The following is a 115343-nucleotide window of genomic DNA, read 5'->3' as shown; positions in this document are numbered from 1 at the left end:
ACCACGACCAGTGTCGTGCGCACTGTCGGCCTGACCTCGCAGAAGCATTCCCTGATGGAGCTGTATGACATCGCGCAGTGGACCATCAGGCCGCAACTGCTCAGCGTGCCCGGCGTGGCGGACGTCATCGTCTTCGGCGGACAAACGCGTCAGCTCCAGATCCAGGTCGACGCCGCGAAGCTGATGCGCTACGGCCTCTCGATGCAGGACGTCATGGCCGCGGCGCGCGTATCCACAGGGGTGCGTGGCGCAGGTTTCATCGAGAACGACAACCAGCGTATCGCCGTCAACGCGGACGGCCAGATCACGACACCGGACAAGCTCGCGGCCATCGTGCTGCACTGGAGCAACGGCGCAGCCGTTCGCCTGGGCGATGTTGCGTCGGTGACCTGGGGTGCAGCGCCCGCCGTGGGCGCGGCCTCGATCATGGGCCAGCCGGGTGTGATGCTGGTGCTGGAGAGCCAGTACGGTACCAACACGCTTGCGGTCACAAAGGACATCGAGAAAACAATGTCGACCCTGCGGCCGGTGCTCGATAAACAGGGGGTCGCCGTGAATGCCGACGTATTCCGGCCGGCGAACTTTATCGATGCCTCGGTCGGTCACCTGCGCACGGCGCTGCTCGTCGGTGCCGTGCTGGTCATTGCCGTGCTGTTCCTGTTTCTCCTCAACGTGCGCACAGCCGTGATTTCCGCAGTAGCCATTCCGCTTTCGCTGCTCGTTGCAATCATTGTGCTGACGTCATTCGGTGTGAGCCTGAACACGATGACGCTCGGCGGCCTTGCCATTGCACTGGGCGAGGTAGTCGACGACGCGATCATCGATGTCGAGAACATTTACCGCAGGCTGCGGGAAAACCGCCGCCTGCCCAAGCCCTTGCCCGCGTTTCGCGTGGTGCTGCGTGCGTCGTTCGAGGTCCGTAGCGCGGTGGTGTTCGCCACCTTCATCGTGATGCTGATCTTTCTGCCTGTGCTCACGCTTTCAGGCGTCGCAGGCAAGCTCTTTGCGCCACTTGGCGTCGCCTACATCCTTGCCGTGCTCGCTTCACTGTGCGTGGCGCTGACGCTCACCCCCGCGATGGCGCTCGCACTCCTCGTGCGCGGGCCGTTGCCGGAACACGAGCCAAAGCTGATCGCACGTCTGAAGGTCCGCTATACCGCACTGCTGATGAAAGTCGAGCAGCGTGTGAAGACCGTGATGATGGCGGTCTCGCTCATGTGCGTGGCGGCACTCGCTTCGGTCCCGTTCATGAGCGGCAACTTCATTCCAGAGTTGCGCGAGGGACACTACATCGTGCATATGGGCCTTGCGCCCGGCACGTCGCTCGGCGAATCCATGCGCATCGGCACGCAGGTTTCGCACGCTCTGATGCAGGTGCCCGGCGTGCGCCTTGTCGCGCAGCACGCGGGCCGCGCCAACGAGGTTGTCGACCCCGCCGGGGTGCAGCTCTCCGAGTTCGAGGTCGATCTGAAGCCGATGAGCGCATCTGGACAGAGCTGGGCGCTCTACCGTATCAATCAGGCACTCGCCCGATTCCCGGGGTTGACCACTTCCGTCAACACGTTCCTCGTCGAACGCATTGACGAGACGATTTCGGGCGTTACTGCGCCCGTCGTCGTGAACGTGTTTGGCGACAACCTCGACGTGATCGACCGCAAGGCGCAGGAGATCGCGCGCGTGCTCGGGTCGATCCGGGGCGCGGCAAGCGTGCGGGTGGAATCGCCTCCGGGCATTCCGGAACTGGACGTGAAGCTCAAGCTCGATCAGCTAAACCGTTGGGGTTTCAGGCCGGTGGAGGTGCTCGACGCGATCCAGGCTGCGTACCAGGGCACGACCATTTCGCAGGTCTATCAGGGTAGCCGCACGTACGACGTGGTCGCGGTCCTTGCCCCTCGGGAGCGCGCCATGCTTGACGGCGTCGGTGCGCTGATGCTGCGTAATCCTGATGGTCTCTCTGTGCCGCTGCGCGATCTCGCAACCATTCGTCAGGTCTCCGGCCGCTATCAGATCACCCACGATGGCGGCCGGCGGATGCAAACCGTGTCCGTCAATCTCGGTAGCCGGCCTGTGAGCAACTTCGTCAAGGAGGCACAGGCGCGAGTAAGCCGCGAAATCAGCATGCCTCAAGGGACCTACGCGGTATTTGCCGGCGAAAGCGAAGCGCGCGCGCAGTCGCAACGTGACCTGCTGGTGTACGGGGCGATGTCGCTGGTGGGCATTGCGCTGCTGCTGTTCCTGGCTATCAAAAGCCGCCGGGGCGTGATGCTGGTCATGGTCAATCTGCCTTTCGCGCTCGTGGGTGGCGTGCTAGGCGTGGTGCTGACAGGCGCGAACCTGTCGCTCGGTAGCATGGTGGGCTTTGTCACGCTCTTCGGCATTTCCCTGCGCAATTCGATCATGCTGATCAGCCACTACGAGCACCTGGTGCACGTCGATGGGCTGCAGTGGAACCCGGATACTGCCGTGCGCGGTGCCTCGGAGCGGCTCGTGCCGATCCTGATGACGGCACTCGTGACCGCGCTGGCGCTGCTGCCGCTTGCGGTGACGAGCGGCGCAGCCGGCAATGAGATCGAAGGGCCGATGGCGATCGTGATCCTGGGTGGCCTGATTACCTCTACGGCGCTGAACCTCATCGTGCTACCGACGCTGGCCCTGCGCTACGGGCGGTTCGAACGGGATGAGCTGGCCGGGCCCGGCCCCGAAGCGGCGTGATCGCGGAACAGATATGTCGATACATGCCCTGCTGATGTCGTTGAGCGAACGTCCGTATCTCGTGCTCACCGTGGTGTTTGCCACCGCATGCGCGGAGTCGTTTGCGGCAATCGGTACATTCGTGCCCGCAGGAGCGGTCATGTTCGTCGCCGGCGCACTGATCGGCGCCGGGGCGGTGAACGGCTGGCTCACCATCGGCGTGGCCGCGCTGGGCGCGGTCGTCGGTGACGGCCTGAGCTACGAACTCGGACGGCGTTATCACGTCCAGGTCGGCGCCTGGTGGCGAGCGCATGGCCATGAGGCTGCCTGGTTGCGCGGTGAGCAGTTTGTCGAGCGGCACGGTGGCAAGAGCATCGTATTCGCCCGGTTCTTCGCACCAGTGCGGGCGATCGTGCCGCTCGTGGTAGGCGCCGCGCGCATGGACCGGCTCAGGTTCTATCCGACCAACGTCGCTTCGGCGCTGGCCTGGGCACCCGCGCATATCGCACCCGGTATCCTGTTCGGCGCATCCGCGTCCCTGGCCGAAGCCGTGAGCGCGCGCCTTGCGGTGATCATGATTCTTCTTGCTGGCGTGCTCTGGCTCGTTGTTCGCACGGTCAGGCTGATGGTCGAGCGGGTCTTCCCAGAGACGAAACACGTTGCAGCGCGGGCAATGCTTCATTGGGCTCGCCGCTATCCGCGGTTCGGCGCGCAATTGCGGCGGATCATCGACCCCGACGCTCCCGAATTTGCTACCCTGGCGGCACTAGCGCTGCTTTTCATTGGCAGTGTCTGGCTTTTCGGCGCTGTGCTACAGGACGTGATTGCCAACGATCCGCTGATGCGGGCGGACACGTCGCTCTACACGTTTCTGCGATCGCTGCATATCACGCCGATCGATTCGCTGATGACGGGCGTTGCCGTATTGAATGGCCGCCCAATGGTCTTTGCAATTGCCGCGATTGTGCTTGTATGGCTTGTTCTGCAAAGAAGCTGGAAGTCGGCGGCCTGGTGGATTGCCGTGGTTGGAGTCGGCGTCGTGCTGTCTCCGTTCGTCGGGTTTCATGCGAACGGCGCGTGGCCGCTCACCTGGCAGCCCGGCAATCCGCACACTCCGCTGCCAGACGGGCTGGCAGCGTTCAGCCTGTTGACCTACGCGTACCTCGGGTGGGTGCTTACCCGCCGGCAACCTTCGCCCTGGCGCGTCGGAGTCCTCACGGCAGTCGCGCTCTGGATCGTGGTGGGCGGACTGGCCGATCTATACCTCGGCCGGACGTGGCCCTCCGGACTGCTTGGCGGCTGGGCACTCGGCCTCGCGTGGTTCGCCGTGTTTGCCGGCGCATACACCTGGTGGCATGTTTCCGACGATGTGCGCCCCGGGCCCCTGGCGCTGCTGGTCGTCGGAACGTTCGCAGTTGCCGGAGCGTGGCAGTTCTCCGGACACGCGCAGCACGCCAGGGAGATTTCCCAGGTTTGGCGACCCACCACTTATTTGTCCACTGCCCAATGGCTCGACACCGGCTGGCAACAGTTGCCGGCACGGCGGACAGAAATCGGTGGCGACGAGGAAGAGCCGCTGCCCCTGCAATGGGCGGCAAACGACGAAGCCATCATGGGCGCACTGAAGCGGGCCGGCTGGGAGCCCGCACCTGCCTGGTCCGTGCGCTCGGCGCTTGGCTGGCTGCTGCCACAGACCCACGCCGACCAGTTGCCGGTGCTGCCGAAGTACTCGCAGGGCGAACCCTCTCAACTTCTCCTGGTGCGCGCGGAGCCTGACGTATCGGGGAGCCGTCTGGTGCTCCGGATGTGGCGTTCGCATGTCGCCGTGCGTAACGCGAGCGGCGACATGCCGCTATGGTACGGCGCACTGTACAGGGAAAAGCTCTATCGCCTGGCACACCTGGTGACGGTCGTCGAAACGCAATACGTCGCGGTCCCTTCGGCGATCACCACGCTGCTGGGACTTCAGCAACAGACAGTGATCCGTTCAGCCAACATGCACGCGGTGATCCGTAACGCGGTACTCGTATCACCCGTCTCCGTACGACAATAGGGGCTTTCCGTGCAACACATACAGGGTCATCCCATGCTCGTCGACGAGCATGCCATCGCTTTCGTGCGGGGCTGCGGCGAGGGTCGAGGTCGCTGCCAGAAGTCCCGCCCGCATTGAGAGCGCTTTCGTGTCCAACCTCCGGCGCTGAAATCAGCCAAACCTGTCTGTCATCGCGTCCCGGGACACCAAAATTCACCGGGGCGCCATTACGCGCAGCACCGGACGTCCGTCGACATTCTTCAACGGGAAATAGACGCGATGCGTCGATGGATCGACTCCCACCACATGCGCGTTGGGCCCGATGCTGCCCTCGCCGGTCTTCGACACGGTTGAGGAGCCAACGGCGAACATCGATACGATGCCTGCTTCGCCAGCAACATAAAGCGTGCCCGACCCGGGATCGAATGCGAGCACGTCGGGACCTTCACCGACGTCAAACGACCGGACGACCTGTCTCGTGTCCAGGTTCAACTCGAGAAGCCTGGCATTGTTTTCGCAGGCGATAAACGCGCGATGCAGTTGCGCAACGATATAAAGGCCGTGATTGCCTTTCGCGCCGGGCAGTTCGATGCGCGCGACGATCGCATCGTTCGTTGGGTCGATCTCGACGAGTTGCCGTCGCGACTGCGCGTTGACGAAGACGTGGCGGGACGCGGCGTCGTACTGGGTGTTGCCGATGGTGCCGCCCAGCGGGATGGTGTTGATGCGGCGATTGGATTGGGTGTCGATCACTGTTTCGGTCCCGCCCGTCTCGTCCGATACATAGAGTTTCCGGGTGTCCGGCGCATAGGCCATTCCATCCGGATAGACGCCACCTGGCATTCGCGCGGTGACTTTCAGGGTGGCCTCGTCGATCGCAACAACCTCGTTCGTACCCGTCGCGGACGCATACACGCGTGACTGTTCCGGTATCGCCAGCACGCCGTGTACGTCGGCGATATTGCCGATGCGAGCGACGACGCGTGATGTCTCCGTGTCGAAGACGATGACTTCACTGTCGCCCAGGTGCGCGATGAACAGCAGATGCCGGTTCGGGTCAAAACTTTCATAGTCGAGCCTGGACGCGCGGCCTGGTAGCGGAATGTCGGCGACGTGCGTCATCGGCAACTCCGCGGCTACGGATTTGCCGGCCGCATTTGAGTCCCGATGGACGATCAGTGCTGCAATTGCGACGATCGCGAGCATGACGAACGCCATCGCGACGTGTCCATGATTCATGCCGAAGCGATTGTTCATGACGAACCTCCGTCGGGTTTAACGTGACGGAATGCGGCGAGCAGCGAAAGGTCGTACGCGATCTTCAGCACGCCGCACGCGACAAGAGGGGCGCCGAGCCACCCGAGGCCCAGCAGGGCCCCTGAGAGAGTGGGCGCGACCGCGGCTGCCAGGCTTCGTGGGACCGCTGTAAAGCTCGCCGCGGCGGGACGCTCCCCCGGCGTGACGACTGACATCACGTAGGCGCTGCGCGTGGGCACGTCCATCTGTGAAAGCGCACTGCGCGCGAGGAGCAGCGCAAAGGTCAGCGTGAGGGACGGCGAAAACGCGGCTGCAATCAGGAACACACTCGAGGGGATATGCGTAAAGACCATCGTGTTGAGCAGACCGATGCGGCGTGACAAGGGTGCGGCAGCAAGTTGCGAACCTGCGCTGAGCAGCCCTGCCCAGAAAAAGAACTGGCCGGCTGCACCCAGCGACAGTCCGAACCGCTGGATCAACCACAGGGTCAGCAGCGAGTTGACGAGAAGTCCCCCGGCAAAGGCGTCGACGCTGAACAGCAGCGCAAGTCGCGTGACGATGCCGCGCGAGGGCCCAAGCGGTACACGCGGCGTCTCGATGTTCGACGCGCGCGCCGGCAGGCGCCCGTAGAGCAGCCAGACAACTCCCCCTGCCATCGCGTAGACGATAAACATGACGCGCATTGCCGTGAGTGGCGAAGCAGCCGAGTGGGCAGCGATCCAGTCAGGCAGCCCGGCGGCGAGTGCGCCGAGTGCGGCGGACAGCGCGCCAACGAGGCTGTAGCGCGCAAACAGCCCGGTTCGTGCATCACCCGTTGCGGATTCGGCGAGCCTCGCATGTTCAAGCGGAAGAAACAGGCTGACATCACCCGAGCTCGGATTCAGCGTGCCGACAAATGCGACGACCAGTAGCGGCCACAGCGTTGACAGGCCTGCAAACGCAAAGCCGGTGGACATCATCAGTGCCGCCGCAAAGCGCAACAGGCCGCGCAGCGCAAAGCGATTTCCCACGAGACCGACCAGGAGCGTCGCGACGGCCGAACCGAACAATGTCGTCGTGCTGATCAGTCCGACCGCCAGTTGTCCGAAGCCGAGCGCAAGAAGATAGCCGGGTAGCAGCACCGCGATAAAGCCGTCGCACATGCCACGCAGCCCCCGCGCAACCAGCAGGATGAAGGCGCCTTGCTGGACTCCGTCGGGAAGCACCGCAGACAACCGTAACCTGCCCGCTCCCTCAGTCATGCATCTAGGTGCGCGCATCGTTCTTGCACCACGCATACAGCGCGTCATAAAGGAGCATGCCGTAACGCAGCTGTTCGTGATCGTCTGCAAAGATGCGCGATAGCCCGGCGGAAATCGCGTAAAGGCCCGCCGCTTCCGGCGCGAGGTCAAGGCGCCCCGTATCGGCACCACGAACGATACGTGCGAGTTTGTGCAACGCCGGATCGGTCAACTGGTATGTGTCGAGGAACGCGTCGAAGCTGTAGAACTCACCATGGTGGCCCAGTTCCACGTCGGGGACATCATAAGGCGTGGCTTCCGTCTCAGCGGCGACCTGCATGACATCGTCTCGCGGCACGTAGAGAAACTCGGCATCGGGATCGATGAAACGCTGGACGAGCCAGGGGCAGGCAATGCGGTCGACTTTCGGGCGTTCGCGTGTAACCCATCTCATGATCGACTCCTTTGCGTTGATTAGCGGGAGCCGCGCCGACGTGATTGAGCGTGGCGCGTTCAGTGGCCCAGGGACGCGAACCGTGTCGCGACACTGGCCCGGTTGATGTTCTCCATGAAGGCGTCAACTTATGCGGCGGCCTTCGCACCGAACTCGATGTGACAGGTAGACTTCCTGCGGGATGACCGGATTCGTCCGCCGTGTGTGCAGTCCCCGCCTGTGCCAGCAGAACGCCGGCGCCGACGGCAGCCGTGCTGTGGAGGAATGTGCGACGTGATGCCATGAATGTTGTCCTCGCGGGTGTGAGCACGCGCGTACGTCAAATGGCGTGCGTGTGGATGAGCGGGTACACAGCAAGACCAATGAGCGCAGCGGAGATGACGACGACCGGCTCCTGCAGCTTCCTGAAGCGCCACAACAGCAGGACAGTCGCGAGTGCGAGCAGAACAGTCGGCCAGTCGACGATCGAGCGCCGCGCGATCACGATCACCGAGCCGGTAATGGCGCCGACGGCCGCGGCAGTGATGCCGTCGACGAACGCCTTGACGACGGGCAGCTTGCCGTACTTCTTGAAGTACGGCGCCGGCAGCACCGTGAAGAGATAGCAGGGCAGGAAGGTGCCGAGCGCCGCCATGCAGGCGCCCGCGAGCCCCGCCACCAGATAGCCGATGAAGCCGACGGTGATCACGACAGGGCCCGGCGTAATCATCGCGACGGCCACGGCATCGACGAACTGCTTGTCGTTGAGCCAGTGATGCTCGGTGACCACGCCGCCGTAAAGGAACGGGACGATTGCGAGTCCCGAGCCGAATACGAAAGCGCCTGCTTTCGTAAAGAACAAGCCAATCTGGCCGAGCAGCGGCCAGTCGAGACCACTGAGCACGCCGCTCGCGGCCGGCAGTTGTGCCGCTGCTGTAGCATTCAGGCCGCCCTTGCTCAACCATCTCGGCGGAGCAACGACGAACCAGTTGATGAGGCCGCACGCGATGAACAGCCACGCGATCTCCGATTCGGTGATGACCGTCACCGCCGCGAGTGTCAGGTAAAACGCCCACAGGAGCCTGTTTTTGCCGATCGTCTTCGTGGTGAGCTTGTATGCGCTCATCGCGATGATCCCGACGACTGCGGCACCCACTCCATAGAAGGCCGCCTGCATCCATGAAAGCCCGCCAAAATGGGCATAGGCCCAGCCAAGGCCGACCACCATCAGGAACGACGGCAGCACAAAAGCAATACCGGCAAGCGTTGCACCGACGATGTGATAGTGCACGTGGCCCATATAGATGCCGAGCTGTGCCGCCAGCGGCCCCGGCATCATCTGCGCGAGCGCCAGTCCCTCGCGGTAATCCGACTCGCTGATCCATTTGCGCTGCTCGACAAGATCGCGGTGCATATAGCCGACGAGCGCTACAGGTCCGCCGAACCCGAACGTGCCAAGGCGCAGCATATAGAGGACCAACTGGCCGAGCGTGTAGCCCGGCGATGGCACCGTCGTGGCGCTCATGATCGCGCTCCGGCGTCGCGGCTTTTCGCGGCCGACATAAAGTGCGTATAGAGCGAATCCAGCACGCGTCCCATTTCGTCGAGCAACTGATCGTCATCTGCCGCCCGCTCCCTCGCCCCTGCCATCACGGCTTCGAAGCCGATGGCTTCGGGGACGGGGGCGCCGCCCACGTCGAGCGCGTGGACCATCTCGCCAAGCCGAAGTAAGGCGGGATCCTTGTCGAGACCGAAGCTGGCGACCAGCACCTCGAACGTCACGCGTTCACCGATGTGGGTGAACGCGGCGCCGTCGAAGTCGAAACCGAGTGCGTTGGCCGGGCAAGCGCTGGCCGATGTAAGCCAGATGAAGCGCGCATCGCGATCGATGAAGCGCCGGATCAGCCACGCGCTCGCGACGCGATCGACCCACATGTGTTGCCGCGTGGCCCAGTCGCGCCCCTGATAGTCGCTGATCGACAGGCTGCGGATGGGCCGCTCGGCGGAATGGGGTTCACCCGGTGACAGCACGGTGTCAACCAGACCGATGAAGTCCTGCCATGCAGCCTCGGCGCGTGTTGCGGCATCGCCCGGAAAGTAGTCGATCGCGGCGATGGCTTCGTAGTCTTTGCGCAGTCGCCGAAGCAGCTTTGTCAGGTCAGCCGCGGACTGGCCTGAAACCGTTTTGCGCGCATCCTTCAGCGCGCGGATGAACTCCGCATGGTCGTCACTGCGGTCGAAAAGCGCGCGGAATTCTCCTTCCTGCGCTGCATCGAGGCTCGGCGCACGCAGCAGATGCGCGGTGCCACCGCTATCTGCGATCGCGCCCGCCAGTTCGCGCAACATCTGCTCGCGCTCCTCCGTGTGAGGCAGCAGATAGATGCCATCGCGCAGCACCGCACACCCCTTGGCTTTCAGCGCACGCCAGAACCGCATGCGGGCGGTGGCGTTTTCGGTTGGAAGCGTGAGGACCAGCAGGCACCAGATCGTTGACGTGTTCATGTAGCGTAAACTACACGATTGTTATTGAATCTACAATGTCATTCCTTGCCGCATAACCGGAAAATCCCTGATCAAACTCCACCGACGAAAAGCAGGCAGCTTCCAAGAACCTGTCCAAGTTGTATGGACAAGCCTGCAATTGGATGCGCGATTGATCTCATCCATGCCACTTCCACCCGCCCCTGGTTTTCCTTTTCAATTGTTTTACGCCTCAAAATAAGGGGCTTTCAAATAGCGCATCGAGCGTGTCTTGGTGATAACACCGATTGTTGGTTCCCGCAATGTCTCGATAATTGTATATACAAGATGCGGAACCGGCCTCGGACGTCTGACTCAGGCATCTAACGCTTTCGATACGGGCGCACGCGTCCGCGATGCCGCATCAAACATCGATTTCGGCGACTTTCATGAAGAAACGTGCCTCGCTCAAGGGCGAAGACCGAACGGCTATCGTCCGCATGACCGAGGACGGAACACAAGAGGAATGAGTTGAGGTATTTCGACTTCGACGTGTACGGCGGTTAAGTGTTGCCGCATTCACTCGTATCAACACAGGAGCACGGGCTGCGCTGACGCGCGGCGCGCGCTCCCTGTCACCAAGGACATCCTTCCATGCTCTTTCAAGGCTTCGGCCCGCTTCTACTCGCGGGCACGCTGGAAACTCTCAAGCTCGCGGTGCTTTCGCTCGCTGCTGCCTTTCTGCTGGGCCTCGCCGGCGCCGCGGCGAAGCTCTCGCGCAATCGCATGCTCTCGCGCATCGGCGCGATGTACACGACGCTGATCCGCGCGGTACCCGACCTTGTGCTGATGCTGCTGCTGTTCTACAGCATTCAGATCTGGCTCAACGACCTGACCGACATGCTTGCGATGGACCAAATCGACATTGATCCCTTTGTGGCGGGCGTCATCACGCTCGGCTTCATCTACGGCGCGTACTTCACCGAAACCTTTCGCGGTGCCTTTCTCGCCGTTCCCCGCGGGCAACTCGAGGCTGGCTTCGCATACGGCATGAGCTCTACGCGTGTGTTCACGCGCATTCTGTTCCCACAGATGATGCGCTTTGCGCTGCCAGGCATCGCAAACAACTGGCAGGTGCTCGTGAAGGCGACCGCGCTCGTTTCGATCATCGGCCTCGCCGACGTCGTGAAGGCCGCTCAGGACGCGGGCAAAGCGACACAGGGATTCTTCTTTTTCACACTCGCAACCGGTGCAATCTATCTCGTGATCACCACCGTTTCCAATCTGGCATTGCACCGCCTCGAAAAGCGCTATTCGATCGGTGTGCGGAGGGCTGCGCTGTGATCGAACTCCTTCACCAATACTGGCCGAACTATCTTTACAGCGACGGCTTCAACTACAGCGGCCTCGTCATCACCCTTTGGCTGCTGGTCGTTTCGATCGCACTCGGCTTTCTGCTCGCCGTGCCACTCGCCATCGCGCGCGCGTCGCGCAACCCTTTTCTTTCGCGACCGATCTGGCTCTACACCTACGTGTTTCGCGGCACACCGCTCTATGTCCAGTTGCTGCTTTGTTACACCGGCATCTATAGCCTGCACTTCGTCCATTCTCACGAACTGCTCGGAGAGTTCTTTCGCAGCGCGATGAACTGCACGCTGGTGGCTTTCACGCTGAACGAATGCGCCTACGCCACCGAGATCTTTGCCGGCGCGATCAAGGAGACCTCGTACAGCGAGATCGAAGCCGCCCGTGCTTATGGCATGTCGAATTACAAGCTCTATACGCGCATCATCCTGCCCTCCGCATTGCGACGCGCGTTGCCCGCATACAGCAATGAAGTGATCCTGATGCTGCACGCCACGACGCTAGCCTTCACCGCGACAGTGCCCGACATCCTGAAAGTGGCACGCGACGCGAACTCGGCCACCTATATGACGTTCCAGGCATACGGCATCGCGGCCGCTTTGTATGCGTCTATCGTGTTCGCCCTGATCTGGGTATTTCGCCGCATGGAAATGCGAATGCTGGCTTATCTGAAACCCCAAGGGCACTGAATCCGTTCAGCCCAGATGGAGAGCATTGAGAATGTACAAGCTGATTGTCGACGATCTGCACAAGAAGTTTGGCGAGAACGAGGTATTGAAGGGGGTATCGCTCAAGGCGAAAGCCGGCGACGTGATCAGCCTGATTGGTTCTAGTGGCTCGGGAAAAAGCACGTTCCTGCGTTGCATTAACTTCCTCGAATTGCCGTGCTCCGGACGCATCACTCTGAACCGCGAGGAAATCCGCACCACAACTGACCGCAGTGGCGGACTGCGCGTGAGCGATCCGAAGCAACTGCGGATGATGCGCGCGCGTCTGTCGATGGTGTTCCAGCATTTCAACCTGTGGGCTCACATGACCGTGCTCGAGAACATCATCGAAGCACCCGTGAGCGTGCTGGGATTGAGCCGCGGCGACGCGGAAGCGCGCGCCCGAAAGTACCTCGACAAAGTAGGGCTTTCGGCCGGCGTCGAGCAAAAGTATCCGTCGCATCTGTCCGGTGGCCAGCAGCAGCGCGTGGCGATCGCCCGCGCGCTGGCGATGGAACCGGAAGTCATGCTGTTCGACGAACCGACCTCCGCGCTAGATCCCGAACTCGTCGGAGAAGTGCTGAGAGTGATGCAGGCGCTCGCAGAAGAAGGCCGGACGATGATCGTCGTGACGCATGAAATGGGGTTCGCGCGCAATGTTTCGAACCACGTTGTCTTCCTGCACAAGGGGAAGATCGAGGAGCAAGGCGACCCGCGTGAAGTGCTGACCGCGCCGCGCAGCGAGCGGCTGCAGCAGTTTCTGGCAGGACGGCTCAAGTAACCCATTCGATGCACTTCGTGCTCGATATTTCCCGGCATCTCCATCAATCCAACTTTCACAACCTATTGGGAACCCACGTCAATGAAGAAATTTGCTCTGTGCATCGCGGCCTTGGCGATCGCAACCTCCGCCTGCGCGAAGGACTGGTCCACCGTCCGGTTCGGTGTCGATGCGAGTTACCCTCCGTTTGAATCGAAGAGTGTGAACGGCCAGCTGGTCGGCTTCGACATCGACCTGGGCAACGAAATCTGCAAGCGGCTGAATGCGAAGTGCGTCTGGGTCGAGAGTGCGTTTGATGGCATGATCCCGGCGCTGAAGGCGAAGAAGTTCGACGGCGTGCTGTCGTCAATGTCGATGACGCCGCAGCGTGAAGCGCAGATCGCGTTCTCGGCGAAGCTGTTCCACACGCCGACTCGCCTGGTCGCGAAGAAAGGCTCGAACCTCCAGCCAACGGCAGATGCGCTGAAAGGAAAGGCAGTCGGTGTCGAACAGGGCTCGATCCAGGAAACCTATGTAAAGATCAATTGGGCGCCGAAGGGCGTGAAGGTCATACCCTACCAGGACCAGGACCAGGTCTATGCGGACCTGACCTCGGGCCGTCTGGACGCGGCGTTGCAAGACTCAGTGCAGGCCGACATGGGCTTTCTGAAGACCGCGCGCGGCGCCGGCTTCGCGTTCACAGGCAGCGAGCTGACCGATCCGGCGGGCACGCTCGGCAGCGGCGCCGCCATCGGCCTGCGCAAGGAAGACACCGACCTGAAGGCAAAGATCGACAAGGCGATCGCAGACATGATCAAGGACGGCACCTACAAGAAGATCGAGGCCAGGTACTTCGCGTTCGACGTGTACGGCAGCTGACACACAGCGCGCCGGGACGTTCTGCATCGATCGCCTGAATCGCAATACCTCATGCCGCGCGCCTGTACCATCCGGCGCGCGCTCAAACCTTCATGCAAACACAAACGCATCAGTTGATCTCTCCGGTGCTCGGCACGCAGCGGCACCTGACGAGCTTCCACTATGGCCCAGCGGGCGGGCAAAAGATCTACATTCAGTCGTCGCTGCACGCTGACGAGTTGCCTGGCATGCTCGTCGCCTGGACACTACGCAAGCGCCTCGCCGCGCTGGAGACGGCGGGCAAGCTGCGCGGCGAAATCGTCATAGTGCCCGTGCCGAATCCGATCGGCCTCAACCAGCGGCTGCTCGGCCACATGCTCGGCCGCTTCGAAACGGGCACTGCGTCGAACTTCAACCGGAGCTTCCATGACCTGGCCGCGCTCGTGATCCCCCGTATCGAATCTCGCCTGACGGGCGACGCGCAACTGAACCTGCTAGCCGTGCGCGACGCCATGCGAGAAGCGCTCGCCGAGCAGACCCCGACCACCGAGCTCGAATCCCAGCGTCTCGCGCTGCAGCGGCTGTCGTACGACGCCGACGTCGTGCTCGATCTGCATTGCGACTTCGAAGGCGCGATGCATCTCTTCACGAACCCCGACTTGTGGCCGGATGTCGAGCCGCTCGCGCGCTATCTCGATTCGAAGGCCTCGCTGTTCGCGCTCAATTCGATCGGCAATCCATTCGATGAGATCCACAGCTTCTGCTGGTCGGAGCTGCGCGCGCGCTATGGCGAGCGCTATCCAATACCTAACGGCTCGATCTCGGTGACAATCGAGCTGCGCGGTCAGGCGGACGTGACCTACGCGTTCGCCGAGCGCGACGCGAACGCGATCGTCGAATATCTGACCTACCGCGGCGTCATCGATGGGACGCCCGCGCCATTGCCGCCGCTCGAGTTCGACGCCACGCCGTTCTCAGGCACCGAGCCGCTCCTCGCGCCGATCTCCGGTGTGCTCGTGTTCCGCGCCCCGATCGGCGTCTGGGTCGAACCCGGCCAGGAGATCGCCGATGTCGTCGATCCGCTGGCCGATCGCGTCGTCACGATCACCAGCTCCATAGCCGGAGTGCTGTACGCGCGGCAGCGTGCGCGCTTCGCCACCGCGGGGCAGGAGGTGGCGTGTATCGCCGGGGCCAAGCCGATTCGTAGCGGCTCGCTCCTTCCGAACTGAACGCATCGCGGCGCTGGACCCCGTACCTTCATGAAGACGCTTGACCATTGAAAACGCTTTCGCTCTTCTACGATTTCATTGAAACGTGGGACGGCCGCGTAAAATGGCGCGATGAAGAATGCGAATCTCTCTATCACGGGCACCGGCTCCCTCCGGATGTGATCGGCTGCGGTGCGTCGTACTTCAGGGTTCTATCCGCCCGACGCCCGTCGAGACAGCAAAATTTGAACGGCCCGGCGGTTCCCGCCTTCCCTTCGGAAACCGTCGACGGCCGGACTCGAATCGTTGTCGCGCGATTCGTATTGCGCTGTCAAAGTCCGCTTCAGTAGCCAGGTGCTTATGGTCGACGCTGACCAGCCAACCATAACCCGAAGCGCACCATCTAAGTCGACCGTCCTCATACATCAGGCAGAACCATCTCCAAAGATCGGCGTCATCCCGATTCGCCAGGCTCGCTGCTTGCGATCGCAGTTGCTTTCCCATCACGTCGTTCATTCGTTACTCCAAAGACCACGTCCCAACGGATAGTGCAGTCGCTTGAGAACGTTTCCGATACCCGGTGGCAACATCGCGCGCGGTGTCTCGTTGTTTTTGCCCATCTCGTTCGGCCTGCGTCATGGCAGTTTGACGGGCCGCCTATCCTCACAACATGCTCTGCCCACCGTTCACGTCGTAGCTGGCCCCCGTCACGAAACCCGCATCCTCTGACGCGAGGAAGGCGATCACGGCGCCGATCTCGCGTGCCGTGCCGGCCCGACCCAAGGGCGTCTTGTCGACCAACGATTGCATCAATTGTGGCGGCATCGTCGACCATAGGTGCGAGGCGACGACACCCGGCGCGACCGAATTGCAGGTAATGCCATCACGCGCATAGTCGCAGGCGATCGAGCGCGTCAACCCGAGTAGCGCCGCCTTGCTGGTAACGTATGCGGGCCCGGCGTTGCCGACGTTGGACTTACCGGCACGTGATGTGACGTTGACGATACGCCCCCATCGTTGCCCTTGCATGTTGGGAATAAAGGCCTTTGCCAGCCGCAGCGCCGCCGTCACGTTCACCTCGAAAACCCGGTTCCACTCTTCCAATGTCACGTCCAGCGCTGATGCCGCCAGTCCGTTGTGCTTGGGAGATATGCCCGCGTTGTTGACCAGAATCGTCGGCGGCACTGGCAGGGCCTCGGCCGCCAGCGAAATCGTCTCGGACGCGTCAGGGGCTGCTACGTCGACACAGACGGTGACGATCTCTCCATTGGCGCTTTGCTTCAGCGCGGCCAGGCGATCGGCGTTGGTGTCCACCGCCACGACTCCGCGACCGTCCTCCAGCAATTTGAGCACCGTGGCGGTGCCAATCACGCCAGCGGCCCCCGTCACAACAGCACTGCGATACGTCACGAATCCTCCCATATATGTGCGTGCATGCCCTTATGCCGACACGCCACCGTCAATCGCGATCTCCGCGCCTGTGATGTAGGCGCTTTCCCCCGACAGGAGGAATAAGACGAGTTGTGCCACTTCGTCTACCGTGCCCTGGCGCTTCAACGGCACCTGCGCCGACCGTGCCGAATTCTGTTCGGGCGTGCGCACGTTCAGCATATCGGTATCGATCGGACCAGGATGCACCGAGTTCACACGAATGTTTTTGCTCGCCAGGTCGAGGGCCGCGGATTTCGTCATGCCTCGTATCGCCCATTTCGTGGCGCTATAGGCAAAGGTGGGAGCTGAACCGTGCAAGCCCGCAGTCGATGAGATATTCACAATCGCGCCGCCTCCCGCGCGCTCAAGCGCCGGAACCGCCGTCTTCATGCCCAGGAAGCAACCGGTCTGGTTGACCCGCAGGTGCCGCTCCCAAAGCGCCAGGTCAGTTTCCATCAGGGTTTTCGGTTGGAAAATACCGGCATTGTTGACGAGACCATGCAGACCACCTCTTTCCTCGGCGGCGTGCACCGCCCTATCCCAGTCGACCGGGCTCGTCACGTCGTGAAGAACAAAGGTGGCGGCATCGCCAAGTTCCCTGACAAGCATCCGGCCTTGTTCCTCAAGCACGTCGCCAATCACAACTTGCGCGCCCTCCTTCACGAGCTGCCGCGCCTCGGCGGCCCCCTGCCCGCGGGCTCCTCCGCTGATGAGGATGACTTTTCCGTCAAACCGCGCCATGTTCATAACCCGGGCAACCTTGCCACTCGAGTCAAACATCTCGTTATGCGATGACATCATCTCTCCACGAGCCCCAGTGCTTCGATCAATCTCATGCTATCAACCCGCTTTTTTTCAATGAACATCATCTTGCAGTCCCTCGTATTCTGGTAGATCACGGTCTGATCTGCATGTTTCCGGTGTCGAGAGCCACCGTTTCCGTGCCTTATTGAGCACTTCACAGCGGACTCCCTGTGTGTACAGATCTTTCTCGCCGGACGGCAGCACGTCAGAACAGATGTCGTATCCCTGCTGTCACCACGGTCTGACTGGAGCTGGTCGACGGCGTCGCGCCCGTAATGGCGGCGACTGCACGCACACCCCGCGAGTCAACACCGGATGCATTCTGGAATACTGCGACCGCATAGAAATCGGTCGCTTTTGAGAGGAAGTAGTCCGCACCGAGGTTGAACTGGCGGTAAATCACGCCGCCCTGTCCTGCGCCGTTGCCTTTCATGTAGTCGAAGGCGGCACCAACCAGAAGGGCGGGGCTCACCTGATACTTCGCGTTCAGTTCTCCGTTGTTGAACGTTGCGCTTCCCCGGTACGCGGCCGCGGTTGAGCTCAGACCTGCCACGGGTGTCGCCCCCAGCCCTGAAAACCGGACATTGCTGTAGACCGCACCGAGCGTCGCGCTGCCAATCGCATACGATGTGCCCGCAGCAATGACCTGTTGTGTGTTGGCCGACGCATACCCGGCAATCACCGGACTTGTTATGTTGCTGGCAGTCGTGCTGTCGTTCGCCTTGTTGCCCCAGAACGAATAGTTGGGGTTGCGTACGTTCAGGTAGCCTAGCGCCAGCTTGACTGGCCCCTGCGTGTAGCCTATCGCGAGCGAGTAAATCTGGTTACGCGAAAAGTCTCCTGCAACACCACCGAGACTGTACAGGCCACCGAAGGTCAGGCCGTTGTAGTTCGCGCTCGCGAACTTGATTGAGTTGTTAATGCGGTTGGTGCTGTTGAGGTTGTCCAGATCGGCCGGATGCGTGCCGTACCCCATGCCTGGCGCCGCCCAGCTACTGCCGGATGCAAGCGGTCCGACAAACTGTGATGAGCTGGCGTATTGCCGCCCAAGGGTCACCGCTCCCCAGCTGCCGGACAGCCCCACAAAGGCCTGACGGCCGAAAAACGTGCCGTTCTGCCCAAACTTGCCGTTGGCTATCGTAAAGCCACTTTCCAGCGTGAAGATCGTGCTCAGGCCACCGCCGAGATCTTCGCTGCCGCGTAGCCCCCAGCGGTTTGCGCCCATGTTGCCGCTCGTCAGCGCGTACTGGTTCGAACCGCCCGCATTCGACGTGTAGGTCACGCCTGCGTCCACTACTCCGTAAAGCGTCACGCTATTCTGCGCATGAGCATCCGGCGCCATCACATTGCCGAGCAGCACCACCGCGCACAGTGCGCCAGTTGTGCCTGCGACTCCGTTCAATTTTCCTCGATTCACAAAACGTCTCCGTATTTTCTTAACATCAACTTAATGGCGCTGACTGTTTTCCAACAACGTTACTAGTGCACAGGCCAGCGCCAGTCTGTGCACGCCCGTTGAGTGGACCAAAGCACAGAGCCTCGGACCGTATCGCCACCTCGTCCCTCTGTTCCGGGACGTGCCACACGCGAGCACCGCCGACGGCTACGCTGCACTTGTGCTTTGGGCCGCTACCTCCAAGGCCCTGAAGTTCACTGTGGCAATTCCAAGACGTTGCGCGCAAGGATGTTTCGTTGAATTTCGTTAGTACCGCCATATATGGTAGTGACCAACGCATTAAGCAAAGGCGCGGCAGGATTCGTACGCAATCCGGCGATCGTCTGATCGTCGAACGTACCGCCGTATTCGTCGGCAGCCTCGATCAGCTTCTCACCGATGCGAGCATACGTCTCAGTAGCCCAGATCTTCAGGATCGAGACACTCGAAGGCAGAGAATCCCCACGTTTCACAAACTCCGAGAACTTCGTGTAGAGACTCTTTAGATCGGCCAGGTCAAGTTCGAGTGCTGCATATTCGTCATTGAACGCCGCATCGGCGAACAGATTTCTGGCTTGCGCGACCGACCGCAATTGCGACAAGGCATACTGAACAGTCTTTGGGCTACCCACAAATAGTCGCTCAAATCCCAGCAAGGCCTTGGCGATTGCCCAACCCTCATCAGGCTGTCCCAGGAGGTTCGATCGCGGAACGCGCACGTTGTCGAAGAAGACTTCACAGAACTCCTCGTCATCAGCGATATTGCGAATCGGGCGGATGGTGACGCCCGGAGAGCGCAAGTCGACCAGCAGGAAACTGATGCCCTCCTGCTTGCGTGCGAGCTTGCTTGTTCGCACCAGGAGGAAGCTGTGCGTTGCATCGTGTGCCAGCGTCGTCCAGATCTTCTGCCCATTGACGATATAGTCGTCGCCGTCGAGCCGTGCCTCGGTGCGCAGCGAGGCCAGATCCGATCCGGCATTGGGTTCCGAATAGCCCTGACACCAGATATGCTCGCCGCTGATGATCTTCGGCAACCACTCCGTCTGTTGCCCCCGTGTGCCGAACCGGATCAGAAGTGGTCCAAGATTGATCAGCCCCTGGTCGGGCATGCGTGCAATGCCGTACTCTTCCTGCTCTTCGATATACGCAAGCAGCTTCTCTGCGGGCAGTCCCATACCGCCGTGCTGCCGAGGCCAGGATGGCGCCAGCCAGCCTTGGCGAGAGAGCGTCATGTACCACTCCCGCGTCTCATGCCAGCGTACGCGGCGCGACACATGGCGAAGAGATTCAGGGTAGTGTTCCCGGAAAAAGCTGCGGAGCATGGCCCGGAATTCACCGTCGCTCATGGCGCCCCAGTCCGCGTCGCGTGGATAATCGTTTCCTTTCCACTCGGGCGCATCGGATTCCGCAGAAACCTGTACCGCCTGACGCAGCAACTGGTGATGACGCCGCATGTGTGCCTTGGCGTTCCCCAGCCACGTCGAAAGATGAATTGCACGCTTGAAGTACAGGCCAACGTCGCATTCGTCCGTGTACCCCATCGCGCCGTGAAACTGAATCGCAAGACGGGCCAACTCCCGAGCCGTGCGGGCAGCACGTGCCTTGGCGCGACTCGCCAGCAGCGCCAAACGGGATGCGTCGGCCTGGGCTCCGACGAGGCACTCTTCCAGGCTGGCCGCCGTCAATTCGATCTGGATATACGCGTCAACCATGCGATGCTGTAACGCCTGATTGGCACCGATCGGCCGACCGAACTGCACGCGTGTTGTCAGGTACTCCCTGGTGATGTCGTATAGCTGCCGCGCAACGCCTAACAGCTCGGATGCCTGAAGCAGACATGCGCACTCCAGCGCTTGATCAAGAGCCTGTCTGGTCAAATCTCCGGTTGCCAGCACGTTCGAAAGCGGCAGCGATACCCCGCTCAGCGTAATCGTTCCCATCGAAGAGCCGTCTGGCCGTCTCTGCGTGCAAACTTCGATTCCCGGTGTGTCCGCCGGTACCCAGACGACCACCTTGCCTTGCTTGCTATCCGCCCACACGAGCCAGCCGTCAACACCCTGGGTCGGAGTCACCCACCGCTTGTTGCCATTGAGCACGACGGCATCTGAACTCGTCTCGGCGCGTAGCGTATGCACTGCCGGTGAACCAACGTCGCCGTCGTTCTCTTGCCAGGCGAGGCCCGCCAAACACTCTCCACTGAGTATTTTCTCGAGAAGATCCCGGCAGCGCGTTTGCACAGACAGGGTACGCAATGCGAGCACCGGCAGGAAACCGGCCGCGGTGAGTGGCTCCGTCCAAAGATGACGACCGACCTCTTCGGCCACGACTGCCGCGTGTTGCAGGCCCAACCCTAGCCCACCGAGCTCTTCGGGAGTCAATATCGCCAGCCAGCCAATATCGACCGCCTGACGCCACGCATCACGATCCAGTCCACCCTCCAACCTTCTGCGCGCCCGCATCCGCGCGGGACCGCCAATCGCGCTCAACAGAGAGCGTGCGCTGTCTCGGATCGCATCGAGGTCTTCTTGAGATGAAACTTGAGGAACGAAGAATGTTGCGGACATACATGCCTTAAGGATAATTGAATATTTGAAATGTATGACCGAACGGTTTTTAGAGGTAGCTACTTTCGGCACAGTTCAGCTATGCCCCAGACGTTATGGCTTCACCCTGGTCTGCAAGCTCGGCTCCGACAAATGGACGATTTAGAAGTGAACAAATCCATCATGATCCGCCCTTGCCGGAAAGGCGGTCATGCTGTGAAGAACGGCCCTGATTCTGGCTCAGCCTCAAGGAGTATCTGATAGTCGTCTATGAAGGACTTCTTACGATATTCCAGATATTAATTGCCGATGTATACGATCAGATGCGCGGCCAGATGACACGCAAATAGATGGACAATGCAGGTTTGCAGTGCGCTTGTTGGGAATGCCGCAACCAACGCTTCGAATGGGCTTGCGGAGCGATCGATCACGGCGATCAGGATTTCGCCCACGCTGCGAGGCTTCAGCAAGGCCGAGGAATCCGTGACGAAGGCGGCGCGCCCAGCGGGGCCGCTGCCTACACGCTTCATGTGTTAATCGGAAAGCTGCTCTCGGCTAAGGCGCGCAACATGAACTCGGAAGGCACCTATCCCGCACCAAGAGCAGCGAATAGACAAAAAATTCTTGCCGGCCATCGCGGGAGATGGCCGGTACCGGCACCGAAAAAAGTGAAACCATGTCTACAAATCGCACACCTCAGGCGCGATTCTGAACGGCACCCAAGCGACGGTGACGACGATCGTGCCACCTCGCCTTCATCCAGAAATAGATTTGCAAGGCGATCAAAAGTGCAGATATTGCGACAAACACCGCGCTGATCGGACTCTGGACGAACACCATGAGCTCACCATTCGAGATCAACAGTGCTCTCCGGAAATTTTCCTCGACCATCGGGCCCAACACGTAACCCAGCAGAATCGGCGATACCGGAAACTTGAGCGCCAGCAGCAGCGCGCCTGCCACACCGAACACGGCAACCTCGCCAACCTGGAACAGGCTGTTGTTGGTGGTATAGACTCCAATGCAGATAAAAAACAACGCGGCAGAGTAAAGGTATCGATACGGCACTTGCAGCAATTTAACCCATACGCCGATCAGTGGCACGTTCAAGATCATGAGCAGCACGTTACCCACCCAGAAACTCGCGATCAGCCCCCAGAACAAATCGGCATGCTCAGTAATGAGTTGTGGGCCAGGCTGGATACCCTGAATCAGGAGCGCACCGAGTATCAAAGCCATCACCGGGTCACCTGGAATACCGAGGCTCATTGTCGGAATAAAGTCGACCTGTGTCTTCGAGTGCGAAGCAGCCTCCGGTGCAGCGACGCCACCGAGAGCTCCCTGGCCGAATTGCTCCGGCTTCCTCGACAGTTTCTTTTCCGCGGCGTAGGCGAGAAATGTAGTGATCGTCGGTCCCGTACCAGGCATCGCGCCGAAGATGGTGCCGACAAGTGTTCCGCGCAGCATCGGAAAAAACGACTCCTTTAGCTCCGATTTGCTCGGGCGCATGTCACGCATTCTCACCGACGTGCCGGAACCCACCGCCTCCATCTTGTTTACGTTGCGCAGAAATTCAGCAACGCCAAACAGGCCGAGCGCCAGCGCCACGAGTTCTACGTGGTCCGCCAGATCGGTGATACCGAAGGTGAAGCGCATTACACCGCTATTGACATCAGTTCCGACCAGCCCGAGCACAAGGCCCAGGACCGTCATGGCGACCCCTTTTAGCGGCCTGCCTCTTGACATGGTGCCGCCGGCAATCAGTCCCACCATCATGATCGAAAACAGCTCGGCGGGGCCGAACTTGAATGCGACCTTAACGAGCAATGGCGACGCGAAGATCATCACCACAATGCCGAATGACGCAGCAAAGAATGATGAAATCATCGTAATGCCGAGCGCTGTTCCGCCTTTGCCTTTGCGCGTCAACGGGTATCCATCGAGACATGTCACGGCATGCGGCGGGTGGCAGGGAAGATTTAACAAAATGGCACCGATTGCGCCGCCGTACTGAGATCCATAGAAAATCCCGGCCAGCATCAGAATCGCCGGCACCGGCTGCATGACATAAGTCAGCGGCAGCAACATTGACATTGCGGACATGGCACCCATTCCCGGCAGGACACCGATAAGGTTGCCAATCAACACGCCGACAAACGACCACAACAGGTTGTTGAACTGGAGGGCGACGCCGAAGCCTTGCCACAAATCAGACAGGGATTGGAAGATCATTGTTCAGTTTCCCCACGAGAATAATGGCAATTGCACCTTTAAGGCCCACCAGAACACAATCACACTGAACAGGCAAATTCCAGTCGCCAGGCAAAGCGCGGACAGGATGGTATTCTCGCGGTCGCCTAATGCAGAAATAAACACGACAGCGAAACTGGCTGGCAACAAACCACTGTATTTCCCGAGCACGACAAATGCGACCACGCCAACCACGATGCAGATCCAGCCTCTCCATTCAGGCTGAAAATCGTCGTCCGCGGATTCGGAAGTGTCCTGTTCGCGTCGGGCGCCTGCGGCTATTGCCATGCCGATAATCGCCAAAATCGCCCCCAAAGCAACGGGGAAAAAACCCGGTCCCATTTGATTCAGACTACCGACTTCATATGTCCAGCCTTCCGCAACTACGACGAGGCCGAGCAGCAACAGCAGGCCGCCGCCATAGTAGTCCTGGTTATACGCAGTGAGACGGAAGATTGACCGTCTGTTTTTCATTTGTCTCCTCCGGTTAGCTAACACTCATCGGGCCGGGTCGCTGATGAATGACCACCATCCTTATCCAACGCCGGATTGCACGGACTTCATGTTTGTCAGATATCGCCACGGTCGTGTTCTCAAATCGCTGAGAGACGGCTGAATGCGAACTTCGGGTACTGGCAATCGGGCGCAGCTCGTGAATCATCTGGCGCTCTACGTCCGCTTAGTTATTCTGAATTCTTGCGACGTGGAGAACCTCAAGATCGAATCCGGCGCGCCGCTCCCAATGAGCGGCTACCAGGAGCGATCAAGGACACACTTCGAACAGTCCTGCCGCGCCTTGCCCGCCGCCGATGCACATGCTGACCACGACGTACTTGACGCCACGGCGACGACCTTCTATCAGTGCGTGGCCAACGAGACGCGCCCCACTGACGCCGTAGGGATGACCAACAGCAATGGCCCCACCGTTGACGTTGAGACGTTCATCAGGAATGCCCAGCTTGTCACGGCAGTAGAGCACCTGCACCGCAAAAGCCTCGTTGATCTCCCACAGTCCGATGTCATCGACCGTCAGACCAGTACGCTTCAGCAATCTTGGGATTGCGAATACGGGACCAATGCCCATTTCGTCGGGCTCGCAACCGGCAACCGCAAACCCCCGGAAGATACCCAGTGGCTGCAAGCCCAAGCGCTCGGCACGCTGGCTGTTCATTACGACGCAAGCTGACGAGCCGTCCGAAAACTGACTGGCATTGCCGGCCGTAATCATGCCGTCCGCCTGCGCAGGGCGTATCCGCTGCACGGCCTCGAGCGTCGTGCCGGGACGAATCCCTTCGTCGGCTGTGATCGTGACTTCGCGCGTCGAGATTACGCCGGCTCGGCTGTCAAAAATGCCCATCGTTGTCGTCATGGGCACGATCTCATCGTCGAAACGACCTTCCGACTGTGCAACGGCAGCACGCTGCTGGCTGCGCACACCGTATTCGTCCTGTCGTTGCCTGTCGATCCCATAACGCCTGGCAACCTGTTCGGCCGTCTGTAGCATGGACCAGTAAATTTCCGGCTTGTGCTGAAGTAGCCAAGGATCACGCTTCATGTGCAGATTGAGTTCGTTCTGGACACACGAAATGGATTCGACGCCGCCCGCTACGGCCACCTGGACCCCGTCAACGAGCACGGCTTGTGCGGCCATCGCGATGGCCTGCAAGCCCGATGAGCAAAACCGGTTAATCGTGACGCCGCAGGCCGTCACTGGAAGACCGGCACGCAGCGCGATCTGCCGCGCGATATTGCCGCCGGTGGTACCTTCGCCGTGGGTGCAGCCAATGAACAGGTCCTCGACCTCCGCCGGATCGATACCTGAGCGGGCCACCGCATGCTGGACGGCATGGCCGCCCAGCGTGGCGCCATAGGTCATGTTGAAAGCACCCTTCCAGCTCTTTGCCAGGCCTGTACGGGCAGTGGAAACGATCACAGCGTCCATCGCGGGACTCCTGGAAATGGTAGTTCTACGATCAATTGAAGCTCCGTCCCTCTTCGGCCATTCGCACGAGCAGAGGGGCCGGCGTCCAGAAGGCACCATTCACGCCCGGCTGTGACGCGATCCGGCGCAACGTACGTACCACCATTGGCAAGCCCACCTGGTCGGCGTACCACATGGGTCCTCCGCGATGGCGCGGAAAGCCATAACCATTCAGGTACACGACATCGATGTCGCTGGCACGAGCCGCGATGCCTTCCTCCAGAATTCGAGCGCCTTCATTGACGAGCGCGAAGATGCACGCTTCAACGACCTCGTCTGAGCTGATCGTGCGTGGCGTCCATCCGCGTTCGGAACGCCATTGACGGATGATGTCCTCGACTGCGGGATCGGGAATTGCATCCCGACGCCCGGATTCATAGCGGTACCAGCCCGCACCCGTCTTCTGGCCGAACCGTCCTGCCTCACACAGACGGTCGGCAACCACGCTGAAGTCCTGGTCCGGGTACGCGGCAGCGCGCCGCTTGCGCCCAGCCCATCCGATGTCGAGGCCGGCCAGGTCTCCCATGCGGAAGACGCCCATTGCCATTCCGAAGCGCTCCAATGCGCTGTCGACCAGCGTGGGCGTCGCGCCCTGACACAGCATTTCGTTGGCGGCACTCAGATAACGCGCGACCATACGATTGCCGATAAATCCATCGCACACACCCGCAACGACAGCCACCTTGCCGATCCGCTTGGCCAGTTGCATAGCCGCAGCCAGGACGGCGGGGCGAGTCTCCTTTCCGCGGACGACTTCCAGCAGCCGCATGACGTGCGCCGGACTGAAGAAGTGAAGACCGACGACGTCGCTGGGGCGGCGCGTGAAACGCGCAATCTCATCCAGATTCAGAGCCGACGTGTTAGACGCCAAAATGGCGCCCGGTTTCAGGACACTGTCCAGCGCCTCAAACACGGTTTGCTTGACACCGATGTCCTCAAATACGGCCTCGATCGCAAGATCGACGTCGGAAAATGCCTCGTATTCCAGCGTGGGCAGCAATGCTGCTTTGCGCGCCTGCAACGCATCGGCATCCAGGCGCCCCTTGGCCGCAGCCTTGTCCAGCTCGGCATGAATAAAACTCACACCCTTATCGAGAGCGCTTTGCTGCATCTCCAGCAAACGCACGCTCAAGCCGGCATCGAGAAAAGTCAGCGCAATACCGCGGCCCATCGTGCCAGCACCAACGACACCAACCGTGCGAATTGGCGGCAAGGAATCGACGGCCAACCCGGGCATCCTGGCAGCCTCGCGTTCGGCCTTGAACGCATGCTGCAGCGCGCGCGACTCAGGAGAAAGCATCAATGTGTCGAAAGCCCGGCGCTCGACGGCCATGCCCGTATCGAAGCTCTCACGACAAGCCGCTTGCAGCGCTTCGATGCATCGCTCCGGCGCAGAGGTCGCCTGCTTCTGTCCTTTCACAGCCTGACGGGCGAACGCAAGTAGCGCGTCAGCGTGCGACGCTTCAAAGGTGATCTGCCGCGTGCGCGGTAGCGGGCGTCCCTCACTCGCGACGCGCTGTGCATAAGCGATCGCCGTCTCGACTACGTCGCCGTCCGTGATCTCGTCAACCATTCGGGTGCCGTTAAACTCGACCGCCTTGAAAGCGGCCCCGGTGAGGATCATGTTCAATGCGCGATCCAGACCGACGAGACGAGGCAGTCGCTGCGTACCGCCCGCCCCCGGCATCAGCCCCAGTTTGATTTCCGGCAGCCCCAAACGGGCATCACGCTGGGATACGCGGAAATGGCAGCCCATCGCCAGCTCCAGCCCACCGCCGAGCGCCATGCCTGAGATCGCTGCAATCGTCGGCTTGGACGCATCTTCGAAAGCGCGAATCAATGAGGTCAGCGTCGGTTGCCGCCGCGACTGCGGTGTGCCGAACTCCTTGACATCGGCGCCGCATGAGAAAGCCTTGGCGGTCCCCGCCAGCACCACCGCGACGACGCTCGGGTCGGCTATGGCCTGGTCGAGCCTGCGCAATAGCTCCTGCCGCAGGGCCCAGGACAGGCCATTCAACGGCGGGTTGTCCATGCGAATGACGGCAAAGCCACGTTCGATCTGAAAATGAACGGGCGCTACGGTCGTTGCCGTTTCCTGGCCAATGGCCAGGGAAGACGTTTCTGAAGTCATATGAAGAGTCCCGGTTAGCGTCCGACAAACACAGGCGCACGCTTTTCCAGGAACGCACGCTGAGCTTCACGGGCATCTTCTGTGCGTGCAATCGCTGCAGTCATATCCTGTTCGTAGCGATAGCCGTCGCGCAGGCTCATATCCTCGATCGCATTCAGCGTCTGCTTGGACAGCCGCACGGCTAGTGGGCTCTTCGCGGCAACCGTATCGGCAATGCCTCTGGCCGTGGCAAGCAACTCTTCCGGGGGCACGCACGCGACCGCAACGCCCAGGTTGTACAGTTCCGGGCCGGCAACCCGGTAACCCGTGAAGACCATACGGCGCAGCAGCGAATGTGGGAAAAGCCGCATGGCGTGACTGGCTCCCCCCATCAGCCCGACGTCGATTTCGGGCAAGCCCAGGCTCGCCTTCTCAGACGCGACGACGATGTCGCACGACGCGACAATCGCCAATCCAGCTCCGAGTGCCGCGCCGTTTACGGCGGCAATAACGGGCTTGGTGCACTCGCGGATTGCGTGAAAGCACTCGCGCGTACGGCGCGAATGCGCGGGAAGATCGCCTGGCCCTTTGATGATCTCGGATCGCCCCTTCAGGTCGGCGCCCGCACAGAATACCTTGCCGGCAGCAGTCAGGATCACGGCGCGTACTTCGTCGGTCTCTGAAATGATGTCCAGCGTGGAGGTGAGTTCGTCGCTGAGTACGCGGCTCAGCGCATTGACCGGTGGGAAATTGAACTCCAGTACGGCTACACCGTCCTGAATGGTGACGTTGAGTTGAGTCAGATGGTCCGTATTCATGGTGTTGGCTCACATATTCTCTTTGGCTTACGTTACTGAGTCGGATAGCTGGGCGCGTGGCACGCCCGCCAACCGCCCACCATCGACCGCAAGCGTCTGTCCATTCATGTAGCCAGCAGCCGGTGAGGCGAGGAATACAGCCGCCCCGGCAATCTCGTCAGCTTCGCCGATACGCTTCATCGGCGTATTGCGCAACGTGGATTCGAGAATCTTTTCGTTTTCCCAAAGCGCGCGTGCGAAGTCGGTCCGGATGAGTCCGGGCGCAATACAGTTAGCCCGCACATTCTTTCCGCCCCATTCCACGGCGATGTTGCGAACAAGCTGCATATCCGCCGCCTTGGAAATCGAGTACGCACCCAATACGTCCGAGCCGATAAAACCGCCAATCGACGAGATGACGATAATGGAACCGCCACCGCGTTCAAGCATTGACGGTATAGCCATGTTCACCAGCTGGAAGTTGCTGCGGACGTTGCATCCCATGACGCGATCGAACGCCTCGTCGCTCATCTCGTTCGACGGCCCGAAATACGGGTTGACAGCGGCATTGCACACGAGCACATCGACTCCACCCAGCTTTTCGACCGTGTGCTCCACCAATGCCTGCAATTGCCCTTTTTCAGCGATATTGCACGCCTTCGCTTCGGCTTCGCCGCCACCGCACCGAATCTCGTCTACGACTTCCTGGCAGGCCTCGACCTTGCGACTGGACACCACCACCGTGGCTCCGTGCTGAGCGAGCCGCAGCGATATGGCGCGTCCGATACCACGGCTTCCACCCGTAACCAGCGCGACCTTGCCGCTCAGGTCGAACATGTTGTCAAGAGACGGCGTCATCATGATTTCCCTGCAATTCCGAGTGCTTCGATCAATCGCTTGCTGTCGGCCACTTCTTTCACGACGGACGATTTGTAGTCCGCCGTATTCAGATAGATCACCGTCTGATCCAGCTTGTCCATTGCCGCGAGGAATTCCGGATCTTTCGTAACCTGTTTCACCACGTTGTCCAGATAGGCGACGATTTTGGGATCCATTCCAGCCGGCCCCGCCAATCCATAGGGTGAGTCAGAGACGACGTTGTAACCCAGTTCAATCAGCGTGGGGACGTTAGGCCAACGGCCCAGCCTTTTCTCTCCGGCGGTAGCCAATGCGCGCATCTTGCCGCTATCGATGAAACTGCCCGCCGACTCGGAAGAAACGAGCGTGATGTGCCCTCCCATGAGAGCAGTCAACGATTCGGCACTGCCCTTGAACGGCACATGCGTGAGTTGCACACCGGCTTTAAGTCCCACTGCAGCGATGCCAAGATGATTGGAGGTGCCAACGCCAGTAGATCCGTACGACACCTTTCCAGGATTGTCCTTCGCAAATGCGATGACATCGCCTAGCGTCTTGAACGGGGAATCTGCCCGAACGGCAATCGCCACCTCGTATCCGCCGATGCGCGATATATAGCTGAAATCCTTCAACGGGTCCCAGGCTGTTTTGCGCATCGCCGGCTGGCGAAAAACGCCGCCGGGTATCTGTCCGATCGTATAGCCATCAGGCTTCGCACTATGCGCCATGTGCGCAGGCCCGATTGTGCCGCCTGCACCAGGCATGTTTATCACAATGACCGCTTGTTTCAGGTATTTGTTAGCAACCTGGGCGAAGGCGCGCATCGCAGCATCGCTGCCTCCGCCTGCCGACCAGGGCACGATCAGGTTAAGGGCGTTCGATGGATAGACGTCCTGTGACCAGGCGGGCAGCGCCCACGCTGCCGCAGCGCCGGCTGCGCCGGAACAAAGAACGCGAATGAACTTGCGCCGACCCGGCATGGGGTATTGACTATCGAATTTACTCATCTCGTCTCCTATCTTTTTTTGTCAATTCGAGCCACGCACTATCGCGGCGGACTTTGCTGAATGACTCCGGCAGCCTCGAGCTGACTGAGTGTTTCGGGGCTCATTCCTGGAAGCCGCGACAGTACTTCCCGGGTGTGCTGGCCAAGCAACGGTGGGCCACTTCGGTAGCTAACCGGTGTTTCGGACATTCGCAGTGGACTGGCAACGCCAGGGACGTTCACGCCTAAACCGTGAGGCAACGAGAGGATGGACTGCCTGAACTTTGCCTGCGGGTGCTCGATCGCCTGAAAGTAGTCGTTGATAGGTCCTACCGGCACGCCGGCGGCATTCAAGACTTCTTCCCAGTGACCCCGGTCGTGTGCCGTGAAGATCTCTGCCAGCACCTCATTCAGTACCGCCTGATTGGCAATGCGATCACCGTTGGTCGCGAAGCGCGGATCGACAGCGAGTTCCGGACGTCCGACGGCACGGCACATCGATTGCCATTGCGACTGATTCGCGCTGGCGACAATGAACAGGCCGTCGCGCGCTGGATATACGCCATAGGGTGAGATGCTGGGCGACGCACGTCCACTGCGCTGCTGCACCTTGCCTCCAACCAGCGAATACATCAGTGGGTTGGAGCCAATGGCCAGTACAGTGTCAAACAACGAAATATCAATGTACTGCCCCTGGCCGGTTTCCTTGCGGTGATACAGTGCGGCCAGTAGTGCCACCGAAGCGTACATGCCGGAAAACATGTCTACCAGGGGTATGCCAATGCGCTGAGGGCCTCCACCAGGCTGACCGTCCGGTTCGCCGGTAACACTCATCAAGCCGCCCAGGCCCTGGAACAAATAGTCATAGCCGGGACGATCCGAGTAGGGACCATCCTGGCCGAAACCGGTCAAGGACAGATAGATGATGTCCGGTCGAACCTTACGGATGGACTCGTAGTCGAGACCATACTTCTTCAAAACGCCAACCTTGAAGTTTTCGATGAAAATGTCCGAGTTGGCCACCAAATCGAGAATGACGCGCTGCCCTTCGGCTTTTGAGATGTCCACCGCGACGCTTTTCTTGTTGCGGTTAGACGCCAAAAAATAGGCCGCTTCATCACTCGCGCTGCCGTCGGACTCTTTGATCCACGGCGGCCCCCAATGCCGACACTCGTCGCCCTCACCCGGCCGTTCGATCTTGATGATCTCCGCGCCTAGGTCGCCAAAGATCTGCATCGCCCACGGCCCGGCGAGAACCCGGGTCAAGTCGACTACGCGCAGGGAACCAAGGGCTGCTCGAGATTTCGTTTTTTCATTGCGCATGCTGGCGTCGCCAGAAAATACGTTCGAGTTCATTTTTCGCGTCAGCACCCACGCGTGACCGGGACTTCGACTTCTGACGAAGCGGAGCCAAGGTAGTTCTTGAATTCCATCTTGGCAATGGCGTTGCGATGTACTTCATCCGGACCATCCGTAAAGCGGATAGTCCGCTGATGCGCCCACATATCTGCCAGAGGGAAATCCGAGGACACACCTCCGCCCCCGTGAGCCTGGATGGCCCAGTCGCAGACCTTGGTCGACACGTTGGGTGCAACGACCTTGATCATCGCGATTTCCTTACGTGCCACTTTGTTGCCGACCGTATCCATCAAATGAGCGGTGTGCAGCACCAGCAACCGGGCCTGATCGATCATGCAGCGGGACTCCGCCACGCGCTCATGCCATACAGACTGATCCGCCAGCCTGGCGCCAAACGCAGTTCGGCTAGCCAGTCGCGCGCACATATACTCCAGCGCACGCTCTGCGACACCGATCGAGCGCATGCAGTGGTGAATCCGGCCCGGCCCGAGACGACCTTGAGCAATCTCGAAGCCCCGGCCCTCACCCAGCAGAATGTTCTCGACTGGCACCTCAACGTTCTCGAACACGATCTCGCAGTGGCCGCTGGGTGCGTCGTCGTAACCGAAAACCGTCAGCGGGCGCAAAATCTCGATCCCCGGGGTATCGGCTGGCACGACCAACATCGACTGTTGCCGATGGCGCGGCGCCGTGAGGTCGGTTTTGCCCATGAAGATGAACACCTTGCAGCGCGGGTCGGCCGACCCAGATGTCCACCACTTGCGGCCGTTGATGACGTACTTGTCGCCCTTACGTTCGATGCGCGACTGGATATTGGTGGCATCGGACGAGGCGACTGCTGGCTCGGTCATTGCGAATGCCGAGCGGATTTCTCCGCGTAAAAGCGGATCCAGCCACGTGCGCTTGATCGTCTCGGACGCATAGCGCTCCAGCGTCTCCATATTGCCGGTGTCGGGCGCAGAGCAGTTGAAGACCTGCGAAGACCACCGTACCCGGCCGAATATTTCGCACAGCGGCGCGTAGTCCAGATTGGACAGTCCCTCTGGTACGCGCTCCGAGTGAGGCAGGAAAAGGTTCCACAGCCCGGCATCACGCGCTTTGGGCTTGAGCTCCTCGACCAGTTTGCTTGGCACCCACGGATTCCCTTTACGACGATTTTCGTTCATCTCATCTTCGTAACGTTCTTCGTTAGGGTAGATATGCTCATTCATGAACGCCTTCAGGCGTTCTTGCAAATCAAGGGATCGAGGTGAATATTGGATGAACATGCCATATCTCCTGGTCGCTGCGAACGCAGCTACTCTGCATCTTGTAATGGATAAAAAGGACGGTTGAAAACCGATCAGAGACGGAGCTCGTTAGCGACAGCCCAGCCCTCGGCGGCACGCACACGAGCCTTGGCGCCGATATCGTGCGCGTGCTCACTGGAGGCTATGCCCTCCGATGCTCGCTTCGCGACGCCTTGCAAAATGGCGGCGATTTTAAACAGACTGAACGCCATGTAGAAATTCCAGTGTTCGCCACAATCAATACCGGTCCGGCGTTCGTAGAGAGCGACGTATTCCGCCTCCGACGGAATGCCGAGTTGTGCCAGATCCAGCCCGGCGATACCACGAAACATCATCGGATCGCTATGGAATCCGACACAGTGATAAGCAAAATCGGCCGCCGGGTCACCCAAGGTGGACAGTTCCCAATCAAGCACACCAATAACCCGTGGCGCCTGATGATCGAAGACCAGGTTGTCCAGCCTATAGTCACCGTGGACGATGGCAGTACGGCTGAAAGACGGAACATTTCGAGGTAACCACTCGATCAAAGCATCCATTTCCGCAATAGGTTGAATCTCCGATGCGCGATACTGTGCACTCCATCGCTTGATCTGACGCTCCAGGAATCCATTTTCACGACCGAAACCTTGCAGGCCAATCGCACGATAGTCTGTTGTGTGCAGAGCAGCGATCACGCTGTTCATCTCGGCGTAAATAGCACTGCGTTCGGCAGGCGTCTTCGTCGGAAGCGATTGCTCCCATAGCACGCGGCCGTCCAGGTGTTCCATTAAGTAGAAGGCCCTTCCGATGACGGACTCGTCTTCACACAGTGTCAGCATTTTTGGCACTGGAAAGCCTGTTGTACCGAGCGCCGACTGGACAAGGTACTCTCGCTCGATCGCATGCGCTGTCGGCAAAAGTTGACTCACAGGACCCGGCTTGGTACGAAGTACCCAATTGTATTTAGACCCGCTTAATTTATATGTTGGGTTGGATTGCCCGCCATTGAACTGCGCGATAGAAACCGCGCCCTCATAATTGGGCACATGAGCCGCGATAAATCGATCCAGAGAGGCAAGGTCGAAGAGTCCCGCACCTACTTGGCGTGTTCCTTCAAATCGGTTGCTCGCGGAAAACGAAGTGGTGCAATCGATGTCAGAGGCTGCATCAGCTTTCATGGATGAATTGGAATTGGAGGCTGTTAGCTTTTCACGGAAGCGGTTATCGATGACCGTCGAGACGGACGGATCGACGAGAAGGTGAGCCAATCATCGACGCTGAACTGTGGGTGCTGATCGAACTGCTACTGCCCCCACCGAAACCGCGTCGCTTCAGGTAGCGAGGCCGCACGCCACTATCAGATCGCGCGGCAGTGACTGGCATCTTGTTCGTGCAGAAAGCCGGCATCCAGTGTCGCGATTTTCCGTCGACGTCACACAGTTGGTTCCGCGTATCGACTCCGTCGGGCCGATCGGTGGCAGGCGCGGCAGGCCGTTGATTCGTCCTCTGGCGGTGTACGCAGATCGCGGATACGGCCACGAAAAGTACCGGCGCACGCATCACGGATGCGGCATTCCCATCCGCATCGTCCGGCGTAGCCAGCCGCGTGGCAGTGGCTCGGGCCAGTTGCGATGGAGGATCAAACGGATTCATGCCTGCTTGCATCATTTTCGTCGTGCGCGTTTGCTTTGAACGTCATCCCGTCAGTCACGAAGCCTTCTTTACTGCGCGGCGGCTGATTGATCTCTGGGACACGCTCCAGCGTGACCAGCCAGTCTTTGCGAAGCAGTTTCTTTCGCTTTTTCATATATGAATATATCGATTGCATCCAAAGGCTGCTAGCTGACTACAGTACAAATCAGTTATGCTTTCCAGAATATGGCTAGCAAATCTTCTAAACCTGATTGGGACTTAAGTCTTCTGCGTTTGTTCCTGGACATTGCAGAGCAAGGTAGCTTGACGCGTGTCGCCGCCATGACTGGATCTCCTCAGCCCGCCGTGAGTCGCCGGCTAGCGAGATTGGAGCAGGAGTGTGGAGGAGCGTTGTTCCTGCGCACAGGGCGCGGTCTCACGCTATCTGAATTAGGTCATCGCATTCATACACACGTTAAGCAGGTGTTCGAGGATGTGGAAGCCCTCTCCCGCGAAGTGGCATCGCTTAAAGGCGTAGCCTCGGGAGAGGTATGCATCGCGGCACTGCCATCGTTGTTCTCGAGTGTGGTGATACCTTTATTCACTCATCTTCAGGAGGCCCATCCGGGTATCCGCTTGAAGGTTTTGGAGAGCTCTGCTGGACAGATTGACCGATGGCTGATTAACGGCAACATCGACATCGGATTGACCTATCGGTATGGTGAGAACAGGCAGCGAAATTCTGACGGGGATCGACTCGCACGCGTGGGCTCGTTCCTGGTGGGATTGCCGAACGACCCGCGTCTTAAATCTTCCACTATCCGGTTTGCTGATCTGGACGGTCTACCGCTGGTGCTGCCCAGCAGCCCTAGCGAAGTGCGTGACCTCTATGATCATTTGACACGACAAGCAGGCATCTTGCTGAACGTTGCCATGGAAGCCGATTCGGCACAGATCCAGAAGGCAGCCGCAATGCAGGGAAGTGCTTATACGATCCTGCCGCTACATTCCGTTGCTCAGGAGCTAAAGCAGGGACTTTTGCAAGCCACCCGCATCGTGGAGCCGCAGATCAATCGCGACATATCGCTCGTCGCGACATCGGCGCGCCCCGTATCACACGCCACACGCGAGGTGATCCGCTGCATCCGGACAACATTCGATTCTTCGTTGGCACTGGAGTTGACCCTGTGAGTCGGGACAACCGGACACCGTTGCGTTAGTGACGCAGCCGCTCGCCGAAACTCCCCCGCGCGAGCGGGACATGGCGGGCACCCGTACGCCCTCGCACAATCGCTTGAGAAACTTGCCGATACCCGGTGGCAACATTGCGCGAGGCATCTTCTTCGTCTTGCCCATCGCATTCGTCATTCATGGTCGAACGCCAATACCAGCTCAGCGCCTTAGCGCAACAGAGCCGTCCGGCGCCCCAAGCCTTGCGCTCGCGGCCCTGGCAAACGCGGCGAGCTTGCGCGCATGCACACCGTCCGGCGAAGGATCGAGAGCATTGTCCGTGCCGATCAGCGTGAGCACGCCAACGATCTCCGAGCGGGCGTCGAACACAGGCGCGGCCATCGCGTCGATGCCCGGCACCATCAAGCCCTGTACGAAGCAAATGCCGCTGCGCCGGATCGCTTCGAGCCGCGCACACAACGGCGAAGCGGGATCGTGCAACTGCGCATTCAAGTCAGCCGGCTCATTCGACGCTTCGGCGTCGCGCTCGCGCGGCGGCAGCCATGCGGCGAACATCAGGCCCGTCGCGGAACGCAGCAGCGGCATTTTTGCGCCCGTGCGCGTGAGCACGGTCACTTCGCCGAGGGATTCCAGCGTACGCACGACGGTCGCGCCCTGGCTTCCCCATACGGCAAGGAAACAGGTGTGCCCCGTGTCGTCGCGCAGTGCGGGCAGGAGTTCGGAAATGCCGCCGACGACGTCGATCTGCGCGATCGCCGCCATGCCGATCTTGATCGCTTCGGGCCCGAGCGTATAGCGGCCCGACTGCTTTTCCTGCGCCGCCAGGCCGCTCGCGATCATCGCCTGCAGATAGCGGTGCGCTTTTGCGGGCGGCATGCCCGCCGCCTCGCTGAGAGCGGTGAGGGAAGCCGCGGGCCCGAGCCGCGCGAGCGCCTTGAGTATTTCCGCACCGATCTCAGCCGACTGGACGGTCTGGCGACTTGAAGTGCGTGTCGAACTGGTGGCCATGTGAAAGCGACGTTTGTGGAAAAGCCAAAACTTACGCGATCTGCGCCTTGTGGCGCAAGTCGCCAGCAAGCCGCACCGTACACCCGCGATCAGAACCGGTGACGCAGCGCCGCGCGCAGCAGGAACACGTGATTGTTCGCAGAATCGCCGAGATTCGCGATGTCCGCAACGGCCGCCTCGCCCGTCGACGAGGTACCCGATGCGCGCTGCCACGTGCCGCCCAGATAAACATCGGTGCGCTTGGACAGCAGATAGTCGGCCATCACGCTCACCTGATTGTAGTGCTGGTTGCCGAGCGTGCTGCCGTCCGCTGCCGTCACCTCATGTCCCTTCAGGTAGTCGTAGGCGACGCTCAACGCGAGGGTCGGGGCGTACATGTACTTCACGGCGAAGTCGACGTTGTCGAAGCGCGCAGTTCTGGTGTGGAACGAGCTGCCGAGGTTCGCGTATTGCGTGTTCGAATACGACGTCGACAGCGTGACGGGGCCGATCGCATAGCGGCCGCCGACAATCGCGGTCTGGTAAGCCGTCGCGCTCGCATAACCGCGGTTCAGCGTCTGCGACAGCGCGCTTGCGCCGTTCGCGTTGTTGGTGAAGAAACCGGAACCGGCAGTAGCGGAAGTCGGATTCTTGAAGTATTCGAATGCCGCGCCAACCAGCACAGGACCATGCGCATAGGCGAAACCCAGTGAATAACCGCTGTTCGCCGTTACGTTGCCCGCCACGCCGCCAACGCTGTACTCACCGCCGAACGTCAGGCCCGAGTAATTCGGGCTCATGTAGCGAATCGCGTTGTTGACGCGAATGGTGTTGCCCGTATTGTCGAGGTCGCCCGGATGCAGGAAGAGCGCCGAGCCCCCTTGCACGCCCGCCGAGGTTAGCGGCTGGCCGAAGTAAAACATCATGTCATACTGGCGGCCGAAGGTCAGGCTACCGCGTTTCTGGTCATTCACGCCAACGAAGACCTGCCGGCCGAACATCGTGCCGCCCTGCGCCGCGGTGCCGTTGTTCAGGTTGATGCCGCCTTCGAGCGTGAAGATCGCATTGAGGCCCCCACCCAGGTCTTCGGAACCCGTCATGCCCCAGCGGCTGCCGCTGATGCCGCTCGTCGAATCGAGAAAGAACTTCTTGCCGCCCGTCTTGCCACCCGCGCTGCTCTGATACATGAGCCCTTCGTCGAGGATACCGTAGAGCGTCACCTGGCTTTCCGCGTGTGCGATCTGTGTGAAGACACCGGCCGTCGCGCAACCGAGCATGAGTCCCGTGATTTTTTTCATTTCTGCATTCCGATATTTTAGTTGTACTACTAGCTTTACGCCGCCGCGGCCCGTTTTTGGGCCACGACGACGAATCTCCAAATGGCAAACCCGGTATGGCTGAGGCCGCGCCGCCGCCGGCTCGCTTCGTGTGACGAGCGCATCCCTACGGGAAGAACCTGTGTCTTCCCGCTTCTGGTCCAGCGACGCCGGTATTGCGTCGAGCCGGCTACACGCCCGCTTCTTTCACGAGGCGGGATGCTGCGTAGCGATCATCGACGCACGCTCACTGAAGCGCGCATGCCATTCCGCGAGCGCTTCGTTCGTGCGCCATCCTTCATCGGGAAAGCGCAGATCGAGATAAGCGAGCGCACAGGCAACCGAGATCGTGCCGATATCGACACGCTCGCCGAACGTGGGCGCCCACGCTTCGAGTTGCGCGAGCGACGAGACGATCTTCTCGTGCTGGCCGTCGTACCACGGCTGATAGCGCAGACCGTCGGGGCGCACGACCTGCTCGTAACGCATCAGCAGGGCCGCTTCGAGCAGTCCGTCAGCGAGCGCCTGCTCGCGCAGGCTCTGCCAGCGCGCTGCACCGTTGACGGGGAACAGGCGCGGCGCGGCGCTCGTCGCATCGATGTATTCGCAGATCACGCGGCTGTCGTACAGCACTTCACCGTTGTCGGCGAAAAACGTCGGCACCCGGCCGAGCGGATTCACGGCGACGATGGTCTGATCGCGCGTGATGGGATGCGCCGAGCTCGGCAGACGTTCGACTTCGATGCCAAGTTCGGCGGCGCACACCAGCACCTTGCGCACGAACGGAGAAAAGGGCGAGTAATAGACTTGCATGACTTCTCTTTTTGAAAAGTGTGAGATTCAGCGCTGATGCAGCGCGTAATCGGTGCCGTGACGGTGTGTCAGATAACCGGCCGTGAGACCGCCATCGATATCGAGCACCGCGCCCGTCACATACGACGCCGCATCCGACAGCAGGTATGCGATGCCTTGCGCGATTTCTTCGACTTGCGCGAAGCGTCCGAGCGGCGTGCGATCCAGCATCACTCCCTCGCGGAACCCTTCGGGCACGCCGACTTTCAGCAACGGCGTATCGACGCCGTTCGGCGCGACGGCATTCACGCGCACACCGCGGTTGCCCCATTCGGTCGCGAGGCTTTTCACGAGACCGACGAGCCCCCACTTCGACGCCGCGTAATTCGCGCGTCCCGGCTGACCGCCGCGTGCCGTGACCGACGCGAGACACACGATGCTGCCCCGGCCGCGCGGCAGCATCACTGCCGCCGTCGACTTGCAGGTGAGGAACGTGCCGCGCAAGTTGATGTCGAGCACGAGATCCCACTGCTCGGCGCTCATCGTTTCGGCGGGCGCGCTGCGCGCGAGTCCGGCGCACGGCACGACGTCAGTGATCGGGCCGAGCTTCGCTTCGACTTCGCCGACGAATGCCTGTTGCGCTGCTTCGTCGCGCACGTCGAGCACGGCGCTCAGAAAGCGCACGTCGCGCCCCAGGCTGTCATGCAGCGCTGCGAGTCCCGCTTCGTTCTGGTCGGCCGCCGCAATCGCGACGCCTTGTGCGGCCAGAAGCCGGCACACGGCCGCGCCGATGCCGCTCGCGGCGCCCGTCACAAAGGCGACGCGCGGATACGCGGCTTGCCTGTCAGTAGCCTGTTGGGTCATGCGACTACCTCCCGCTGCTGCGTTTCGCTTGCGCTGATGGTCATGCCGGCGATGTAGCCAAACGTCAGCGCCGGTCCCAGCGTGATGCCCGCCGCCGGATACGTGCCGCCCATGATCGAGTTCATGTCGTTGCCGCAGGCGTAGAGGCCGGGGATCGGTGTACCGTCCGCGCCGACCACCCGCGCCTTCGCATCCACGTCGATGCCCGTCGCGCTGCCGATATCGCCTGGCGTGATCCGCACCGCGTAGAACGGTCCATCGGCGATGGGGCCGAGACACGAATTCGGCTTGTGCGACGCATCGCCGAGGTAGCGGTCATACGCTGAGCGGCCACGCCCGAAATCCGGGTCTTCGCCGCTCGCGGCCGCGCGGTTCATGCGGGCAACGGAATCGGCGAGCGCATTGCGCGGCACGCCGATCATGTCGGCCAGCGCTTCGATCGTCGGTGCCTGCTTCAGATAGCCCGAACGCAGGAACCGACCGAGCGAAGGCGTGCGCGGACGCACGAGACCCATCCCGTAGCGCTTGAGGAAGGTGCTGTCGCAGATCAGCCATGCGGGAATGCACGGCGTCTTCTCATGCTCGCGATGGATCGACGCGACGAACTCGTGATACGACGTCGCCTCGTTCGCAAAGCGCCGCCCCGCCGAATTCACGGCCATGATGCCGGGCTTCTGGCGATCCGTGACTAGGTGCGGAAACACCGTTTCCGCGCCGTTTTCGTCGCGCAGGATCGACACGGGCGTCCAGAACGCCGCGCCCGCATTGCCCGTCGCCAGATGACCGCCCCGGCTGATCGCGAGCCGCGCGCCGTCGCCGCTATTGCTGACCGGCGACATCGAGCGATGCACGTCGGCGTGCGGCACGAGCTTTTTGCGCAGCTTCAGATCCTGCGGAATGCCGCCCGTGGCGAGCACCACCGCGCGCCTCGCTCGCACGTCGATCACTTTGCCGCGTTGACGAACCCGCACGCCCGTCACGCGCTCGCCCTGGTGCAGCAGCGCTTCGACACCGGCTTCGCGCTCGAGGACAATCTTCTTGTCGACGGCGGATTTCAGCAGCCGCGCCGCGAGCGCGTTACCAAGCAGCAGACGCGTGCCGCGCGGCCACTTCAGGCGGTCGAGCGCGTAGCGGCCAATCAGCGCGAGCGAATGGCGCAGCGACGCGACATTGCGATGCATCGACAGCAGCGCGTCGATGTCCTTGCGGTTCACCATCATCCCGCCGAGCGCGAGGAAGCTGTGCAGCGGCGGCCGCAGCGCGCAGAACAGCGGCCCGAGCTTGCGGCCGTCGAACGGCGCGGGGTCGATCGTGCGGCCGCCTTGCGACGCACCTTCGCGCTCCGGCTGATAGTCGGGAGACACGGGCCGCGCGATGAAATGCACATCCGTGTTCGCTTCCATAAAACGCACCATCTCCGGACCGTGCGTGAGAAACGCATCGATCATGTCGGGACGCAGCGCCGGGCCGACCGTCGCCTGCAGATAGGCGATGGCCTGCTCGCGCGAGTCGTCGTGACCGACGCCCTTCATGTGCATGTTCTGCGGAATCCACACCGCGCCGCCCGACACAGCCGTCGAGCCACCGAAATACCCGGTCTTTTCCAGCACGAGCACCGACAGCCCCCGCGCCTTGCAGGTGAGCGCGGCGCTCAGGCCGCCCGCGCCCGAGCCGACCACGATCACATCGTATTCGCTTTCCATGAGTGTCCTTCTTGCAGCGCTGCGCAGCAGCACCATTACTGCATCCGATAGCCGCCGTTGACGTCGATCGTCGTGCCCGTCTGATAGTTCGCGCCTTCCGACACGAGGTACGCGACGGCATCCGCAACGTCTTCAGGCAGACCGATGCGGCCGAGCGGAATCGTCGCGGCGACTTCGCTGTCGCGGTCCTGCGGCAGCGACTGGCGCAGCATCGGCGCGTCGATCAGACCCGGCGCAACCGAGTTGACCGTGACGCCCTGCGGCGCGAGCTCGCGCGCCAGCGCCTTCGTGAAGCCGATCACGGCCGCCTTGCTGGCGATATACGCGGCATTCGAGCGATAGCCGCCGAGTTGCGCCGTCACCGACGAGATCGTGACGATGCGGCCGAACGAATGCCCTTCCGGCAGACGGCGCGCGAATTCGCGGCAGGTGAGGAAGCAGCCCGTCTGGTTGATCGTCATCGTGCGCGTCCAGTCGGCGAGCGAGATCTCCTTGATGAGCGGACGCTGTCCATCCGGCTTGAAGAACAGCACGCCCGCGCCTGCGATCAGGATGGTCGGACGGCCTGCGTCCTCGGTCACACGATCGAACGCGCGCTCAACGGACGTTTCGTCGGACACATCGATGGCGAGGCCGAAATGCCCGTCGCCCGGAAGCGTTGCCGCAACGCGCGCTGCCGCTTCGGCATTCAGATCGGCGACGGCCACGCGATGGCCGGCATCGGCCAGGTAACGGCAGATCGCGACACCGATGCCGCCCGCGCCACCCGTGACGAGCGCGGTCTGACGCGCGGATGCTGACGATTGATTCATGGTTGTTTCTCGTGAGTTCTCGTTGAATGGTGTCGACAGGATTCGCGCGTCAGGCCGCAACGGTGCGGGCGCGCGTCATGTCGCGATGACGCTGATAAGCGGGCAACAGCAGCAGAAGCGCAATCGCGCCGACCAGCACGAACCCACCCATGGTGGCGATCGCGAGCTTGAAGCTCCCCGTCGTCTGCGTGAGCCAGCCGATGATCGTCGGGCCGAAGAAGCCGCCGAGGTTCGAAACGGCGTTGACGAAGGCGAGCGCCGCGGCAGCAGCCGTACCGCTGAAGAACATCGTCGGCAGGGACCAGTAAGCGGGCATGCACGCATAGAGCCCGATCATCGCGACGCAGAAGCCGGACATCGCGATCACCGGCTGGTCGAGGTTGTACGCCGCGACGACGAACGCCACGCACGCCAGCAGCAGCGGATAGATCACGTCGGACAGCTGCATCATGCGGCTGCGGCAGCGACGCGCCCAGACCAGCATCGCGATCGCGCCGAGCAGGTTCGGCAGCGCGCTCAAAAGGCCCACTTGTAGCGTCGTCACATGGAACGTCTTGATGATCTGCGGCAGCCAGAAGCCCGCGCCGTAGAAGCCGATCACGAAGCAGACGCCCGTGAATGTCACGACCAGCGTGCGCCAGTCGAACAGCGTCTTGAAGACGTGCGCGGCGCTATGCGAGTCGCCGTTCGCGCGGTCTTCCGCCTGCTCACGGTCGATCTTCGCCTGCAGCGCGTCGCGCTGCGCGGGCGTCAGCCAGCGCGCCTGCGTCGGGCGTTCGAGCAGCACGCGCCACGTCACGAAGCCGAGCAGCACGGCCGGAATGCCTTCGACGACGAAGAGCCAGCGCCAGCCCGGAATGCCTGCGACCCCGTCAAAGCATTGCAGGATCAGCGACGACACGGGCCCGCCGATGGCGGCTGCGATCGGCAGCGAGATCATGAAGCGCGCGATGATCTGCGTGCGATGCTCGCGGGGGAACCAGAAGGTCAGATAGAACAGCACGCCTGGAAAGAAGCCCGCCTCGCTGATGCCGAGCAGGAAGCGCACGACATAGAACGAGTTCGGGCCGGTAATCAACGAGGTCGCGAGCGTCACAAGTCCCCAGACGATCATGATGCGCGCGAGCCATACGCGCGCGCCGAAGCGCACCATCATCAGGTTGCTCGGCACTTCGAACGGCAGCATGCCAATGAAGAAGATGCCGGCGCCCAGCCCGTACATTGCGTGCGTCAGGCCGATTTCATGGTTCATCTGCAACGCGGCGAAGCCGACGTTCGTACGATCGATATAGCTGACGATGTACAGCAGGAAAAGAAATGGGATCAGTCGCCAGGCCGTCTTTTTCAGTACGGCGGCTTCTTCAGCAGCGTTCATCGGTGTCTCCTTGCGGCGCGGCTCGTGTCGGCCGTGCGATCTGTTGATTGAGCGTGAATGGGCAGGTGTGTATGCGGCGTCAGAGCGCGGCCGTGCCGCCGAGCGACTTGCCGCCGTCGACCATCAGGATCTGGCCGGTGATGAAATCCATATGCGGCGCGGCGAGGAAGGCGACCGCGTTCGCGATGTCCTCGGGCAGCGCTGCGCGGCCCGTCGGCTGCAGCGCGAGCTGCGCGGCGCGGCGCTCAGTCGTGAGCGCCTGAAGCATCGGCGTATCGACGAGGCCGGGCGCGACGGCGTTCACGAGAATGCCCTGACCGAGCAACTCCATCGCCATCGCGCGCGTCAGGCCGACCACGGCCGCTTTCGCTGCGACGTAGTGCGCGTGATTACGCGCGCCGAGGTAGGCGCGAGACGCGATGTTCACGATCTTACCGCCCGACGGCAGGCGCGTCGCCGCATTCCTCGCCATGCGGAACAGCGCGACGACGTTCAGATCGTAGTGACGCATGAAATCTTCGGCACTCAGATCCATGAACGCGCGCTCGTCGAACACGCCTGCGTTGTTGACGACGGCGTCCACGCGCGGCAGACGCGCGACGAACGCTCCGACGGCCTGCTCGTCGCGCAGGTCGACAACGGTGCCTTCCACCGAGCCACCCACCGCCTGCACGCTGGCAACAACGCTTGCGAGCGCCTTGTCAGAAATATCGACTGCGGCGACGTGAAAGCCATCCGCGGCCAGCCGGCGCGTGATCGCAGCGCCGATGCCGCCGCCGGCTCCCGTGACGATTGCGACGGGTTTGGACTGACCGTTCGCGCTGCCTTGACTGCTGCTCACCTTGCAACTCCACATTCGTAATTGATTACGCAAAGCGTAAATTTCGACCATGTGAGAAACAATGCGCGTATACCCTCACTGACTTCGGGACGCGTTATCGGCTGTCTGCCGTGTACGGGGCTGGTTGGAAAAAACGGATGGCGAAGCGATGCCTTAGCAGGAAAATCGCGTTCGCTAGTTGGAACGTCGCAGCACGTGATGCAACCGGCTGGCAATGGCCTTCCGAATCGTCGGCTTCGGCGAGGATTAGCGAGTGTTAGCGCGCCCATCGACCATTGCTGGTCGAAAACAATAACGAAGCGCTCGTCGGACTCGCACCGATCAGCCTCGGCGAAATTCATTCATGGAACGGCGTCGCCCCCGATTTGGTGATATCCGGGCGGTGTCATCTTCGACCTCGACCGCGCCCCATCACTACTGCGGGCGGCGATGCTTGGGGCCTCGATGGCGCTTGCTGCACTCGACAGGGAGCGGAAAAAGGCGCGGGCTATTCTGACCACTGGCCGTACCTGAGCACATGGCGTCGTTCTACAGTCACGCGGGGCGTCCATCGATCGACCCCGAGTTGATAGTTCGCATGCTGATTGTCGAATACTGCGCCACCCGTTCAGGAACCCGCGCATACACATTACCAAGGACAACACGATCGTCTATCGGTCGAGCCTGCTCGACTGCGCGGCATGTGCAATGGAGGATAGATGCCGTCCGAACACACCCATGCGAAAGATGCCGACACACCTTCATGGAGCGCCGGCGATGAACTCGACCGGGACGATTACGATGACGATGACGATGCGTGAAGTAGACCGGCTGAAGGTCATCGAGGCCGTGACCGATACGATCTGCAAAGGCGCAGAAGACCTTCTCCGTCGATCATGGGCGTGGGCATCGCCAATCGAATCCAAAAGGAAGCCCGGCACTTTGTCCGGGCCCGGGAAGGATGGTCGCTGCCGGCGCATTCAAACGACGTCGCCGTGTTCGACCGGCTCTTAACCATCCGCGTGGAAGCACCCCCTCCATCGCTACGATTGCTTCGGAGTTTAGCGTCCGATGCTTCATCACGCGCTGAAACGTGTCTCTGAGCATTGCGTCGAGAATGGGCAACTTTTGAGCTTTGCGAGAGCGTCATGCAAACCGATGTCGTCGAACTACCGGTCCTGTACTTCGGAACTCCTGTGGCATTGATTTCTCGGGAGCGACGCAGATGCTATGCGTCGCCGCAGAATTGAAGGTTCTGCGAATCCATGTTCATACCGATCTGCTGGCACCGACTCGACGGATCGATGTGCAACATGGAAGCCATTGCATTATGTATTTCGACACTACTACGCGTTAGGCGACTGTCTCGGCAAGAATTTCAGGGCGTAACAAACCAGGTCCCGAGACGTTGTCGAGATCTGACCGTAGATTGCGGCCGTGCGCGTGGTTGGGGCCGCCGGTCGTCACCGAGTTAAGCACGGGTCGAAACGCCTCAAACGGGCCGACACGTGGCTTTGTAATATTTGAAATGCGCAGTTACCAACTGCATAAGTTATTTCATCGACGCCTGCTTAGGATGATCTCCATGAACCCGTCAAACGGAAAACGGAGAGTCTTATGAAACGCGCAGCACTTGTCTTGTTGGTAATCGGAAGTTTGTCGGTGGCCCAGCAGGCATCGGCGCACGGGCGCGGTGGCTGGGGGCATGGTCACGGCGGCGGCGATGGTGGCGCGATTGTGGGGGCGCTCATCGGAGGCGCGGTGCTCGGCGCGCTCGTGACGTCGATTGCGGATGCTCAGCCTGCCTACGGACAGCCGGTGTATCAGCAACCCGTTTACGCGCAACCGGTTTATACGCAACCGCCGTCAGCGGCTTGCTACGACAGCTATCAACGCGCCTATGTGCCGTGTCAGGGCGGCTACGGGTATTGATCGCGGATGAAACTCGCAGGTGGTCATAGCGATTCTGGATGCACTGCTCAAGCTTCAACTCATGGTGCGAGGTCAATATCCAAGTTGATGACTCCGCCATCGGTCGAGATATCGCTATTCAGGGGCGTCCGGTGGCGTGACAGGCACACGAGATACTTGTCTGCTCCGGACACCCCCGCGAATTTTAGTTCGCAGGTCCAGTCAATGGTTGCTTCGCTTCGGCCATCAGCGCGGATACCGGTAAAACCGCTAGATCCACCAGGACCTTGGCTCTCACTCGGGACGAATTCGGCAATGTAGGTTGCAAAGGGCTGCCACAGACATTTGCCCGGTTCGTACCGGTCAAGAAAGAAGCGGACTGAAAAGGCTCGATCCCCCTTCGGCACGCGTACCCAGTCGACAATGCCCTGCGCAACTTCCGGTGCACCGAAGATGCGAGCGACTATCACTGACATTTCTGATTTGTCGTCCCGTAGGTGACTCCAAACCATAATGCCAGGTCAGCAGACTTTCGGCCGCGAATGACAAGAACGTGCTGAGGAGAAGGGTTGATTTTGGGCTTGTCAATAAACCTGTTTTGCGGGTCCTCAACGTGCCGCTGGAATTCCATTACGGCCGCTGCGCACGGTGCCGATGCGAGAGCTGCTGATAGACACAGCACAACGCCGCATTTAATTTGTCGCAGGTTTACGGCGTCCCCGTTTGTTGTTAGTCAGAAATACTACGCCGCGCCGAGAGAGACGGTCCTCTGTGCGTGAGCGACGGTGTCCAACAAGCCACAACCAAGTCGCCTGGAAGCACCGCTCGGGTCCCAGACACGGTCTCGTGAGCGCGATGACGCGCGAGCCCGCAGCCCATAGCGAGTCACTGACAACAGGTGCGCGTCCATCCTCTCCGCAGCGCATAAACGTGCACCATCGAACTGTCATCCTGCCGCGCCATGTCACGGCGGCACGCTCGCCGCCACCGACTTCAGGACGGAAGCGATCTTCCTTTAGCGCTCCGCGTCGGCATGCTCGCCCGGTGCATCCTGTCGCTTGTTGGTCGGCGCGAAGCGCTCGCGGCGCGCAATCCACACGCGGCGAAATTGCTCGAGTTGTCGCTCCTCGGCGAACACCGACAGTGACGGCTTGACCAGGTCGTGTCGCGATACGATGCCGATCAAACGGTACGTCGTCTCGCTTTCGACCACCGGAACGCGGTCGAGTCCCGTGATGGCCAGGCGCGCGGCCACGTTCCTGCAGGTCTCGCCAGGCAGCGCGATCTCGGGCCGTGCGTGCGCGAAGAACGCACCGAGCGGGGTATCGGCTTTCGCCGGGGGAATGCGATCGAGCAGCGCACGGTCCGCCATGCCCACGAGAACACCGGAAGCGAGAACGGGATAGGCGCGATACTTCTGGCCCGAGCCGAAATAGTCGCGAAGCACTTCTGCGACCCTCGCGTCAGCATCGATTGTCTGCACGGTGCGGGTCATGACCTCGTCGACGTAATGTCTTTCGAGCGGGTCGATGCTGTACTCGCGATAGATGTGGTAACCACGGCGGGCAATCTTCTCCGTGAGAATCGAGCGCCGCATGAGCAGCACCGTAAACCCGTAAGCGACAGCGGCAGCCGCCAGCAACGGAAGCAATGCGTTGGCGTCGCCCGTCAGTTCGAAGGCGAACACGGCCGCCATCACGGGCGCGCGCATCATGCCGCCAAGCGCGGCCGCCATGAAGATCAGCGGCCACACGGCAGGTTCGCCTCCGGGCATATAAGGCGCGGCAAGCGCGCCTACGCCAGCACCCATCATCAGCAATGGCGCCAGCACGCCGCCCGACGTGCCCGAGGCCAATGCAATGACCCAGATGACTGCCTTGACAAGGACGATCGAGATTACGGCCTGCACAGCAAGGTGGTTTTGCAGCAGATCGCCGATGACGTCGTATCCGACGCCGAGCGTGCGCGGCTGACAATATCCGCCGATGCCGACGACGATCGCACCCAGCGCCGGCCACCACATCCAGTGAACGGGCAGCCTGCCGAACAGATCTTCCACTTTGTAGAGCCACGTGGACAAGCCCCATGACAGAGCGCCTGCGATCAATCCCGCGATGGCCGACGATACGATGCCCACCGGCCCGAGCGGCATCGTTTGCAGAGGAAACAGTGGGCCGCTTCCCAACAGCAGCGGCCGCGCGAATCCGGCTACGGCACACGCGATGGCGACGGGCAGGAGGCTGCGAGGCCGCAGCTCAAACAGCAGCAGTTCGATCGCGAGCAGCACGGCTGCGACGGGCGTGCCGAACACGGCGGTCATCCCCGCCACCGCGCCCGCCACCAGCAGCGCCTTGCGCTCCGCGCTCGATAAATGGAAGTACTGTGCGACGAGCGAGCCGATCGCACCGCCCGTCATGATGATCGGGCCTTCGGCGCCGAAAGGTCCGCCGCTGCCGATGGCGATCGCCGAGGCGAGCGGCTTGAGGACAGCCACTTTCGGCGACATCTTGCTCTTGCCGAACAGGATCGCCTCGATCGCCTCGGGTATGCCGTGGCCGCGAATTTGCTCCGACCCGAAGCGGGCGATCAATCCCACCAGCAGCCCGCCGATCACGGGTGCCGCGACAACGAACAGCCCGAGCGTGTTCTGCGAAGGAGAATGGTTCGCCGTCGATACCGTCTGGAAGAAAAACAGGTTCGTGAAGAAGCGGATGAGATGCAACAGGAAGTCGGCGGCGACGGTGCTCAGTATGCCGCCCACGGCAGCGATGGCGCTGATCCGCAGAAGTCGGACATTCGTTGCGAAATCGCCCTTGTGCCCGCTCTGCTCGCCCATGATTTCCCCTGCCAGGTCGCCGAAGACGTAATGCTAAAACGTCATATATATCACAACGTGATGTAACACGCTAAATCGATGATCGGCAGGTACACAAACCGGAGCCCGCCATGAGTATGTTCAGAGATATCAATCGGCTGATCAAAATGGCCGTCACTTCGACCGCGAGATCATCGTCTCGCGTGTTCGCTGCCTTCGAGACCTGATCGATATAGTGCGCCCGCGTCGCGTTCAGCCTCATATATCACAATATGAAGTATGTTGAAAAACAGGTGCTTTAACGGGTCGGTTTCGAAGCAATCGCGGACGACGCTCGTTTTTTTCGACCGGCAGGTATGGCGTATGCTGAGTACTTGTCCAAGGGCCGACAGGGTTGAGTCGATGTGACCGGACAAAGAACGACACGCCCTTCATCCTTCTGCTTCATTACATATAGGAATCCATATCATGACAATCTCCCGACGGCGTTTCATGATACTTGCTGCATCCGTCGCATCGACGACGGTTCTCTCCACTGAGTCGCGAGCCGACGCGCCCGTGCTTGCCGAGAACGATCCGACCGCACAGGCGCTCGGCTACAAGACGGACGCTGCGAAAGTGGACAAGACAAAGTTCCCCCACTATCAGACCGGGCAAACTTGCGCCAATTGCCAGCTTTATCAGGGCAAGCCCGGCTCGGCGATGGGCCCTTGTACTACGTATGGCGGCAAGCTGGTCGATGCAAAGGGATGGTGTAACGCTTACGTGAAAAAGGCCTGAATCTGGCGCGGCGATGCCGGGTCGAATGCTTTCCGCCCGGCATGTACACCGCCGCCACCAGCACCAAGCCGATGCCGTCCACCTTCCCTTTCTCACACACGTGGCCCGGATCACCGTTCCGATCGCGTTCGCTGCGTGGCTTCTGGCCACGATCGGACTGCTGCGCTCCGCGCTCAGATCGGTCACCGGCAACGGACCGTAGCGAGACCATCACGATCGACCGAGCGGCGCTGAACTTCGAGAAAGCTCATAGCGGCCGCCCGCTTCAATGCGCTATCCGATGGTCGATCAGTTCCTTGACGACACGCGGATCTGCCAGCTTCGAGACGTCACCCAGTTGTCGTAGTCGCCGTCGGCGATCTTGCGCAGGATGCGACGCATGATCTTGCCTGAACGTGTCTTCGGCAGCACGGGTGCCCACTGGATAAAGTCCGGGCTGGCCAGCGGGCCAATTTCCTTGCGCACCAGCGTCACCAGCGTCTTGCGCAACGACTCCTCCGGCTTGACTCCGACCTTGAGCGTCACATAAGCGTCGATGCCCTGCCCTTTGAGCGCATGCGGATAGCCCACTACCGCCGCCTCGGCGACATCGGGATGCGTCACCAGTGCGCTTTCTACTTCGGCGGTACCGAGCCGATGCCCCGAAACGTTGACGACGTCGCCGATCCGCTACGCTGCGTGCGGATGAGGTTCTACATACGGGTGTGTAGGCAGCACGGTATGCCCGAAGCTCTCGTTGATCACCATCGCCGCGGATGCGTAGAACGCAAACAAGGCCGTAACCAGGCCGGTATAACCGCCCAGATGCGTCGCGAGAAGAGATCCCGTCCATGCGCCGATCGCGAGCAGCAGATAGGTAATCCAGAGGGCGAGGAACACGAGTTGCACGGACGTACTGGTGTGCATGGAGCCAATCCACATGTAGAACGTGAACACACCCCAGACCAGCAGGTACCAACCGACGAACGTTTCAGGCACTTTCGTGCCGAGAAACGCGACGAACAGCGCGAAGGACCACCAGAACGCGCCATAGCTGAGGAACGCGACCGTCCCGAGCGTATTGCCGCGCGGAAATTCGAGCACGCCCGCGATCATCTGCGCCGTGCCGCCGAAAGCGAACGCCAGTGCCAATACCAGACCGAGTGCATCGGCATTGAACCAGCCTGCGTTGATCATGCTGAGCATCCACGTCGTGAATGCAAATCCGGCGAGTCCGAGGGGCGCTGGGTTGGAAAGATTGCCACCCATGATTTGCCTCCATGGTCGTTGTTTCCGATTACCAAAAGTCGAGTCTTTCGCGGCGGCGCGGCACGCGCTTCTGCTGCCGACGTACCGGGCCGCGTGCCGTGATCACGACACGGCTTCTGCCTCGATCTCCTTCTGCGCGTGCACCACGAGTACTGCGCACGACAGACGGTCAAGCAGCCGTTTGTCATCGCGCCCGTCCCACCAACGCGCGAACATCCCCCTGCGATGATGCCCAAGCACGACCAGATCGGGTTTCAGTTCGTTGCAGCAATGGGCGATTTCATCGATCGGATTTCCCACGACGAAGTGTCCAGTCACCTCGAGGCCGAACTCTCGCAGACGGGTCACGCTTTCATCCAGTATTTCCTTCGCTGCCTGCTCTGCCGAACCGAGCGGCACGCCCGGGATAACGTCTGCGCCGTACCGCAGATCCAACCGGTCCAGCACGGCAAGCAGATGCGTTTCCGCCCCGGATTGACGCGCCAGTTCCGCTCCTTCGCACAGCGCCTGGCGCCCCTCACGGGTAGCGTCATAACACAGCAGCACTCTTTTGAATGAGGCCATTGCCGCTCCTCTTTGTCACGCGCCGGTCAACCGCGTATTCCTGGTACGCGATGCGCTGGACCAGTATGTGGCTCGTATGCAGGGACGTATCGAAACGGAAAACGACTAGCCTGCACTCATTATAGGAAATATATCATGTCATGCTATATTTAGAAACACAACCGTATGCTGAATAATCAGTCATGCAAATCGATTCACTGTCGATGCCTTGCAATTCGCGCTCCCCGTGCGGCCGGCGAAGCGAAGGTTTCGCGCGTAACGCAAAACACGTCGGCATGTGGCAATCCGCGTCGATCGCTGCACGGGGCTAGACTATCGGCGTAGGAATCACGCGTGAGGTGTCCGTCATGGCAATCGAGGTCAAGGGTCCCAATTACGCGCTCAGCGCGAAGGCAACATATGTCACCGTCAACGGCGCCGGGTTTGCGATCTTGCGCGCGAACGCGTGGTTCGACCAGAGCGGGTCGTGGAGTGCCCCTGCCCCACATGACAATCCGCTGTCGGTACTACTCGGGAACCCGGTCAAGGGCAGTGGAAAATTTTACGGCGTGAAGACCGCCAAGCACGCCTTCAAACAGCACCCTCCCGTCTGTCACTCGGCGGTGCACAGGGCGACTTACTATCCTGCTGACCAGGTGACGCTCACAGTCGCCTCCAGGAAGAAACTGCGCGCTGAAAGTCCTGCGCCTCGCAAAACCGGGCGTGGCAAAGTTGGCGTGGGCGGCATGCGGACAAGGTCGCACAACTGACGGCGCGCGTATCGAGTCGCAGCATACCGGTTCGACGAACTAGCGCGACGCGTCCTGCTTTGATCTGCTCGCCTTCGCTCTATCCTTCCACCAACTCAGGAAGTTGGTCACCGCAGCCGCGATGAACGTGACGATAGTGGAAGTCGACGACGCAATGAGTGTCCTTTCTTCAGTATTTTGCGAAGGCGTTGCCGGTTGGTGTTGCGAAGCAGATAAAAATGGGACTGCGGGAGCGCGTCCCGACGCGGCTTGCGATGCGCTTTTCGATTGCAAGACGGCGACTTGCGGCAGCGGGTTCGCCGATACGACGTAACGCACGAAAAGGGCAGCTGTTACGCAGAAAAAGCCCACAAATAGGCCGAGGAATAACCGACACAACAGCTCGAGCCGAGGGAAGTTTGCCACGCCTGCCTCCACCTTCGACAACGGTTGCAGCACTCTCATATTGCGCCACAATCTCGTTGATTTGATATCTCAGGCGTCGAAAATAGAGCCGCTCGTGGCACAGTCTCCACGATCGGAGCCATTGACGCGCATGTCGGAACAGGATGACAAGGCGCTTGCCCGCGCTGACCGCGCGGATGCGGGAATTATTGAAGCAGACCACTTCAAGATGCTGCCCGAGCCGGGCAATTGCAGCCGCCCGATCCGGTTAGCTCGAAACTCATTTTTTCGTCTGGATCAGAAATTCAACTTTCCAGCCAATCAATAAGGACTAGAAATAAACATAATACAATTGCACGCATTGGATGGAACACGCCACACGAACTGCTGTATCGAGTCAGACCATCGTCCGCTGATCGCAGAAAGGAATCCTGTCGCGGCAAGGCTCGCAATGCGTGCCCCCAAGCGACGAGCCGCAAAGACGATGAAAGGCGGCACGCGCGCAGATACCAATGAGATCTTTTATTGAAGACATTCCCGAAAACGGCGGACAGTGAGCGACGCTTTCCCATCGACGCGTAGCCGCGTACTGCGAGCGCTTTGCGATTTTCCGCTTCCCTGATCGTCTTTTCTCTGCGGACAGCTCGTCTGGCACGGCCTGTCCTTCGCGACGATGCTCGTGTGATACCCGGACATCGCGATGTTGCGCAGGCCGTGTCCATTCGTATCGAAGTTGAAGGTTTGCCTGTCTAGACTTCGATGGCCAGTTACACGGCTTGCATCCGTAACGAGGCACCCTGACATCCATGAGGAGGGGTCATCATGAAATCATTCGCGATTGCAGTTGCCGCTGCGTCGGCGCTTTCCTTGCCGCTCGCCGCGTTCTCGCAAAACGATGCGGCACCGACGCGCGCCCAGGTTCGCGCCGAGTTGCAGCAGCTCGAACAGGCTGGCTATGACCCCGCCAAAGGCGAAGACCCGAATTATCCAGCAGACATCCAGGCGGCCGAGGCGCGCGTGTGGATGCAAAACGGTGCAACCGCCTACGGCGGCGTGACGCCCGGTTCATCGGCATCGGGTTCGCGCGCAATTGCGCAACCCGCCTCTTTGGACCAGATGAAGCAGCTCTATTTCGGCGGTCAATAGCCAATAGCCGCCTGCGTATCCGCGCGTGGCCCGGATTTCCTGGCGACGCGCAGATACCATTCCGGGAGCGCAGTCGCGCCAGAGCATATGATCCAATAGGCGCGTCTCACTGACGCGCTTACATGACACTGCAAGAACGGGCGGTGTCGATGGATCGCCGCCCACTCGAATCTCAGTTCGTCGCCTGCGCGAAGATCTCCGAAATCGCCTGCGCGGCCGTGCCAACGTTTTTCTCGTTCAGCGCCGCCACGCACATCCGGCCAGAACGAATCAGATAGACACCGTGCCGCTCGCGCAGCAGGTCGACCTGCTCCACAGACAAGCCCGTGTAAGTGAACATCCCGCGCTGCTCCAGGTATCGCGCGAGGAGTGAGTTCGGCACGTTGCCGCGCAAACGATCATGAATTCCGGCGCGCATGCGGACGATGCGCCTGCACATCGTCGCCAGCTCGTCTTCCCACGACTGCCGCAGCGCGGGTGTCGTGAGCACCCGGGCAACGATCTTCGCGCCGTGCGTCGGCGGGTTGCTGTAGTTCGCGCGCACAGCGCTCGTCAACTGCCCCAACACACGCCCTGCCACGTCCCGCGACTCGCAGATGACCGACAGACCACCACAGCGCTCACCGTACAGCGAGAAGTTCTTCGAGAACGAGTTGGCGACGAACGCGGGCACGTTCTGGCGCGCGAGCTCGCGGATCGCGAATGCATCGGCATCGATGCCCGCGCCGAAACCCTGATAGGCCATGTCGATGACAGGCAGCAGTTCGCGCTTCTTGAGAACCTCGATCAAGGTCACCCATTGCAACTCGCTCAGGTCCACGCCGGTCGGATTGTGGCAGCACGCGTGCAACAGCACGACACTGCGCGCGGGCAGCGCATCGATGGCCGAGAGCATCGCTTCGAATTTCAGTCCACCGCTGTTTTCGTCGTAGTACGGATACGTGCTGACGCTGAAGCCGGCGCGCTCGAAAATAAAGCGGTGGTTTTCCCACGTCGGATCGCTCACCCAGACCTGTGAGCCGGGGAAATAGCGCTTGATGAAATCCGCGCCGACCTTGAGCGCCCCCGAGCCGCCCAACGTCTGCACGGTCGCGATACGTCCGTCGGCACGCGCCGGCGAGTCTTCGCCGAATACCAGCGATTGCACGGCGTCGCGATACTGCGCAAAACCCGCCATCGGCAGGTACGGCTTTGGGCCGGGTTCCGCGAGCATTTGCGTTTCGGCCTCGTGCACGGCTCGCATGACGGGCAAACGGCCTTCCTCGTCGTAATAGATGCCGATGCTCAGGTTGACCTTGTTGTCGCGCGGGTCCTTCGCGAAGTTCTCGTTCAGCGTGAGGATCGGATCGCCGGGATAAGCATCGATGTGTTCGAACATGACAGTTCCTGGGAAAGCCAAAGAGATTGTGAAAGCGCGGGAGATTCAACGAGTGCGATCGGCTCGCCGCAATACGGTTCGACCGTGGAACAGCTCGTTATTGCCGTCCCACGGCCGGTTGCGTGCCTAGCGCAGCGGCACGCCCTCAGGTACCGCGTCGTCCGCGCGCCGGTTTCGCAGGCGGTAGCCCACACCCAGCACGGCGAGCCAGACAGGGATCAGATAAACCGAAATGCGCAGGTCCGGAATCAGGCACATCACCACCAGAATGCCGCCGAGAAATGCCAGGCACAGATAGTTGGTGAGCGGATAGCCAATGCTGCGGAACACGGTCGTTTCGCTTGCGCGCGCTTTGGCACGGCGGAATTGCAGATGAATGATGCTGATCATCGCCCAGTTGATGATGAGCGCCGACACGACGAGACCCATCAGCAATTCGAACGCCTTGCCCGGCATCATGTAGTTGATCACCACGCACGCGGCCGTCGCGAGTGCGGAGACACCGAGCGCAACGAGCGGAATGCCGCGGGCGTTGACCTTGAGCAGCGCGCGCGGCGCGTTGCCCTGACCCGCGAGGCCGTAGAGCATGCGGCTGTTGCAGTACACGCCGCTGTTGTAGACCGACAGCGCGGCCGTGAGCACCACGGCGTTGAGTACGTTGGCCACGAAGTTGCTGTTCATCGCGTGGAAGATCAGCACGAACGGGCTGCCGCCGGTGACCACTTTTTCCCACGGATACAGCGAAAGCAGCACGCCGAGTGCGCCGACGTAGAAGATCAGGATGCGGTAGATCACCTGGTTGGTCGCACGCGGGATCGTGTGCGACGGATCATCCGCCTCGGCGGCGGTGATACCGACAAGCTCCAGCCCGCCGAACGAGAACATGATGACGGCCATCGCCATCACGAGCCCCGAGATGCCGTTGGGGAAGAAGCCGCCATGACGCCAGAGGTTGGACACGCCCGCCTCAGGCCCGGCGTTGCCCGAAACGAGCAGATACCCGCCGAACCCGATCATGCCGACGATCGCCGCGACCTTGACGATCGAGAACCAGAATTCGAGTTCGCCATACGATTTCACGCTCGTGAGGTTGATCGCATTGATCGCGCAGAAACACACGAGTGCCGAGATCCATGTCGGCAGGCCCGGCCACCAATATTGCATATAGATGCCGACGGCCGACAACTCCGCCATCGACACGAGAATGTAGAGCACCCAATAGTTCCAGCCCGATACGAAGCCCGCGTATTGCCCGCAGTACTTGCCTGCGAAATAGCTGAAGGAGCCGGCGACAGGCTCGTCGACCACCATCTCCCCGAGTTGCCGCATGATAAAAAAAGCGACGATGCCGGCGATCGCATAACCGAGCAGTACCGACGGTCCCGCCGATTTGATGGTCTGCGCGATGCCGAGAAACAGCCCCGTCCCTATCGCGCCCCCGAGCGCGATCAGTTGAATGTGACGATTCTTCAGGCCGCGTTTGAGCGTGCCCTGCCCTTTGTCTGCCACGATGTCTTCTCCTGTGTCCTGCGGTTGATTCCGGACGCCACGCCTCGCGGTTCACCTGCCCTGGTGAGGCAAGCGAGATCTGCGAAGACGTCACGGCCGGCGCTTGTGACGCCGGCGCCGTATCCTGCTGGGATCTGTATTGTTGAACCGGCTCATGAGCCGGGTTGCGGGCACGTCAGACCTTGAGCGTGCCCCTTTCGATCTGGTCGCGTTCGAGCGACTCGAAGAGCGCCTTGAAATTGCCTTCGCCGAAGCCTTCGTCGCCCTTGCGCTGGATGAATTCGAAGAACACCGGGCCAAGCAGGGGTTTTGAAAAGATCTGCAGCAACAGCCGGGGCGTGCCGTCCGCGGTGGTGCCGTCAAGGAGGATGCCTCGCGACTGCAGTTCGCCAACGGGCTGGCCGTGACCCGGCAGGCGCGTCTCGAGTGCCTCGTAGTAATAGTTGTTCGGTCCCGTCATCAGCGGCACGCCTGCCATTTGCAGGTTGTCGATGATTCGGATCAGATCGTCCGTGAGGAACGCGATGTGCTGAATGCCTTCCCCGTTGAACGCCATCAGGAATTCCTCGATCTGGCCGCTTCCCTTGCCCGACTCCTCGTTCAGCGGGATGCGGATCTTGCCGTCGGGCGCCGTCATCGCCTTCGACGTCAGGCCCGTGTATTCGCCCTCGATGTCGAAGTAGCGCAATTCGCGAAAGTTGAACAGCTTCTCGTAGTAGTTCGCCCAGTACGTCATGCGGCCACGATAGACATTGTGCGTAAGATGATCGACGACGCGCAGGCCGTGACCGACGGGCCGGCGCTCGACACCTTCGATGAACTCGAAATCGATGTCATAGATCGACTTGCCGTCTTCGAAGCGATCGATCAGGTAAAGCGGCGCACCGCCAATGCCTTTGATCGCGGGCAAGCGCAACTCCATCGGACCGGTGGCGATCTCGATCGGCTGGGCGCCCAGCGCCAATGCGCGGGCGTACGCCATGTGCGAATCCTTCACGCGAAACGCCATCCCGCATGCGCTCGGACCGTGCTCGGCGGCGAAGTACGCACCTTCGCTGTTCGGTTCGCGGTTGACGATGAAGTTGATTTCGCCCTGGCGATACAGCAGCACGTCCTTCGATCGGTGACGCGCCACCAGCGTGAAGCCCATCTGCTCGAACAAAGGTTCGAGTATGTTGGGCGTGGGCGAGGCGAATTCCACGAATTCGAAGCCCATCAGTTGCATCGGATTGTCAAACAGGTCGGCCATGTTCGTTTCGCGTTTGTCGGAGAGTGGATGATTCGTTGGAGGTGCAATGCACGGCATATCGGATGTGGTGTCGTATGCCGGATGTCGCTGCGCCAGTGTGCGTGCCGCGACCGCCGGACAGCGCGCCGTATGCGCGTGCATCGCAGCAATTTCGGGAATCAGTGTAATTTCCCTTCGACGCAATAGGATTTCCTAACGGACGCAGACAAACCCTAATTTGCCCATTAAAATTTCCTCCCACTGGCTACGTGAGAAAGAAAAGTGCAGACCCTTGAGATCGACCGTATCGACATGCGCTTACTGGGGATCCTGCAGACCCAGGGACGCATCTCCAATCTCGAACTGGCGGAGGCAATCAGCTTGTCACCGGCGCAGACGCTGAGGCGTCATCGTCGGCTCGAAGAGATGGGGGTGATCCGGTGCTACGAGACCCGCCTCGACGCGCAGGTGCTGGGCTTCGGCGTGGTTGCTTTCATCCAGGTGACGATGGAGCGTGGTCATGTCCGCGACCTGGCGAAGTTCAAGGGCATGGTCGCGGAACTCACGGAGATCCAGGAGTGCTTCGCCGTTACGGGCGATATCGACTACATGCTCAAGGTGGTGGCACGCGACCTGAAAGCGTTGTCGGAATTCCTGCTCGATACGTTGATGCGCATTCCTGGCGTGAGCGGAGTCAAATCCAGTGTTTGTCTCGACGAACTCAAATGCACTGGCGCGGTTCCACTCGCGACCTAGAGCCTGCTTCGCGCGCGTAATCGATCGTCAGCGTTTCGCGGAATCGTCGTCTCGCGAGTCTTTGTGGACGACCTCCACGTCGACGGTCCGTCCGTCGTCGCTGAACGCGCGCGCCTGCCGGCGCAGCGCGCGCGTCTTCCACCAGAGATAGCCGGCGACGACCGTGCCCAGCGCGAACAGCACGGCGAGCAGCACCACCGACAGCATCGCGGCCGCCACGAGCACGATCGCGCTCAGGAGTACGGCCAGCAACCGGCCCAACCATCCGGAGCCGCCGATCTGGAGCCCTTTCTCGTATGTCACGCGCCGCGGCTGTCTGTCGTTCTGCATCGCTCGTCTCCCGACCGCCGTCCGGCGAACGCGGGCAGGCGAACGTCAGTCGTCCATATCCCAATGTGAACCGCTAACGTCGCGGGCGCAAGTATTGTGCGAACGACATCCATCTCGCTCACGCAGTGGGCGATCAACGCGCCGGGACGGCGAGATGCGCCGCAGTCGCTTCAGATGGCTGCCGTCATCTTCAATCGACGACCTGCGGATATGGCGATGTCGCCGGCGCGCGACCCGTCATTCCGAATTCGTGACGCACGGCCGTCGCGATCCCGTCGACCACGTCCGTCACCAGCAGACGTCCTTTCTCGCTGCTCGAATCTTTGGCGGATGACAGCACTCCGCCGGATGGAACCCAGGCCGTGCGGGCGGGGTACATATCGTAAGCCGGGAATTCAGCGGGTCCATGGTCCGGAATGCTGTCGAGCAAAACAAGCTGCGGGTAATAGTGAAGCATCATCGACGTCTCGATCACGGCGGCATGTTCGAGCGCAATGCCCGGAAACCCGTCCGGGAAAATCGCATCGAGCGTTTCGCCGCGACAGAACTCCCAGTGCTCGACACGCATGACTTCCATCCCGCTGCTTTCGCCCATGTCCCGCATAGCGAGTTCGATACCCTCGGTGACGAACCACTGGTTTTCAAAATGCCCGACGACGATCACAAGACGCCTGACACCATGACGATGAAATTCCCGCACCGCGTCACGGATCATTGCGCTCAACGTCGCGCCGTCGACACTCGTGGTGCCGCAAAAATGTTGACCGCCGCCGCTCCTGGGTTGTGACTTATAGCCGTACGAAATCGCAGGCGCCACGACGCCTTGCACTTCACGGGCAACGTCTTCGCATATCGCGCTCGCCAGCAAAGCATCCGTTCCAAGCGGAAGATGAGGCCCATGCTGCTCCGTCGCGCCGCACGGAAGAAATACGACCGATCCGGCTCTTACTCGCTGCTCGTACTCGACCCAGCTGATGTTATCCATGCGCACGCTGTTCATGTCGAACTCCTGTTATCCGCGAGAGATCCCTGCCCTGATCGGGCGTCGCGTCGCGCGTGATGAAAGAAGTAGTAACTCCCGCCACCCACCCCGAGCCCGGCGAGCCATGAGAGGTCGATACCGCCCAGCGCCATTGCGATGGGGCCCTGCAGCGACTCGATGCTGCTCACCTGAAAGAGCCAGGCCGCGATGACACCCAGCGCCAGCGCCGCGACGCCGGACCATTTGATGTCCCCACATCCGCTTACCGAGTGATGACAATAAAGCGCACCGACATCGATCCTGCCGCGCCGCACGAGAAAGTAATCGACGAGCACGATGCCGGCCCAAGGCGCGATCCACACGACAAAGAAGACCATCAGATTCTCGAAGGTGTTGGCAAACGCGCCCGAGTGCAGGAACAGATAAAGAATCACGAGGCCGACAACGCCGGACACGACTGAAACGACCCAGCGCGGAACACGCAGATCGAGCGACAGCGTGGCGAGCGCCGCCGAGTAGATGACGACGATATTGGTCGCGATCGGACCGTGGACGAGTACGAGCAGGACAGGCAACGCCATCGCACCGAACACCGCAATGATGAGCTGGGACGGATCGGCGCCGCTTCCCGAAGACGCGATCGCTGCTCCCAGAAAAGCGAGCCAGACAGTCGGAACGAACATGCCGAGCGAGGTCGCGCGAAATACCTGCCGGGTGCTCAATTCCAGTTTCGTGAAGCGCGTGTAATCCGACGCATAGACGAGCCACGAAATGCCCCAGCCGATGCCGATCGCCGTCATCAGCTTGCTCATCGCGGAAAGCTTGCCGATACCGTGAGCGGTTGAAACGTGCCAGTGAATATCGACATGCGTGAAGGCAAGCACGGTCATCAAGACCATGATGAGCAGGACGAATGGCATCGTGTAACGCTCGAAATAACGTATCGCGTGAAAGCCCCACGTCGCGATGCCCACCTGGATCAGCAGGACCGCGATCGCAATGAAATACTTGAGTTCGATGCCGCCGCTCATCCCCATGCGATCGAGCGCGACAACAGCGAGATCCAGAACAATCCACGTGTTGATCGCCACCCAGCCCATCGGCATCAACACCTGCATGAGCGTGGGCAGCCACGCGCCTCGCCGGCCGAAAGCCAGCCGCGACAACACCATTTGCGGAACACCCGAGCGATGTCCGATCACGCACATGGCGCCGAACAATGCACACCCCAACACATTGCCGATCACGATAATCGCTAGCGTCTCGACAAGACTCAAACCCAGCTGGATACCGATTGCCCCCAGCACCCAGTTGATCGGTGCAACGTTCGCACCGGCCCAGATCCAGAACTGGTCCAGCTGTCCGGATGTCCTGCTTTCGCCGGGCACAGGCTCTATGCCGTGCACGTCGAATACGGCGCCGGCGTTCAAATTCACTTGCGCTGTCTGATCGTTTGACACGACTGTCTCCTCCTGGGATCTCGCGACTCTGGTTCGCTGAGTCCGGATTTAAACGGAGACAAATAAACGGCGAAATCGATGAATTCTCAACCGTCGTTGAGAAAAATGCGACATCCGCCGCGCGCCCATCGCAGTTGAGTTTTTCTCAACGCGAAAGAAAAATTCATCAATCGCGCTAACGCAAGCGTTATGTCTAAATCGGTGTGCCTGATCTTTCAGTTTTAGCAAGCAAAGGAATGCACACGCCATGACTACCCTTCTTCACATCAATGCCAGTGCGCGCAATGGCCGGTCGCTCAGCCGCAAGCTTTCCGGCGCCTTCATCGATGCATGGATTCAGATCGAGCCCGCCGCAAAAATCATTACCCGTGATGTTGGAGCCAATCCGCCGCCCATCATCACAGAAGACTGGATCGCCGCCGTCTTCACCCCTCAAGAGAACGTCACGCCGGAGCAACGCGAAATAATGCGTCTGTCCGACGAACTGATCGATGAGATCGACCGCGCGGATCTGATCGTGATTGGCACGCCAATGTATAACTACGGGATGCCCGCGGCACTGAAGTCGTGGTTCGACAAGGTCATTCGTATCGGCAAGACGTTCACTTTCGATCTCGCACGCGGGGACTTTCCACTAGAGCCGGTCATGCGCGGCAAGAAGCTCGTCATTCTGAGCTCGCATGGTGAGTTCGGATTCGGACCCGGCGGCGTCCGCGAAAAGATGAATCACCTCGAAACCCACATCCTGACCTGCGCGCACTATCTGGGCGTTGAAGAAAGCCACGCGATCAGCATCAGCTATCAGGAATTCGGCGACGCACGACATGAAGCATCGGTAGCCAGCGCGTTCGCTGAGGTACCAGTTCTGGTCCGTCAACTGGGGGGCGTTCGCTAGAAGCCCGATATGACCCGAACGTCCATGCACACCCATTTGACGATGGCCGGGACTGCGTTGAAGCTGCAAGATGGAAGCATCGACGCGGTCGACCTGGTCAGTACCGCGATCAGGAAATCGCGCGCGGCGCGTGGCGTTTTCATCTCGTTCATCGAGTGGGCGCACGACGACGCCGTGAAATCCGCGCACCGGCGCAGATCAGGCGCGCCGCTTGGCCGGCTCGACGGCATTCCGTTTGCCGTAAAAGACATGATCGACGTGGCAGGTAGCAGAACGACTGCCGGATCGATTACACGCATCGACTCACGGCCGGCATCCCGAAACGCGGCTGTGATTACGGCCATGCGGGCAATCGGCATGATTCCGGTTGGCAAGACGAACCTGAGTGAATTCGCCTTCTCGGGTCTTGGACTCAATCCGCACTTCGGCACGCCAACTGCGGACTTCCATGCAGCGGCGCCGCGTGCGCCCGGCGGTTCGTCGTCCGGGTCCGCGATCGCGGTGCAACGCGGCCTCGTGACGGCGGCAATCGGCACCGATACAGCCGGGTCGATCCGTGTGCCGGCGGCGTTCAACGGACTGGTCGGCTTTCGCGCATCGACCGGCCGTTACGACATGGACGGCGTACACCCGCTGGCCGTCACTCTCGATAGTCTCGGGCCACTCACCCGTACCGTCGAAGACTGTGTGCTCCTCGACAGCGCGATGCGCGGGCGCGCGAATCCTGATGTGTGTGCGACGCCGCTGGAGCAGGTTCGGTTCGTCGTCGATTCGTCGGTGCTCGAGGACCCGACGCTCCAGCCGGATGTCGCGCGGAATGTGCGCAGCGTGGTGACGCGCTTGCGCGAACGCGGCGCGCGCGTCGAAGAACGCCCCGTCGAAGCGTTCAAGCGCACGCGTCAGGCGATTGCGACGCAGGGCTGGCTCGGTGCCATCGAGGCGTGGTCACTGCTTCAGCAAGTCGTCGAAGGCGAGCGAGGCGATCAGATCGATCGTCGTGTTCGAAACAGACTACTAGCCGCCAAAGGCATCGATCGGCACGCGGAAGCACGCATCCGTACGCTGCGCGCCGAGCTCATGCTGAACATGCTGCACGAACTAGGCGACGCTGTGCTGGTCACGCCTGCCGTCAAGCATGTCGCACCGTCGCTTGCCGCGCTCGAGGCCGATGACAGCCTGTTTGCCGCAACCAATCTGGAGACGCTTTCCCTTACGATGCCAGGTAGTCTCCTCGATATGCCAGGTGTCGCCATGCCGTCCGGCGTCGATCGGGAGGGCCTGCCTACGTCAGTGCTCTTTTCCGTCCAGCAAGGGCACGACGATCGACTGTTGTGCGCGTGCCTCGCGGTCGAGTCGACGCTGATGTCTCGACCGACCGAATGAATTTTCATGGAGAACAACTAATGAACCCGACGTCCTCTCGCTTCGACAGCACGCTCTTCCGTATTCCCGCGCGTAGCGGCGTAGCGGTCAAGCTTGCCAGTGGGATGACAATCAAGGTCATCAATACGCACGGTCATCAGGTAGTCGACACGTGGGCGTTCAATCAGCAAGACATCGGCGAATCGATGTCGATGGAGCATAGCCGCGCGTCGATGTTGAAGCTCGTGCCGAAGGTAGGCGACACACTGCGCACGAACCATCGCCGGGCGATACTGACACTTGTCGAAGACACGACACCTGGTGTGCACGACACGCTAATCGCTGCCTGCGACAAACACCGCTATGAGCAACTGGGTGTCGTCGGCCATCACGACAGCTGCACCGACAATCTCGCCGCTGCGCTCGGCAGTCTTGGACTGAAGTCGAACGAAACGCCCTGTCCGCTGAATCTGTTCATGAACGTGCCCGTACACGGGAATGGTCGCCTCGAATTCGCGCCGCCCGTCAGTCAGGCAGGCCAGTACGTCGCACTGCGCGCGGAAATGGATCTTATAGTCGTGTTATCGGCCTGCCCGCAGGATGTTACGGCCGTCAACGGGATGATGCCCACCGACGCGCACTATTCGATCGGCTGAACCCACTTCGGCACACTGCGGTGGCCGGGCCGGTCGCCGTGATGTCGAGGAAATCGTCGTGGCGCCCTGGACGGGCGCGCACTGCCTTATCCGGTAAAATCCATTCACTGCAACCGGCCGTCCGGATGAAGGTATTTCGCCATGCGCAAGTTGCCACCGCTGAATTCAATCCGCGCATTCGAAGCTGCAGCCCGACATCAGAGCTTTACTACTGCCGCGGCTGAGTTGTCCGTGACGATCACGGCGGTGAGCCATCAGATTCGACAACTCGAGGCGCGCATCGGGCACAAACTTTTCGAAAGAACGGGCCGTGCCGTGACGCTCACTCCCGTGGGTAAAGCAATCTACCCGATCCTGAGAGATGGCTTCGACCAGATCGCTCAGGCGTTCGAGCTTGTCAATGCCCGTGCAAACGAAGACTCGATCCAGATCTCGGCCACCCGTGCCTTTGCCGAACGCTGGCTGATGCCCAGGCTATCGCAATTCAATGCAATCCACCCGGACATCACGGTGCATATCCACGGTTCGGAGAAAGCTGTCGATCTGCGTGCCGACGATATCGACCTTGCCATCCGGTATGGCACCGTCGAAACGGATCATCGGGAATCCGTGATTCTGGAGGACTGTTATATCGCAGTTGCCGATCGTGGCATTTGTCCTGAGGATCGTATTCCGACGATCGAGGACTTTCGCAAACGTCCGTTGCTTGCTTATAAGTGGGAAAACCGCGCGCTGAATGCACCGGACTGGTCCGCCTGGCTCGCGCTTGTCGAACACGATCAAACGGTCGACTTTCGCATTTCATGGTACAGCGAGGAAATGCTCGCGCTGTATGCCGCCGAGTGTGGCCTGGGTCCGCTGATGTGCAGCAATGTACTGATAGACGAAGAACTACGCACGGGACGCATGCGCCGTATCGACGGCCCTTGTCTGCAGGGTTTCTCGTATCGCCTCGTGGAGATGTCCTCGCCACGTCCTAAAAGAGGTCTTCGCCTGTTCACGACGTGGCTTCGTGAAGAGGCCCGGTTGTTTCGCGACAGGTCCGCTGTGTCGGACTGAGCGTTCGGCGTCTCTTATTCCGAGTGCAACGGCCATTGAAGTGAGATGAATGGTCAGCATGGCAAGGGGCGCGATATGCTGGTCCTCAAATACCGAAAGGCCTTGGGAACAGGCAGGCCCTTGAACATCATCAAGTCCTTGCGCCAGCCGGCCGCATCGCTTCAGCTAAGGCCGCCCCTCGCTCGGCACTTCCGATGCCTTGCTGAGTTCTCCCATGAGGATCTGCGCGATGACGTTCGCGGGCGCGCGGCCATCGGGCGCCGCAGCCGTCGTCGTCCACGTGACGATCGTCGTTTTCGTTGCCGGATCGTAGCCCATGAACGTATTGAAGCCCGGTATTTCGCCCGTGTGTCCGTAAAACGTGCCGAATTTGGCCAGGCCGAGGCAGTAACTGGCGGCCATCGGGTCCGACGGCTGGACCGACTGGCAACTGGCGAGCCGTTGTGCCTGCAGATCGGCGTTCAGGTAGCCGCCGCCCACCATCCGTTGCACGTACGCCGCCAGTTCCTTCACGGTCGAATTGCCCGAGCCGGCAGTCCAGCCCCAGGATGTGCTCACACCGGTCACATCGGTGGGTTGCAACGTCCCGTTCTTCGCGGCCGCCTGACGCTCAGGGGATAGCGCCTCGCTATCTGCCGTCTCGGCATTCGTACCCCACTGGTAGCCATGTGGCGACGGCGCCGGCAGCGAGGTGTCGTCCTGCGGCGGAAGGAACGTATCAGTTAAGCTGAGTGGCGTAAAAAGACGCGCCTTCATCGCATCCGCGGCACTCATCCCCGTTAGCTGCTCGATGACGAGTCCAAGCAACACCGTGTTCGTGTTCGAATAGCGAAAATCCGCCCCCGGTGCGAAATACACCGGCTGGCTAAATCCGATGTCCAGCAGTTCCGTGGTGGTCCACACTTTGTTCGGCTGCGAATCGAGCGTCTGATTGAAGGCGAGACTGGTCGAATAGTTGTAGAGGCCGCTGCGCATCGTCAGCAATTGCTCAATCGTGATCTGGTCGCCGTTGGGCACGTTCGCGATGTATTTGCCGATGGGGTCGCTCAGCCTTAGCTTCCTTTCCTGCACGAGTTGCAGAATCACCGTGCCAGTCCAGGTTTTCGTCACGCTGCCGACGCGAAAGTGAGCGGTTGTCGGTATCGGCGTGTTCGTGCCCCGCACTGCCGTTCCGAACGATTCGAGCCAGTCGCCGTTCGGCGACTGCACATACACGACGGCACCCGACGTCATCGTGTCCGCGAGCAATGCGTTGATCTGCGGGCGCGCTGCGGTGGCGAATGCCGGCTCGCTCGATGCTGACGTGTCGTCACCACCGCAACCGGGAACCGCCACGCCAATTGCAGTTGCCAGTACAACCGCATGCAAGCCACGCGAAAGCACACACGCTGAGTAGCTAACAAAGCGGGAAGTTGCCATTGTTTTTCCCTTCATGATCCTGACGCCATGTCGCGATGGCCGGTACAGCATCGCTGGATACAGCCTGCTTCACGAGCGCGCTCGAACCGGAATGGACAACCTCAGGAGACCGCGCTGCACTTCGGCTTTCGGGGCTACCGCCTTTCGTTTTTATTTCCGTGCGTGCTGAACAACTATAGGACGTGGATTACGAATCGGGCGTGCAATTTACGAAAGGAGGAATTAACTGCCGCGTTCGGCGTATTACCTTTGCAGCAGAAACTTAAGATGGCTTCCGTTAGATGAGCGAGGGCAAAGCAGCCGGTGCGCAGCCCAGCATCGCGGAATCGACGTAGCGCGAATTGCGCCGATTTCGAATACGGATGAGACATTCGTGTGACCGTATCGCAAGCCTGCCCAATGTCTCGTGATGGCCGCAGCCGGAAGCTCGACGCTACTCGATAACCCCGCCCGGACGGCCGGCGTCCTTTGCTGAGAATGCGCACGCAGGATGAACAGCCCAGGGTGACGTCGTCACTTGAGGCTATTGAGGTCCAGTGCGTCGGCGATTGCCTGCATGCCGGCATCGTTCGGATGCAGGTTATCGCCACTATTAAAAGCCGGCAGGAAGGAGGCCGGGTCAGCGGGATCGCTCACGGCGCGAGCCTGGTCCAGCACGGCATCACAGCCGCTCGACGGGCTCAGCACAAACGCATTGATCTCTTTACGTGTAGCTTCGATCGCGGGTGTCCAGAATTGCGTGCCGCGAAACGGCGTGAGCGTAGAGCAGATAACCTTGATGTTTACCCCATGTGCGCGGCCGATCAACTGTTGAAACGCGGCGGTCAGATCCTGTGCGCTGGCGGGTGCCGGGGTGTTGAGGTTATTGACGGCATCGTCGGAGACGATAATCCACTTCACTCCCGGCTGGCGCAACGCATCGCGATCGAAGCGTTTGAGGCCGGCTTCACCCGAACTATCGGTGAAAAAGTCATTGCCGCTGATTCCCTCGTTCAGTACACCGACTCCCATGCCGGCGTTGATCAGACGTACGGCAAGATCGTTCGGCCAGCGGTGATTAGCGTTGCTGCTGGACGCGCGCCCCTCAGTGATCGACGCGCCGAACGCCACCACCGCGCCCGTTGCCTGCGCGTTCTGGACATCGACGTTCGTCAAAAAATAATATGCCTGACCGCTGGGGTTAGTGGTGGAGCCGGTGAAGGCCGGATCAGTGCCGACGTTACCCGGCGCGACATAGACGTCCTGTAGCGAGCCTTCGTGACCCGTCGGGCGCGGTGGCACTGCGCCGGGCAGATACAGGCTGACGGCAATATCAGCGAGTGGCGGCACGTCGAAGGGAACAGGGTCGCTTGAGATTGACGCGCCTGCGGGCAGCGTCACGCTTTGCTGGCCTCCGAACGTCATCATTCTGGTGCTGCTGGCGACCGTAATGGGACCTCGGTCGCGCAGGGCAACATAAACGTTGCCGATCACGACTGCCCCGCTCCCGTAAAGGTTCGACAGCTGCACACGCACGGCGGACCCGCCGATGCTGGTGTGCACGATCTGACGCACGGTCTCGTTGTTAAAGCCCTGGGCATCAGTGACCCATGGTGCGACAGCCCAGGTACCGACCCACGGGGTCGATGACGTCCCGACCGATGCCGTGCCATTGGACATTCCGCCACCACCGCCACAGGAAAGACAGACCACCGCGAAAAGCGCGATCAGCGCGCGTCGAGACCACGCGCTAGTGCTATCGGCAAAGCCTTGCAATTGGTCCATGGGTGCCTCTCGAAGCGGTCAGGCGAACCGCAAGAACATCAACCTGCACGCGAACAAACGCCTCAATGAAGTGAGCATCTTTTATACCCGTGAATTTCCGGCAGCGTTCACATGCGCAAAGGCGCGCCCATCAGTTACCTTTATGACTTGGTGGTTCCATTCACGAACCGGTCAACACCTGCTTTTTCCGGCGCATCGCGGCATCGCGGCATCGCGGCGTCCCGGCGGCCGCGCGGGAACGCGGACTCGCGCGAAGTGCCCGCGCGTGCAGTCTTCGCACCGAGGCGGACGCATAAGGTCGGTACGCCGTTCGCGATTTTTTCGGCGCCGCATGTCCGTCGGCGTGCGGCCCGCGCGTCATTGTGATGGCGGCCCGATGTATTCGACCGCTTCAACCCCATGACGGAGGCTCATATGCAATACCTGTTGATGATCTATTCGGAAGAAAACCGCTGGAGCCAGATGACCGATAGCGAGCGGCAGCAAGGCGTCGCCGCGTATCAGGCGTACACCGAGTCTTTGAAAAAAGCGGAGGTGCTCGTGGGCGCCAACCGGCTGCAGCACACGAACACGGCCACCACGGTGCGGCTCGTCGACGGCAAGCCGCAGGTGCTCGATGGACCGTATTCCGATTCGAAGGAGCAGCTCGCCGGCTACTACCTGATCGACGCGCCCAATCTGGACGCGGCGATCTCGTGGGCGTCGCGTTGTCCCGGCGCGGCGCACGGCTTGATGGAAGTGCGCCCGGTCTGGACCGCTCCCTACGATGCGCCATCTGCATGAGTCTGTCCAGTTGCGGCCGCGACGCTGACGGCGCCGCGCGTTCGATTGCCGAGGCGGTCGCTCGCCGCAGTTACGGCAAGCTCGTCGCGCTGCTGGCGATGCGCACGCGCGACGTCGCCGCGGCCGAGGACGCGCTGGCCGAAGCATTTGCGGCCGCGCTCGCGGACTGGCCTGAGCGCGGCTGCCCCGCGAATCCCGAAGCGTGGCTGATGACGGTTGCGCGCCGCCGGGCGATCGACGGCGCGCGTCATCACCGTGTCGGCGGCGAAGTGGTGAACCAGCTCGCGATTCTCGCCGACGAAATCGACGAGCATGAAGCAGGTGCGTTGCCCGACCGGCGGCTTGCGCTGCTTTTCGCGTGCACGCACCCCGCCCTCGAGGCCGCGATTCGCACGCCGCTGATGCTGCAGGTGGTGCTGGGGCTCGAAGCGAAGACGATCGCGTCCGCGTTCCTGATGTCGCCAGCCGCGATGAGCAAGCGCCTCGTACGGGCGAAGCACAAGATCCGCGAAGCGGGCATTCCGTTCAGCGTGCCCGAGCGCGAGGAGTTGCCCGGCCGGCTCGCCGCGGTGCTGGAAGCCGTCTATGCGGCGTATGCGGAAGGATGGACCGATCCCGTCGGCGGCGATACCGGGCGGCGCGATCTTACCGGCGAGGCGCTGTTTCTTGCACAACTGCTCGTCGAGTTACTGCCCGAGGAGCCGGAAACGCTGGGTCTGCTCGCGCTGATGCTGTACGCGCAGGCGCGGTGCGACGCGCGACGCGATGCGGCCGGCGACTATGTGCCGCTGTCGGCACAGGACCCGGCGACATGGAACGCGCCGATGATCGACGCAGCCGACGCATTGCTGCGGCGCGCGAACGCATTCAACGCAATCGGACGCTTTCAGCTCGAGGCCGCGCTGCAGTCGGCACACGTGCATCGTTGCCGGACGCATCGTCCGAATTGGGACGAGGTCGTGCAACTCTACGACGCGCTGCTCGCGATCGCTGCGTCGCCTGTGGTCGCGGTGAACCGCGCGCTCGCGCTGGCGGAACGCGACGGCCCGCAGGCGGCGCTCGACGCGCTCGAGCCGTATGCGGACGATCCGCGGCTGGCCGACTACCAGCCGTACTGGGCCGCGCGCGCCGATCTGCTCGCGCGTGCCGGCGCGACGGCGGAAGCGCTCGGTGCGTACGATTTCGCGATCGGACTCGAACGCGATCCGGCCGTGCGACGGTTCCTGCAGCGCAAGCGCACGGAGCTGTCATCGCTGAGAAGCTAGACGAGCGCGTTGCGTTTGCTGCGTGAGGTTGCAATCCGCGCACTAACCCGGCGCAGTCAACACAAGACGCCCGTTCCCATCGACGCACCCTCCTGGAAGGTCGACGTCCCTGATCTATTGGACCAAAGTCTCATTGACCGTCCCGGAGTTCGCGTGTCTGATTGGCGGGAAGGCTCACGCGTCCGGTCCGCGCCAGCGGAACGCCCCATGACCGGCGGAATCGGTTTATCGAGCAGGTTGAAACCGGCAGCAATCCGGACTCGACCCGCTCGATCAGACAGCACTGGAATGGCGCCGACGCGATCTCAAGACGACACCGAAGGAACTGATCGTGGGGTATGCGCAGTCGCGCGCGCCCGCTCGGGAAGCCTCCTTTGCATGCCACCTGGCGACCCGCGAACACCTTGATCTCCGCCGCTCTATGAATCGTATGGAGAGCAAACATGGACTGGAATCGCTGGTACAGCTTAAAGAGCTACCTGAGAACTTCGCTGTGGACTGTGCCGCTCATCGCAGTCGCGATCTATGCCGTGCTAAAGCCTCTCACTGAAATGGCGGGACGGTCGATGACCAGACAAGGAATCCTCGATCCGAAAACCGGTTTTCTCGGGCTGTCCATGACCGGGGCGCGATCGTTGGTCGGTGACATCGTTTCCGCAGACCTGGCGTTTCTGGTGTTTACGTTCGGTTCACTGCTAGTCGCAATCCAGGTCGCGGGCGGGCAATACACTCCGCGGATCATCGCGACAACGCTGCTGCGCGATAACATCATCCGCAGCATCTCGGGACTGTTCGTTTTCTCACTGCTGTTCGCCAACAGGACGTTGGGCTGGATGGGTGAGAATGAAGTACACCAGCTTCAAGTGTTCATTGCCGCACTATGCGGATTTGCTTCCGTCGTCGCTTTCCTTTTCCTGATCGATTACGCCGCGAAATCCCTGCGTCCCGTAAGCCTCGTGGCGCGCGTTGGGGAGCTAGGGATCGCGGTCATTGAGAGCGTTTATCCCGCCCCGACTACAGGTGCGATTACCCAACCGGAACGTGACAAAGAACGAGGCGTACCTGATCGCATTGTTCGTCAGCGCGGCAGATCTGGCATCGTTCTGGCCGTGAATCTGGAAATGCTGGTGGCCAAGGCGCGGCGCGCTAACGCAGTCATCGAATTCGTGCCGCAAGTCGGTGATTTCGTCGCGGTGGACGACCCCTTGTTTTATCTATACGGGAACGCCGACACGATCAACGACGACAGGCTGCGCACGCTCGTCGCTTTCGGGACGGAACGCACGATGGAGCAGGACCCGATGTTCGCGTTTCGCATCCTGGTCGATATCGCGCTAAAAGCGCTGTCGGCGGCGATCAACGATCCGACCACGGCCGTGCTCGCGATCGACCAGTTGCACCGACTATTGCGCATGGTGGGCAAACGGTCGCTGCACGTCGAGGAGATCATGGATAAGTCGGGACAGGTGCGCGTCATCTTGCGAACGCCCAATTGGGAAGACTTCGTGCACATCAGTTTCCGCGAGATTCGCCAGTGTGGCGTGGGCAGCATTCAAATTGCGCGGCGTCTGCGCGCGGCGATAGAGAACCTCATCCAGAGCCTGCCGGAGCATCGCCATGAGGCACTGCGCGTCGAGTTGACACTGCTCGATCGCGCAATCGCCTCGAAGCATCCATTTCCGGAGGACCTGGCGTTGGCCCGTATCCCCGACTCGCAAGGTCTTGGAGGTTCGGCGGCCTCGACAGCAAACAACTAGTCTTTTCGGAGGCGGGCCATGCGCAAACTCATCATGGGCATCGTCGATTTCCGCGAGAACATGCTGCCGCAATACGCGAAACAGTTCAGCAAACTCGCGCTTGCGCAGACACCCGATGCGCTCTTCATCACGTGCTCGGACAGCCGGGTTGTGCCGGACCTGCTGGCCTCGACCCATCCGGGCGATCTGTTCACGATGCGCAACGTCGGCAACCTCATACCACCCGCGACTGCGGAGGGGACCTCGACGGGTGATCTATCAGAGGCAAGCGCGATCGAGTACGCAGTGCTGGTGTTGAAAGTCGCGAATATTGTCGTGTGCGGGCATTCCGAGTGCGGTGCGATGAAAGCCGTGCAGACACGCAGCGCCAAGCTGAAAGCGCCGAACCTCGATAAGTGGCTGTACCACGCCAACAACGCAGCATTTCGCCTCGAACACGAAGGTCCGCTCGATGGCAGGCTGAAACCGCACGATCAATTGTCGCAACTCAACGTACTCGTGCAACTCGAGCATCTGATGACATACCCGATCGTCCACCACCAGGTCACGGCCGGGGCACTAGTATTGAGCGGCTGGTGGTTCGACATTGCGACGGGCGACATGTATGCCTATGAGCGCACGACCCGCTCATTCGAAGTCATCGACCGCGCGATGGCTGATCGTATGATTGCGCGCCTGGCCGCACGGGCGCGGTGAAGGCGCGTGAAAGGCCAGCACCGCAAACCTTCTGCCGAAGCGACCGCTCGACGTGAATCCCATATCGCTTCATTGAAGGTTGATGTCGTCGACGCCCCCAGCGGGTGATCAACTGCTTACAGCCGTGCCGTTGATCGCGGCCAGCAGATCTTCAGTATGGACCATCAGATCACGCACCTGGCGCAGCATCGGATATTGGTGAAGCACGGCACGCCATCGAGGTGATTCCAGCAACTCATGCCAGACAGGCTCAAGGTCTTGCGGATCTGCATCTCGGCTGTCCGTCAGGGCGCTCGCGAATTCGAGGCTCGCCTGCGCGGACAAAAGTTGCATCCGGCCGGCGGCGCCAAGCAGGCGCGGACTCATTTCCGGGGGCGCATCGCAGCAATAGAGGACCGCTTTGATCAGAGCGGCCTCGTCGGTTGTCAGCGCGCGTAGCGACGCACCGCGCAAGCGCACCATTCCTTGCCGCGTCTCGAATGAATAAGCGGCGTTTTCTTCGGCGTGTGCGAGCAGGCGCAATCCACGCAGGAGCCGCGAGAGGTCGGTCGTTGCGGCATCGACTGAGGCCTTCGCCTCGACGAGCAGGCCAACGTCCCAGACCGTTGCTTCATCGTCCGTGTTTGCACGTCTTAGCAGAACGACATCCCATTCGGTCTTGGCGCGCTCGGGGCTCGCGGGTAATGAAGGCGGCACGCGCATCGAGGTCACGACGCGATATGACGCCCGATCTCCTTCCGCCTCGTTGAGTCGTCGAGCCAGCGCTTCGAGCGCCTGTGCGGCCAATGCTTCGACGGCAGCGCCGCGCTGCTGCGACGCGACGCCTTGCGCGACGGCGTTGGAGCTTCCCGGGCGGGGACCATGCCTATCCCATAGCGATCGGTACTGACGCACGAGATCATCTGACGCGAGCGCATCGAGACGCCGCAAGCGTTCCAACTCGGGACTGTCGAGGAGTCGAGTCAAGTCGCGCTCGACTGACGATTTATTCGCAATCTCCGGCATACCATGCAGAAGTCGCGCGGCATCGTGGAGTTCTGACCAAAATGATAAGGACGCGCACGCATGCAGTTGCGCCAGCGCCTCGCGTTGCGGACCTGGCAAGATACGTTGCTGCTTCGCTGGATGCGCGATCGCATTGACGATCGCATGTATCTGACGGCGATCCTGATCGGCGTGAGCGGACAGCGATGCGTACTCGCGCACCTCCGCCGCCCGGTGCCGAAGTACCATGGCCTGGAAAACAGGGTCTCCGGATTGCGTGCGCATCGCTTCATGAATCAAACGCGCGAGCGCTTCGACGAAAAAGCGCTTCACTGGCGCGGCCGGCAATTCGTCGCACACCACTGCCCTGCGGGCCTGCTCGATCGCGATCGCGAGCGCCGTCGATGGACTGGCGTTTTGTGCCTGATCAGGCGCGTCGGCGAACGCAGGCAAACGATAGCGACGAGCGACGGTGCGCAACACCTGGTCGATCAACGGAGACAATGACAGCAGGGACATGGCGATAGAGACGGTATCTGCCGTCGTAGTGGCGTAGATCATTTGACAACGTCGTAAGCAGATCTGCAGTTGAACCGATAGTAAACGACGTTTCGGCCAATTCTCCACTTTGACACTACATCTGACGACAAAGGACCGTGCCGGACCGACGACCCGCGAGTACGATAGAAAGAATCGACCGACGAGTTTCAGGAGGCGCCATGAAAGCGGTGTGCCCGCTGCACGGGCCAACGACTATCATCCGCACAAACCAGTACGGATTTCCGGTCTATGCTTGCTGCTGCAATGACGTGCCGTATGTCACACCCCCGGATGCGTGCACGAAAGCGCCGACGCAACGCGGGCCCGAGCCGCGGCAGCAGCCCGAACCGGAGAAGACGAAGACAGAGTAACGATCACGCGAAGCCCTTCCTGCACGTATGCTGGTCTGCGGAATGCGGACATACAGCCGCGCGCAAAGCCATACAGGTTATCGGCTGAATGCCGATGTGAGCCACGTCTGTCGACGAGCCGTGTTGGTCCGCACGAGCGGCCAACCGCACAACTCAGTCTCAGCCCGCCGAACGCGGCGCCGGCCCCAGCCTTTTCGCAACGGCCGCGCACGCGGCGCGCAACGGTGCAACGTAGGTTTCGAGCGGCGTCTCGCTGCGCCTGAATAGCGGAATGCTGACGCTGATACATGCAATCGGCAGGCCGTCCGCGCTGCGAATCGCGCATCCGTAGCAGAAGATTTGCGCTTCGTTTTCTTCGCGGTCTTCCGCATAGCCGCGCTCGCGCGTCGCATCCAGTTCGGCGCGCAGCGCTGCGGGCTCGATGATCGTGTTGGGCGTGAAGCGCGTAAGCGTCAGGCCGTCGAGCAATGCATCGCGTGACGTGCGATCCAATGCGGCGAGATACGCCTTGCCGACCGAACTCGAATACAGCGTCACGCGCGTGCCGATCCGCGATGCCATGCGCACCGCGTGCGGGCTCTCCAGCTTTTCGATGCAGACCATCTCGCTGCCGCTGCGCACGGCGAGGTGCACGGTTTCCTGCGTCGCGTCGCGCAACGCCTGCAACGCGTCCGCTGCGGCGACGCGCACATCGGAGCGCTCCCAGCTGCGGCTCGCGAGCATCATCAGTCGCGGCCCCAGTTCGAACGTCCCGCCGCGCAGGCTCTCGACGACGAGCCCTTCCGCGATCAGCGCGCCGACGATCCGATAAACAGTCGGACGCGGATAGCCGCTCGACGCGGCCAGTTGCGGCACACTCGGCGCATCCTTCGCATCGGCGATCAATTGCAGCACCGACATGAACTTCGAAAAGGCAGCCGTGCCCGTGGCGCGCGCTGCTTCGATGGAATCGGTGGCGGGATTGGACATGATCGCTTCGGGAACGGAAAGAGGCGATGCGATTATAGCGAGCCGCCGCGCCGCGCCATTCAGGTATCGACGGGCGGCTGCGGCATCACGCGACCAGGTATCCTCCATCGACGGGCAGCACAGTCCCCGTGATGAACGACGCGCCAGGCGAACAGAGAAACGCGACAGCGGGACCGATATCGTCGGGCGAGCCCCAGCGTCCGAGCGGCGTGCGTTCGAGAATCGCTCGCGAGCGTTCGTCGTTGTCCTGCAGCGCCTGCGTGAGCGGCGTCGCGATCCAGCCGGGCGCCACGGCGTTCACGCGGATGCGATCGGTCGCGTAGGCAATCGCAAGCGACTTGGTCAACTGCGCGACGCCGCCCTTGCTCGCGCTATAGCCGGGCACGAGTCCGCCGCCGAAAAAGCTCAGCATCGAAGCCGTATTGACGATCGCTCCGCCGCGCTCGCGCAACAGCGGCCGCGCCGCTGCGCACGCGCGCATCGTGCCCGTCAGGTTCACGTCGAGCACTTGCGCGAATACGTCGGGGTCGAGTTCGTCGCCGCGACGTATCACGCCCGCGCAATTCACCAGCATGTCGAGCGACGTCAGCGACGCGAACAGCGCATCGACATCGTCCTTCGACGCGACGTCGAGCGACGCGGTCTCGATGCCTTCGGCGGCGAGCGCGTTGCGTTGCGCGTCGGTCGGCGCGAGCGCTGCCGCGATCACGCGCGCGCCGAGCGCGGCCAGATAGCGCGCAATGCCCGCGCCGATGCCCTGCGTGCCGCCTGTGACGACGGCTGTCTTGCCTGCAAACAGATCGTGTTGAAACGTCATGTCGATGTGCGAGTTCAAGATTGTGTCACGCGTGCTTGCGCGGCGGCGCCGTGCTCGCCCTTGTCCTCGATCGGCACGCGCACGACGAACATGTACACGAGCGCCGCTGCGAACGCCACGCCCGCGCTGATCAGGAACGCGTTGACGAACGAGTGCGTCTGGTCGACGACCATGCCCGTGATGAACGGTGCAAACGATCCGCCGAAATAGCCGCCGAAGTTCTGGATGCTGCCAAGCGAGGCCACCAGATGACGCGGCGTCGCGACACTGACGAGCGCCCACGCCGCGCCGCTCGCGAGATTGACGAAGTACATCGCAAGCGACAGATAGACGATCGCGAGCGTCAACGTCGGCGTGTAGGCGGCGGGCACCGTGAACACGGCCGCGCCGATCAGCCCGCAGCAGATCGGCCACTTGCGGCTGCGCATCGGCGCCATGCCGCGCGCCATCAGGCCATCGGCGATAAAGCCGCTCGACAGCATGCCGAGCGTGCCGAAGATGTACGGAATCGACACGACCCAACCCGTCTTCGCAATCGTCAGATGGCGTTCGTGTTCGAGATATGCGGGCAGCCACGTCAGATACAGCCACACCATGTATATGACGCCCATGAAGCCGAAGATCATGCCCCACGTCGTTGATGACGCGAACAACCCGCGCCATTCCGCGAACGTCATCTTGCGTTCGGCGCGCGCGAGCGGTTCTTCCTCCGTCAGATGCCTGACCTCGTTCGGCTCGAGCGTCACGTCGCCGCGATTACGATAGATCAGATACCAGCCGATCGCCACCGCGATGCCGAGCACGCCCATCACGACGAACATCCAGCGCCAGCCGAATGCGAGCAGCAGGACCGTGAGGATGGGAGGCGCGAGCGCGGGTCCGATCGTCGACGAGGTCGTGAAGATGCCTGTCGGCCGGCCGCGTTCGCGCAGCGCGTACCATTCGCTGACGACTTTCGCACCCGCCGGGAATTGCGGCGCCTCGCCGATGCCGAGCGCGATGCGCGCCGCCAGAAACTGCGGCAACGTGTGAACGAGGCCTCCGCACAACTGCGCGCACGACCACACGAACATGCCGAGGCCGAGCATCACGCGCGCGCCGAAGCGGTCCAGCATCGCACCGACGGGAAGCTGCGAAAACGCGTACGCAAACGAGAATGCCGACAACAGCAAGCCCATCTGCGAAGCCGAGAGGCCCAGTTCGGTGCTCACCGAATGATTGGCGATGGACAGCGTGCTGCGATCCAGATAATTGACGATGCCCGCCAACGTCAGGAACGTCAGCGCGATCCATTGAATGCGCCGCAGGCGCGGGGTTTTCGGTTGCATGTGTTGTCTCCTCCGATGCTCTTTTGAGTCTTTGTGGAAGGTTGGATACTGCGGGGCATGACGCCGATGAATCAGTAAGTTGCGCGGCCTCCGGACAGATCGAACACCGCGCCCGTGTTGAACGAGCACGACGACGAACAGAGCCACAGCGCGAGCTCGACGACTTCATCGGGTTCGCCGAGACGCTTCATTGCGCTCTTGTCGATCATCGTCTGCACGTGCGACGGCGACATCTGTTCGAGCAGCGACGTGCGTACCGCCGCGGGCGCAATCGCATTGACGAGCACGCCCGTTTGCGCGAGCTCCTTGCCGAGCGACTTCGTCAACGCGAGCACGCCAGCCTTCGCGGCGCTGTACGCCGACGCGTTCGGTGTGCCTTCCTTGCCAGCAAGCGATGCGACGTTGACGATGCGTGCCTGTCCCTCGCGGCGCAGTACGGGCACCAGTTGACGGCAGACATTGAAGGTGCCGGTCAGATTGACGTCGACGATGCGCGACCATTCCGCGGGATCGTATTGTTCGAGCGGCATCGTCGGCCCCGCATAGCCGGCGTTGTTGACGAGCAGCGCGATGCCGCCGAAACGCTCGAGCGTCGCGTTTGCGGCGCGTTCAACGGAAGCGAGATCGGTGATGTCGACGGCGAAGCGCGCGATGCGCGAATCGCGGGAATTGCTGGCTTCGGCAGACTCCGTGTCGCGAGCCCATACGGCCACCGATGCGCCGCAATCCGCGAGCCGCTGTGCGATCGCAGCGCCGATGCCGCGCGCGCCGCCCGTGACGACGGCCACAGCGCCCGAAAAGTCATACGATGCGCGGCGCAATTCGAAAGGCGCGCTCACCGCTCACCTCACGAACTGATCGACGTAACTCGCGCCAAGCCCGACGCGCTCGTAGTGCGCGCGGCACATGTCGAGCTTCGTGAACACGTCTTCGTAGCCGGTGTGCTTGCCGTACGGATCGCAGTAGTACATCACGCCGTTGACCTGGAAGTACGTGATCATCTCCTCGACGTCCTCCGGCACATACAGCGTATGGGTTTCGCCCGGCGGCTCGAACACATAGCTGCCTTCGGTGGCCACCCAGTCGTGTTCGAGATAGCGCCACCGCCCCTTGAGCACCATGCCGTGCACGGCCTGCGGATGACGATGCCGGCTCAGGACGCCCGACTTGCGCACACGCAGCAGGTTCATCCAGTAGCCGCTCGATACGTTCAGGCACAGTGGCCGGAACCAGACGTTTTCGGCCTGCGGAACCCATAGGCGTTCGTCTTGCGGAATCGCGGACTCGACGACGATCTCGCGCAACGCTTCGGGCGGATTGGGAAGCTGATAGGACGTCATCGCATCGACGCCACTCGGTGGGGCTGTCATCTCGTCTCCTATGTGCAGTTGCGTCCATATTATGGACTTTCACTTCGTATTGTGGACACAATAGTCGAACGATTTGCGGAACGTGTCAAGCGCCTGCTGGGCTCTGCCCCGGCTGATCCGGTGCGTTTCCACTCGCGATGCGAGCGGAAACGGATGACACAGATGCGATGTGCCGGGAGGTCAGTTATCCGCGTTGGCCGACACGAAACTCGTGAATGCGCTGTACGGCGGATTGAGTGTCACTCCATTGGTCATAACGCCAAAGGTGTTGTCTCCGCTATCGAGGAGGTAGTACATCACAGACTGAATGTTGTGCGTCTTGCGCGCCGGATAGAAGTTGCCAAGCGTGCGCGTGATGTAACTCGCTCGATAATCCTGCGGCATCTCCGGGCCGGTGTTCCATTCGGTGATGACAAACGGCACGCCATATCGGGCCTTGCAATACGTAGGCAAGTCGAATCCCGGACCTGCACCGTCAATGCCGATGTTGAAGATGTCGCCGTACACCTCGTAGTTGTGCCACGTCGTGATGTCCCATCGCACCTTCGGATAGCCGCCGGAGCCATCCGGCTGCATGCCGTCCCACAGCGCGTCAGCTGCACCAATATCCGCGACACAGAAGTTGATGCCGCATTTCGCATTGGATTGAACCGCCTTTACGCCGTCGATCATCCCGCGCATTACACCGCGCATGACGGGCCAGTTCAGGTTGTTGAAGTCGATCGCTTTGGTGCCTGCACTGGTGAAGTCGAGGACGGTCGGGACCTGCCGTGTCAATTCGTTCCCGCACTCATAGACCGTGACACCGTATGGCTTGAGTGCATTGGCAACGGTCATCGCAGCTTGCAATCCGCGGTTATATGCGGCGGACTCGCTGGTAAACAGAATGCCATTCGAATCGAAGATGCCCTGATTGATCAGCACGAGCAGCGAAATGCCACTCGGCTGGAATGCTTGTGCCAGTTTGACGACGGCGTTCACTTGTTTCGGATCGTCGGAACATCCCACGCGATAATTCGTGCAGCCCATGCTCTTCAGGATCGAGATGAGCTGTGCGGGCGTGTACGTATAGTCGAAGTGTCCGTTGATGCCGTAAAACGATCCCGGAGGAGCGCCGACGGCGACGCGAGGATCGCTGCACGGCAGCCATTTGTCGAGGTCGGTGTGCACGTAGAACTGTCCGTCCGTGCCGATGTGCCACATCTTTCCGCCGTACCAGAGCAACAGCGACACGTTGTACGTGTTGCCCACAGTACTGCCGTTGCGATAAATGACACCGTTGCTCACCGTCCATTTGGAGCCCATCTTGTCGATGATGGACGAAGCCGAAGGGATCGCCGTCCCGTCAGGCGACGCTCCTGCCGCGATCCCGGAAGTCTGACCATACGCGTTCAGAAGATAAGCACCGCCGAGAGCCGTGAGGCCGCCGAGAAATTGACGTCGTTTAATCATTGTTAATTCTTCCCTATCGAGAAAGTTTCTAGAACAAACACAACCAGGTGATCACTTGAACTGGAAAAGACGGCGCGAGCGAATCCGCATTACGCAGTAGTCCTTACTGGTAACAGCGATTCTTCGCCTGCTCGATGCGGGGAAATGGAGAACTGCGTGATCCGCCTCTACGACATGGAGGCGGTGATGCTAAAGCGCGGATGTCGCCATGCTCACATGGCACACCCTTTCGAACCCGGCAGACCTTTGCGCAGCGGGTTTCGACGATTCTCCGTTTTTATCCTGCCACTACTGCCGTCTATCCTGATGCATTGCGCTGATGCACTACGCAAACATTGGCATTCGCGCACAACCTGTTCTGCAAGTTGTTCGCGCATGCCCGTTCGAACGGGGTAAATAATACGCGCATCGCGGCTCAATTTGCATATGCAAGCAGGTTCATTTGTCTAATTAGCGCGATTCTTTCCATGTTCATTTTTGGAAAGGAAATTCCGCCTTTCTGGTTGATGCGCGCAAAGATCTTGCGCGCGGCTCTGACAACCAATTCGTCCGATAAGGTAATTATTGGACCTCATTCGCCCGCAAGCACGCGGTGCCGTCGATCGACGATCGGCACAATGAACGATAAGGCGCGCCGCGTCTTTATCCGGCAAGACATAATTACCGGTAACACGGCGGTCAAATCCCGCTGAAAATTTAATCGCGCCGAGAATTTTTTTTCGGAATCGACCCTGGCATTAAACGCACTTACGCGCCAAGGACCAGGCTATTTCGGCATGCGACCCTGCAAGTCGAGATAAAGCTGCGCCGCTCCACCGCTCACGCGCTCGAGCGGATGTGCGCTGCAGTAGTTGTCCATCCACACCATCAGCGAGTCGTAGTCGGTGTCGTGCAGAATATCGACGCGGCTTCCCGTCGCGAGCCCGCTCAGATATCCGAGTAGCCAGGACTCGCTCATTGCCTTGTCGGAGCTCGAGTTTTTTCGGGTCATCCACTGGCCGCATGACGGAACGCCCATCGCGGTGGTCGCGTGCGCAGCGCCGGGGCAGTTCACGGCAGATGCGATCACCAGAACGCCTAGCCATCGTCGGAACATATATGTCATTCGTTTCTCACCGGTTTTCAGGTCATTGCTCAAAGGTTCCGGTGATAAGAATGCGAATCGACGTTTCGGTTCCTGCATGCGCAAGCATAAGCGGACGAATTTCTGAACCACGATGAGTTCGACTAGGACCTACTGCTTCAAGCGGCGGGTGGCCCGCTCGTTCCTCTCACGACAAGTTCGATCGGCGGCAGTCTCCGATTCACGCTGGCGTGAACAAAGCGCGATGTTCGACTCTACAGAACGAAGCGAAAGCGTTCGGCGCCATTCACGGCTAGCGCAGCTCGGCGCGCAGTTCGCGCACGCCCCGCCCCAGGCGCTGACGCAGCAGCGTCCGCAGCGTCGCGCCGTCGACATAACCGACTTCGGTGGCGATTGCCTCGAGGTCGAGGCCGCTGCCGTGCAGAAGCGACTGCGCGCGCTCGACGCGCAAGTCCTGAAAGTAGGCAAGCGGCGATTTCCCGAGCACCTCCTGGCAACGGCGCTGCAACGTGCGCGCGCTGGTCGCGAGCGCGGCCGCGGCGTCCTGCAACGAAAAGCCTTCCTTCAGATGATCGCGTGCCCATCGCTCGAAACGCTCGATCAAAGGGTCCGCCAGCGCCAGATGATTTGGAATGATGTACGGCGCCTGTAGCGAGCGGATATCGGCAAGCAGGTAACGCGAGACAAGTGTGGCCAGCTCCGGGCTCGCCTTGCGGATCAGCCAGAGCGCGAGATCGAGGTGACCCATCGCGGCGCCCGCGGTCACGCCGATGTCGGTCGCCACGAGCATGCGCGATTCGTCGAGCGAAACATTCGGATAGCGTTGCCTGAAGAGCGGCGCGAGCGACCACGTCGTCGTCGCCTCCCGATGATCGAGCAGCCCCGCTTCGGCGAGCAGAAACGTCCCGATACACGACGCGGCGATGAACGCGCCTTCGTCGCGCCACTTCAGCAATTGCGCGGTGGCCTGCTTCACATCCGCGCGTTCCAACGCCGGAATCAACAAATCCGGAGTCGTTGCGCCGAGCGCGGGAACGACGACCCAATCCGGCTTCAGCGCCGGCGTGATCGCTTGCACGGGAATCGAGAAGCCGTGCCCCGAGCGCACTCTCTTGCGCACGCCCACGACTGTCACGTCGAAGCGCGGTGCTCCGCCCATCGCGCGTGAAGCGAGCTTGTTCGCGGCTCCGAGCGCGTCGAGCGTCACGGCGAGCCCTGTGTCGAACAGTCCATCTAGAGCGAGTACGGCGATGCGCATGGCGTAAATGACCATAAAGTCGTCATATGCGACGATACAGCTTTTTGCGTCCGAAGGCCAGACTGGACTTCGTCGCGCATCGTCGCTCGCAGCTCCGGTCACAGGTCGCGGGCAACTGGCGGCGTGCTCGTGTACTGCCTTCCGCGCGCCGCGAAATGCGCGGCATCCGGGTTCTCGTTGACAGCAGAACCGCGAGATGCGCATGCACGTACGCTATCGACCCGCTCCGGGCCGAACCATTCAGCCGCGCCTGTTCGCGCCTTTTCGTTGCTTGCCGCCCCGCACAGTGGGCCGAGAACCGATATCGTCGCCATGCTGCGGCTCGTCATAAGCAGTGGCGACTGCGCGCAGGCCGTGCCGGACCCGTTCGATGACGTGCCCCTCCTGTCGTCGCGCGTAGACGGCATACGCCGACCATGAAAACTCCGGCGCGTCTTTGACGAGGCGCAGGCGGCCGTCCGCCAGAAACGGTTGCGCGGTGCCGATACGAAAGTAGCCCGACCCTCCCACCGACAACAGATAAGTAAGCGCCAACGGGCCGAGCGAAATGGAGACGGGCGGATTGCTCAGTTCGGGAAAGGCCGCTTGGTGATTCGCGGCAAAGCTCGGCCCCCAATCGACGAACACATACTGCGCGGGGTTCATCGCGCCGTCCGGTGCGGTCGTCACCATGACCAGCCTTTCCTCGACGAGCAACTCCGAAATCAGATCCGGACGTTGCGGCGGGTTGTAGAGAACGGCAATGTCGAGTGAGCCTTCGTGCACGCGATCGAGCAATCGCATCGGGCTGTCGACCTCCGCCCGCAACGCGATGTCCGGACACGCGCGATGCATCCAGATGAGCCAGTCGGCGAGAAGCGGATGCCACAAGCTGAGTTCACCGCCGAGACTCACGCCCTCCTCCCGTCCGGGCGGCAGCGCCACATGCTGGCGGGCCTGCTCCCACACCTGAACCAGGGTCGTCGCATGCTGGACGAAGCGTTCGCCCGCAGTGGTCAGGCGCGCGCCCGCCTTGTTGCGCACGAAAAGCCGACGCCCAAGCTGTTCCTCCAGCGTCCTGATCCGTGCGCTTACCGCCGTCTGCGTGAGGTGCAGACGCTCGGCGGCCGAAATGAAGCTGCCGCTCGCAGAGACTTCCAGAAAAGTGCGCGCCAAGGTGATGTCCATCGTTTCATAACAAAGTTATTGCACTCATTTGCAATGATAATGCATTTGCCTATTGACAAGGGCAACCGGACAATGCTTATGAAGTCGGTCAAAGCTGAACTGTCCGAACGCGCATGACGCGGGACGGCAATTGCATAAGAGGTGAAATCATGATGGAACTGATCATTGCCGGAGGAACGGCATTGGCATTAGGGGCCTGGGCGACCGTATTGCTGGCGACGCATATTCCCGAACAACTGCTTATCGGTGGACAGGATCACGGGCGATATGCGTACCTCGGTGAAGACGGTGACGTTGTCGACGCAACGTCATCGAACAGCATCGACATCAAACCGTTTCGCCCCGCGTTCGCCGATGCGCGTTCGCGGGCGCGCCACTACGCGAACCCGCTTCGGGAAAGTCGCCGGCGTCGCGCGATCGAGCAGCAGGCGATCCGCGAGACGATCACCGATTGACTGCAAGCGGCATTGGCTGGAAGCATTGGAAAACGCGTCGGTGCTCTTGACGCTCTATCTCCCTGGCAACGACTAGCGCAACAGAAAGTCGTCTACGACGCGCGATATATGATCGAATTGAACTGCTAGCAGTGCACTTCTCATGTAGCGCCTTTCCTGGGAGATCAACGCGTCGAGTGCAGATGACTCAAAGACGTGGAAAGTCGGCGGGAGTTGTGGCGTTGGCAATGCTGCGCGAAGTCAACCGTATTGGGACTGGTCACGACTGCGGCGCAGTGTGACCATGAGGATCAAAGCGGCACGTCGTCAATCAAATGCGATTTCAGCGCGCGGATTCGCCGGTCGACGAAGTACCCTCCGCCTTCTGTATAACGCAGATAGAGCCGGTTGCATTGCGTGCACTGCCATACGCCGCAACGATTATATGGAAAATAGCGCGGAGCGACGGGCGCATCCGCAGACCAGTACTGAACGTTGTCCGGCCGGTATTCGGCGAACGTCGGCTCGGGATCGTCTTCGCGTACGAGCGTTGCGATTTCGACGAGCTGCGCTTCGTCGATGGAAAGCGGTTGCGATTGCCACCCATCCAGCGATGCTCTGGTACATGAGCATGATTCAGCCGCATTCTCTTCGGCGCGCTGCGCGAGTTCGACGAGGGTCGCGGCGTCCACGTACGGTGTCATGGTATGGCGATTCATCCGCGCATCATCCGGTCGAGATGCGGCATCACCCATGACCTGTCGAAGCGTCCCTCGCTGATCGATTGCAGCGCAGCCGCTTCCTTCGCACCTTGCTTGCGCGCGCCTCCGATCACACGTTCGACATCGGAAGGTGCGATGGCCAGCAGGCCATCCTCATCGCCGACGATGATGTCGCCCGGGTTCACCACCATTCTTCCGACCGTCACAGGCACATTGATTTCACCCGGCCCATTCTTGTAGGGCCCACGATGCGTCACGCCTCGCGCATAGACGGGAAAATCGCGCTCACGTAGCGCGCCGACATCGCGTATCGCGCCGTCGATCACGAGCCCCTGCACGCCGAGACTCTCCGCATAGCTCGCCATGATGTCGCCCATCAACGCCTGGGTCAGCTCGCCGCCGCCGTCGATCACGAGCACATCGCCAGGCCTGCAAAAGTCGAACGCACGATGGATCGCGAGGTTGTCGCCCGCACGCGTGCGCACGGTCACGGCCGTGCCTGCCATCGCCTTGGGGCGGTGATACGGCTGAAGGCCCATTATTCCGCTCGCGCGGGCCATGTTGTCGCTGAGCAGCGAAACGGCAAGCTCGCGCAACGCGTCGAGCGTCGCCGCGCTTGCCTGCGGAGCCGATTCAAATTCACGCCAGCCGATCGGATTCAAATTGTCGCCCCTTCCGTAGCCAATTGCTTATCGAGTTGCGCGGTCAGTCGTCCGTACACCGCCCGCGCGTTGTCTTCGTAGATGCGCTGACTGTCCGCATCGCTCAACCATTCGATCGCATCGATGTAGCGCCGCGTGTCGTCGAAGTAGTGCCCGGTCTCAGGATCGATACCCTGAACGGCGCCAATGGTTTCCGACGCGAAAAGAATGTTCTCGACGGGAATCACTTTCGCGAGCAGCTCGGCGCCTGGCTGATGATAGACGCAGGTGTCGAAGAACACGTTCTTCAGCAGATAGTCGTGCAACAGCGGCCGTTTCATGTCCTGCGCGAGTCCGCGATAACGTCCCCAGTGGTAGGGCACGGCGCCGCCGCCATGAGGAATGATGAAGCGCAACGTCGGGAAGTCAGCGAACAGATCGGCCGTGAGCAGTTGCATGAACACCGACGTATCGCCGTTGAGGTAATGCGCGCCCGTCGCATGGAAGTTCGGGTTGCACGACGACGATACGTGAATCATCGCTGGCACATCGAGTTCCACCATCGCTTCGTACAGCGGATACCACGAGCGGTCGGTCAGTGGCGCACCCGACCAGTGACCGCCCGACGGGTCCGGATTCAGATTGCAGCCGATAAACCCCAGTTCCTGCACGCAGCGACGCAGTTCCGCAATGCTGTTCGCGGGCGATACGCCGGGTGCCTGAGGCAACTGGCATACGCCGATGAAATGGCGCGGAAACAGCGTGCAAACGCGATGCACGAGATCGTTGCATTCGCTGGACCAGGCGGCATTCGCTTCGGCGCCGGCGAGGTGATGGCCCATGCCTGCTGCGCGCGGCGAGAAGATCGTGAGGTCCGTGCCGCGCTCACGCTGGATGCGCCGCTGGCCCGTTTCGATGCTTTCGCGGATTTCGTCGTCGGTGATGACGGGACGCGGCGGCACGGGCGCGCCGTCTCGCAGCGCGGCGACCTGCTTCGCGCGCCAGGCTTCGTGCTGTGGCGGCGATGTCGTGTAATGGCCGTGGCAATCGATGATCATGAAGCAAACCCTTTGCGTCTGTGCAATGAATCGAATCGTGATTTAACTGCCGGTGGCGGCATCTCCACTCGCCAGCGCCGACGATGAGTCTTCGTCCGGCGGCGTGACGCGCATGACGAGCGCGATGATCGTCGCGATCACGAGGAACGCCGCGATCGTCAGCAACGCCAGCGAGAAGTTGCCTGTCGCGCGGCGCACCAGTCCGATACTCCATGGCCCGACCAGTCCGCCGAACTGCGCGATGGTGTTGATCAGCGCGATGGTTGCCGCGCCCGCCGCGCCCGTGCGAAATGAGGACGCGAGGCTCCAGAAGAGCGGATTGCCGGCGTAGATAAAGAGTCCCGTGATACAGAGCAGCGCATAAGCCAGCAGCGGATTCGGCGCATACGCACTGCCTGCGATAGCGATCGCGCTGGCTCCATAGACGAACGCGAGGTGCTTCTTGCGGTCGCCCGAGCGGTCCGAGCTGCGGCTGATCAGGAACGTGCCGAGCACACCGAGCAGCGGCGGCGCGGCGGACAGAAACCCGACTTCGATGTTGTTCAGATGACCGAGGCTCTTGACGATCTGCGGCAACCACAGAAAGAGCCCGTAGATGCCGACCAGCGCGCAACCGAACAGACACGCAAGACTCCACACGCGGATATCGCCCGCCACGCGCAGCAGAGAAACATGAGTGTGGCCGCCGAGCGCCTCGCGTTCCGCAGCGAGCGTCGATTCGAGCCGGTGCTTCTCGTCGTCGGAAAGCCACGGTGCATCGGCGGGCCGCTCGGTCATGATGCGCAGCGTCAAGAGGCCCAGCAGCATCGCCGGCACGCCTTCGAGGATGAACATCCATTGCCATCCATGCAGTCCCAGCACGCCATTCGCGTAGGTCATCAGCGTCGTCGAGATCGGGCCGCCGAGCACGGCCGAAAACGAACCTGCAATGATGTAGCCGCCCACGGCACGCGCGCGGTAGCGTTCGGGAAACCACTTGGTCAGATAGACGGCAACGCCCGGCAGGAAGCCCGCTTCCATCACGCCCAGCAGGAAGCGCAACATGTAGAAGCTGGTGTCGTTGAAGACGAATGCCGTCGCGGCCGCGACAGCGCCCCATGTGAGCAGAATGCGCGCAATCCAGCGGCGCGCGCCGACGCGATGAAGCAACAGATTGCTCGGCACTTCGAGCAGCATGTAGCCGACGAAAAAGATACTGCCCGCGAATCCGAACACGGCTGGGCTGAAGCCCATGTCGCTGTTCATGTCGAGAGCCGCGAAACCGATGTTGATGCGGTCGAGGTAGTTGAAGAACATCATCGCGAAGAGCAAGGGCATGAGCCGCCCATACACTTTTCGCATCGTTGCAGCTTCATCGATATGAGTCATGCCGTCTCCTGCCTGTGCGCGACGTGACCGTCGCTGCGCTCTTTTCTACCGGGCCTTTCGAGCTGGCCCCCATCCAACGGCCACGTGTCGTGGCCCTCAGCAGTGTCCCGTTGCGTGCCACGTGCGTATCGTCCGCGACGGATACGCGGTTTGTGCGCGACGGAATCTGCTACGTGATCAATGTTAAGAACGCGAAGGCAGGAAGTCCAAGACGAGATGCTTATGCTTCTATAACCACCAGCTTATAGTGCGCCGTTGCCGTTGCCGTCGGTCGGAGACGGAAGACAGCGCAGAAACGCGAGCAGATGCGGCGACGTATCGTCGGAGCGATAGGTGGCGGCGAGCGTCGAGCGTTGCGATGAACCGGGGCCCGTCAGATGGCGGTACACGACGTCGGTGCGCCCATGCCGCGCAACGGATTCGCCGACGACCGTCACGCCCAGGCCGGCCGCGACGAGCGCTATCGCCGTCTGGATTTCGTAGGCCTGGTGAGCGACGAGAGGCGTCACGCCTGCATCGCGATACAGCGACAACACCGAGCGTTTGTACTGCGCATTCTGATGCTTCGGATAGAGGATCAGTGGCGTGTCCGCCAGTTCCGCGATCCGTACCTTCTTGCGCTTTGCGAGCGGATGATCGAGCGCCATCACGACCACGACCTGCTCGCGCAACAGCACACGAGTCGTATATCCGTCCATCGCGAGCGGCTGCCGTCCGATACCGACATGAATGCGCATGTCGCGCAACGCGTCGCTTTGCTCATCGGTGAGCATTTCATAGAGCTTCAGCTCGACCTGCGGATATTCGCGGTGAAAGGCCTTGAGCGCGGGCGGCAAGATGCTGTACATCGCGGAGCGCGTGAAGCCGATGCTCAGCCACCCGCGCCGGCCCATGCCGACTTCGAGTGTGCCGAGCGTCGCCTGTTCGATCGAGCCGATGATCTGACGCGCCTCCGTGCTCAAGTATTGCCCCGCTTCCGTGAGACGCAGCGGCCTGCGCGTGCGGTCGATCAGTTGCGTGCCGAGCCGCTCTTCCAATGCGCGAATCTGCTGGCTCAGCGCGGGTTGCGCAATATGCAGACGTTCGGCCGCACGGCTGAAATTGAGCTCCTCAGCGAGCGTCACGAAACATTGAAGCGCTCTAAGATTCATCGTGTTCGGTCGATGCTTCCAAATCGTTGGGCATCGACATGATGACATGGTTCGCACATCGCATGCCGTTTGTCCGTCACGTCGGCTTCAATCGTCCAATTGCCGGATAATCGAATGCCAAACTGCACGGAGGATGAGATGGACTATGTGAAGCTGGGTCGCACCGGACTCGATATTTCCCGACTCTGCCTGGGCTGCATGACCTACGGCGCCCCCGAGCGCGGCCCGCATCCATGGACGCTGAACGAAGACGCGAGCCGCCCGTTGATCCGTCAGGCGCTCGAAGCCGGCATCAATTTCTTCGATACCGCGAACACCTATTCGGACGGTACATCCGAAGAAATTGTCGGCCGCGCGTTGAAGGAGTTCGCCAGGCGCGATGAAATCGTGCTCGCCACGAAGGTGTACTTTCCAATGGGCAATCGCGCCGATCCGAAGAAGCCCAACGGTTCGGGCCTGTCGCGCAAGGCGATTTTCCAGTCGATCGACGCGAGCCTGTCACGCCTCGGCACAGACTACGTCGACTTGTACCAGATCCATCGCTGGGACTACGCGACGCCGATCGAAGAGACGCTGGAGGCGCTGCACGATGTCGTGAAAGCGGGCAAGGCACGCTATATCGGCGCGTCGTCGATGTTCGCGTGGCAGTTCGCCAAGGCGCTCCACGTGGCCGAACGAAACGGCTGGACACGCTTCGTGACGATGCAGAATCACCTGAACCTGCTGTATCGCGAGGAAGAGCGAGAGATGCTGCCTCTTTGCGCGAACGAAGGAATCGGTGTGATTCCGTGGAGTCCGCTTGCGCGGGGCCGTCTGACCCGCGACTGGAGCGAGGCCACGGAACGCCAGAAAACCGATGGCTTCGGCAACAGCCTTTATGACAAGACGGCCGACGCCGATCGTCGCGTGATCGAAGCGGTCGCGAAAGTTGCAGCGGCGCGCGGCATTCCGCGTGCACAGGTCGCACTCGCGTGGGTGATCGGCAAGGCAGGAGTGAGCGCGCCGATCGTTGGCGCATCGAAGCCGCATCATCTGGACGACGCCATCTCGGCGCTCGATGTAAAGCTCACTGCGGACGAACTGGCATCGCTGGAGGCACCGTATGTCCCGCATGAGGTGGTGGGCTTTCAGTAAGCGTCTCGAACGCATGAGCATGCTCACGAGCGACTCATGAACTTTACTTTTGCTTTTTAATGTTCCCGGCATCGATAGTTCCATTGTCAGGACACGGGTTTTATATCCTGACATGGAGCTCGTAGTAATCGACGTTTGTCCCGCGCCCCCATGCGCGGGACTTTTTTTATCTTTACGTGTCGTCGCGTCGGACCGTCCCGCATTTCCGCACGCAATAGAAGAAGGGATCAGTGAGCAGAGATCAGCACACTGGCAATGACGCCCGTAGCGACCACCGCAAGCACATAGTCGCCGTTCACGCCAACCCAGTGATAGCCACGCGGCGGAGCAGACAGGCCGTGCGAGTGCCAGTCATCGACCTCATAGTTGCGATCGCGGTACTCGGCCGGCAAACGATCGCCCTTGTGCCAGTCATTATGCGGAATCGGACCGCCGGGCCGGCCTGCATACGCATCGTGCGCGGGCGGTGGCCGGTGTGAGCCATGACCGTGATGATCCTGATAATCCGGTCCATGCGGCTGTGCAAAAACTGTCGACGACATGCCGACCATCGAAACCATAACGAGTGACGCAATCGCTTTTAATTTCATGTGACACCCTCATGAAAAATGGATAGTGGGGATCTCCGGTGTAGTCCGACAAGAACTTCCCGTTTCACTATATCAGCCGTAGATCGAGAACATCGTCAAGGAATGTTCAATGTAAATTCGTTACGCCAATGCATTAGCGCTAACGACCGATCTCTAGCACCGCCTTTCCGGTTTGCCGACGTTCTTCCAATGCCGCATGCGCTTCTTCCACGTCATCGAACGTGTATCGCCTGTCGAGCTTCACATGCAGCGTCCCATCGAGCAGGCCTGCAAAGACCTCGTCCGCGCGTCGCTGCACCGTCACTGCATCCTGTAGATAATCTGTAAGCCGCGGACGTGTCAGATACAACGAACCCGCTTCACCCAATTCGATCGGATTGAGATTGCTCAACGATCCGGACACCGATCCATAGTTGACGATCAAACCGCGCGTCCGCGCTGCCCGAAAGCTGTCCCTTAACGTCGCCCTTCCCACTGCATCGAACACGACGTCGACGCCAGCACCGTTCGTCGCTTCGCGAATCCGGTCTGCGAATCGTCCGCCTTCATACAGCATCACATGGTCCGCGCCGAGGCTCGCCGCGATGGCCGTCTTCTCGTGCGTGCTCGCCGTTGCGAACACGGTGGCGCCGGCGCGCTTCGCCATCTGCACCAGCAATTGGCCGATGCTCCCCGACGCCGCATGAATGAGACACGTGACGCCCGGCGCAAGTTGCCCCACGCCGTGGCAAAGGTAATGCGCCGTCGAACCCTGAAATAGCGCGGCAGCAGCCAGATCGAAAGCGATGCCATGGGGAATGCGCGCAACGCGCGACGCGGGCACGGCTGCGTAATTTGCGTAGCTGCCCCAGGCGATACACCACGCCACGCGATCACCCGGCTTGAAGCGATCGACACGCGTACCCGTCTCCATGATCGTGCCCGCACCTTCCATGCCCAGCGTCACGGGCAAGCGCACGGGATAACTCCGCGACGACGCATACTTGCCTTGCCGCGTATGCACGTCCATGAAATTGATGCCGGCAAACGCGACTTCGATCAGCACTTCATCGGCTTGTGGTGTCGGCACCGGCACATCCTGGCGCAGCAGCACTTCAGGACCGCCATAGCGTTCGATACGGATCGCCTTCATATCGCCTCCGCGTTTCACTGGTAATCGCCATTATAGAAATGCGCGTACGTTGGTATACAATGGTACTCGAGTGTTCGAAAAGCAGAGAACTGATTTGCGCGGATGTGCAACACGACGCAGCAGCGCCCATGATCCGAACTGTGCAAGGCCAGAACTTCTTACTACTTCTCCGACACCGCACACATGACCACGCTCTCCTATGAGTTCACCGAGCGGATTCTCGGCTGGCAAGCCGACGACGCGAGACTTGTCGAACGCTGCCGGTTGATCCTGCTCGATGGCCTTGCCGTCGCCGCAGCGGGTGCTGCGCAACCGGGGCCGACGCACATGGCCGGATTCTCGAAAGCGCACCAACAGGCTGACGGACCTTCGACTGTCATCGGGCATGGATTCTGCGCGCCCGCCGCCGTCGCGGCGCGCATCAACGGCATGTCGATGCATGTGCTCGACTTCGAACCCATGTGGAACCCGCCGAACCACGCGGTATCGACGCTGTTGCCCGCACTGCTCGCGCTCGCCGAACTGCGCGAGCGGGAGAGCGGCGTGGCACACGGGAATGCGCTGCTTCGCGCGCTCGCCAAAGGCATCGAAACTCAAGGCCGGCTGCGGATGTCGTCGGGACAGATCGAGCCGGCGCAACTCACGCTGCATCCGCCCGGCGTCGTCGGGCCGCTTGCCGCGGCGCTCGCGTGCTCGGATCTGCTCGGCCTCGACACGGCGCATGCGACGGCGGCGCTGGGCATCGCGGCCTCGCGCAGCGGCGGCGTGCTCGCGAACATCGGCTCGCAAACGAAGGCGCTCCATTGCGGCGATGCCGCCGCGCATGGTCTCGAAGCGGCTCTGCTGGCCGCTCGCGGCTTCACGGCGAGTACGGACGCACTCAGCGGACCGCGCGGCTGGGGCAACGCCTATTTCGGCGCGCGCTTCGACAGCGACTGTCTGCTTGCCCCGATCGGTGTCGGACGCGCGCTCGAGCCCGGTCTGTCGTGGAAGCTGTTTCCTTCGCAGTTCGCGACGCATTACGCGATCACGGCCGCACTCGATGCGCGCGCGCAAGCCGACGCCTTCCGCGCTGACGATGTCGAAAGCATCGAACTGCATGCTCCATCGATGCCGTACATCGACCGTCCGCAGCCGCAGACAGGACTGGACGGCAAATTTTCGTGGCAATACACGACGTGCGTCGCGCTGCTGGACGGTCGCGTCGACCCGGACTCGTTCAGCGATACGCGCCGCTTCGCGCCCAATGTCGACGCGATGCTCGCGCGTTTCAAGCTGAGCGCCGATCCATCCATCAGCGGCGCGCTCGACAGCATGTACGTCGAACTGAGCGTGCGGCTGAAGAACGGAGCCCGGCTATACGCGCGCTGTGATGCACCGCTAGGCAGCTGGAATCGCCCGGTGGACAACGATGTCGTCAGAGCAAAGGCACGTGGGCTGCTGGGGGATGCCGTCGGCGAGAGCCGCGCGGATCGGATCATCCATCTGGCGGAAAGCAAAAACACACCGCTCGCCGTGCGCGACCTGATGGCCTGCCTGCCGTAAATGCGCCGTTCTATACTTGCACCAGAGATTACAAAGACGAGGGACTAGCCGGTGACTGGAAAGCTCAACGCGACGATCGATGAAGCCGACACGACGGCCGATTTCGGGCAAGGGTCGCTCGCCCAATATGTCTACGCCCAGTTGCGGCAGGAGATTCGCAGCCGGCAGCTCGGATCGAACGAGCGTCTGCGCGAGGCCGACATCGCGCAGCGCCTCGCCGTGAGCCGCACGCCTGTCCGCGAGGCTCTGAAGCGTCTCGAAGCCGAAGGCATGGTGCGCTTTGCGCCGCCGCGCGGTTTCGTCGTCGTGCAGCTCTCGCCGAAACAGGTGATGGAGCTCTACGCGATGCGCAAGGTGCTGGTCGGCGCGGCCGCGCGGTTCGCCGCCGAGCAGGCGTCCGCTATCGAGATCCTCTCGATGCAGCAGGTCATCGCGCAACTCGAGCGCGCGAAAACGCCCGACGAGGTCGCCGCGCTCAATCGACGCCTGCACGAAATCATCGTCGCCGCTGCGCATAACGAGTATTTGTACAAGACGTCGAATGTCCTCATCGATGCGCTCGGCCTGCTCGGCACGACCACTTATTCGATGCCGGGCCGCATCAAGAGCGGCCTGAAAGAGAACAAGGAGATCGTCGCCTGCATCGCACGCCACGATGCGGACGGCGCGGAGAAAGCGGCTCAGGCGCACGTTGCGGCCGCAACCGAATTGCGCCTGAAAATGCTGTTCGGTGACGAGAACGCGAAAGGCGGTGCGTAGCGGACTCGCCCTATAACGCATACGTCGTCGAGAGAGTCTGCGCGGCACCGCTCTCTATTGCGGCTACGCTGCGCGAAGCAACTGCATCATCGCGCGCACCTTGCGTTTTCCTGGCGAAAGCAACGCATCGAGCAACGTGTCCACGCGATCGGGCGACAACATCAAGCCAGCCGTGCCGCGAAACTTCCGCGCGATCTCGTGTTCGCCCAGTGCGCGCTCTCCGCTTCCCAAATTGATCGGCACATGTTCGCTTCGCTGCGAGCCGTCGTGCATTCTCACTGTGACGCGGCCCGAGAAATAACGCGGGAAGTCCGCATCAGGATCGACCGCACATCGCACTTTGGCAGCGAGCTTCAGGATGCCTGGGTCGCGCAATACATCGTCTTCTAGTTCCGCAAGGCCGAAGCGCCCGCGCAACAGGCACGCCACCACGACAAAATGCGTGCTGAACTTCGCGTCGTAGTCCGTCTTCGGCGTCATCTTCGCGACGGCCGGCTCGGCGACGATCGGCATCGTCGGCGCGGGCAACAGGCAGACGATCTCTTCGATGTCGTCCGCCTTCATCTGCGCATCGTGCAGACGCAGTGCCGCTTCCGCGCATCCGTGAATGAAATGACACACGGGATACGGTTTGATCGCGGTGCCGAACATCGTCCACTCGTCGCCGAGTCCCTTGCTGATCGACTCCAGATCAATCGCACCTGCATGCTCCTGCAGATGCGAATCGAACAGTCCGAAGCGGCCTTCGTATGGACGCGATGGTCCTGCAAAACCATTCGCGGCAAGATGCGCTGCCGTGATCCCGGCCAGCGCGCCCCAGCCCGGGTGCATTCGCTTGGTCCATGCGCCCTCTTCGAGGAACACCTGAACGCCCGCCGCCGTGCTCGCCGCAATGCCCTGCGCCGCGACGAGTTGCGCCGCATCGAGCTTCATCAGCTTGCCCGCGACGATCGCCGAACTGAAGTGCGCGACGATCCCCGTCGCGTGAAAGCCTGCGTGATGGAAGCCGCCCTTCACGGCGACGCCAAGACGTATCGCCACCTCCATGCCCGCGACGTAAGCGGCGAGCATGTCGTCCCAGTCCGCGTCGACTGCTTCGCCCACCGCGAGTGCCGCTGGCAGACAGGCGACGGTCGGATGCACGATCGCAAGCGGATGCGTGTCGTCGAAATCGAGGCCATGCATCAGAAAGCCATTCGACAATGCGGCATCGCGTGGCGCAAGCGACGACGCGCTGCCGATCACGGTCGCATCGCCCGCCGCTCCCGCCGCTGCAAAGCCGCGCAATGCGGGTGCTGCGAACGCAAAGCGCTGCGACGCGAACGCAAGTCCGATCGCATCGACGATGTGATGCGTCGCCTTGCGGCGCAACCCGGCGGAAAGCGCAGACGGTTGCAGCGCAGACGCAAACTCTGCAAGACCGCGCGCGATGACGGGCGGGCTGGCCTGGCTGGGCTGATCGGTATCGGTCATCGAATGTCCTCTTCAATGGTCGCCGGGGCGAAGCACGTGTGCATCGAGCCGCTGTTCGAGGTTTTCTTCGTGCACCGGGTTGATCGTCTCGAGCCGGCGTCCCGTCGTTCTTGCACCGAAGATCAGCGTGACGGCTGACGTCGCGAGCCACGCGCCCGCGATGTACACGAACACCCACACGTAGCCGAAGTTCGTGAAGATCGCCGCGACAATGAACGAGTTGCCGACGTTCGCGAGCCGACCCATGCCATACGCGAAGCCTGCACCTGTATTTCGGATATCGGTCGGATACTGCTCGGGCGTGTACGCGTAGCACAGCGCGGCGAACGTCTGGATCAACATGCCGACGAGGAAACCGAACGACACGATCAGCACCGGCTCGAAGCTCAGCCCGTAGAGCAGTCCGAACACGGCGATCAACGCGGCCGCCGCGGCAATGCTGAACTTGCGCTCCACGCGATCAGCGAGATACACGGCGATGAGCGCGCCCGGCACCGCGCCGATGTTGATCAGCGTGATGTACGTCAGGCTGTGCACGATCGTGATGCCATGCTTGACGAGCAGCGTCGGCACCCACGCCTGAAAGCCGTAGAAGCCGAGCGTCTGGAAGATCCAGATCGCCCATAGCGTCAGCGTGCGTCCGATGTACTGACCTTTGAACATCGATGTCCAATGTGCGCGCGCTTCCACCGGCCTGTTGACGGTGACGGCTTCAGGCAGCGGACCCGTCGTCTTCTCGACTTCGGCTTCGATCCCGCGCAGCACACGATCGGCTTCTTCCGTGCGTCCCTGGCGCGCGAGCCAGCGCGGCGACTCCGGAAAGTGGCGCACAAACAGCAAAAAGAGAATGCCCAGCGAGCCCCACACGAAGATCCATCGCCACCCGTCGGGCCCCGAAGGCACGACGAGCCGCGCGACCCAGCTTGTGATCGGGATGCCGCACAACGCGATGACCATCGCCCAGCCTTGCCATGTGCCGCGTGTCTTGGCCGGAAACAGCTCGGCGATGTACGCCATCACGACGGCCGTCGCTGACGAGATGCCCACGCCCGTCAACACGCGCGTGATGATCAGCATCGGAATATCGGGGGCAAGCGCATTGGCGAGCGAGAACGTCGAATACGCTATGACGTACACCACGAGCGCGCGCTTTCGTCCGATCTTGTCGGAGAGCATGCCGCCAAGCGTCGCGCCGACGAACATGCCGAAAAACCCCGCTGACGTGAGTAATGCGATGCTCGAGATCGGCAGCCCCCACTCCTTGACGAGCGCGGGCGCCGCATACGAGAACGTGAAGATGTCGCTGATATCGAAGAAGAACGGCAGACTCACCAGCAGCAGCAATCGCTTGTGAAAGCGCGAGACAGGCAACCGGTCGACTCGCGCGGCAATCAGCTCGTCATTCATGGGACGCCTCCCATCCCGCGAACCCCGCGCGACCATTACGAACTGCGCTCCCACTTCCAGATGATCCGAAAACATTCAGCATGTCTGTCTCCATCCGTAGTTTCTTGTCTCGCAACCGGCTGCCTGTTCGCCTGCGCACTCACGGCACCCAGGCTGTTTCCTCCGACTTGCGCTCAGGCGCCGACGACACTTCGAGTTTTTGCTTTGCAACGTCGCCGCCGGGCAGCACACGCTTTGCCAAGAGACGCGCAAGCGTGCTGACGTCGCTCACTTCTTCGAGCGCTTCGAGCCGCTCGTAAAGCGCGAGTGCTTCGGATGAACCGATCGCCCGCTTGCTGCAATCGGCGAACTTCTCCCACAACTCGTCTGTCGACATCGGATTCGCGGGTCCACGCCCGATCAGATTGTCGATGCGGCGCGACAGCACGCGTCCGTCGCGCAGCGTCAGCGTCACTTCCGCGCCGAACTGGTGCTCCGCGTCTTCCGGCATGTCCGGATGCGGATCGGTGCGCGTGATCGCGAGCAGCCGACGAACGCGCGGATCGAGATGCGCGTCGCCCTCGAAATTCTCGAGCCGCACGACACCATCGACAAGCGCACGCGCGACCGCATATTGCACGCTGAACTTCGCGCCGAGCGGCGTGCGCGGATCGGGGTTGTCGGTGTGCGGAAGCCGCCGCCGGTGCGCCTGAATATGAATCGACTCGATCTGCTCCGGCTTCACATGCTCCTCATGCACGAGCGCAAGCGCCATCGCGATCGCCGGATGCGTGCTGCCGCAGCATGGAAACTGCTTGAGGCCCAGCGTCTCGCTTTCGACCTCCAGCGGCGTGCCCCAGTTCTCGAAGATACGTTGCGCGTCGTAATGACCGGGGCCATTGAACGCATTGAAAAAGCCCTGCCTGTGTTCGATCGCCGCGGCATTCGCGGTGAAGCCGCGTTCCGCGATCAGCACCGCAAAGAGGCCGCTGCGGCCGATGTGCCCGACATGCAATGGTTTGACCATCGTTCCGAAGTTCGCCTTCAGCCCTGCCGCCAGCGACGCCGCAATCGCAAGCGCCGTTGCGATCTGTTCGCTATCGAGCTTCAGCAGATGGCTTGTAGCCGCGACGGTTCCGAAGATGCCGAGCGTCGCTGTCGGATGCCAGCCCTTGTCGTAGTGGTGAAAATTCACCGCGCGCGCAAGCCGTATCTCCGTTTCAATACCGATCACATACGCGGCGATCAACGCGTTGCCGGACAGCTTGCGTTCTTCGGCGAGCGCAAGCAGCGGTGCGACGAGCGGCACCGATTGATGCCCGCCCATGGGCTGGCTGAAATCGTCGTAGTCGAGGGCATGCGAGGCCGTGCCGTTGAGCAACGCGGCATCGAGTGCAGACGTTCTCACGTTCGTGCCCAGGACCGTGCACTTGCCGGGCGCATCGGCGATGCCCGGCGTGTCGAGCAGAATCCGCACGCAGGGCTCGGCGGAACCTGCGAGCGTCACACCGATCGTGTCGATGATCGCCGTGCGCGCCGCCGCAAGCGCACGCGGCGTCAGATCTTGCGCGTCGAACGCGGCGATGCGCTGCGCGAGCCGCTTTGCAATCGGCCATTCGCGTTCGTCGTCCAGTTGAGGCTGGCTCATGTTCCCCTCCTCTTCAGGCGCGCGCTGAGGTCCGGCCCGCGATGCGCCCGAACGTTGCGCCCGAAACCAGTCCCGTGCCCGCCGGATAGTTGTCGTAGAACAGGCCGCCGACCATTTCGCCACACGCGGTGAGACCCCGAATCGGACGCCAGTCCGTGCCGATCACGCGCGCCTCTTCGTCGACCTTCACGCCGCCGAACGTAAACGTGATGCCGCCCGTCGCCGAATAGGCGTAGAACGGCGGCTTGTCCAGCTTGAGCGCCCAATTGGATTTCTCCGGCGTGAGGCCGTGTGTCGACAGACCGTCTTTGCCCGTCGCATCGAAGCCCTCTTCGATATCGTGTGCTGCGGCGTTGTACTCTCGGAGCGTCTTGAGCGCGCGCGGCTTGTCGTCGATATCGAGTTGCTCGATCAAGGCCTCGAGCGTATCGGCTCGAAGCGGATCGCTTGTCGAGTAACGCGGTTCGAGCAGATGCACGGTTTTCGAATCGAACAGCTGATAGACCTTCGCACCGGGTTCGGCGAGAATCGCGCGCCCGTATTTGGCGTAAGTGAACATCGCGCCGTCTTCGCCTTCGTCGACGAAGCGATTGCCTTTGCGGTTGATCATCACGCCATACAAGTAGCTCAGTCGATTGCTGCGGTCTGTCATTTCGCGCGGCGCGAAGTTGCCCCAGTCGGCGCTGATGGGCGTCGCGTGACAGCCGCTCCATTGCCCCCACGGCATCGCGCCGATGGCCATCGCCATGCGCAGCCCGTCGCCCTGATTGTGCGGTGTGCCGCGCACTTTCGCGCCGCCGACGAGCGGGCCGATATGTTGCGTGCGCATCTGCACGTTCGCTTCGAAGCCGCCGCAACCGAGAATCACCGAACGGCTCCGCAATTCGTGAATACCTTCGTCATCGCGCACGCGAACGCCGCTCACGCGACCGCTTTCGTCCTGCAGCAGCGCAGTGACGGCCGCACCGTAGCGCACCGCGATGCCGAGCCGCTCGACGGCCGCGAACCAGCTGCGCGAAAGGCCCACGCCTTCATGCTCCGCCCGCACGACGAGCCCGCGCGCCCAGATGATCTGATTGCCCTTGCGCACGCCCGTCAGGCTGACGGCGGGCTCCATCTTGATCTGACCGGTTTCGTGCATCCAGAAGACGGTGTCCTTCGAGTTGTCGACCAGCACGCGCGACAGAACAGGATCAGTTTGCCCGCTCGTGACACGCATCAGGTCGCCGTGGAAATCGGCGCGCGTATAGGGTTGGATGCCGGCATAGAAGTCTTCGAACTCTTTCTCGACGCCAGGCAGCAGTGGCCCGATTTCGCGCGGATCGTCGAAAGCAAATCGCAGCACGCCGCCGCTCCAGTGCGTATTGCCGCCGCGCATCGCGCGAGGCGCCTTCTCCAGTACGACGACGCGTTCGGCGCCGTTCTCGCGCGCGGATACTGCTGCTGCCAGCGCGGCATTGCCCGCGCCTACGACGATCACATCATAGTCAGCCATTCTGAAGCTCCCGTTGTTCAACTGTTATCAGACGTGTTCTGGTGCGATGCTGCCTGAGTGGCACGTCGTTTCGCTCCAACTCAGAGTACGTCGGTATACAACGGTACTCTAATAAGTACATTCCCTGGCAAGCAATGCCGATGAGTTTTTTCGGGAAAATTTCAGAGAAGGAGGAAAGCAGGCGCGACGCTTGCAGGGAGGAACGGCTGCGTCGAATGAATTGAGCGAAGCGAGGGTTATATCCGTGGAAAGCGGTCATGAAGCGTCATTGACGCTTGAGAGCACCCACGCGCTATTGGATGAAGGGATGAAGCGCGTCGGCGCGCAAGCCTCCGATGCGGAGACTGCGCCAGTTCAGTACACGAGCCTAGTAAATCTCGAAGGGGTCGTTCGAACGCGCCTGCGCGCTGATCGCGCTCGCCACGGCGGAATCCGTCACGAAATCAGCGGACGACTTCGCTGCGAGAATCAGCTCGGGCTCCAGTGGCCGCGCGATCGCGTAGCCCTGCACGTAGTCGACGCCGAGTTCCCTGAGCATCGTCAGCGTATCGGCGTCCTCGACCCACTCCGCGACGCTGCGCATGCCGAGCGCGCCCGCGAGCGAGACCAGCGCCTCGACGATCGCCACGTCCTTTGGATGCTCGCGCATCGAACGCACGAATTCGCCGTCGATCTTCAATGCATCGGCGGACAAGAGCTTGAGATAACGGAACGACGTATAGCCCGCGCCGAAGTCGTCGAGCGCAATTTTCGCGCCGAGGTCATGAATGCGCGCGATAAAGCGCTGCGTGTTCTCCAGATCGTGCAGTGCGACACTTTCGGTGATTTCGAGGCACAGGTACTGCAAGACGGGCCGGTGCTCCACCAGCAGATCGAAAATCTCGCGCGTGAACCGCTCGTCGTTCAGCGACGCGCCGTTCAGGTTCACGCAGATGAACTGCGTATTCGCAAGATGCGCCTGATGCCCGGAGATCCATTCGAGCGTGGTCTTGACGACCCACATGTCGATGGCGGCGATCGCGCCCGATTCTTCGGCCGCGCTCAGGATGCGGTCCGGCGTGATGAGCTGCCCTTCCGGCGAGCGCATGCGCAGCAGCACTTCGAAGTTCAGCGAATCATACGGCGCGGACAGCGACATGATGGGCTGCATCAGCAGGAACAGCCCCGGCGGGAGACTGGTGCCGCGGAACGACTCGACGAGCCGCAATTCGGCCGCGCGGTGCTCGAACGCCGCGGCGCCGCGCCGGTACGCAACGATGCTGTTGCCCGATTTGTGCTTCGCCTCGCGGCACGCACGGTCCGTGTGCGCGAGCGCATCCTGCACGCGCATGCCGTGCTCGCATTCGGTGAGGCCTATCGACGCCTTGACCATGAACGCCCGGTTGCCGACCTGATACGGCACATCGTTGATCGCGTTCACGACGTTGGTCCAATGTTCGAGCGCTTCGTCGATCGACACGTCCTTCATGATGCAGACGAACTCGTCTCCGCCGATACGCCCAAGCGCGCAGCGCTCGTCGAGCATGCCGACGATGCGTTTCGCGACCAGCCTCAACACTTCGTCGCCCGCCTGATGGCCGAACAGATCGTTGATCAGCTTGAAGCGGTCCAGATCGATATAGACCAGCACCCAGCGCGAAACCGTCTCAGACTGCGCCGCGATCGCGCTCTCCACGCCGCGCCGGTTCAGCAGGCCCGTCAGCGAATCGTGCTCGGCGAGGAAACGCAGACGCTCGACAGCCTTCGAGCGCTCCGTCACGTCCTGCAGCGACCCTTCGATAAACTGGCCGGAGCGGATCGCCGAAATTTGAAAGCGCCGGTCGGACTGCCCGAGCAACGTCATGCCGTTGATACCCGCTTCGCCACCCGAGCCAACCGAGCCGCCCGTCAGAAACGACTCCAGCTTGCCCCACGCTCCCGCTTCGAAGAAATCGTTCCAGTGATGCATCCGGTACGACACCCTGTCGAGGGCGAGCATCTGCAGCAGCGCCGGGTTCGCGCGAACGAAGCGGCCCATCGCATCGAGCGTGAAAAGCCCGACGGGAGCCACGTCATAGGTGTTGCGCAAGTCGATTTCGGCCTGCCGGCGGTGCTGTCGTTCGGCACGCATCTGCTCGGCGATTGCGAACGCGGCCATCATGCTCGAAGTCAGCGCGGCCAGCACGGGGCTCACCCCTGCCGCGAGCGCGGGCAGGCCGAACACCGCGCCGATCAGCTCCGAGAACGTCGAGCCGAGCACGACCGCGAGCGAGCCGACGTACCACATCACCGTCCGCGAGCGCGCTTTCCTGACGAACTGCGCGAGATGAAGGATCAGCACGCAGATTCCGAAGCCGCCGAGCGACCACAGCGCCAGAATGAAGCGCGAATACGGCAGCACCAGCGCGGCGACCAGCAGCAGCACGCCCGCCCACTGCGCCGTCCGATAGAGCCGGATGAACCCGGTGCGGCGCAGCTCCCGGCGGAACAGCCGGCTGAACAGCGCGCCCGTCACGATGTAGTACGCGGCAAAACTCAGTTCGCGCAAGAAGGCGATCGACGTCGAGGGAATCGTCCGGTCGACCCATTGCGTGTCCCAGCCCATCGCGTTGGCGCACATGCGCAGATTGCCGACCAGCCACATGGAAAACAGCACGTACGTCCATTCGCGATTGATCAGCGCGGTGACGAACACGAAGCACGCGAGGGTCAGCAGGCCGCCGGCGATCAGCGCGGCGCCTTCCTGGAAGTCGAGTTCGGAGACGTGAAATTCGTCGGGGCCCCACGACAGCACCGACACCTGAGCCGGCCCGGAATACGTCGCGCGGCACAGGATTACGTTTGCGCTATCGTTTGCGTCGAACGGAATCGCAAAGCCGGCCTTGGCCGCGCGCATCGGCACCGTCTGGTGCTCGCGGTCAGCCTGGCCGAGCGGCGTCAGATTCGAAGCGAGCCAGCATTGCATCGACGTGGCGTGGCGCGACGGGAATTCGAGAATGCGGTCCGCCGAACGGGATGCGGGTGCGAGGAATTCGATCCAGATCGGGGTTTCCGAAAGCTTCGTGCCGTAGCGGGTCGTTTCGCGCGCGCCGGACAGCGCCGCGCGGGCCTCCACGGGCCCCATCGACGCGGTCTTGTCGTCGAGTACCTTGAACTGCAATGGTTGCGCGGCTTTCGGCTGGAATGCGTGCGGCAGGCACACCAGCACGACGACCGTGCCGATCGCAACCGCGGCCGGCACGCCGTAAATGGAGAACGCGTCCAGCCACGCGTCGATCGACGAGCCAGCGCAACGTAGTATTCGTGACAACCATCGCGACCGCATCATGTCTGCGGCACCCCCAATGCAGCAAAGCCTGTTTTATGACGGCTGTGCAACCCGATAACGCACAGCCGTGCTCTTTCCGTCATTTGATCCGCCACCCGCATCCGCATTATCCCTGCAATAACGCGGCGCCGGTGGCTGGCCGGCAATTATTACGCCGCCGCCTCGAGGCAGAGCGCCCCTTCCGCGGGGTGCGTCAGGTCCAGGTCCGGGTGAGGCGTTTCGAACACGAACCTGTACAGCGGGTGCCTCGCCTCCGCCCAGCGCCGGCGCGCCGCCGATACCTCGCCCGCCATGACACGGTGCGGCAGCCCGCCGACATGCGTCATTGGAACATAACGGTGATCGGCAAAAATGTCGCGAAACAGCATCGCCTCGTACTCACGGTCGATGGGCGAACGTGCCGTGATCAGCAGCCAGTCGATGCCCCGCTGCTCGCACAGCAGGAACAGCGCCTTGAACAGCATCATCTTGACCATCCGGCCGCTCGACGGCCCCGTCACGGCGAGGCGCGTCGCTTCAGCCAGCCGGCCCGACGCGCACCAGGACGGCAGCTCGACCGAATGCTCGACGGGCAACTCCGCGAATTCGTTTGTCTGAACCCGCATCGTGCCAATTGGTGCGCGATCGAGCCTCGATTCCGCGAGCAGGATCGTCGTGCCCGGCGCGATGTCGACGTCCTCGATGGTCATCGTTCGCGCGAACTCGGGCAAGTGACGCCCATAGGCGCTGCGCCTGACGGCCACGGCCTTTGCGATGTCCTCGCGGGTGACGGCTATACGTACTGTAAACGGCAGACGTTCCGGCTCCTGAAGGCCGATGTTCGCAACTTTCTGGTTTGCTTCGCCGTCGCGTGCCGTGCGAATGACTTCGTGGTTGAGCTCGAGAATTTCCATTTTTCATCCCTTTTATTGGTCGTAGATCAGACATCCGCTGACGTTCCATATGCCCGGAGCGGGTCCGGAACGACAGCGGCAGCCAAGAGGCGGTCCTTCAATTTCACTTCGCAGTACGACGGGGACTGGCATCCACCTGGATAGTGGGTGTAGCGCGTGCTGTCAGAATCGAAGCCGACTCTGATGCGATGGTGTCACTTTTCATCAGACAGCACTCGCTCGAACACAAAAAAGCCGCCTTTTCAAGCGGGCGGCGCGACTGTCGAACGTGGCCGGTTGGGTCGGCGAGATGCGGGAAGTTCTGCACGCCCCTGTGTCACGGGAAGTACACCGACGGGCGCCCCGTTGCGGATGAACGGCAGGCCGATGTCGGGCTGCGCACCCGAAAGGTGCCTGTGGAGGGATGCTTTGATAAGGCGTCTTGAGCGAGCCGGGCTTGATTTACAGGGTAGGAGCCGCGTGGGGAAACGGTGTTTTGGATTTGAGGCGGGCACAAAGTGTCCAGTCGCACCTCACGTGAAATCTGCATTTGCTGTGCCATCGCCATCACCCGTTCGCGCGTCTTGCGACTGACCCGCTTGTCAACGCAGCGATTGTGCGTTGCAATCACCCCCCGTGACTTCACAACCAACAAGGATGTAAATGGAACAGGCGACGAACGCAGTATCAGCCGACGGACAACGCTGGTTGACGGTCGCCGGCCCCGTGATCTTTCTGCTGTTGTGGTCCGCCGGTTTCCCGATTGCGAAGATCGGCCTGCGCTATGCGTCGCCCCTCACCTTTCTTGCGATCCGCTTTGCATTGAGCGTCAGCGTGCTCGTCGTCCTGTGCGCGGTGCGCCGGCCTGCATGGCCGCGCGGGCTGGATGCGTGGAAGCATCTGATCGTCGTCGGCTTTCTCGTGCAGGTGCTGTACTTCGGGCTGAGCTATCTGTCGATGACGGCGGGCATCGAGACGTCGGTGCTCGCACTGATCGTCTCGCTGCAACCGATACTCGTCGGCGTGCTCGCGCCGAAGCTGGTCGGCGAGCGCGTCGGTGCACGCCGCTGGACGGGGCTCATACTCGGTCTCGCGGGCGCGGCGGGTGTCATCGTTGCGCGCAGCCGCGTCCAGGTGGATTCGCTGGGCCCCGTTCTGCTCGCAATCGGCGCGCTGCTCGGCATCACGGGCGCGATGCTCTATGAAAAGCGCACGGCCGCATCGAACGATCCGTTGATGGCGAATCTCGTCCAGTACGCGGTCGGCCTCGTGTGTTGCGCGCCGATGGCCATGTTGTTCGAGCATGGCCACGTGCAGTGGACGGGGACCTTCACGGCTGTCATGGCGTATCTCGTGCTCGGCAATTCACTGATCGCGATCAGCCTGCTGCTCGCGATGACGCGCGCCGGCAAGGTGTCGAAGGTGGCTGCGCTGTTCTTCTTCGTGCCGCCTGCCGCGGCGCTCATGAGCCATGCGTTTCTCGGCGAAACGCTGCCGCCGTCCGCGTGGTGGGCAATGGGTGTTGCGGTGGTCGGCGTTGCGATTGCAACTTCGCAGTCACGATGATCCGCACTCACCAGCCGTCATTCAAGCGCGATTTTTACAGGCGAGATCTTCCAGATCCGTTCGCAATACTCGGCGATCGCTCGATCCGATGAGAACTTCCCCGAGCGCGCCGTATTGAGTATCGACATGCGAGTCCAGCGTGCCGGGTCCAGCCACGCAGCGCTCACGCGCTCCTGGCACGCGACGTAATCGGCGTAATCGGCGAGCACGAGGAACGGGTCCGCGTGCAGCAGATTGTCGACCAGCGGCCGAAACACGTGATGGTCGCCGCGCGAGAATTGTCCGCCTGCGATCAGATCCAGCACTTCGCGCAACTCCGCATTGCTTTCGACATGCGCAGCGGGACGATAGCCTTCGCGCCTGACGCGCTCCACCTGCGCGGCAGTGAGGCCAAAGAGGAAGAAGTTCTCGTCGCCTGCTTCTTCGCGAATCTCGACGTTCGCGCCGTCCAGCGTGCCTATCGTGATGGCGCCGTTCATCATGAACTTCATGTTGCCGGTGCCCGACGCCTCCTTGCCCGCGGTCGAAATCTGCTCGGACAGGTCGGCGGCGGGATAGATGAACTGGGCATTCTTCACGTTGAAATCCGGAAAGAACACGACCTTCAGCCTGCCGTGCATCGCGGGATCGTTGTTCACGACTTCGGCGATGCCCGTAATCAGCCGGATCATCAGCTTCGCCATCGCATAACCCGGCGCGGCCTTTCCGCCGAACACGAAGCAGCGCGGCACGGCGCCATGCTCGACGTTGCGGCGCAGGCGCTGGTAAAGCGTGATGATGTAGAGCGCGTTCAGATGCTGTCGCTTGTACTCGTGGATGCGCTTGACCTGAATGTCGAACAGCGCATCGGGGTCCACGTCGATATTCGTCACATGGCGAATCTGTTCCGCGAGAACCTGCTTGTTCGCATGCTTGACGGCACGCCATTGCTCGTGGAACGCGGCATGGTCGGCGTACGCTTCGAGCCTGCGAAGCTGTGTGAGATCAGTGACCCAGCCATCGCCGACTGTTGTGTCGAGTAGCCGCGCAAGACCCGGGTTGCTCAGCAGCAGGAAGCGGCGCGGCGTGACGCCGTTGGTGACGTTGTCGAAACGCTCGGGCCACAGCTCCGCGAAGTCGTGCAGCACGGTCTGCCTGAGCAGCGTCGAATGCAGCGCCGCGACGCCGTTGACGGCGTGGCTGCCGATTGTCGACAGATACGCCATGCGGATCTTCTTCTCGCCGCTCTCGTCGATCAGCGACATGCGCGCGACGCGCGCCTCGTCGCCCGGATACTTTCGCCTCAGGTCGTCGAGGAACCGGTGATTGATCTCGTAGATGATTTCGAGCGGACGCGGCAGCAATCTGCCGAAGAGCCGCAAGCCCCACGTTTCGAGCGCTTCGGGCAACAGCGTGTGGTTGGTATAGGCGAGCGTGCGGCACGTGATGTCCCATGCTTCGTCCCAGGGAAGAAGCCGTACGTCGACGAGCAGGCGCATCAGCTCGGCAACGGCGATGGACGGATGCGTATCGTTCAGCTGAACTGCGAACATGTCGGCGAAACGCGAGACGTGCACGCCCTTCAGATCGAGAATGCGCAACATGTCCTGCAACGAGCAGGAGACGAAGAAGTACTGCTGCGCAAGACGCAGCCGCTTGCCGGCTTCGGGTTCGTCGTTCGGATAGAGCACCTTCGACAGCGTCTCCGAAATCACCTTTTCCTGCACGGCCTGGTAGTAATCGCCTGCATTGAAATCCTGCAGGTCGAATGACTCGATTGCCTCGCTTTTCCACAAGCGCAACGTGTTGCACGTGTTCACGCGAAAGCCCAGCATCGGCGTATCGCAGGCCACGCCCTTGACCATCCGTGCCGGCATCCAGCGCACACGGAAGCGGCCTTGCTCGTCGGTCCACTTTTCCGTATGTCCGCCAAAGGCGGCGTAATAACACACGCTCGGGCGCACGATTTCCCACGGGTTGCCTTTTTGCAGCCACTTGTCGGTGACTTCCACCTGGCAGCCGTCGCGTATCTCCTGATCGAAGATGCCGAACTCGTAGCGGATGCCGTAACCGACGGACGGTATCTGGAGCGTCGCCAGCGAGTCGAGATAACAGGCAGCGAGCCTGCCGAGCCCGCCATTGCCGAGCCCCGGCTCTTCCTCCAGCGCGAGCAGCGTATCGAGGTCCTGGCCGAGCGACTGCATGACGGCGCGCGCGTTGTCCTCGATGCCGAGGTTCACGAGATTGTTGCCGAGCTGCGGGCCGATCAGGAATTCAGCGGAGAGGTAGCACGCGACCCGCAGGTCGCGCACGACATAGTTCTGGACCGTCGCGGCCCAGCGCGCCAGCATGCGGTCACGCACGCTGTACGATAGCGCCATGTACCAGTCGTACGGCGTAGCGATGCTGGGAGGACGCGCCTGCAGGCAGATCAGATTGTCGAGCACGCCGCGCCGCAGCGCATCGACGGAGAGCCCGGTGCGCGCCGATCCGGCGCTCGGGGTTACGTCTGATGTCGGGTTGGTGGTCACGTTGCGTCCTCCCGATTCGCCGCATCAAAGGCATGGCGGTGCCACGCCCGTTCGCCGATACGGGGCACGACCCGCGCCCTGGCCGAACGAACCTCAACGCCAGCATATGTTACGGCGCAAGGATTGCAAGTTCGACGACCCGCGCGGGCTTTCCGCTGACGATTATCGGGTGCGCAACGCTACGCATGTCGATGGACGAAAGAAGATCATGCAGCGGCGCACTGCGTTGCCTCCATGTCCGCCTGAACCTCGAGCGGCCGCTCGTTCGCATGGACAGGCTGCAGACCATTCGCACTGGCACGCTGCCCCGCGCGATACTCGGTCGGCGACTTCCCGAGACAGCGGCGAAACAGCTTGCCGAGCCTGCCGCCGTCGGTCAGGCCGACACGCCGTGCGATCTTGTCCGCGGGCAGCGAGGTTTCGGCGAGCAGCACGCAAGCCAGATCGAGCCTCGCCCGTTGCAGGTATTCCGATGGCGAAGTCCCGAGGCACGCCTGAAAGTAGCGCAGCAACGTACGCTGGCTCATCGCGCACGCGTGCGCCGCATCGGCGACGCTGACGGGACGGTGACAGTTGTTCTTGAGCCACCGCCCGGCCGCGCGCACCTTGTCGGCAGTGCTCATGCCCGTGTCGATCGATGACAGAATCGTGTCGACCTGTACGCTGACCGTGCGATGCAAGGCCTCGCGCGCAATCGTCTCGCCCAGATCGTCGCGAATGATTTCGAAGGCCGCTTTGATCGCGCCGGATAATCGCGCTTTGGCCTGCGAGGCCTGCATGACACGATCACGCTCGGATACGTGCGCGCAATCGTGTGCGGTATCGTGCACGGTATCGGCCGCGAGAAATCGCACGGGCGTGGCTGTCGCCCTGACGCGCTGCAGCCACGCTGCATGGGATAGCCCGTTGCACACCTCGTCTGCGTTCGGCCCTGCGGCGACGAACACGCACGCGAATCGCGTCCCGATCGTATCGCCCAATTTGCCCGTCGACACAACCAGCGAACGATGGCACTGCACGACGCCGCCATGCGCGGACAGAAACTGCATCCCGTACTTGCACGCGTGCTGAACGCCCGCCAGTTCGCTCGCGCAGTCGAGCGCTTCGGCGACGACGGCTACGCCCAACAGGTCGCACGCATCCGTCAGCACGAACGCGACCCGTTGAAAGCTCGAAACACTGCCTCTGTATCCGTCGGCGAGTTGACGCCCGTTCTCTGCCACAAACATGATTCCTCCACCTGATTCATCGAGACATGCGCCGGCATGTATCGACAGACAAGACGAACTTCTTCAGACGTTTTCGCAACCCTGCCGACGCCCGGCAACGATGCGCGCGTTGGCGCGCTACCGTCTGCCCAGCGCTTCCATAACCGCTTCCACCACTTCGCCGGGATCGGCGGAGCGCGGAAACCACCCGTCCCACTGTGTCCAGTCGAGGCGCGCATCGTCGCTCGAAAAGGCGATCATCACGGGACGGCCCGCGCTGCGTTGGATCGTGTCCAACACATCGCCGCGATCGCCGGGAAAAATCCGACTCGACGTGACGATGACACGCGGATCGAGCCGCCGCGCGGCATCGCGTGCTTCTTCCAACGTGACCGTCGGCATCACGACGACGCCGCGCGAGGTCAGCCGGGAAGCCAGCGCCGACAGCCTGCCTGTATCGGGATCGAGAATCAGCACGTCGACCCTGGCAACGTGACTGGCCGGCATCCGACGCAGACGCGAGCGAGCGCGGCGCCACCGCCTGAGCGGCCACAACATCCGGTTGAACGCGTGCGCCAATACAACTCTACGCAAGATGCGCGCCACGCTGAACGTCGGGTGGCGCGCCTGACGTTCGAGCAGCCGCTTGCTGTCGGGCAGATGCAGCAACGTACATCCCTTGAACCAGCGCAGATCGCGATGCGTATTGCCGGACCAGTGGCGTCCCACCAGCCGGTGTGCGCCGAGATCGATGATCTGCTGTCCTTCTTCGGCGAGCAGGTTCAGCGCCGCGGAGATGAACGTCTCGTCGCCGTTGTGGTTCAACTGGTCGATCGAGGACCTGTACCGTTCGAAGCATGCGCGTGCGCGGGGCCCGAGCTTGTCGATGAACGCCGCCGATGCCAGCAGCGCCTCGCCGCCGAACCATCTCGGATTGACAAGCCGCTTGCCTGCGACCGTCTCCAGATCGGCGATGACGCGGCTCTCGCCATAAGCGGAGAACTCCTGATCGGTGATGTCATATGCGCCCACGCCCGTCGCACGGCAGCGCAGCAGCAGTTCCGCGCTCACGCCCCGAAGCGCAAGCATGTCGGTATCGAGCAGCATCAGCAGCTGGCCTTCGTCTAACGTAGCGGCCGCCTGCGCCAGCAAATCGAGCTTGAAGTGCGTGCCATAGAACCGCGTGGCCTTCGGCAACTCGAGTGTCGAGGGCCTAAGCTGCAACACATCGGGACGCCAGTCCGCGGCGATATCGGCAAGATAGTGCTCGACCCGGTCCGCCACGTTGGTCGCGACGGTCAATCGCGGCAAGCCGGCAGCGAGCAGGCTCCGGTTGAGCGTGATGGCCTGTTGGAGATATGCGAACGGATCGACGCTCGTGCTGTTGGGACTGCCAACACTGTCCGTGTCGACGTACACGAGCGCATAAGGTACGACGCCCGAATGGGAACGCGCCACACGCGACGGACGCTGTGTGGTCCGCGCGGAGGGCGACCGAAAACCGTTGCGAAAGACAGCGGTGTCGAGCATGGTCGCCTCCAGCAGACTGCATCGACGCGCGGCATGGCATCCGCCACCTCGCGCATCTCGTTCCCAAAGACTAGTCGCTACGGATTACCTTATTAAGACCGTCGTTATGTCCGAAGATCGACTCTTTCGTATAGATGCTATGCCTCGGCATGAAGTATCGCGAACGCAACGATTCGACTCTAGCGCTTCAGCGCTACTTGCCTGTTTCTTGACGGATGCGCGCTACTTCATGTGTCGTCACAGGCGCGGCATCGTTGCCCCATGTATTGCGGACGAATGTCAGCACACGCGCCATTTCGGTATCGGTCAGCTTGCCCGCGAACGACGGCATTTTGCGCCCCGAGTTAAAGTGCGGAGTGTCGATGCGCGCCGCCGCCTCTTCGCGCCGCTGCCGCGTTTGTGTGCGGTTGTCGCTCATGCGCGCCCCCTCAGCACATACGGCGACAGATAGATCGTCGTGAAGATGAAGAGCCACACGAGATCGACAAAATGCCAGTACAGTCCGCCGATCGTCAGCGCGAGGCAGCGCTTTTCTCCGACAGGGATGTGAATCTCGTTCGCCGTGACGAATGCGGGGCCGCCGTCGGCATCGCTGTAGTCGACTTTCCACCACCAGTCGTACGCCGTTACCGTCAGCGAAGGCGCATGCGGCGGCGCCGCTACCGAATCGAGCGTGACGAGCGTATAGGCGAGCGCCGCGATCAGCAGCGCGGACGAAATGCCCGTACCGATGTACACCCAACGAAGCGCGCCCTTTTCCCCTTGTTCAAGCGTGTTCGGGCCGCGTGCATGGCGGCGGCGTGCAATCGCAATGGCGAGCAGCAGCGCGACGATCGCGATCACGCTCATCGAGAGCGCGGCGAGCGCCCAGCCGAGGCGCATCGTCGGCCCAGCGGCGGGACCGCCCGCATGCAGGAAGTAATCGAGGGGCGCGCCCTGTGCATCGGTCTGTGCAGCCATCAAGCCAGCCATCGACGCGATCGCGGCGGCAGCACGAGTCCACACACCTCTGCCGCCGCGATGCACGTCTTCCGGCTTCCGTTGCATCCGCCTACTCCCCCTTTCGATGCCTGCATACCGCGACGTGACGCGCCCGTACTAGCTCAGCAAGAAACGGGCACGGTCCCCGTCGCGCAGCTTCTGCAATCAGGACGAGAAGCCACCGCAAACGCCGCATCATGTACGCAAAAACATGCCCGCAAACGCCAGCCTGCAATGCGCGTACGATTTACATCACACTGTGACCTTTACATGGACGTCAGCCGCCGTTCTTCGCATGTAAGCGCATCACGCACGTCCGCCCGCTAGTCCTTGCTGCCTGGAATGACCGAGCCCAACACCTGACGCGCGGTATTCGCAATCACGCTGCCTTCTTTCGGATCGCCCTCCATTAACGTCCGCGCGAACGCGCGCGCCTGCGCGATCGTCACGTGAGGCGGCGTGATCGTGCAGGTCAGCTCCGCCCTCGCCTATCGTTCGATTCCGCTGCAATCCGGAAGTCGCGGCGCGCGCGATCTATTGGGCCGCCACGCATCGACGCCGCGAAGTGGGTCGGCGCTTCGTCGATCAAGGCGATTGTCGCCAACAGATGGGTGCCGGGCTGGCTCGACCGCTATCTCGGACGCAGGGGCGTCGATGCGCAGCAGGATGCGCACATCGCTGCTGAAGCGCAGCCGTCGAGCGTCAGCCACTTCACGAACTTCGCATAGCGCGGGTACGGCACCGTGAATTGCAGCGCGATGGAGAGCACAGCGCTTCGAACAGGATGAGCCAGGCACGGGCACAAATCCTGCACCCCGAAGCCCGTAGCCGTCATGTATGGTCCTGGCGGCGCGCCGTACGCACTCGATCACCATCATGTCGGCGCCGCGTTGTGGCGCGCCGGTATCCGCATGATTCCGTTCGTCCTCTTGAGCGATCTGTCCTCACTGACGCAAGCAGAATTCTGGCTGACACTGGAAAACAACGCGTGGACTTATCCCTATGATCCGAACGCTCGGCTCGGCAGGAAACGAAAATGGATGTGCTGATTGCAGTATTCGGCGAGGGCAAAGACCTGAACGTGCTTCAGGCCGCGATGCGAGCGATAGTCGTATTCTTCGCTGCGCTGCTCTTTATCCGCATTTCCGGCCGACGTTCGTTCGGCCAGCGCTCTCCGTTCGACTATGTCGTGGCCATCCTGCTTGGCGCGACGTTGAGCCGCGTGATCGTCGGCGCGTCGCCCGTCGTTCCGACTCTGACCGCGTCGCTCGTGATCGTTCTGATCCATCGCGCGCTTGCATGGGTTTGCGTGCGGTCGCGATGGCTCGAATCGCTCGCGGTCGGAAGCGAACGCGAGATCTATCGCGAGGGCCGCTTCGACGCGCGTCAGATGTCGGCGGCTCTCATCACGAAGACGGATATCTTCGAGGCCGCGCGGCAGTCGTTTCACTCGCCTGATCTCGACGACGTACAGGCGGCCATTCTCGAACGCAACGGCGAGGTCAGCCTCATTCGCAAACGGAACCGTAACGGAACCGTTCGTGACGCAAGACCGAACATGAATGCACGTCGATTCGGCAATGACTCGACACGGGTATAGCGCTTGCGCTCTCTCCTGTGGTCACGGAAAGCCGAGGCCGACATGCACCAGGCGATACACCCTTGAACCCCCAAGACGAAGGACCGCCCGACGCGCCCGGTGTCGAAGAAGACGTGTGCCGCGCATGCCGCGGAACAGGCGCCGTCGAAGGGCGGCGCTGTAGCGTTTGCAACGGTACAGGAAAGGTCCTTCAGGGAATCGGCGGCGGCTAGACGAGACGCAACTTGCTGGACAACGGCCAGGCGATCGGCGAGAAGACACGCGCGCGTTCCAGCGGTGAAGCGTCGGAGCTGTCTCCTCCATATCTCCCCGGATATGGATTGCGCCCGCCCTGACGGCGGGCATTTTTTTGGTTCTTCGCGGATTTTGGGGGAAACGGCGGGTGTCGACCCTGTTCGACCCTTCGACCCAAGGCGAAATTAACGGCAACTACTGTGAGGTACAACGGCCATTCGTTTAATCACACAGGACCGCAGGCGATTGACCGAAGCGGCCGTTCGCGATCATCGTGTTTCGCGCCCTCAGAAAGACTGCTTTCAAACGAAGTCTCCGATCGGGGTAGACCCCACTCGGTCACAGTGACCGTGCAGCCGAACGGCCGATCTGCGGCGACCGTTCGGGCCGGTAATGGATGCATTGTGAAGACCGCCACGAACAGCCGACTAAACGACGTGTTTATATCGTTAATGG

General features: G+C 61.4%; 97 protein-coding genes and 5 pseudogenes (1 of these 102 running past the window's edge). 32 read left to right on the top strand and 70 right to left on the bottom strand.

Annotated features, from left to right (window positions below; translation table 11 throughout):
• Both BN2476_RS24580 and BN2476_RS24575 read left to right on the top strand, forming a co-directional pair.
• Nucleotides 1-2712, top strand: the 3' portion of a protein-coding gene (locus tag BN2476_RS24580; RefSeq protein ID WP_087736767.1) for an efflux RND transporter permease subunit. Its footprint begins 402 nt before the window's first position; 2712 of the gene's 3114 nt are visible here — the last part of the coding sequence; its start codon lies beyond the left edge, outside the window; it ends in the stop codon at nucleotides 2710-2712.
• A gap of 34 nt (nucleotides 2713-2746) precedes the next feature.
• Nucleotides 2747-4744, top strand: a complete 1998-nt coding sequence (locus BN2476_RS24575; protein ID WP_438942899.1) for a VTT domain-containing protein — start codon at nucleotides 2747-2749, stop codon at nucleotides 4742-4744.
• A 192-nt stretch (nucleotides 4745-4936) separates the two neighbouring features.
• On the opposite strand, the gene BN2476_RS24570 is transcribed toward BN2476_RS24575, so the two are convergent.
• The 5 genes from BN2476_RS24570 to BN2476_RS24550 form a co-directional block, all read right to left on the bottom strand.
• Nucleotides 4937-5980 (bottom strand): YncE family protein, encoded by a 1044-nt coding sequence (locus tag BN2476_RS24570; protein ID WP_087736765.1) that lies wholly within the window; start codon nucleotides 5978-5980, stop codon nucleotides 4937-4939.
• Nucleotides 5977-7239 carry an MFS transporter gene (locus BN2476_RS24565; RefSeq protein WP_087736764.1) on the bottom strand — a complete coding sequence of 421 codons (1263 nt, stop codon included), beginning with the start codon at nucleotides 7237-7239 and terminating at the stop codon, nucleotides 5977-5979. Before BN2476_RS24565 ends, BN2476_RS24570 begins: the two co-directional genes overlap by 4 nt.
• Nucleotides 7226-7654, bottom strand: coding sequence for a chromate resistance protein ChrB domain-containing protein (locus BN2476_RS24560; RefSeq protein ID WP_087736763.1), 429 nt, complete (start codon nucleotides 7652-7654; stop codon nucleotides 7226-7228). The genes BN2476_RS24565 and BN2476_RS24560 overlap by 14 nt, the downstream gene beginning before the upstream one ends.
• Before the next feature lie 319 nt (nucleotides 7655-7973).
• Nucleotides 7974-9158: a chromate transporter gene (locus BN2476_RS24555; protein WP_087736762.1), complete on the bottom strand. Its 1185-nt coding sequence runs from the start codon at nucleotides 9156-9158 to the stop codon at nucleotides 7974-7976.
• Complete coding sequence (locus BN2476_RS24550; protein WP_087736761.1) at nucleotides 9155-10135, bottom strand: chromate resistance protein ChrB domain-containing protein; 981 nt, start codon at nucleotides 10133-10135, stop codon at nucleotides 9155-9157. Before BN2476_RS24550 ends, BN2476_RS24555 begins: the two co-directional genes overlap by 4 nt.
• 612 nt (nucleotides 10136-10747) lie before the next feature.
• Between BN2476_RS24550 and BN2476_RS24545 the strand changes: the two genes are divergently transcribed.
• The 5 genes from BN2476_RS24545 to BN2476_RS24525 all read left to right on the top strand — a co-directional run bounded on the left by BN2476_RS24545 (nucleotide 10748) and on the right by BN2476_RS24525 (nucleotide 15012).
• Nucleotides 10748-11437 (top strand): ABC transporter permease, encoded by a 690-nt coding sequence (locus BN2476_RS24545; protein ID WP_087736760.1) that lies wholly within the window; start codon nucleotides 10748-10750, stop codon nucleotides 11435-11437.
• A complete protein-coding gene (locus BN2476_RS24540; RefSeq protein ID WP_087736759.1) occupies nucleotides 11434-12147 on the top strand; it encodes an ABC transporter permease in 714 nt (237 codons plus the stop codon). Before BN2476_RS24545 ends, BN2476_RS24540 begins: the two co-directional genes overlap by 4 nt.
• 31 nt (nucleotides 12148-12178) lie before the next feature.
• Nucleotides 12179-12946, top strand: a complete 768-nt coding sequence (locus BN2476_RS24535) for an ABC transporter ATP-binding protein (RefSeq protein WP_087736758.1) — start codon at nucleotides 12179-12181, stop codon at nucleotides 12944-12946.
• A gap of 81 nt (nucleotides 12947-13027) precedes the next feature.
• Nucleotides 13028-13804, top strand: coding sequence for an ABC transporter substrate-binding protein (locus tag BN2476_RS24530; protein WP_087736757.1), 777 nt, complete (start codon nucleotides 13028-13030; stop codon nucleotides 13802-13804).
• Nucleotides 13805-13896: 92 nt separating this feature from the next.
• Nucleotides 13897-15012, top strand: coding sequence for a succinylglutamate desuccinylase/aspartoacylase family protein (locus BN2476_RS24525; RefSeq protein WP_087736756.1), 1116 nt, complete (start codon nucleotides 13897-13899; stop codon nucleotides 15010-15012).
• Between the two features lie 518 nt (nucleotides 15013-15530).
• Here BN2476_RS24525 and BN2476_RS48385 read toward each other — a convergent pair.
• The 16 genes and pseudogenes from BN2476_RS48385 to BN2476_RS24445 form a co-directional block, all read right to left on the bottom strand.
• A pseudogene (locus tag BN2476_RS48385) lies at nucleotides 15531-15611 on the bottom strand (IS6 family transposase); the annotation flags it as partial.
• A gap of 43 nt (nucleotides 15612-15654) precedes the next feature.
• Entirely contained in the window at nucleotides 15655-16401 is a 747-nt protein-coding gene (locus BN2476_RS24515) for an SDR family NAD(P)-dependent oxidoreductase (RefSeq protein ID WP_160111747.1), read from the bottom strand.
• A gap of 30 nt (nucleotides 16402-16431) precedes the next feature.
• The gene (locus tag BN2476_RS24510) at nucleotides 16432-17220 is read right to left on the bottom strand and encodes an SDR family NAD(P)-dependent oxidoreductase (RefSeq protein ID WP_328590357.1); all 789 of its coding nucleotides are present in this window, start codon (nucleotides 17218-17220) and stop codon (nucleotides 16432-16434) included.
• Between the two features lie 211 nt (nucleotides 17221-17431).
• Complete coding sequence (locus BN2476_RS24505; RefSeq protein ID WP_087736785.1) at nucleotides 17432-18568, bottom strand: porin; 1137 nt, start codon at nucleotides 18566-18568, stop codon at nucleotides 17432-17434.
• 308 nt (nucleotides 18569-18876) lie between these two features.
• On the bottom strand, nucleotides 18877-21225 hold the full coding sequence (locus BN2476_RS24500; RefSeq protein WP_087736754.1) for an acyl-CoA dehydrogenase family protein: 2349 nt from the start codon (nucleotides 21223-21225) through the stop codon (nucleotides 18877-18879).
• 278 nt (nucleotides 21226-21503) lie between these two features.
• Nucleotides 21504-21734, bottom strand: a complete 231-nt coding sequence (locus tag BN2476_RS49950) for a transposase (RefSeq protein ID WP_087736753.1) — start codon at nucleotides 21732-21734, stop codon at nucleotides 21504-21506.
• A 166-nt stretch (nucleotides 21735-21900) separates the two neighbouring features.
• Complete coding sequence (locus tag BN2476_RS24490) at nucleotides 21901-23436, bottom strand: tripartite tricarboxylate transporter permease (RefSeq protein WP_087736752.1); 1536 nt, start codon at nucleotides 23434-23436, stop codon at nucleotides 21901-21903.
• A gap of 3 nt (nucleotides 23437-23439) precedes the next feature.
• Nucleotides 23440-23928: a tripartite tricarboxylate transporter TctB family protein gene (locus tag BN2476_RS24485; RefSeq protein WP_087736784.1), complete on the bottom strand. Its 489-nt coding sequence runs from the start codon at nucleotides 23926-23928 to the stop codon at nucleotides 23440-23442.
• A gap of 289 nt (nucleotides 23929-24217) precedes the next feature.
• The gene (locus BN2476_RS24480; protein ID WP_087736751.1) at nucleotides 24218-25396 is read right to left on the bottom strand and encodes an acetyl-CoA C-acyltransferase; all 1179 of its coding nucleotides are present in this window, start codon (nucleotides 25394-25396) and stop codon (nucleotides 24218-24220) included.
• 31 nt (nucleotides 25397-25427) lie between these two features.
• Nucleotides 25428-27566 carry a 3-hydroxyacyl-CoA dehydrogenase NAD-binding domain-containing protein gene (locus tag BN2476_RS24475; protein ID WP_087736750.1) on the bottom strand — a complete coding sequence of 713 codons (2139 nt, stop codon included), beginning with the start codon at nucleotides 27564-27566 and terminating at the stop codon, nucleotides 25428-25430.
• Nucleotides 27567-27580: 14 nt separating this feature from the next.
• Nucleotides 27581-28363 carry an enoyl-CoA hydratase/isomerase family protein gene (locus BN2476_RS24470; protein ID WP_087736749.1) on the bottom strand — a complete coding sequence of 261 codons (783 nt, stop codon included), beginning with the start codon at nucleotides 28361-28363 and terminating at the stop codon, nucleotides 27581-27583.
• A gap of 27 nt (nucleotides 28364-28390) precedes the next feature.
• Nucleotides 28391-29203 (bottom strand): SDR family NAD(P)-dependent oxidoreductase, encoded by an 813-nt coding sequence (locus BN2476_RS24465; protein WP_235850941.1) that lies wholly within the window; start codon nucleotides 29201-29203, stop codon nucleotides 28391-28393.
• Nucleotides 29200-30207, bottom strand: coding sequence for a tripartite tricarboxylate transporter substrate binding protein (locus tag BN2476_RS24460; RefSeq protein ID WP_087736748.1), 1008 nt, complete (start codon nucleotides 30205-30207; stop codon nucleotides 29200-29202). The genes BN2476_RS24465 and BN2476_RS24460 overlap by 4 nt, the downstream gene beginning before the upstream one ends.
• Nucleotides 30208-30245: 38 nt before the next feature.
• Entirely contained in the window at nucleotides 30246-31541 is a 1296-nt protein-coding gene (locus tag BN2476_RS24455; protein WP_235850940.1) for a CaiB/BaiF CoA transferase family protein, read from the bottom strand.
• A gap of 8 nt (nucleotides 31542-31549) precedes the next feature.
• Complete coding sequence (locus BN2476_RS24450) at nucleotides 31550-32812, bottom strand: acyl-CoA dehydrogenase family protein (protein ID WP_087736747.1); 1263 nt, start codon at nucleotides 32810-32812, stop codon at nucleotides 31550-31552.
• Nucleotides 32813-32886: 74 nt separating this feature from the next.
• Complete coding sequence (locus BN2476_RS24445) at nucleotides 32887-33993, bottom strand: phosphotransferase (protein ID WP_087736746.1); 1107 nt, start codon at nucleotides 33991-33993, stop codon at nucleotides 32887-32889.
• 89 nt (nucleotides 33994-34082) lie between these two features.
• Between BN2476_RS24445 and BN2476_RS47460 the strand changes: the two are divergent.
• Nucleotides 34083-34628, top strand: a pseudogene (locus BN2476_RS47460) (transposase family protein).
• Nucleotides 34629-34693: 65 nt separating this feature from the next.
• On the top strand, nucleotides 34694-35638 hold the full coding sequence (locus BN2476_RS24435) for a LysR family transcriptional regulator (protein ID WP_087736744.1): 945 nt from the start codon (nucleotides 34694-34696) through the stop codon (nucleotides 35636-35638).
• A gap of 201 nt (nucleotides 35639-35839) precedes the next feature.
• On the opposite strand, the gene BN2476_RS24430 is transcribed toward BN2476_RS24435, so the two are convergent.
• The 8 genes from BN2476_RS24430 to BN2476_RS24395 form a co-directional block, all read right to left on the bottom strand.
• On the bottom strand, nucleotides 35840-36646 hold the full coding sequence (locus BN2476_RS24430; protein WP_087736743.1) for an IclR family transcriptional regulator: 807 nt from the start codon (nucleotides 36644-36646) through the stop codon (nucleotides 35840-35842).
• Between the two features lie 89 nt (nucleotides 36647-36735).
• Nucleotides 36736-37923, bottom strand: coding sequence for a porin (locus BN2476_RS24425; protein ID WP_087736742.1), 1188 nt, complete (start codon nucleotides 37921-37923; stop codon nucleotides 36736-36738).
• Nucleotides 37924-38148: 225 nt separating this feature from the next.
• The gene (locus tag BN2476_RS24420; RefSeq protein WP_087736741.1) at nucleotides 38149-38754 is read right to left on the bottom strand and encodes a glutathione S-transferase family protein; all 606 of its coding nucleotides are present in this window, start codon (nucleotides 38752-38754) and stop codon (nucleotides 38149-38151) included.
• Nucleotides 38755-38781: 27 nt separating this feature from the next.
• Nucleotides 38782-39597: an SDR family NAD(P)-dependent oxidoreductase gene (locus tag BN2476_RS24415; RefSeq protein ID WP_087736740.1), complete on the bottom strand. Its 816-nt coding sequence runs from the start codon at nucleotides 39595-39597 to the stop codon at nucleotides 38782-38784.
• Nucleotides 39594-41300 (bottom strand): FAD-dependent oxidoreductase, encoded by a 1707-nt coding sequence (locus BN2476_RS24410; protein ID WP_087736781.1) that lies wholly within the window; start codon nucleotides 41298-41300, stop codon nucleotides 39594-39596. Before BN2476_RS24410 ends, BN2476_RS24415 begins: the two co-directional genes overlap by 4 nt.
• 35 nt (nucleotides 41301-41335) lie before the next feature.
• Nucleotides 41336-42112 (bottom strand): SDR family NAD(P)-dependent oxidoreductase, encoded by a 777-nt coding sequence (locus tag BN2476_RS24405; protein ID WP_087736739.1) that lies wholly within the window; start codon nucleotides 42110-42112, stop codon nucleotides 41336-41338.
• 49 nt (nucleotides 42113-42161) lie between these two features.
• Nucleotides 42162-43487, bottom strand: a complete 1326-nt coding sequence (locus tag BN2476_RS24400) for an MFS transporter (RefSeq protein ID WP_087736738.1) — start codon at nucleotides 43485-43487, stop codon at nucleotides 42162-42164.
• Nucleotides 43488-43566: 79 nt separating this feature from the next.
• Nucleotides 43567-44328, bottom strand: coding sequence for an SDR family NAD(P)-dependent oxidoreductase (locus BN2476_RS24395; protein WP_235850938.1), 762 nt, complete (start codon nucleotides 44326-44328; stop codon nucleotides 43567-43569).
• A 511-nt stretch (nucleotides 44329-44839) separates the two neighbouring features.
• On the opposite strand from BN2476_RS24395, the pseudogene BN2476_RS50100 reads away from it, so the two are divergent.
• Together BN2476_RS50100 and BN2476_RS24385 are read left to right on the top strand one after the other, a co-directional pair.
• Nucleotides 44840-44926 (top strand): annotated as a pseudogene (locus BN2476_RS50100) (transposase); the annotation flags it as partial.
• A gap of 998 nt (nucleotides 44927-45924) precedes the next feature.
• Entirely contained in the window at nucleotides 45925-46239 is a 315-nt protein-coding gene (locus tag BN2476_RS24385) for a hypothetical protein (protein WP_087736735.1), read from the top strand.
• Nucleotides 46240-46298: 59 nt separating this feature from the next.
• On the opposite strand, the gene BN2476_RS24380 is transcribed toward BN2476_RS24385, so the two are convergent.
• Both BN2476_RS24380 and BN2476_RS24375 read right to left on the bottom strand, forming a co-directional pair.
• Nucleotides 46299-46694: a hypothetical protein gene (locus BN2476_RS24380; protein WP_143811029.1), complete on the bottom strand. Its 396-nt coding sequence runs from the start codon at nucleotides 46692-46694 to the stop codon at nucleotides 46299-46301.
• Nucleotides 46695-47233: 539 nt separating this feature from the next.
• Nucleotides 47234-49054, bottom strand: coding sequence for a chloride channel protein (locus tag BN2476_RS24375; RefSeq protein WP_087736733.1), 1821 nt, complete (start codon nucleotides 49052-49054; stop codon nucleotides 47234-47236).
• 447 nt (nucleotides 49055-49501) lie between these two features.
• On the opposite strand from BN2476_RS24375, the gene BN2476_RS24370 reads away from it, so the two are divergent.
• The gene (locus BN2476_RS24370) at nucleotides 49502-49813 is read left to right on the top strand and encodes a high-potential iron-sulfur protein (protein ID WP_087736732.1); all 312 of its coding nucleotides are present in this window, start codon (nucleotides 49502-49504) and stop codon (nucleotides 49811-49813) included.
• A gap of 288 nt (nucleotides 49814-50101) precedes the next feature.
• Here the strand turns inward: BN2476_RS24370 and BN2476_RS24365 are convergent, their stop codons facing one another.
• From BN2476_RS24365 to BN2476_RS24355, 3 genes are all read right to left on the bottom strand, one after another.
• On the bottom strand, nucleotides 50102-50416 hold the full coding sequence (locus tag BN2476_RS24365) for an AMP-binding enzyme (protein ID WP_218274535.1): 315 nt from the start codon (nucleotides 50414-50416) through the stop codon (nucleotides 50102-50104).
• Nucleotides 50417-50482: 66 nt separating this feature from the next.
• Nucleotides 50483-51061, bottom strand: coding sequence for an acetate uptake transporter (locus tag BN2476_RS24360; RefSeq protein WP_087736731.1), 579 nt, complete (start codon nucleotides 51059-51061; stop codon nucleotides 50483-50485).
• A gap of 102 nt (nucleotides 51062-51163) precedes the next feature.
• A complete protein-coding gene (locus BN2476_RS24355; protein WP_087736730.1) occupies nucleotides 51164-51625 on the bottom strand; it encodes a universal stress protein in 462 nt (153 codons plus the stop codon).
• A gap of 347 nt (nucleotides 51626-51972) precedes the next feature.
• On the opposite strand from BN2476_RS24355, the gene BN2476_RS48380 reads away from it, so the two are divergent.
• The 3 genes from BN2476_RS48380 (at nucleotide 51973) to BN2476_RS24335 (ending at nucleotide 53904) form a co-directional block, all read left to right on the top strand.
• Nucleotides 51973-52374 (top strand): hypothetical protein, encoded by a 402-nt coding sequence (locus BN2476_RS48380; protein ID WP_087736729.1) that lies wholly within the window; start codon nucleotides 51973-51975, stop codon nucleotides 52372-52374.
• Between the two features lie 535 nt (nucleotides 52375-52909).
• Entirely contained in the window at nucleotides 52910-53086 is a 177-nt protein-coding gene (locus BN2476_RS46550; RefSeq protein ID WP_160111744.1) for a hypothetical protein, read from the top strand.
• A gap of 494 nt (nucleotides 53087-53580) precedes the next feature.
• Entirely contained in the window at nucleotides 53581-53904 is a 324-nt protein-coding gene (locus tag BN2476_RS24335) for a DUF4148 domain-containing protein (RefSeq protein WP_087736726.1), read from the top strand.
• Between the two features lie 172 nt (nucleotides 53905-54076).
• On the opposite strand, the gene BN2476_RS24330 is transcribed toward BN2476_RS24335, so the two are convergent.
• The 3 genes from BN2476_RS24330 to hppD all read right to left on the bottom strand — a co-directional run bounded on the left by BN2476_RS24330 (nucleotide 54077) and on the right by hppD (nucleotide 58040).
• Nucleotides 54077-55282: an amino acid aminotransferase gene (locus BN2476_RS24330; protein WP_087736725.1), complete on the bottom strand. Its 1206-nt coding sequence runs from the start codon at nucleotides 55280-55282 to the stop codon at nucleotides 54077-54079.
• A gap of 126 nt (nucleotides 55283-55408) precedes the next feature.
• Nucleotides 55409-56791 (bottom strand): amino acid permease, encoded by a 1383-nt coding sequence (locus tag BN2476_RS24325; RefSeq protein WP_087736724.1) that lies wholly within the window; start codon nucleotides 56789-56791, stop codon nucleotides 55409-55411.
• A 175-nt stretch (nucleotides 56792-56966) separates the two neighbouring features.
• The gene (gene hppD, locus BN2476_RS24320) at nucleotides 56967-58040 is read right to left on the bottom strand and encodes a 4-hydroxyphenylpyruvate dioxygenase (RefSeq protein ID WP_087736780.1); all 1074 of its coding nucleotides are present in this window, start codon (nucleotides 58038-58040) and stop codon (nucleotides 56967-56969) included.
• Nucleotides 58041-58301: 261 nt separating this feature from the next.
• Here hppD and BN2476_RS24315 point away from each other — a divergent pair, with 261 nt between their 5' ends.
• Nucleotides 58302-58775 carry an Lrp/AsnC family transcriptional regulator gene (locus BN2476_RS24315; RefSeq protein ID WP_087736723.1) on the top strand — a complete coding sequence of 158 codons (474 nt, stop codon included), beginning with the start codon at nucleotides 58302-58304 and terminating at the stop codon, nucleotides 58773-58775.
• Between the two features lie 27 nt (nucleotides 58776-58802).
• Here the strand turns inward: BN2476_RS24315 and BN2476_RS24310 are convergent, their stop codons facing one another.
• The 3 genes from BN2476_RS24310 to BN2476_RS24300 form a co-directional block, all read right to left on the bottom strand.
• The gene (locus tag BN2476_RS24310; protein WP_087736722.1) at nucleotides 58803-59105 is read right to left on the bottom strand and encodes a hypothetical protein; all 303 of its coding nucleotides are present in this window, start codon (nucleotides 59103-59105) and stop codon (nucleotides 58803-58805) included.
• A 190-nt stretch (nucleotides 59106-59295) separates the two neighbouring features.
• Nucleotides 59296-60105, bottom strand: coding sequence for a creatininase (locus BN2476_RS24305; protein WP_087736721.1), 810 nt, complete (start codon nucleotides 60103-60105; stop codon nucleotides 59296-59298).
• On the bottom strand, nucleotides 60102-61547 hold the full coding sequence (locus BN2476_RS24300; RefSeq protein ID WP_087736720.1) for a purine-cytosine permease family protein: 1446 nt from the start codon (nucleotides 61545-61547) through the stop codon (nucleotides 60102-60104). Before BN2476_RS24300 ends, BN2476_RS24305 begins: the two co-directional genes overlap by 4 nt.
• Before the next feature lie 247 nt (nucleotides 61548-61794).
• On the opposite strand from BN2476_RS24300, the gene BN2476_RS24295 reads away from it, so the two are divergent.
• From BN2476_RS24295 to BN2476_RS24280, 4 genes are all read left to right on the top strand, one after another.
• On the top strand, nucleotides 61795-62442 hold the full coding sequence (locus BN2476_RS24295; RefSeq protein ID WP_087736719.1) for an FMN-dependent NADH-azoreductase: 648 nt from the start codon (nucleotides 61795-61797) through the stop codon (nucleotides 62440-62442).
• A gap of 9 nt (nucleotides 62443-62451) precedes the next feature.
• Entirely contained in the window at nucleotides 62452-63825 is a 1374-nt protein-coding gene (locus BN2476_RS24290; RefSeq protein ID WP_218274534.1) for an amidase family protein, read from the top strand.
• Nucleotides 63826-63845: 20 nt separating this feature from the next.
• Nucleotides 63846-64460: a DUF1989 domain-containing protein gene (locus BN2476_RS24285; protein WP_087736717.1), complete on the top strand. Its 615-nt coding sequence runs from the start codon at nucleotides 63846-63848 to the stop codon at nucleotides 64458-64460.
• A 141-nt stretch (nucleotides 64461-64601) separates the two neighbouring features.
• Nucleotides 64602-65519 carry a LysR family transcriptional regulator gene (locus BN2476_RS24280; RefSeq protein ID WP_087736716.1) on the top strand — a complete coding sequence of 306 codons (918 nt, stop codon included), beginning with the start codon at nucleotides 64602-64604 and terminating at the stop codon, nucleotides 65517-65519.
• Between the two features lie 165 nt (nucleotides 65520-65684).
• Here the strand turns inward: BN2476_RS24280 and BN2476_RS24275 are convergent, their stop codons facing one another.
• Both BN2476_RS24275 and BN2476_RS24270 read right to left on the bottom strand, forming a co-directional pair.
• A complete protein-coding gene (locus BN2476_RS24275; RefSeq protein ID WP_235850937.1) occupies nucleotides 65685-66854 on the bottom strand; it encodes a serine hydrolase domain-containing protein in 1170 nt (389 codons plus the stop codon).
• A 597-nt stretch (nucleotides 66855-67451) separates the two neighbouring features.
• A complete protein-coding gene (locus BN2476_RS24270) occupies nucleotides 67452-68702 on the bottom strand; it encodes an SGNH/GDSL hydrolase family protein (protein WP_087736714.1) in 1251 nt (416 codons plus the stop codon).
• 414 nt (nucleotides 68703-69116) lie between these two features.
• Between BN2476_RS24270 and BN2476_RS24260 the strand changes: the two genes are divergently transcribed.
• From BN2476_RS24260 to BN2476_RS24245, 4 genes are all read left to right on the top strand, one after another.
• The gene (locus BN2476_RS24260) at nucleotides 69117-69485 is read left to right on the top strand and encodes a YciI family protein (RefSeq protein WP_087736712.1); all 369 of its coding nucleotides are present in this window, start codon (nucleotides 69117-69119) and stop codon (nucleotides 69483-69485) included.
• On the top strand, nucleotides 69482-70750 hold the full coding sequence (locus tag BN2476_RS24255; protein ID WP_087736711.1) for an RNA polymerase sigma factor: 1269 nt from the start codon (nucleotides 69482-69484) through the stop codon (nucleotides 70748-70750). Before BN2476_RS24260 ends, BN2476_RS24255 begins: the two co-directional genes overlap by 4 nt.
• Before the next feature lie 443 nt (nucleotides 70751-71193).
• Nucleotides 71194-72507, top strand: coding sequence for a DUF2254 domain-containing protein (locus tag BN2476_RS24250; protein WP_087736710.1), 1314 nt, complete (start codon nucleotides 71194-71196; stop codon nucleotides 72505-72507).
• A gap of 18 nt (nucleotides 72508-72525) precedes the next feature.
• Complete coding sequence (locus tag BN2476_RS24245; RefSeq protein WP_087736709.1) at nucleotides 72526-73203, top strand: carbonic anhydrase; 678 nt, start codon at nucleotides 72526-72528, stop codon at nucleotides 73201-73203.
• Between the two features lie 108 nt (nucleotides 73204-73311).
• On the opposite strand, the gene BN2476_RS24240 is transcribed toward BN2476_RS24245, so the two are convergent.
• The 10 genes from BN2476_RS24240 to BN2476_RS24190 form a co-directional block, all read right to left on the bottom strand.
• The gene (locus BN2476_RS24240) at nucleotides 73312-74706 is read right to left on the bottom strand and encodes a 3-deoxy-D-arabino-heptulosonate 7-phosphate synthase (RefSeq protein WP_087736708.1); all 1395 of its coding nucleotides are present in this window, start codon (nucleotides 74704-74706) and stop codon (nucleotides 73312-73314) included.
• A gap of 551 nt (nucleotides 74707-75257) precedes the next feature.
• Nucleotides 75258-76067: an IclR family transcriptional regulator gene (locus tag BN2476_RS24230; RefSeq protein WP_087736779.1), complete on the bottom strand. Its 810-nt coding sequence runs from the start codon at nucleotides 76065-76067 to the stop codon at nucleotides 75258-75260.
• A gap of 85 nt (nucleotides 76068-76152) precedes the next feature.
• A complete protein-coding gene (locus tag BN2476_RS24225) occupies nucleotides 76153-76884 on the bottom strand; it encodes an SDR family NAD(P)-dependent oxidoreductase (RefSeq protein ID WP_087736706.1) in 732 nt (243 codons plus the stop codon).
• 14 nt (nucleotides 76885-76898) lie between these two features.
• Nucleotides 76899-78212 carry an MFS transporter gene (locus BN2476_RS24220; protein ID WP_087736705.1) on the bottom strand — a complete coding sequence of 438 codons (1314 nt, stop codon included), beginning with the start codon at nucleotides 78210-78212 and terminating at the stop codon, nucleotides 76899-76901.
• Nucleotides 78213-78283: 71 nt separating this feature from the next.
• Nucleotides 78284-79051 carry an SDR family NAD(P)-dependent oxidoreductase gene (locus tag BN2476_RS24215; RefSeq protein ID WP_087736704.1) on the bottom strand — a complete coding sequence of 256 codons (768 nt, stop codon included), beginning with the start codon at nucleotides 79049-79051 and terminating at the stop codon, nucleotides 78284-78286.
• 3 nt (nucleotides 79052-79054) lie between these two features.
• Nucleotides 79055-79582, bottom strand: coding sequence for a 2,4'-dihydroxyacetophenone dioxygenase family protein (locus BN2476_RS24210; protein WP_087736703.1), 528 nt, complete (start codon nucleotides 79580-79582; stop codon nucleotides 79055-79057).
• 180 nt (nucleotides 79583-79762) lie between these two features.
• Nucleotides 79763-81034, bottom strand: a complete 1272-nt coding sequence (locus BN2476_RS24205; RefSeq protein WP_087736702.1) for a hypothetical protein — start codon at nucleotides 81032-81034, stop codon at nucleotides 79763-79765.
• A gap of 766 nt (nucleotides 81035-81800) precedes the next feature.
• Nucleotides 81801-81992 (bottom strand): hypothetical protein, encoded by a 192-nt coding sequence (locus BN2476_RS24200; protein ID WP_160111743.1) that lies wholly within the window; start codon nucleotides 81990-81992, stop codon nucleotides 81801-81803.
• 418 nt (nucleotides 81993-82410) lie between these two features.
• Nucleotides 82411-83376: a GlxA family transcriptional regulator gene (locus tag BN2476_RS24195; protein WP_087736778.1), complete on the bottom strand. Its 966-nt coding sequence runs from the start codon at nucleotides 83374-83376 to the stop codon at nucleotides 82411-82413.
• Nucleotides 83377-83616: 240 nt separating this feature from the next.
• Nucleotides 83617-84531 (bottom strand): LysR family transcriptional regulator, encoded by a 915-nt coding sequence (locus BN2476_RS24190; RefSeq protein ID WP_328590354.1) that lies wholly within the window; start codon nucleotides 84529-84531, stop codon nucleotides 83617-83619.
• A gap of 161 nt (nucleotides 84532-84692) precedes the next feature.
• Here BN2476_RS24190 and BN2476_RS24185 point away from each other — a divergent pair, with 161 nt between their 5' ends.
• On the top strand, nucleotides 84693-84998 hold the full coding sequence (locus BN2476_RS24185; protein WP_143811027.1) for a hypothetical protein: 306 nt from the start codon (nucleotides 84693-84695) through the stop codon (nucleotides 84996-84998).
• 290 nt (nucleotides 84999-85288) lie between these two features.
• Here BN2476_RS24185 and BN2476_RS24180 read toward each other — a convergent pair whose 3' ends face one another.
• The 5 genes from BN2476_RS24180 to BN2476_RS24160 form a co-directional block, all read right to left on the bottom strand.
• Entirely contained in the window at nucleotides 85289-85681 is a 393-nt protein-coding gene (locus tag BN2476_RS24180; RefSeq protein ID WP_087736698.1) for a hypothetical protein, read from the bottom strand.
• A gap of 11 nt (nucleotides 85682-85692) precedes the next feature.
• Nucleotides 85693-86361, bottom strand: a complete 669-nt coding sequence (locus BN2476_RS24175; RefSeq protein WP_087736697.1) for an RraA family protein — start codon at nucleotides 86359-86361, stop codon at nucleotides 85693-85695.
• A complete protein-coding gene (locus tag BN2476_RS24170; RefSeq protein ID WP_087736696.1) occupies nucleotides 86358-87398 on the bottom strand; it encodes an amidohydrolase family protein in 1041 nt (346 codons plus the stop codon). The genes BN2476_RS24175 and BN2476_RS24170 overlap by 4 nt, the downstream gene beginning before the upstream one ends.
• A gap of 42 nt (nucleotides 87399-87440) precedes the next feature.
• A complete protein-coding gene (locus BN2476_RS24165) occupies nucleotides 87441-88766 on the bottom strand; it encodes an MFS transporter (protein WP_087736695.1) in 1326 nt (441 codons plus the stop codon).
• Nucleotides 88767-89008: 242 nt separating this feature from the next.
• A complete protein-coding gene (locus tag BN2476_RS24160) occupies nucleotides 89009-89917 on the bottom strand; it encodes a LysR family transcriptional regulator (protein WP_087736694.1) in 909 nt (302 codons plus the stop codon).
• Nucleotides 89918-90055: 138 nt separating this feature from the next.
• Here BN2476_RS24160 and BN2476_RS24155 point away from each other — a divergent pair, with 138 nt between their 5' ends.
• Entirely contained in the window at nucleotides 90056-91051 is a 996-nt protein-coding gene (locus BN2476_RS24155) for an aldo/keto reductase (RefSeq protein ID WP_087736693.1), read from the top strand.
• Nucleotides 91052-91278: 227 nt separating this feature from the next.
• Here BN2476_RS24155 and BN2476_RS24150 read toward each other — a convergent pair whose 3' ends face one another.
• Both BN2476_RS24150 and BN2476_RS24145 read right to left on the bottom strand, forming a co-directional pair.
• Entirely contained in the window at nucleotides 91279-91641 is a 363-nt protein-coding gene (locus BN2476_RS24150; RefSeq protein ID WP_087736692.1) for an RcnB family protein, read from the bottom strand.
• Between the two features lie 139 nt (nucleotides 91642-91780).
• On the bottom strand, nucleotides 91781-92773 hold the full coding sequence (locus BN2476_RS24145) for a quinone oxidoreductase family protein (RefSeq protein ID WP_087736691.1): 993 nt from the start codon (nucleotides 92771-92773) through the stop codon (nucleotides 91781-91783).
• Between the two features lie 183 nt (nucleotides 92774-92956).
• Between BN2476_RS24145 and BN2476_RS24140 the strand changes: the two genes are divergently transcribed.
• Both BN2476_RS24140 and BN2476_RS24135 read left to right on the top strand, forming a co-directional pair.
• The gene (locus BN2476_RS24140; protein WP_087736690.1) at nucleotides 92957-94318 is read left to right on the top strand and encodes an MmgE/PrpD family protein; all 1362 of its coding nucleotides are present in this window, start codon (nucleotides 92957-92959) and stop codon (nucleotides 94316-94318) included.
• A 51-nt stretch (nucleotides 94319-94369) separates the two neighbouring features.
• Nucleotides 94370-95077 carry a GntR family transcriptional regulator gene (locus BN2476_RS24135; protein ID WP_087736689.1) on the top strand — a complete coding sequence of 236 codons (708 nt, stop codon included), beginning with the start codon at nucleotides 94370-94372 and terminating at the stop codon, nucleotides 95075-95077.
• A gap of 63 nt (nucleotides 95078-95140) precedes the next feature.
• Here the strand turns inward: BN2476_RS24135 and BN2476_RS24130 are convergent, their stop codons facing one another.
• The 6 genes from BN2476_RS24130 to BN2476_RS24105 all read right to left on the bottom strand — a co-directional run bounded on the left by BN2476_RS24130 (nucleotide 95141) and on the right by BN2476_RS24105 (nucleotide 105279).
• Nucleotides 95141-96550 carry an MmgE/PrpD family protein gene (locus BN2476_RS24130; RefSeq protein ID WP_087736688.1) on the bottom strand — a complete coding sequence of 470 codons (1410 nt, stop codon included), beginning with the start codon at nucleotides 96548-96550 and terminating at the stop codon, nucleotides 95141-95143.
• Between the two features lie 12 nt (nucleotides 96551-96562).
• A complete protein-coding gene (locus tag BN2476_RS24125) occupies nucleotides 96563-97957 on the bottom strand; it encodes an MFS transporter (RefSeq protein WP_087736687.1) in 1395 nt (464 codons plus the stop codon).
• A gap of 139 nt (nucleotides 97958-98096) precedes the next feature.
• Entirely contained in the window at nucleotides 98097-99584 is a 1488-nt protein-coding gene (locus BN2476_RS24120; protein ID WP_087736686.1) for an MmgE/PrpD family protein, read from the bottom strand.
• A gap of 13 nt (nucleotides 99585-99597) precedes the next feature.
• Nucleotides 99598-101079 carry an FAD-dependent tricarballylate dehydrogenase TcuA gene (tcuA, locus tag BN2476_RS24115; protein WP_087736685.1) on the bottom strand — a complete coding sequence of 494 codons (1482 nt, stop codon included), beginning with the start codon at nucleotides 101077-101079 and terminating at the stop codon, nucleotides 99598-99600.
• A gap of 367 nt (nucleotides 101080-101446) precedes the next feature.
• Nucleotides 101447-104368: a putative bifunctional diguanylate cyclase/phosphodiesterase gene (locus BN2476_RS24110; RefSeq protein WP_235850936.1), complete on the bottom strand. Its 2922-nt coding sequence runs from the start codon at nucleotides 104366-104368 to the stop codon at nucleotides 101447-101449.
• Between the two features lie 167 nt (nucleotides 104369-104535).
• Nucleotides 104536-105279: an N-acyl amino acid synthase FeeM domain-containing protein gene (locus BN2476_RS24105; protein WP_087736683.1), complete on the bottom strand. Its 744-nt coding sequence runs from the start codon at nucleotides 105277-105279 to the stop codon at nucleotides 104536-104538.
• Nucleotides 105280-105921: 642 nt separating this feature from the next.
• On the opposite strand from BN2476_RS24105, the gene BN2476_RS24100 reads away from it, so the two are divergent.
• The gene (locus BN2476_RS24100) at nucleotides 105922-106824 is read left to right on the top strand and encodes a DMT family transporter (protein WP_087736682.1); all 903 of its coding nucleotides are present in this window, start codon (nucleotides 105922-105924) and stop codon (nucleotides 106822-106824) included.
• A gap of 17 nt (nucleotides 106825-106841) precedes the next feature.
• Here BN2476_RS24100 and BN2476_RS24095 read toward each other — a convergent pair whose 3' ends face one another.
• The 5 genes and pseudogenes from BN2476_RS24095 to BN2476_RS48375 all read right to left on the bottom strand — a co-directional run bounded on the left by BN2476_RS24095 (nucleotide 106842) and on the right by BN2476_RS48375 (nucleotide 113119).
• Nucleotides 106842-109334, bottom strand: coding sequence for a glycogen/starch/alpha-glucan phosphorylase (locus tag BN2476_RS24095; RefSeq protein ID WP_087736681.1), 2493 nt, complete (start codon nucleotides 109332-109334; stop codon nucleotides 106842-106844).
• Nucleotides 109335-109540: 206 nt separating this feature from the next.
• Entirely contained in the window at nucleotides 109541-110563 is a 1023-nt protein-coding gene (locus BN2476_RS24090) for a helix-turn-helix domain-containing protein (RefSeq protein WP_087736680.1), read from the bottom strand.
• A 117-nt stretch (nucleotides 110564-110680) separates the two neighbouring features.
• The gene (locus BN2476_RS24085) at nucleotides 110681-112072 is read right to left on the bottom strand and encodes a response regulator receiver protein (RefSeq protein ID WP_087736679.1); all 1392 of its coding nucleotides are present in this window, start codon (nucleotides 112070-112072) and stop codon (nucleotides 110681-110683) included.
• 193 nt (nucleotides 112073-112265) lie between these two features.
• Nucleotides 112266-112430 (bottom strand): annotated as a pseudogene (locus BN2476_RS24080) (c-type cytochrome); the annotation flags it as partial.
• Nucleotides 112431-112486: 56 nt separating this feature from the next.
• Complete coding sequence (locus BN2476_RS48375; protein WP_143811026.1) at nucleotides 112487-113119, bottom strand: cytochrome c oxidase subunit 3; 633 nt, start codon at nucleotides 113117-113119, stop codon at nucleotides 112487-112489.
• A 746-nt stretch (nucleotides 113120-113865) separates the two neighbouring features.
• Between BN2476_RS48375 and BN2476_RS24065 the strand changes: the two are divergent.
• From BN2476_RS24065 to BN2476_RS48365, 3 genes and pseudogenes are all read left to right on the top strand, one after another.
• Nucleotides 113866-114102 (top strand): annotated as a pseudogene (locus BN2476_RS24065) (ParB/Srx family N-terminal domain-containing protein); the annotation flags it as partial.
• Nucleotides 114090-114653 (top strand): DUF421 domain-containing protein, encoded by a 564-nt coding sequence (locus tag BN2476_RS24060; protein WP_160111742.1) that lies wholly within the window; start codon nucleotides 114090-114092, stop codon nucleotides 114651-114653. The pseudogene BN2476_RS24065 and the gene BN2476_RS24060, both read left to right, overlap by 13 nt.
• A gap of 17 nt (nucleotides 114654-114670) precedes the next feature.
• Nucleotides 114671-114865, top strand: a complete 195-nt coding sequence (locus BN2476_RS48365; protein ID WP_087736677.1) for a hypothetical protein — start codon at nucleotides 114671-114673, stop codon at nucleotides 114863-114865.
• The last annotated feature ends 478 nt before the right edge of the window (nucleotides 114866-115343 follow it).

Source organism: Paraburkholderia piptadeniae (assembly GCF_900007165.1).
In the GTDB taxonomy this organism is placed as follows: Bacteria; Pseudomonadota; Gammaproteobacteria; order Burkholderiales; family Burkholderiaceae; genus Paraburkholderia; species Paraburkholderia piptadeniae.
This window is presented reverse-complemented; position numbering and strand designations above follow the sequence as displayed.

Coding starts and splice junctions, on each gene's coding strand:
- BN2476_RS24090 (WP_087736680.1), bottom strand. CDS start 110,563: ATGTTTGTGGCAGAGAACGGGCGTCAACTCGCCGACGGATACAGAGGC.
- BN2476_RS24370 (WP_087736732.1), top strand. CDS start 49,502: ATGACAATCTCCCGACGGCGTTTCATGATACTTGCTGCATCCGTCGCA.
- BN2476_RS24335 (WP_087736726.1), top strand. CDS start 53,581: ATGAAATCATTCGCGATTGCAGTTGCCGCTGCGTCGGCGCTTTCCTTG.
- BN2476_RS24120 (WP_087736686.1), bottom strand. CDS start 99,584: ATGAGCCAGCCTCAACTGGACGACGAACGCGAATGGCCGATTGCAAAG.
- BN2476_RS24180 (WP_087736698.1), bottom strand. CDS start 85,681: ATGACACCGTACGTGGACGCCGCGACCCTCGTCGAACTCGCGCAGCGC.
- BN2476_RS24575 (WP_438942899.1), top strand. CDS start 2,747: ATGTCGTTGAGCGAACGTCCGTATCTCGTGCTCACCGTGGTGTTTGCC.
- BN2476_RS24420 (WP_087736741.1), bottom strand. CDS start 38,754: ATGCAAGTCTATTACTCGCCCTTTTCTCCGTTCGTGCGCAAGGTGCTG.
- BN2476_RS24305 (WP_087736721.1), bottom strand. CDS start 60,105: ATGAACAGCGTGCGCATGGATAACATCAGCTGGGTCGAGTACGAGCAG.
- BN2476_RS24500 (WP_087736754.1), bottom strand. CDS start 21,225: ATGTCCGCAACATTCTTCGTTCCTCAAGTTTCATCTCAAGAAGACCTC.
- BN2476_RS24455 (WP_235850940.1), bottom strand. CDS start 31,541: ATGAACTCGAACGTATTTTCTGGCGACGCCAGCATGCGCAATGAAAAA.
- BN2476_RS24355 (WP_087736730.1), bottom strand. CDS start 51,625: ATGGCCTCATTCAAAAGAGTGCTGCTGTGTTATGACGCTACCCGTGAG.
- BN2476_RS48375 (WP_143811026.1), bottom strand. CDS start 113,119: ATGCAACGGAAGCCGGAAGACGTGCATCGCGGCGGCAGAGGTGTGTGG.
- BN2476_RS24480 (WP_087736751.1), bottom strand. CDS start 25,396: ATGGACGCTGTGATCGTTTCCACTGCCCGTACAGGCCTGGCAAAGAGC.
- BN2476_RS24060 (WP_160111742.1), top strand. CDS start 114,090: ATGGATGTGCTGATTGCAGTATTCGGCGAGGGCAAAGACCTGAACGTG.
- BN2476_RS24410 (WP_087736781.1), bottom strand. CDS start 41,300: ATGGAAAGCGAATACGATGTGATCGTGGTCGGCTCGGGCGCGGGCGGC.
- BN2476_RS24245 (WP_087736709.1), top strand. CDS start 72,526: ATGCGCAAACTCATCATGGGCATCGTCGATTTCCGCGAGAACATGCTG.
- BN2476_RS24150 (WP_087736692.1), bottom strand. CDS start 91,641: ATGAAATTAAAAGCGATTGCGTCACTCGTTATGGTTTCGATGGTCGGC.
- BN2476_RS24435 (WP_087736744.1), top strand. CDS start 34,694: ATGGCTAGCAAATCTTCTAAACCTGATTGGGACTTAAGTCTTCTGCGT.
- BN2476_RS24460 (WP_087736748.1), bottom strand. CDS start 30,207: ATGAGTAAATTCGATAGTCAATACCCCATGCCGGGTCGGCGCAAGTTC.
- hppD (WP_087736780.1), bottom strand. CDS start 58,040: ATGGCCGACCTGTTTGACAATCCGATGCAACTGATGGGCTTCGAATTC.
- BN2476_RS24130 (WP_087736688.1), bottom strand. CDS start 96,550: ATGACCGATACCGATCAGCCCAGCCAGGCCAGCCCGCCCGTCATCGCG.
- BN2476_RS24505 (WP_087736785.1), bottom strand. CDS start 18,568: ATGGCGCCGGATGCTCATGCGCAGAATAGCGTGACGCTTTACGGAGTA.
- BN2476_RS24570 (WP_087736765.1), bottom strand. CDS start 5,980: ATGAACAATCGCTTCGGCATGAATCATGGACACGTCGCGATGGCGTTC.
- BN2476_RS48380 (WP_087736729.1), top strand. CDS start 51,973: ATGGCAATCGAGGTCAAGGGTCCCAATTACGCGCTCAGCGCGAAGGCA.
- BN2476_RS24550 (WP_087736761.1), bottom strand. CDS start 10,135: ATGAACACGTCAACGATCTGGTGCCTGCTGGTCCTCACGCTTCCAACC.
- BN2476_RS24535 (WP_087736758.1), top strand. CDS start 12,179: ATGTACAAGCTGATTGTCGACGATCTGCACAAGAAGTTTGGCGAGAAC.
- BN2476_RS24525 (WP_087736756.1), top strand. CDS start 13,897: ATGCAAACACAAACGCATCAGTTGATCTCTCCGGTGCTCGGCACGCAG.
- BN2476_RS24415 (WP_087736740.1), bottom strand. CDS start 39,597: ATGACCCAACAGGCTACTGACAGGCAAGCCGCGTATCCGCGCGTCGCC.
- BN2476_RS49950 (WP_087736753.1), bottom strand. CDS start 21,734: ATGAAGCGTGTAGGCAGCGGCCCCGCTGGGCGCGCCGCCTTCGTCACG.
- BN2476_RS24360 (WP_087736731.1), bottom strand. CDS start 51,061: ATGGGTGGCAATCTTTCCAACCCAGCGCCCCTCGGACTCGCCGGATTT.
- BN2476_RS24270 (WP_087736714.1), bottom strand. CDS start 68,702: ATGGACCAATTGCAAGGCTTTGCCGATAGCACTAGCGCGTGGTCTCGA.
- BN2476_RS24155 (WP_087736693.1), top strand. CDS start 90,056: ATGGACTATGTGAAGCTGGGTCGCACCGGACTCGATATTTCCCGACTC.
- BN2476_RS24255 (WP_087736711.1), top strand. CDS start 69,482: ATGAGTCTGTCCAGTTGCGGCCGCGACGCTGACGGCGCCGCGCGTTCG.
- BN2476_RS24565 (WP_087736764.1), bottom strand. CDS start 7,239: ATGCGCGCACCTAGATGCATGACTGAGGGAGCGGGCAGGTTACGGTTG.
- BN2476_RS24485 (WP_087736784.1), bottom strand. CDS start 23,928: ATGAAAAACAGACGGTCAATCTTCCGTCTCACTGCGTATAACCAGGAC.
- BN2476_RS24465 (WP_235850941.1), bottom strand. CDS start 29,203: ATGATGACGCCGTCTCTTGACAACATGTTCGACCTGAGCGGCAAGGTC.
- BN2476_RS24230 (WP_087736779.1), bottom strand. CDS start 76,067: ATGTCCAATCCCGCCACCGATTCCATCGAAGCAGCGCGCGCCACGGGC.
- BN2476_RS24385 (WP_087736735.1), top strand. CDS start 45,925: ATGAAACGCGCAGCACTTGTCTTGTTGGTAATCGGAAGTTTGTCGGTG.
- BN2476_RS24295 (WP_087736719.1), top strand. CDS start 61,795: ATGACTACCCTTCTTCACATCAATGCCAGTGCGCGCAATGGCCGGTCG.
- BN2476_RS24330 (WP_087736725.1), bottom strand. CDS start 55,282: ATGTTCGAACACATCGATGCTTATCCCGGCGATCCGATCCTCACGCTG.
- BN2476_RS24450 (WP_087736747.1), bottom strand. CDS start 32,812: ATGTTCATCCAATATTCACCTCGATCCCTTGATTTGCAAGAACGCCTG.
- BN2476_RS24475 (WP_087736750.1), bottom strand. CDS start 27,566: ATGACTTCAGAAACGTCTTCCCTGGCCATTGGCCAGGAAACGGCAACG.
- BN2476_RS24195 (WP_087736778.1), bottom strand. CDS start 83,376: ATGCGCATCGCCGTACTCGCTCTAGATGGACTGTTCGACACAGGGCTC.
- BN2476_RS24140 (WP_087736690.1), top strand. CDS start 92,957: ATGACCACGCTCTCCTATGAGTTCACCGAGCGGATTCTCGGCTGGCAA.
- BN2476_RS24105 (WP_087736683.1), bottom strand. CDS start 105,279: ATGGAAATTCTCGAGCTCAACCACGAAGTCATTCGCACGGCACGCGAC.
- BN2476_RS24545 (WP_087736760.1), top strand. CDS start 10,748: ATGCTCTTTCAAGGCTTCGGCCCGCTTCTACTCGCGGGCACGCTGGAA.
- BN2476_RS24165 (WP_087736695.1), bottom strand. CDS start 88,766: ATGACTCATATCGATGAAGCTGCAACGATGCGAAAAGTGTATGGGCGG.
- BN2476_RS24100 (WP_087736682.1), top strand. CDS start 105,922: ATGGAACAGGCGACGAACGCAGTATCAGCCGACGGACAACGCTGGTTG.
- tcuA (WP_087736685.1), bottom strand. CDS start 101,079: ATGGCTGACTATGATGTGATCGTCGTAGGCGCGGGCAATGCCGCGCTG.
- BN2476_RS24125 (WP_087736687.1), bottom strand. CDS start 97,957: ATGAATGACGAGCTGATTGCCGCGCGAGTCGACCGGTTGCCTGTCTCG.
- BN2476_RS24260 (WP_087736712.1), top strand. CDS start 69,117: ATGCAATACCTGTTGATGATCTATTCGGAAGAAAACCGCTGGAGCCAG.
- BN2476_RS24490 (WP_087736752.1), bottom strand. CDS start 23,436: ATGATCTTCCAATCCCTGTCTGATTTGTGGCAAGGCTTCGGCGTCGCC.
- BN2476_RS24200 (WP_160111743.1), bottom strand. CDS start 81,992: ATGAGCGAGTCCTGGCTACTCGGATATCTGAGCGGGCTCGCGACGGGA.
- BN2476_RS24380 (WP_143811029.1), bottom strand. CDS start 46,694: ATGTCAGTGATAGTCGCTCGCATCTTCGGTGCACCGGAAGTTGCGCAG.
- BN2476_RS24510 (WP_328590357.1), bottom strand. CDS start 17,220: ATGTCATCGCATAACGAGATGTTTGACTCGAGTGGCAAGGTTGCCCGG.
- BN2476_RS24185 (WP_143811027.1), top strand. CDS start 84,693: ATGATGGAACTGATCATTGCCGGAGGAACGGCATTGGCATTAGGGGCC.
- BN2476_RS24310 (WP_087736722.1), bottom strand. CDS start 59,105: ATGCAGAACGACAGACAGCCGCGGCGCGTGACATACGAGAAAGGGCTC.
- BN2476_RS24290 (WP_218274534.1), top strand. CDS start 62,452: ATGACCCGAACGTCCATGCACACCCATTTGACGATGGCCGGGACTGCG.
- BN2476_RS24085 (WP_087736679.1), bottom strand. CDS start 112,072: ATGCTCGACACCGCTGTCTTTCGCAACGGTTTTCGGTCGCCCTCCGCG.
- BN2476_RS24430 (WP_087736743.1), bottom strand. CDS start 36,646: ATGGCCACCAGTTCGACACGCACTTCAAGTCGCCAGACCGTCCAGTCG.
- BN2476_RS24250 (WP_087736710.1), top strand. CDS start 71,194: ATGGACTGGAATCGCTGGTACAGCTTAAAGAGCTACCTGAGAACTTCG.
- BN2476_RS24160 (WP_087736694.1), bottom strand. CDS start 89,917: ATGAATCTTAGAGCGCTTCAATGTTTCGTGACGCTCGCTGAGGAGCTC.
- BN2476_RS24425 (WP_087736742.1), bottom strand. CDS start 37,923: ATGAAAAAAATCACGGGACTCATGCTCGGTTGCGCGACGGCCGGTGTC.
- BN2476_RS24225 (WP_087736706.1), bottom strand. CDS start 76,884: ATGACGTTTCAACACGATCTGTTTGCAGGCAAGACAGCCGTCGTCACA.
- BN2476_RS24170 (WP_087736696.1), bottom strand. CDS start 87,398: ATGATCATCGATTGCCACGGCCATTACACGACATCGCCGCCACAGCAC.
- BN2476_RS24560 (WP_087736763.1), bottom strand. CDS start 7,654: ATGAGATGGGTTACACGCGAACGCCCGAAAGTCGACCGCATTGCCTGC.
- BN2476_RS24145 (WP_087736691.1), bottom strand. CDS start 92,773: ATGAAGGCGATCCGTATCGAACGCTATGGCGGTCCTGAAGTGCTGCTG.
- BN2476_RS24405 (WP_087736739.1), bottom strand. CDS start 42,112: ATGAATCAATCGTCAGCATCCGCGCGTCAGACCGCGCTCGTCACGGGT.
- BN2476_RS46550 (WP_160111744.1), top strand. CDS start 52,910: ATGTCGGAACAGGATGACAAGGCGCTTGCCCGCGCTGACCGCGCGGAT.
- BN2476_RS24445 (WP_087736746.1), bottom strand. CDS start 33,993: ATGAAAGCTGATGCAGCCTCTGACATCGATTGCACCACTTCGTTTTCC.
- BN2476_RS24285 (WP_087736717.1), top strand. CDS start 63,846: ATGAACCCGACGTCCTCTCGCTTCGACAGCACGCTCTTCCGTATTCCC.
- BN2476_RS24210 (WP_087736703.1), bottom strand. CDS start 79,582: ATGACAGCCCCACCGAGTGGCGTCGATGCGATGACGTCCTATCAGCTT.
- BN2476_RS24400 (WP_087736738.1), bottom strand. CDS start 43,487: ATGAACGCTGCTGAAGAAGCCGCCGTACTGAAAAAGACGGCCTGGCGA.
- BN2476_RS24375 (WP_087736733.1), bottom strand. CDS start 49,054: ATGGGCGAGCAGAGCGGGCACAAGGGCGATTTCGCAACGAATGTCCGA.
- BN2476_RS24530 (WP_087736757.1), top strand. CDS start 13,028: ATGAAGAAATTTGCTCTGTGCATCGCGGCCTTGGCGATCGCAACCTCC.
- BN2476_RS24280 (WP_087736716.1), top strand. CDS start 64,602: ATGCGCAAGTTGCCACCGCTGAATTCAATCCGCGCATTCGAAGCTGCA.
- BN2476_RS24220 (WP_087736705.1), bottom strand. CDS start 78,212: ATGCAACCGAAAACCCCGCGCCTGCGGCGCATTCAATGGATCGCGCTG.
- BN2476_RS24205 (WP_087736702.1), bottom strand. CDS start 81,034: ATGATTAAACGACGTCAATTTCTCGGCGGCCTCACGGCTCTCGGCGGT.
- BN2476_RS24555 (WP_087736762.1), bottom strand. CDS start 9,158: ATGAGCGCCACGACGGTGCCATCGCCGGGCTACACGCTCGGCCAGTTG.
- BN2476_RS24240 (WP_087736708.1), bottom strand. CDS start 74,706: ATGTCCCTGCTGTCATTGTCTCCGTTGATCGACCAGGTGTTGCGCACC.
- BN2476_RS24470 (WP_087736749.1), bottom strand. CDS start 28,363: ATGAATACGGACCATCTGACTCAACTCAACGTCACCATTCAGGACGGT.